Genomic DNA, 115,343 nt, shown 5'->3' with positions numbered 1-115,343 from the left:
CGTGATGAGGCAGTTGATCTGGATAGCAGTTCGGTCTCCCGTATTCAAAGTGTTGGCTCAAAATAACGAAGGCGGCTCTCGTACACCTCAGGTATCCCATCTGTTGCCCTTACTATAGCATTGTCTGTTAAAAGAAGTCAATCAGAAACGACGACTTCGCGTGACAGTTTCGTCACAACCACATGTTCCGAAACGCACCGGTCGGGTCGTACGTATCTTGTTGCCGAGTGATGTTAAATCGGCGATCCCGCGCGTCATTGCCGACGCCAGCCTGGTACGTCCAATTGCCATAGTTGTTTGCAACGTCGTAGTCAATCAGCTTCGATTCGAAATAGGACGCGCCGATGCGCCAGTCTTGTCCAAGCTCTTTCGCAAAGTAGTTCGCGACGATTTGACGACCCCGGTTCGACATCCATCCCGTCGCGTTCAATTCACGCATGAACGCATCGATGAATTCAACGCCCGTCTCACCTGCTTGCCAACGCCGGATGACCTCATCGTCCACGCGCCATGTCTTCTGTTTCGAACGGATGCCTTGGGCGCGGAACAGTCGTTTCCCTTGTTCGAGGGCGACCCATTGGAAGAACTCACGCCAAAGCAGCTCGAAATAGAGCCAATACGTCGACTCGTTCGCCCCATATGACCGCTCATGTTGCTCGAGCTCGTGCAGCACTCGGCGCGGTGATAACGAGCCGTTGGCGAGATAGGCCGACAGCTTCGATGAGTCGTCGACCCCGAAGCCGTTCCGTGTCTCCTTATACATCCGGACCGGTCCTGCCAAATAAGTCGTGAGCCGGTCTCGCCCTGCTTGTTCCCCACCTCGGAACGGGAACGCAGTCCGTGCGTCCGGTTCCGGCTGTTCATAAGCGACCGGAAAATCGACGGAGCGCAATTCTTTGGAAACCGAGCGCTCGATCAAGCGCTCCGGTCTCGCATCATTCTCCACTGCTTTCCGAAACTCGGTGAAAAGAAATGGCAGTTTCTCGAACGGAATCTCGTTCCGTGGATAGAGGGTGAACCCATCGAACGCCTGACACGCTCCGCGCCATGCAGTCATGACCTGTCGTTCTCGTCCCCGTTCGTTATAACCGATCGACCGTTGAAACAATAAGCGGTCGGTCGAGTCGAGTATGTCAAGCGGATGGCCGACATGGACGAAGAGCGGGACGCCGAGCGCTGCGAGCGAACCGGCCAAGTCGTCGAGTGACTCGTTCAAAAACTGGAGTCGCCGTGGTCCTAGCGGAACATGGCCGAACCGGTTTTCAATGAGTTCTTCTCGTGGAATAAAGTAGTGACCCTCGATGGGATCGTCATGCCGGAGCGCCACCTCGAGCGGACGATGGTCGTCGACCCGTAAATCATTTTGATACCAGATAATCGTCTTCATATTTTTTGCCTCCTCCTTTCATTATGGGACATGATTATCGGTGTCACCTCAGACGAAACTGTTCAAAATATGTTTTTAATTCCGGAACAGGTGGAATATACATCATTAGAACAGAAAGGGGTGCAGCAACATGGCTAAAAAAGGTAAATTTGGTACACTCATTAAAGTCGCGACGGCGGTCGCACCGTTCGTCTACGATTACTATAAAAAGAACAAAGCAAAGAAACCAACAACACCTAAAAAGTGAGCAAAGCGCTTCGGACTTCGTCCGAGGCGTTTTTTTCTTGCGTTGAAACCAGATATGATATGATGATGGAACATTTCAGGGAATCGAGGCGACCATCATGCACGCGGTATGGATACAAGCTTTACGAATCAGTTTGAAGTGGACGTTATTCATGAGTGGTCTGTTCTTGCTCGCCCTCGGTTCGTCGATGATGATCACGGCCGACCTCGGCGTATCGACATGGGACGTGCTCCATCTCGGGCTCGCCCGTCATACCCCGATTTCCGTCGGGACAATCATCTTGCTCGTCGGTCTCTTGCTCGTTCTCTGCAAATTTTTACTCGACCGGATTCGGCCCCAGTTCGGGACGCTCGTCAACGCCGTCTTCGTCGGCGTATTCATGAACTTGATTCTCGATCATCATTGGTTGCCGCAGCTCGACGGCCTCGCGCTCAATATCTCCTGGCTCGTCCTCGGCATCTTCGTCATCGGGATGGGTGCCGGCTTGTACGTCGCCATCGGTTACGGGGCCGGCCCTCGGGACGGATTGACACTCGCCTTGGCTGAGCGGTTCAACACGTCGGTCCGGATGATGCGGACATGGATGGAACTAACGGCTTGCCTCATCGGTTGGGTGCTCGGCGGACCGGTCTTTTTCGGGACGGTACTGTCGATTTTTTTGATCGGTCCGTTCTTCCAGTTTTGGCTCGAACAGTTCCGGCGGCTCGTCTCGGTCATCGACCGGGCGAAAGTGGCCGCATAAAAAAGAGAGGAAACCGGACATCGTCGTCCGGTTTCCTCTCTTTTGTTTACGGGACGAGGACGATCTTCCCGAACTTGCCCCGTTGTTTGAAGTACGTCTGTGCGTCTCGCGCCTCCGGGAGCGGGAACGTCCGGTCGACGATGGGCCGAATCTTCCCAGATTCAATCGCTTCAAGCATCGCCTGGAACTCGGCCCGCGTACCGAGTACGGAGCCGTACATGGTAATATGTTTCAAATACAGCTTCCGGAAATCAAGCTGCGTCGGTTGACCGCCGGCTGAACCGGAAATACAGAACTTGCCGCCATTTTTCAACACCTCGAGCGCTGTCGCGAACAAGGCGTCGCCGACAACATCGAGCACGGCATCGACCGGCCCTCCGTTCGCCTCAAGAATCTCGTCGACGAGCGTCTCGGAACGGTATGAAAAGACACGGCTCGCTCCGAGTTCTTTCAATTTCGCCTCATCCTTCAAATCTCCGACGATGGCGAACACGTTCGCGCCATGCACGTTCGCCGCGATTTGAACGTTGAACGACCCGACCCCACCGCTCGCACCCGTGATGACAATCGTCTGCCCCGGCTGAATCTCAATCTGCTCATTCATATGCCATGCCGTCAACCCGCTCACCGTGAAGACGGCACTGTCAACGAAACTGTCGAGCGGCATGTCGTAACAGAGCGCGGCCGGCCAGACGACATACTCGGCGTATCCGCCGTCGTACTCGGAACCGATGAACGACACGTCACCGGCGATATGCTCTTCCCCCTTCCTGCCCGCTCGACGTGAACGGGAACAGGACAACGCGGCGTCCGATCATTGTCTCCTCGACCCCGCTACCGACTTTCACGATTTCGCCCGTAATATCAGAACCTGGGACTCGTGGGAACTGGACCCCTTCCGGTCGCCAGCCCGACTCTTTGTCCGTGCCGTACGCGCCTTCCCGCATCCAAATCTCTGTATTGTTGATTCCGCACGCCTTGACGCGGACGAGCACTTCCCCTTGTTTCGGGTTCGGGATTGGAAGGTCGACGATTTGTAATTGATCGACATCCCCGTACCCGACGACTTGAACTGCTTTCATCGTGTGTTTCGCCCTCATTGCCATCATTCCTTGTCTATACCCAACTCACGCACGACAGCCACCAAAAATCTGGTGGCTGTTCAGCATTCATAGTTGTTGGCGTCTGAGCAATCCAGCGAAGACGCCGCCTTTCGCACTCAGTTCATCATGCGTCCCGTCCTCGACGATGCCGTCAGCGGTGACGACGAGGATGCGGTCAGCGTTCTTCACCGTCGCCAAACGGTGGGCGATGATGAGCGTCGTCCGGTCGGCCGCGAGCTCATTGAGCGAGTCTTGAATGATCGCTTCCGTCTCTGTATCGAGCGCGGACGTCGCCTCGTCTAATATTAAGATCGGTGGATTTTTGAGGAACATGCGGGCGATGGCGATGCGTTGCTTTTGTCCGCCAGACAGTTTCAAACCTCGCTCTCCGATTTGCGTCTCAAGACCATGTTCGAGCTCCTCGACGAGCGAGTTCAAATGTGCCTTCTCGACCGCATGCATAATCTCCGCGTCGGTCGCGTCCAGTTTTCCATAGGCGATATTCTCACGGAGCGTCCCGGCGAACAAGAACACGTCTTGTTGCACGATCCCGATTTGACGGCGCAGACTCTCTTTCGTCATTTCGCGGATGTCCATACCGTCAATCGTGATGGCACCGCTCGTCACGTCATAGAAACGTGGGATGAGCGAACAGATCGTCGTCTTCCCGGCCCCGCTCGTCCCGACGAGGGCGACCGTCGTACCCGACTTGATGTCGAGGTCGATGTCGGTCAACACTTGGCGATAGTCCGAGTAGCCGAACGAGACGTTTTGAAAGGCGATATCGCCTTTCAGCGTCTTGACGTCAACAGCGTCCGGACGGTTCTCGATATCCGGTGCCTCATCCAACAGTTGCGTGAATCGTTTGAAGCCGGCCATCCCTTTTGGGTACATTTCAAGGAGCGCCGTGATTTTTTCGATCGGCTTGATGAGCAAATTCATATAGAGGATGAACCCGACGAGCTGCCCGTAAGACAGTTGTCCTTGATATGTCAAATAGGCACCGTAAACAAGCACGAGCAACGTCATGAGCCGCGTCGTGATGTAAATCCCGGCGAGCGACTTACTCATGACTTGATACGCCTCGATTTTCGAGCCGCGATAGAAATTGTTGTCTTTTTGGAAGCGGTTAATCTCGAACGTTTCGTTCGTGAACGATTGGACGACGCGTGCGCCGGAGACACTGTCCTCGACGCGGGCGTTCACTTCGCCGATGTTCGTATACATCTTTTGCCACGCCTTGTTCATGTTCTTGTTGGCGTACGTGATCATGATGACGAGGAACGGCACGGCAACGACCGTCACGAGTGCGAGTTGCGGGTCGATCGAGAACATGATCCCGAACGCACCGAGGAGCGTCATGATGGCGATGAAGAAATCTTCAGGCCCATGGTGCGCCACTTCGCCGATATCAAACAAGTCGTTCGTCACCCGGCTCATCAAATGACCGGTCTTATGGTTATCAAAGAACCGGAACGACTGTTTATGGATATGGGTGAACAGCTCTTCCCGCATATCGGTCTCGATATTGATGCCGAGCTTATGCCCCCAATAGTTGACGACGTACTGCATCATCATGGCGAGTATGTACAGAATCAATAGGCCGATGCTGATAATGATAATCCAGTTCCATTCCCCACCCGGCAACAGGTCGTCGATGAACCATTGCACGGCGAGCGGAAAGCCGAGCTCGAGCAGGCCGACGAGGATGGCGAACGAGAAATCGAGGATGAATAACTTCTTATGTGGACGGTAATAACTAAAAAAACGTGAGATCATATCGTTTCCCCCTTCTAAACAAATAGTTTACGCCTTTTTGCAGGAAGTGGAAAACGAGAAGCACGTCTTTTTCAATCTTTTTTCCAGCGCGGTATAATAGAAATAAGGAGCTGATTCAAATGAACGTACAAATTACAGAACGTGCCCAGGCGCGGATTGACGCCTTAAAAGGCGACCGTGACGGACAGATGCATTTGTTTTATGAGACGGAAGGCTGCGGTTGCGGCAATAGCGGCATCTTCGAGATTCGCTATGTGACCGAGACGACACCGGAAGACGTCGAGATTGATTCGAACATCGGCCCTGTCCTCATCAAGAACTGGACAAAAGTGTTTCTCGACGAAGACATGATCATCGACTATCGCGAAGATAAACGATCGCTCGTCTTGAAGAGCAACGGCCAAGTGTTCAACTCGAACTTGCTCGTGACCGATGGGACCGGTTGCCAGTTGAACGTCCCGAGCCGATGAAGCAGGCGTTACAAAATCATCCGAGCCTCTGGCTGTGGTTCATCCTCAGCTTCGGGCTCGGTTTGTTCGGCATCTACCTCGCTTTCACCGACTCGGTCTACACGATGACGGCCGTAATCGCCTCGCTGTTCGCCTTCGGGTTCGCGCTTCAGCAGACTAGTAAACGAATGGATAATTAGGGGATATAAGGTTTTTATTCCAATCCACATGATATAATTTCTAAAAAGGGGGCTATCTCATGTGGTTTACAAACAAAATGCTTAACTATCCGACAGCGCTCTGGGGCGTATTTATTACAGGGCTATGGGTTTGGTTCAGCATCCGATTTGAAGATACTTTATCTTCACTTTTCGTGAATCTAACGTATATCAGTTTTATGTTAGCTTTGCTTCTTCTCGCTATGGTGATCCTCCGATCAATCAAATCTAGAAGCCGGACGAATCATAAAACGAGTAGATGAAACAACAAAAATCGTCACTTCCATAACCGGAGGTGACGATTTTTGGTTTCCATGTCAGTTCACATCGATGGTGTAAAACGTAATCAACCCGCCATCCCCAAGTTCGGCGTAGGCGATTTGACCATCACGATAGATTGGCTTAGACGTCGTGCCGCCTCGACTCGGCAAATACGAAACCGTCGCTTCATTCAAATCCGCAACTAATAAGCGATTCATGCCTTCGCGGAATAGGATGCGCTGATCCGGCAAGAAACGAAACGAGTCAAATGTAATCTTTGACTGTGTGCTTTTATGTTGGAACTGTTTCGCTCCCCCCGTCAGCCCTACAAAATCGGCACGTCCTTCTTTTCCAAGAGCAACATAGTCCGCACCTGTTTCAAAGTCGACCAATGCGCCCATATCCTCGTCAAACGTTCCATCGAGCGTGGTTAACTTTGTCGTTTTTTCCCCATCAGCGAATGAGCTTCGATGGACGATGACACCGTCCTCACCAACTCTGTAATCGAATACGTACTCGCCATCTCGTTTCTCCCCTTCTTGAAGCGTGAACGTTTGAATCGTTTCCACCGTGGCCGTATCATACAAATACTGCATCACCGCCGACGTCGTCATCGTTTCTGATGCCTCATAATCAACCCATGTGACGCGATCATCCGATGCATTCAAATGAGGAACGGGCGTCTCGAACATACTGACCCCGTTATAAAGTTCAGTCAGTTCCGATGCGTCGAGCCTCATCCGGAAAATGGACCAAGCATATCCATTGTCTTCAGTCAGTTCATATTCAATCCAAAATATTTCATCTTTGATGCCGACGAGACTACCGATTGTTCTTGATGTCTTATGTAACGACCGATTAGTTGCTCGTTCCGTATCATACACGTAGATGTCACGGCCGACTTCACCGACAGAATCCGTATAGACAATGTGTTCATCGACCATATGCTCCGGTGCAATCATCGCGACTTTATGTTGGAAGAACGATGATAGGTCATAGTCCTTCACTGCCCCGATTGAGGCGTCCTCGGCGACGGGACGCAATCGAATCATTTCCGAATCTTCCGATTTGGCCTCCTCGACGGTCTCGTCAACTTTCGGCGTCGCTTCCGTTTCTTGATTACATCCTGCTAAGATTGTCGTCAATCCAATCACCAACCCGATCGATTGAACAATTTTTCTTGGTTTCATGCTTCCCCGGCTCCCCCATCTTCATCATACAATTTATTCCATAACTATATCACTTTTCCACTTATTCACATATACGCAAAAAGACCCGCCAATCGACGGGTCCTTGTGACTAAACGTTATTTCTTCTCTTTCACCGCTGTCCGAATCGACAACTCCTCGAGTTGTGCATCCGCGACCGGGCTTGGTGCTTGTGTGAGCAAGTCGCTCGCCGACGCCGTTTTCGGGAAGGCGATCGTGTCACGAAGGTTCGAACGACCCGCGAGGATCATGACGAGACGGTCGAGACCGAGGGCGATACCTGCGTGCGGCGGTGTACCGTATTCGAACGCTTCGAGCAAGAAGCCGAACTGGTCGACCGCTTCTTGTTCTGTGAAGCCGAGCAATTTGAACATGCGCTCTTGAATGTCACGTTCATAAATCCGTTGCGATCCGCCACCGAGCTCATAACCGTTCAAGACGAGGTCATAGGCAAGGGCGCGTACGCTCGCTGGGTCCGTCTCGAGAAGATGGAGGTCGTCACGGTTAGGCATCGTGAACGGGTGGTGGTTGGCGTAGAAACGGCCGTCTTCTTCTTCGAACGTGACGAGCGGGAAGTCTGTCACCCAAAGGAAGTTGAACTTCGACTCGTCAATAAGACCGAGCTCATGACCGAGTTTGACGCGAAGCGCGCCGAGACTGTCGGCGACGACGCTTGGTTTTGACGCCACGAAGAGGAGCAGGTCGCCCGCTTCCGCGTTCGTCGCTTCCATCAACTTCTGAGCGTACGTCTCGTCGAAGAACTTGGCGATCGGACCGTTCAAGCCTTCTGGTGTCACTTTGAGCCAAGCGAGGCCTTTCGCACCGTAGACGGCCGTGAACTCTTGAAGCTTGTCGATATCTTTACGCGAGAACTTGTCCGCCTCGCCTTTGACGTTGATCGCTTTCACTTGTCCGTTTGACTCGAGAGCCATATCGAACACTTTGAAGCCGGCACCTGTGACCGCGTCGACGACGTCGATGAGTTCGAGACCGAAACGTGTGTCCGGTTTGTCTGAACCGAAACGGCGCATCGCTTCTTCGTATGTCATCCGCTCGAACTTGGCCGGCGTATCGGTGCGACCGAGCGTCGCTTCCATGACTTGCCCCATCATCGATTCCATCATCGCCATCAAGTCTTCGACGTCCATGAAGCTCGTCTCGATGTCGACTTGCGTGAATTCCGGTTGACGGTCGGCCCGAAGGTCTTCGTCACGGAAGCAACGTGCGATTTGGAAGTAACGGTCGAACCCGGCCACCATGAGGAGCTGTTTGAACAACTGTGGTGATTGCGGGAGCGCGTAGAACTCGCCGCCGTGGACACGGCTTGGGACGAGATAGTCACGCGCGCCTTCTGGTGTCGATTTCGTCAAAATCGGCGTCTCGACTTCGAGGAACTCTTCTTCCGTCAAGAAGTTACGAATCGTGTTCGACGCTTTCGAACGAAGACGGAACGTCTCTTGGAGCGCCGGACGACGGAGGTCAAGGTAACGGTATTTGAGACGGAGGTCTTCCGATACGTTCTCGGCCTCGTCACCGATTGGAATCGGTGTCATCTTCGCCGCGTTCAAGATGTTAATCTCTGAAGCGATGACTTCGACGTTCCCAGTCGGCATGTTCGGGTTCTTGTTCTCACGCTCGAGGACAGTCCCTTTGATATCGAGCACGTATTCGCTGCGAATCGATTCGGCGAGTTGGTGCACCGCTTCGTTTTCCGGGCGAACGACGACTTGGACGATGCCTGTGCGGTCACGAAGGTCGATGAAAATGAGTCCTCCAAGGTCACGACGTTTTTGTACCCATCCTTTAAGTTGTACGTCTTGGCCGATGAGTGACTCTGTCACGCGGCCGTTCATATGTGTGCGTCCGATCATTGTCCTGCTCCTTCCGATAGTTCACGAATTTTGTCTGCGACGGCCGAGAGCGGCACGTCGACTTGTTCCCCGGTCGCCATGACCTTGAGGGAAGCTGAGCCGCGTTCGACTTCATCGTCTCCGAGGATGACGGTGAACTTCGCGTTCAAGCGGTCGGCTTGTTTGAATTGGCCTTTGAACTTGCGGCCGAGATAATCGCGGTCCGCCTTGAAGCCTTCGCTGCGAAGCAGTTGCAACAGGCGTGTCGCCGTCACTTCGACTTCCGTGCCGCCTTGGGCGACGACGAAGACGTCAAGTCCCGTCTCGAGTTCAGGAAGTACTCCTTCGTTCTCAAGAGCAAGGATGAGACGCTCGAGCCCGATCCCGAATCCGATGCCCGGCATGTCCGGTCCACCGATGTCTTGGACGAGACCGTTATAGCGTCCCCCACCGCAAAGCGTTGTGATGGCGCCGAAGCCTTCTGCTTCCGACATGATTTCGAACGCCGTGTGCGTATAGTAGTCGAGACCACGGACGAGCGTCGGGTCGACGACGTAGGCGACACCGAGCGCATCCAAGTGCGCGAGGACTTTCTCGAAATACGTCTTCGACTCTTCGTTCAAGAAGTCGAGAATCGAAGGTGCCGATTTCATCGACGGGTGGTCGCGGTCGACTTTGCAGTCGAGGACGCGAAGCGGGTTTTGATGCAGTCGCGTCTGGCAATCTTGGCAAAGCTCGTCTTGGACCGGCTCGAAGTGACGGATGAGCGCTTCGCGGTGAGCGTTGCGGCTCTCAGCGTCACCGAGCGAGTTGACGACGACTTTGATTTTTTTGAGCCCGAACGATTTGTAAATCGTGTAGGCGAGGCTGATCACTTCTGCGTCGACGGCCGAGTCGCTGCTACCGATTGCCTCGACACCGTATTGGTGCAGTTGGCGGAACCGTCCTTTTTGTGGACGCTCGTAACGGAACATCGGTCCCATGTAGTACAGTTTCGTCGGCTGGTCGGGGCTACCGAACAGTTTGTTCGTGACGAAGGCGCGGACGACCGAGGCCGTTCCTTCCGGACGGAGCGTATACTCGTCCTTGCCTTTCTTGACGAGCGTGAACATCTCTTTTTGGACGATGTCCGTCGTCTCGCCGACGCTCCTTGTGAATAGGTCGGTCGTTTCAAAAATCGGGGTACGAATCTCTTTATAGTTGTAACGGGCGCTGATGTCGCGTAGTTTCTCTTCGACATACTGCCACGTCTCGACCGTGCCCGGAAGCAGGTCTTGTGTGCCGCGTGGTGCTTTCATCCAATTTCCCTCCTTAGCATACAAAAAGGCCCTCGTCCGCAAAGGGACGAGAGCCTGTTAAAGTTTCCCGTGGTACCACCCTCGTTGCAGAGCCAATACTTGAAACTCTGCCACTCGAAATCGGTTAACGCCCGATGAAACGGCTCCCCCTACTCTAAGTTCAAGGAAGCACCTCCAAAGTGTCGTTCGGGTCATCATCCAGTCGATGCTTTCAGCCTAGGCATCGCTCTCTTTGCTGGTGGGGTGACCGTACTCTTCTTTATCGCAGGTGTTAGGTTATATGGTTCATGATGCCGAATCGTGCCCGCTTCTGTCAAGCGTTTTTTTCGAGCATGAGCGTCACCGGTCCGTCATTGACGAGCGCGACGTCCATCATCGCCCCGAACTGCCCGGTCTCGACGACGAGCCCGTGCGTCCGCAATCGTTCATTGAACTTCTCGTAAAGTCGTTCCGCGATGTCCGGCTTCGCCGCTTGCGTGAACGCGGGACGACGGCCTTTCTGCGTGTCGCCGTACAGTGTGAACTGTGATACGGACAACACTTTCCCGTCGACGTCTTGAATCGATAAGTTCATCTTCTCATCCGCGTCCTCGAAGACACGGAGTCCGGCCACCTTGTCGGCGAGCCAGTTCACTTCCGTCTCGGTGTCCTCGTGGGTCACCCCGACGAGGAGCAGATAGCCGGCCTCGATTTGGCCGACCGTCTCCGCATCGACGGTGACAGAGGCTTGTTTCACTCGTTGCAACAATACACGCACTGAAATCTTCCTTTCGTCACGTCATCATGACTCGGCTGACCGAGTACACGTCCGAGATTTGCTTGATCCGGTCGACGACTTTTTGCAGATGGTTTACGTTCGGGATTGAGATCGTCATCGAGATGCGGGCCTGTTTGTTCTGGTCCCCGCGTCCGCTGACGGCCACGATGTTCGTGTTCGTCGCCGAGACGGCTTGAAGCACGTCGTTCAAGAGCCCTGAACGGTCGTAGCCGGTGATCTCGATATCGACGTTATAGTTCTTCTCTTTCGCTTGCCCGGCTTCCCACTCGACCGTAAGGAGTCGCTCCGGATGCTGCTCATTGATGATGTTCAAGCAGTCTTTCCGGTGAATCGACACGCCGCGTCCGCGCGTGATATACCCGACGATTTCGTCGCCCGGTACCGGGTTACAGCATCGGCTCATGCGGATGAGCATGTTGTCGATCCCTTTCACCGAGACGCCGGCCTCGGCCGTCTTCTTCTTCGGTGACTGACTGACTTTCAATTCGTTGATCGCGTCCGACAGTTCAAGTTTCGGTTCTTTCCGCTGCTTCTCCGTCAACTTGTGGGCGACTTGCGCCGCCGTGATGCCGTGATAGCCGACCGCGGCATACATCTCTTCTTCATTTCCAAAATTGAACTTTTCGACGACGACGGAGAGCGACTGGTCATCAATCACTTCTTTTGGCTCGAAGCCGAGTTTTTTGATTTCGACGTCGACGAGCTCTTTGCCTTTCTCGACGTTCTCTTCACGCTGTTGGCGCTTGAACCATTGGCGGATCTTGTTCTTCGCCTGGCTCGAGACGGCGAGTTTGAGCCAGTCCTTGCTCGGTCCATAGCTATGTTTCGACGTGATGATCTCGATGATGTCACCTGTCTCGAGTTTATGGTCGAGCGGTACCATCCGTCCGTTCACTTTCGCGCCGGTCATCCGGTGACCAATCTCGGTATGGATGCGATACGCGTAATCGATTGGGACCGAGCCTTTCGGCAACTCGAAGACGTCCCCTTTCGGTGTGAAGACGTAGAGCATATCGCTAAAGAAATCGACTTTGAGCGATTCCATGAACTCCTCAGCGTCAGTCGTATCTTTTTGTAGCTCTAAAATCTCGCGCAGATGGGCGATCTTTTCATCGAACCCGTTCGTCGCGACGTTCTTTCCTTCTTTATAGGCCCAGTGCGCGGCAATCCCGAATTCGGCGATGAAGTGCATGTCCTTCGTGCGGATTTGCACTTCGAGCGGCTCACCTTTCGGTCCGATCACCGTCGTGTGGAGCGACTGATACATGTTCGGTTTCGGCATGGCGATGTAGTCTTTGAACCGACCTGGCATCGGCTTGTACTGCGTGTGGATGATGCCGAGGACGGCGTAACAGTCGCGAATCGAATCGACGATGATGCGGACGGCCATCAAGTCGTAAATCTCATTGAACTCTTTCTTATGCTTTACCATCTTGTTATAAATCGAGTAGATATGCTTCGGGCGGCCGTTGACGTCGGCCTCGATGCTCACGTCCTCGAGGACGGCGTTCACTTCCGTGATGACCGATGTGACGAGCGCTTCCCGCTCGGTCCGTTTCTGTTTCATCATCGAGACGATCTTATAGTATTGCTGCGGGTTGATATAACGTAACGAGATATCTTCGAGTTCCCATTTGATCGTCGAGATCCCCATCCGGTGGGCGAGCGGTGCAAAGATTTCGAGCGTCTCTTCCGCCTTTTGCACTTGCTTCTCTTTCGGCATATGTTGAAGCGTCCGCATGTTATGCAGACGGTCGGCGAGTTTGATCAAGATGACACGTACGTCTTCAGCCATCGCGATAATCATCTTGCGGTGATTCTCGGCGAGCTCTTCTTTTTTCGATTTATATTTGATTTTACCGAGCTTCGTCACACCGTCGACGAGCATGGCCACCTCGACCCCAAACTCGTCAGCGAGTTGTTTGAGCGTGATGTCCGTGTCTTCAACGACATCATGAAGAAGCGCACCGATAATCGTCGTCGCGTCTAACCCGATATCAACGAGAATACCGGCCACTTGGACCGGATGCAGAATGTAGGGTTCGCCGGAACGTCGGAACTGACCGGTATGATGCAGTTTTGCGTATTCGTAAGCGCGTCTCACTTCGGCAATCTCGTCTTCACCCATATACTCCCCGAGCGCGTCGAGAAGGTCCTCAATACTTACGATTTGTTTTTTGGTCATAACATTCGACACCCTTTTTCTTGCCGCTCCAATCGACTCGGACAAGTCGCAGCATGGTAGTAGTTAACGTACGTGGTTGTTCTAATTTTACTTACTATTATCGAAAAAATCTGACGACCTGTCAAAGGTTGTGGGTTATTTTACTCAAAAACTATTCAAAAAAGGGAAGCCATCGCTTCCCTTTGATTAATCTTCGTAACGAATGAGTGAGAACACGTCGTATCCTTCGAGACGCTCACGTCCACCAAGTCCATCAAGCTCGATTAAGAATCCGATCCCAGCGACGACGCCGCCGAGCTGTTCAATCATTTTGATTGTCGCTTCGATCGTTCCGCCTGTTGCGAGCAAGTCATCTAAGATGACGACTTGTTGGCCTGGTTTGATCGAGTCTTTGTGCATCGTCAAAATATCTGTGCCGTATTCGAGTCCGTAAGAGACGCGAACCGTCTCCCGTGGCAACTTGCCTTCTTTACGGACCGGGACGAACCCGAGCTCAAGTGCGTACGCTGCCGGGCAACCGACGACGAAACCGCGTGCCTCAGGGCCGGCGATGAGTTCGGCACCGCGCTCCTGTGCGTAAGCGATGAGCTCGTCGACCGCTTTTTTGTAAGCCGGACCGTCTTGCATGAGTGACGTGATGTCCTTGAAGCTGATCCCTTCTTTCGGGTAATCCGCTACTTCTTTAATATGCTGTTTGAAATCCATTTTATGTGTAAGCCTCCTGCATCTTGTTCGATCGCAATGATTGTAACCGCTCTTTCAGTTCTGCCAACGACGCATAGATGAAACGCTCCTCGAGTTGGACTCGTCCAACCCGGCGCTTATAACATGGCGCTTCGGTCAAATCGCGTTTCGGCGCTTCTGGATTCACTCCAGGCAGTCCGTCTTCCATTGTAACAAGAAACTCGAGTTCAGAGAATACTTGATGCATAAATTGAATCGTATTTTTTGACCATTTTCGCTCGATTGACAAACGAATCAAGTTTTCGCGCAGGTTTTTCCGTTCGCACGTCGCCATGTGGACGTAGTATGTTCGGAAATCTTCACGCGTCGGCAACTTCTCGAAGAACGAGCCGCCTTGTCCGAACGCACAGTAGATACGTTCTACGTCCTCGGTCAACAAGTCCGCCAATACGTCTTCCTCGTCCGGCAAATCGAGCAAGACGACAAAAGGCTTGAGCGGCGTATCGAGGTCGTGGAGCGGGAAGTCGTCCCGCCCTTGGAACGATACGAACGACGTCGTGTCGCCCGGGAGCTGTTTCAATTCGTCAAGCGAGTTTTTCTTACCCCGATAATCGAACACTTGGAACCCGTCGACACGGATGTCTTGAATCATGAGCTGCGGCTTGCGCATCCCGTTCCATTCATTCACTTGCAGACTGCCCATGACCGAGACGTGGGCCATCTTCGAAATCTCGGAGACGACGTGGCCGAATCCGAAACCGATCCCGTCGAGTTCACGTTTGTCCCCGGCAAGCTGAACTTTCAAATGGGTGTTGTCACGTCCGATTTGACGGATGTCTCGCAGTCTTGCGTCTGCCACGACGACGCGTGGTGACGGATTACCCATCCCGAACGGGGCGAGCTTGCCGATTTCCGAGATCAAGTCGAGCGACACGTCGTTCACGTCAAGTTTCAAGTCGACGTTGACGCGGGCGACGAACGTCTCGTCCGGAATCGACTCGGCTTGTTCGTTCAGACGACGGCGCAGTTCGGCCACGTTCTCCGATAACAAGGTCATCCCGGCTGCGGCCGGGTGTCCGCCGAAGTGCGGCAAGATGTCTTCATTTTTCGATAGTTCTTTGAACAAGTCGAAGCCGTCAATTGACCGGCCCGACCCCTTCGCTTTCCCCGTCTTCGGGTCGTGGCATAATAGGATGACCGGACGATAGTACGCCTCGACGAGCCGTGATGCGACGATCCCGACGACACCCGGATTCCATCGTTCGCTGGCGACGACGAGGACGCGGTCGTCCGTCATCGAAGCCTCGACGAGTTCCGTCGCTTCCTTGGCGATCGTCTTGACGATGTCTTGACGTTCTTTGTTCTGTTTGTCGAGCTGCTTCGCCAGTTCGAGTGCCTCCTCGACGCTCTCGGCTAGTAGCATTTGGAGCGCTGGCATCGCCGAGTCAAGACGACCGGCAGCGTTGATGCGTGGTCCGAATGCGAACCCGACCGACTCCTCGTTCAACGTCCCGTCCGTCAAGGCGCATACTTCGCGGAGCGCAAGAATCCCTGGACGTTTCGAATCGTCGAGCGCCTTCAGTCCAAGCTTCGCGAGCAGACGGTTCTCCCCGTCGAGCGGGACGAGGTCGGCGATCGTACCGAGCACAGCCAAATCGAGTAACTCTTCTGGCATCCGGCCGAGCACGGCATGCGCCACTTTGAGCGCGACGCCTGCCCCGGCGAGCTTGTCATACGGATATGACGGATCGATGTGAGGATGGATGATGGCGAACGCGTCTGGGAGCGTCGCTTTCGGTTCATGGTGGTCAGTGATAATCAAATCGACACCGAGCTCTTTTAAGAGCGCTGCCTCTTCAATCCCTGAAATCCCACAGTCGACCGTGATGATGAGCGTGAACCCTTCACCCGCGGCCCAGCCGAACGCCTCTTTGTTCGGACCGTAGCCTTCCGTGAATCGGTTCGGAATGTAACATTCCGCCATGACACCGATCTCGGTCAAGGCGTGCCACATGACGGCCGAGGCGCTGACACCATCGACATCATAGTCGCCGTAGATGAGCACCATCTCACCATCGTCGGCCGCTCGTTTCAAACGGTCGACGACTTTATTCATCTGTTCAAACAAGTATGGATCGTGGAACGTCAACTTCTCTTCAACGTATAAAAACGCCTTGGCCGCCTCGACATCGCGGTGCCCCCGTTGCGTGAGGAGCGTCGCGAGTTGCTTCGATATATTTAGTTCTGTCTGTAGCTGTTCAACCGCGGTCGTATCCGTCTCCGGATACACCCATCGTTTCTTCGCATGATACATAGTCCTTCACTCCAATCAATTGTAGATTATATCAGAACGAGCGACTGAAGTGCCGTCTTGACATTCATAAAAGGTCCCCCGAACGATTCGGGAGACCTGCGGTTACGCCTCTGGGGCGGTTTCTTTCTTTTTGTTGAGCGACATGCCTTTGAGAAGCATCCACAAGTACGAGGCGATGAAAATCGATGAGTACATCCCCATGACGAGACCGATGAGCAACGCGATTGAGAAACCGCGGATCGACTCGGCGCCGAACACGTACAAGGCGATGACCGTCAAGAGCACGGTGACGACCGTGTTGACCGAGCGGACGATCGTCTCTTGAATCGACGTGTTGACGATGTCACGATACACGTCCATCGATTTGATTTTCCGTTCCTTCTCATACGCTTGGATGTTCTCACGGACGCGGTCGAACGTGACGATCGTATCGTTGACCGAATACCCGATAATCGTCAAGACGGCGGCGACGAAGTACAAGTTGACCTCGATACCGAAAATCGAGAACGCCACGATCATGAAGAACGCATCGTGGAGCATGGCGACGACCGTCGCGACCGCATACGAGAATTGGAAGCGGAACGTGATATAGAGGATGATCCCGAGCGACGCGAGCGCGACCGCATAGATAGCATTCCGAGCGATATCACGACCAACTTCGGCCGACACGGTGCTGATGTTCGGGTCGTTCCCGAATGTTTCCGTGAACACGGTCTTCACTGACGCGACTTCGTCTTGCGCGAGCTGACCGACGAACGTCACGTTGGCGAGCGTTCCACCTTCCGCGTATTGGACCGACGAGATGTCCTCATCGACACCAGCTTCTTCAAACGCGGCTGCCAATTCTTCTTGAGACACTTGTGATTCGGTCAACACTTCGACCCGAGTACCCGACGCGAAGTCGATCCCGAGGTTCAAGCCACGGAAGAACAAGATGCCGAGGCCGATGATGACGATGGCACATGAGATGATGAACATCGTGCGCATATGTTTCACATAATTCAATTCAGTGAGCTTAAAGTTCACGGATTTCACTCTCCTTCACACCAAACCAGCCTTTTCGTTTGTCGAACAGACGACTCGAGACGAGGAGGTGCATCAAATAACGCGAGATGAAGACGTTCGAGATGAACGTCATCGCAATCGAGATCATGAGCATGATGGCGAACCCTCGGACCGAGCTCGTCCCGAAATAGAACAAGACCGCTGCCGAGATGAGGGTCGTCAAGTTGGCATCGATAATCGTACTGAGCGAGCGCCGGTTCCCGGCACGGAATGCCGAGAGGACCGACTTCCCTGATCGGAGTTCATCCTTGATGCGCTCCGCCGTGATGATGTTCGCATCGACCGCCATCCCGACACCGAGGACGAGAGCGGCAATACCAGGGAGCGTCAAGACGGCGTTAATGCCGTTGAAGAACAACATAATCAAATTGATATACAAAATGAGCGTGATAATCGAGACGAGACCGGGTAAACGATAGAAGAACAACATGAACAAGAAGATGGCCGCGATCCCGATGAGAGACGCGAACACCGTCTTATCGAGCGCGTCTTGACCGAACTGGGCCGAGACCGACGTCGAATAGATTTCTTCAAGTTTGACCGGGAGCGCCCCGGCGTTCAAGATGTCAGCAAGACGTTGACCGCTCTCGGCATCGATGCCGCCACCCGAGATGATGGCTTTATCCGATAGGATCGGAGACGTGACGGATGCATCCGACACGATCTTCGAGTTCTCTTTTTGAATCTCCTCGGCATACGTGTCGCCTTCTTCATAATCAAGCCAGATGACGAGACGGTTTTCCGGTGCCGGACGCTGGGCAATTTGCGATGTGACTTCACCGAATTTATCCGCTGACTGGAGCGTCAGTTCAACGACCGGGGTGCCTTGTGGGTCATAGCTGAGTGCCGCGCCACGTGGAGCGAGATCTTTCCCGTCGAGGAGGACGTTATCGTCGACGTCGCGGAACGTGAGTTGTGCCGTCGACGAGAGCACTTCGCGCGCATCGTTTTGGTTCGATACGCCCGCAAGTTGGACACGGATGCGGTTACTGTCCTCAATCCGGATATCCGGTTCAGACACACCGAGGACGTTGACCCGGTTGTTGATGGCGCGAACGGTTGCATTCATCGCTGATTGATCGATGACATCGCCGTCTTCGAGCGGCTGGACTTCGTACAGCACTTCGAACCCGCCTTTAAGATCGAGGCCGAGGTTCGTATTCTTGACGACCCATGGCGTCGACAAGGCGGCGAGCATGATCGTTGCAATCATGATGACCGCAAAGATCGCGATATTCCCTTTTTTGTACATACGACTATTTCCTTTCTAAACACATGTTCTCTTAAAAAAACTTCTCTCGTTAACATTACAAATATTCTAAACATTTATCAATCGTTTTCCTAAAATTGTAACACGACACGTTGATTTCCCACGCTTTTTTGCGTGTGCGACTAAATGTTGCATTAGGGCAAAACTTGAGCTATGATATGATTATCAACTTACACATTACACGTAAAGGAGTCCTTTCCAATGGATAGTACGATACTCTATGCCTTTTTACTGACGCTGTTCGCTGGACTCGCGACGGGAATCGGAAGTATGATCGCCTTCTTCGCCAAACGGACCAACACGGCCTTCTTGTCGGTGTCCCTTGGCTTCTCAGGCGGGGTCATGATTTACGTATCCTTTATCGAGATTTTCCCGAAAGCGCTCGACGAGCTCGTCGGGGCCCATGGCGAGCAGACCGGGACGCTCTATACCGTCCTCGCCTTCTTCGGCGGGATGATGCTGATCGCGTTGATCGACAAGTTCATCCCGTCTCCTGAGAATCCACATGAAGTCAAATTCGTCGAGACGATGCAAAACGACCCGTCGTCCCAAGAACTCGCGACGACGGCGACCGAACGCGTCCCATTGAATCACGAGACGAGACAACGACTTCATAAGATGGGTCTGTTTATGGCGCTCGCCATCACCATCCATAACTTCCCGGAAGGTTTGGCGACGTTCATTTCGGCTCTCGATGACCCAGCGGTCGGTCTCGCCATCGCGATTGCTATCGCGTTACACAACATTCCGGAAGGCATCGCCGTCTCGGTTCCGATCTATTACGCGACCGGCTCTCGAAAGAAGGCGTTGAAACTGTCCTTCTTGTCCGGTCTCGCCGAACCGCTCGGCGCGGTCGTCGGTTTCCTTCTTTTGATGCCGTTCTTGAATGACACGGTGTTCGGTCTCTTGTTCGCAGGCGTCGGCGGTATCATGGTGTTCATCTCGCTCGACGAGTTACTCCCAGCTGCGCGTGAATACGGACGGGCCCACCATGCGGTGTACGGCATGGTCGCCGGTATGATGGTCATGGCAGCCAGTCTGATTTTGTTAATGTAACCAACTGAGTAAAGTAATTTGTGAAATTTTAAGAGGCCGTGGACACAAACAATTCGTGTCCACGGCCTCTTTTTTGTTTGTGCTAAATATGCGTAACAGTTACCTACCTTAGCCTAGATCCAAGTTTTCATTCTTGATTATTCCCACCGCTTCTTCTAAAGCGATTCCCGTCAGCAGAGCCAACTTCTCACGACTCACCTGATTTTGCCGAACCCATATTCGGGCTAATGATTCCCCACAACTTGCTCGAATCATCTCATCCGTACCCTCGTCATTGGCAACGGTCAACAAGGCGACTTCTACTTCCTCATCATCTGAGATATCCCCCAAATCGATGGCAGCGTCATCCCGGTCTGCGTCACTTGCCGTTTTATCTAGCAAAATCTCGATTAATGCAGTCGCTTGATCCATGCCTGGCTGCTCCTCACTCGTTAGAAGATGTCTTAAACAAATGCACGAGGTCTTTCAACTCGACCGACATATGGCTCATCGTCTCGGCGATACCGTTGATCTCTTGAATGGCGGCGAGTTGCTCTTCGACGTTCGCGCCAGCTTCTTCCACGCTTCGTTGCGTCGAGACAGCGTTCGTCGACATATCTTCGACCGAGACCGCGACCTCGGTCGTGTTCGCGCTCACTTCTTCTGTCGCCGCCGCGATTTCACTCATTTGGCGGGACGTCTCTTGAATGACTGAGACGATTTCGCGGAACGCACCGGCGACTTCTCCCATTTGGGTCACGCCGCTCGTCACATGTTGACTCGTGACGTCAAACGCGGATTCGACTTCTGACGTATCGCGCTGGATGTCGGCGACGACCGCTTGGATCTGTTTCGCCGACTGTTTCGACTCTTCGGCGAGTTTTCGGACCTCGGCCGCGACGACGGCAAACCCTTTCCCATGTTCTCCAGCCCGTGCCGCTTCAATCGCTGCGTTCAAGGCGAGCAAATTGGTCTGTTCGGTGATGGCGGTGATGGAGCGGGTGATCTTCTCGATCTCGAGCGACTGGTTCGACAAGCGCTCGACCATTTGTTGCGTCAAATCGTTCGCTCTTTGAATCTCACGCATTTGCCGTTCCGCCAACTGAATCGTTTCGAGTCCTCCACTTGCCGCTTCGAGCGTATGAATCGTCTGTTCGTTCACGCCTTGTGAGGCTGCGGCGATTTGATTCAATCCGACGACGGCTTGGTTGACGCCGGACGTCCCTTCCTCGGCACGTTTCGCCGAGACTTCCGCCGCGAGATTCATCTGTTCGAACAGCCCGGCCACATCTTGCGTCGTCGTGGCGACGTGATCCGTGCTGGCGTACAGCTCTTCCGAATAGGCCGTCACTTTATCCGAGGCTGCCCCAACTTGACGAATCAAACCGACGAGATTACGTTTCATGTCGTTGAACGCCGTGACGAGGTCACCAAGTTCGTCGTTCGAACCGACCTCGATATCGTCTCCGGTCAAGTCTCCTTCGGCGACGACGCGCGCTTCGCTGACGAGTCGATTGATCGGCTTCAAGAACAGCTTTTGGAGGGCTAGTAGTGAAAGTAGACCGACAGCGACGCCGATGATGCTGATGACGACCATCCAGATGATCGATTGCCCGGCACTCGCCTGGACCGCTTCCGATTCAGCGGCGAGCGCTTCGCCCTGATATGCGACGAGGTCGGTCACCGTCATCCGGACGCGATCCGTCGTCGGTGTCACACTCGTATTGAGCACCGTCTTATAGCCGATTTCGTCTTGCTGTTGACGGAGGTCGATGACACGCGCCATTTCCGTGTCGAGAAGTTGATTGAACTTCTCCAAATCACCGATCCAGGCGATGACTTTCGGATCTGACGACGATTGTTTGAGCGTATTCATCAACTCGTCACGTGTTGTCTGCGCCGCTTCGAGACTGATCAATGTCTTCGGGTTCGAGACGAGCAAGTAGTAGTTCAAATAGCGCTCGGCATCGGTCACAGTCAGCGCCAAATCTTCGGCGACGAGCATATCTTGGAGCCGTTCGTTCAAGACCCGGTCATACTCTGACGTCGCACTCTGTAATTGGTACGACCCGAGTCCTCCGACCAGCAATAAGGCGATCAAAGTCGGGATAAGCGCCATCGCCATTTTCCGCCGCATCGATGAACGGCCTTTCAGCCTCTCAGGACGACGGCGAACCTTCCAATTTTTAAGCGGGCGTAGCATTCGTTTCACATCCATGTCTTCTTCTCCTTCTTTCCCATTCTTCTCAACTTGACGATAATGCAAACGTTTTCACGATTCAATTTGATTTTTGTAAATAAGGTGGATGATTCCTCGGATTGACGAAGTTTGACAAAAAGCCGCCACTTCCGCTATGATACAAATCGTAATAATTACTATTTATGAGGTGACACGATGATTTCTTCACATACACGGATTTAATAATTGGCGGTGGCATCCATGGAATGACGCTCGCCGTCTCCTACTTAGAACAAGGCGGGACGCTCGACGACTTGATGATTATCGACGCGAACGACTCTCCTCTCCATAATTGGAAGACACAAACCGGCCGCATCGCGATGTCGCACTTACGCTCGACCCGGGTCCATCATCTGTCGTCCAACCCGCACGCGTTGAAGCAGTTTGCCGCTTGTTACGATTACGGCTCGCATCATTTCAAAGACACGTTCGGTCGGCCTTCGCTCGCCTTGTTCAACGACCATTGTGACCAGACGATTGATGATTGGCAGCTACCGTCCCGCTTTATTGGAAACGAACCTGTCGTCCGGGTGACACGTGAAGAGAATCTGTACATCATCGAGACGAATCAGCGCCGCATCACGGCCGACTTGGTCATCGTCGCGACCGGACAATCAAACGCCGTCCACCTTCCGGACTGGTCGGGACTCCCGGGTTGCCGTCACATCTTCTCTACTGAGGAGGTCAACGAGCAAGATCATGTCACCGTCGTCGGTGGTGGCATCACGGCGCTACATTACGCCTTGGCCCGGCATCAGAAAGGACATCATGTCACGCTCGTCACGAAACGACCGCTCGAGGTGAGCCAGTTCGACGCCGACCGTAGCTTCATGGGCCCGAAAGGCTTGCGGGCGTTCCATCGGCTTGAAGACGATTGGATCGAGAAACGCTCCTTCGTCAAAGCCGAGCGTCGGCCCGGGACGTCACCGAACGACCTCGTCCTCAAAGTAAAACGACTCATCCGTCAAGGCGTGATTGATCATGTGATTGGTGAGGCGGTCCGGTGTGACGAACAATTGTATGTCGACGGACAGGCACTCCCTTCGACCGAGATCGTCTGTTGTACGGGCATCCGTCCGCTCGATACGAGACAATCGTTTTTACGACCGCTCCTCGAGCAACTCGACTTGCCGCTCACTCCATGCGGCACGCCCGTCCTCGACGAGACACTCGCTTGGACCGACGACTTTTATATGACTGGAGCTTATGCCGACCTCATCGTCGGACCGTTCGCCCGCGCCATCTATGGCGGACAAGAAGCGGCGCGGCGGATTATCCCCCGATTATTTTCCACACAAAAATACGCCTGACCAATGATGGTCAGGCGTTGTTTGGTTACTCAGCGAATGATGAGTTGCCTTTTTTCGTCACTTCAGCAATCGCACTGCGATTGAACTTAAGGAGTGACTGGTCACATTTCAATGTGACTTGCGTGTCTTCGATTTGGTGGACGACGCCGTGAAGGCCGCCGATTGTTACGACGTGATCCCCACGCTCAAGCGCGTTTTGCATCGATTGTACTTCCTTCTGACGTTTCGTCTGCGGACGGATCAACAAGAAGTAGAACACGACGAAAATAAGGATCATCGGTAATAGTGCTACGAGAGTTTCCATGCGTAAAATTCACCCTTTCCTTCAATATCAGGTTCATTATACCGTGAAACTGAAACGTTGTCACATAATCGCTGTCAGAACAATTAGAAATTCTTGGCGTTTGGTTTGTTATACCCATATTCTTCGAAAAACTCTTCCTTGAAGTCCAAAAGACGGTCTTCGCGGATCGCTTGACGCACTTGACTCATCAAGTTCACGAGGAAGTGAAGGTTGTGTGTCGAGCAGAGGTGAAGCCCGAACATCTCGTCGGCGCGAATCAAGTGGTGCACGTACGCGCGCGAATAGTTCTTACACGTGTAGCAATCACACTTCTCGTCGATTGGTCCGAAGTCCGTCTTATGTTTCGCATGTTTGATCGTGACGCGGCCTTTCGATGTCATGAGCGTCCCGTTGCGGGCGATCCGGGTCGGCAAGACGCAGTCGAACATGTCGATGCCGCGAATCGAGCCTTCGATCAACGCATCCGGTGAGCCGACGCCCATCAAGTAGCGTGGCTTGTTCTCCGGCATGAACGGTGTCGTGAACTCGAGCGCTCGGTACATGACGTCTTTCGGTTCACCGACCGATAGTCCACCGACGGCATAACCTGGGAAATCAAGCGAGACGAGGTCGGCCGCACTTTGACGACGGAGATCTTCGTATTCTCCGCCTTGTATGATACCGAACAACGCCTGGTCTTCCGGACGCTCGTGTGCCGCGAGGCAACGCTCTGCCCAACGGCTCGTCCGCTCGACCGATTTCTTCATGTATTCATGTGTCGCCGGGAATGGCGGGCACTCGTCGAACGCCATCATGATATCCGAACCGAGCGCGTTTTGAATCTCCATCGCCTTCTCCGGTGACAAGAACAACTTGTCGCCGTTTAAGTGGTTGCGGAAATGGACGCCTTCTTCTTGGATGTTGCGCAGGTCGGCGAGCGAGAAGACTTGGAAGCCGCCCGAGTCCGTTAAAATCGCGCCGTCCCAGTTCATGAACTTATGAAGACCGCCGGCTTGTTTGACGACCTCATGTCCTGGACGAATCCAAAGATGGTACGTGTTCGAGAGGATGATATTCGCTCCCATCGCCTTGACTTGTTCCGGGGCCATCGTCTTGACGGTCGCCTGCGTGCCGACCGGCATGAAGACAGGCGTCTCGAATGAGCCATGCGGCGTATGGACGATTCCGTGCCGCGCTCCCGTCTGTTTACATGTGTGGATGTGTTCATATGTGACTGCGTGTTTGGTCATTTGTTCTCTTCCTTCCTCGTGATGAGCATCGCGTCTCCAAAGCTGAAGAAGCGGTAACGTTCTTGTACCGCCGTGCGGTATGCGTTCAAGATGATGTCGCGCGACGCGAACGCCGAGACGAGCATGACGAGTGTCGACTTCGGCAGATGGAAGTTCGTGATCAGTCCATCGATCGCCAACAACTCGACACCCGGGTAAATAAAGATGTCCGTCCAGCCCGATGACTCGACGAAATCCCCATGGTCGCGCACGATTGTCTCGAGCGTCCGGGTCGACGTCGTCCCGACGGCGAAGACGCGGCCGCCGCTTGCACGGACGTCGCGGAGCGCTTCAGCCGAAACGGCTGATAGTTCGAAATACTCGCTATGCATCGTGTGTTCTTCAATCGTATCCGCCGTGACGGGACGGAACGTACCGAGCCCGACGTGGAGCGTGAGCGGGATCAACTTGACGCCTTTCGCCTCTGCCGCTGCGAGCAGTTCTTCCGTGAAGTGGAGACCTGCCGTCGGCGCGGCCGCACTCCCGCGTTCACGGGCGTACACCGTCTGGTAACGGTCCTGGTCGTCGAGCTGTTCACGGATATATGGCGGGAGCGGCATCGTGCCGAGCTCATCTAAAATCTCGTAGAAGATGCCATCGTAGTCGAACTTGAAGCGGCGGCCACCTTCTGGGAGTTCTTCGACACACTCGGCCCGGAGCAACCCGTTGCCGAACTCGACGATGGCGCCGACGCGCACTTTCTTCGCCGGTTTGACGAGCGCTTCCCAGACGTCGTCTTCCGTCTGCTTCAATAAAAGCAATTCGACTTTCCCACCCGTCTCCTGCTTCGCCCCGAACAGTCGGGCCGGGAGCACACGCGAGTCGTTGACGACGAGGGCGTCGCCTGCCTGCAAATAGTCGAGCACGTCGCGGAAGTGACGGTGCTCGATGTCGCCCGAGTCGCGGTCGAGGACGAGCAGTCGTGAGCTCGTCCGGTCGAGAAGCGGTACTTGGGCGATCAGTTCTTCCGGTAAGTCAAAATCATAGTCATTAACGTTCAATTGAATGTCTTGCATATCGTTACTCCTCTTCATAGCCAAAATGCGTCTTTGCGTACTGGGTGATCATGCGGCCGCGCGGCGTCCGTTGCAGGAAACCTTGCTGCAACAAGTACGGCTCATACACGTCCTCGATTGTCTGGGCGTCTTCTCCGATCGTCGCGGCGAGCGTCTCGAGTCCGACCGGTCCGCCTCCGAACCGTTCGACCATCGCCCGTAACAGCCGGTGGTCGACCTCGTCGAGCCCGAGGGCGTCGACGTGCAACCGGTCGAGCGCGTCTGAGGCGAGCACCGGGTCGATTTCTTTCGTCCCCGCCACTTGGGCGAAGTCACGAACGCGGCGTAACAGCCGGTTGGCGATTCGCGGCGTGCCGCGTGAACGTTTTGCGATGGCACCGCTCGCCTCTGGTGAAATCGACAGGCGGAACAGTTGGGCCGTCCGGCTGACGATGGCGGCGAGCTCATGCGTCTCGTAGTATTCGAGCTTTAACGTCACACCGAAGCGGTCACGGAGTGGGGCCGACAACATGCCGGCCCGCGTCGTCGCGCCGACGAGCGTGAACGGTGGCAAGTCGATGCGGACGCTTCGTGCCATCTCGCCTTGTCCGTAGACAATGTCGAGACAGTAGTCTTCCATCGCCGGATAGAGAATCTCTTCGATCGTGCGGCTCAAGCGATGAATCTCGTCGATAAACAGGACGTCGCCCGGTTCAAGCGTCGACAGGATTGCGGCGAGGTCACCCGGGCGTTCGATGGCGGGTCCTGCCGTCGTCTTGATGCCGACCCCCATCTCGTTGGCAATGATTTGGGCGAGTGTCGTCTTTCCGAGTCCCGGGGGACCGTAGAGGAGGACGTGGTCGAGCGTCTCGCTGCGGAGCTTCGCGGCCTGGATGAAGATCGACAAGTTGCCTTTCGCTTTCTCCTGTCCGATGTATTGCTCGAACTTTTGCGGACGCAAGCTCCACTCTTCTGAGTCTTCATATTGTTGATGGGATTGTGACAACAATCGTTCGTCCATGGTCTCCTCCTTATTTCAATAGCAATTGCAGGGCGCGCTTTATGTAAGCGTCTGTCGTCAATATTTCTGAGTTCAATTCCTTGCGGACACGTGTGATCTCACGTTCCGAATAGCCGAGTGCGACGAGCGCCTCGCACGCCTCGTCGAGTTCGGACGCGCCTTGGGCAAATAAGCCCGTGTTAGGCACATAGTCCGGGGCGAGCTCGGATAGTTTGCCTTTCAAGTCGAGCGCCATCTGTTTGGCCGTCTTCTTGCCGACTCCTGGGAACTTCATCAAATACTTCTCGTTCTCGGTCTCGATTGCGTCGATGAGCGCGTCCATATCGCCCGAGGCGACGATGGCGAGCGCGCCTTTCGGTCCGATGCCGTTGACACCTAGCAGTTTATTGAACAGTTCACGTTCGCGGCGTGAGCGGAAACCGTACAGCGTCTGTTGGTCTTCACGCACGTAATGATGCGTAAACACGATTACATGTTCGTCTTGTTCACGATAAAAAAACGGGTTAGGCACATGTACTTTGTAGCCGACGCCCGAAACATCCAACGTTATATATTCCGCGCACACATAGGCGACGGAGCCTTTTACGAATTCAATCACGGTCATATCTCCTCTTCATGGGAAAACTGCATTCATTGTACCATAACCGTCGCCACGAAAAAAGGACAGGCGATTGCCTGTCCTCAGTGTGCGAGCATCCGCTCGAGGGCGAGTGTCGCCCACTTTGTCGTCTCTTCGTCGACGCGAATGATATTGACGGGATCGGTCTCGAGCGACTCGAGCGCCCAGAGCAAATGAGGCAAATCGATTCGATTCATCGTCAAGCACGGGCACATGTACGGGTTGAGCGAATTGATGTCGAGCTCGGGGTGCGTCGCCGCGAGACGGTTGACCAAATTCATCTCGGTGCCGACGGCCCACTTCATCCCCGGCGCGCTCGCCTCGATCTGGTCGATGATGTATGATGTCGATCCGGCCTCGTCCGCCGCCTGCACGACATCGAACGTACACTCCGGATGGACGATGATGCGTCGCTCCGGGTCGTTCTTCCGTAACGCCTCGATTTGGGCGACGTTGAACTTCTCGTGGACCGAACAGTGCCCTTTCCACAGAATGACCCGCACGTCCTCGATGTCCCCCTCATAGACGAGTCGTTCCCGGAGCGGATCCCAGACGGCCATCGCCTTGAGCGGCACGCCCAAGTCATACGCCGTGTTCCGTCCGAGGTGCTGGTCCGGTAAGAACAAAATCCGTTCGCCCGCCTCGAGCGCCCAGCGCACGATGTCATGGGCGTTCGACGACGTGACCGTCGCGCCCCCGTTCTTGCCGACAAACGCTTTGATTGCCGCCGTCGAGTTGACGTACGTGATCGGAATGATATCATCGCCGAACGTATCGGTCAGTTCTTCCCAAGCGACCTCCGTCTGATCGATATCGGCCATGTCCGCCATCGAGCAGCCGGCCCGCATGTCCGGCAAGATGACGAGCTGGTCGTCACGCGTCAGCATGTCGGCCGTCTCGGCCATGAAGTGGACGCCACAGAAGACGATGAACTCCGCCTCGCTCATCTGTTCGGCGAGCCGTGCGAGCTGGAGCGAATCTCCGGTCGCATCCGCGAACTGGACGATCTCATCTTTTTGATAGTGGTGGGCCGGTAAAAACAGGCGGCTGCCGAGTCGGACCTTTATAGCTTCAATCCGTTGTTCCATCTGTTCAATCGTCAACTCAGCGTACTGCGCTGGCATCGTTCCGAGTAATTGCATGTTTGATTCCTCCTACAAGATTTAGACTGCAATCGAGCGCCGTCACCGAATGCGTCAACTGTCCGACTGAGATGACGTCGACACCCGTACCGCGATACGCTGCAATCGTTTCGACAGTGATGCCTCCTGACGCCTCCGTTTTAATATGCTCTGGCACGAGCGCACGCCACGCCTTCAGTTCTTCGGGTGCCCGGTTGTCGAACATGATGATGTCGGCGTTCGCCGCGATCGCCTCATGCAATTGTTCGAGCGTCTCGACCTCGACTTCAATCGGCGTCGTGTGGCCGGCAAGCATCCGAGCCCGTGCGACCGCGTTCGTGATCCCGCCGAGTGCCGTGATGTGGTTGTCTTTGATCATGATGGCATCGTCGAGACGGAGCCGGTGGTTCTTCCCACCACCCGAACGGACGGCATGTTTCTCAAGCATGCGGAGCCCGGGCGTCGTCTTCCGCGTATCCGTGACGGCGATCGTTGGGTCGTCGAGCCGTTCGACGCAACGCCGCGTCATCGTCGCGATCCCGCTCAAGTGCTGGATGAGGTTCAACAACACCCGTTCCGTCTCAAGGAGCGTCCGTGTCTTGCCCCGCAACGTGAACAGTTCATCTCCGACCGATACATTCGAACCGTCCGTCAGGCAAGACTCGACGACGAGCCGTTGCATCTGGGCCATCTCAAGGACGACGTCCATGCCACAGAACACCCCATCCATTTTGGCGGTGACCGTGGCGAATGACGTCTCGCGCTGATCAATCAGTCCGCTCGAGATATCGCCGAAGCCGATGTCCTCATGTAGAAATGCCGTCAGCTGTTCGCGCAAAGCGATCTTGTTCATAACCATCCTCCGTCTCTATCATGGCACGGGCCAACAGGCGTGCCGCTTTCAGACTTAACGTCTGTTCACTTAATTGTCTTGACACGTGTTTCGTCTGTGCCAGTTGTTGGGTATTTTCTAAGAAACTTACGATTTTGCCGAGTCGTGGCGAGATTGTCAACCATTCCCCAATCTGTTGCCGATAGCGGCTGAACAGATCAAGCGTAACCTCATATACGGTCGTCTCGTTCATCGTGAACGGCTTCTCCTCCACTGTCACCGCCGCCGCCACCCGCTTCCCGAACACCCAGCATTCAAGTAACGAGTTTGACGCCAGTCGATTTTTCCCATGGACGCCCGAATCGGCGACCTCACCAACCGCATAGAGTCCAGCTACCGTCGTTCGTCCATAGGCGTCGACATCCACACCGCCCATATGGAAATGCAGTCCCGGCCGGACCGGGATGCGCCGGACGTCGATTCCGTGTGCGTCACATGTCGCCACTAGTTTCGGGAACCGTTCATCGATCCGCTCGACACGGCTCGTATCCAAGTAGACGGCGCCGTCATGACGCGTGAGCGTCCGGGCGACCTCATCTCTAGGGGCGAGGCTCCCGAGTGGATGGTAGGCCATTATGTGACGTCCCGACGCATCGACGAGCGTCGCCCCTGCTCCTCTTAACGCCTCCGTTACGAGGTGGGGCGACTCCACCGCGAGTAGCGTCGGGTGGAATTGGATTCGGGACAAGTTCGTGAGTCTCGCCCCGACCTCGTCCGCCAAGACGAGCCCGTCTCCCGTGACCGAGCGACAGTTCGACGTCCAGTCAATCAGACCGCCGATGCCACCGGTCGCGAGGACGACGGACCCGGCCTGGACGTGCAGACGCGTCTCTCCGTTGAATCCGGTCGCCCCGGTCACACGGCCGTCGGTCTTCACCAACGAATCGATCAAGACGTGTTCCATGACGGTCACGTTGTCAGGCAGTTGACGCCGCAGCGTCGCCATCACGTGCCGTCCGGTCTCGTCCCCACCGACGTGAAAGATTCGATTCATGCCATGCGCCCCTTCACGACCGACGGCGTAACCTGTCGCGTCGCGGTCAAAGACGACGCCGAACCGTTCCAGCTCTTGAATCGCCGTCCGCCCTTCTTCGACGAGTGTATAGACACGGTCGGGCACGGCCGCGAGTTTCGAGGCGACGAGCGTATCTCGCTCATGGTCGACACTCGACGGTTCTAAGTACGAACTCGCGATTCCGCCTTGAGCCATGTCCGAATTCGCACTCGTCACTTCATGCTTGGAGACAAGCAGGACGTTCAACGTCCGGGGCAGATGGAGCGCAACCGTCACCGCGGCCAAGCCGGCCCCGACAAGCAACACATCGACCTTTTCAAACTGTAAAGACATATGTATATCACCTGTTTTTCATATGTAATGTTGACTTGTAAACTAGTTTCGCATAATTTTGTGAAGAAGACAACATGAGAAAAGGGGAACTTACGATGAACCGTTACTTTGATTACGCGGCGACGCACCCGATGACAAAATCCGCCCTCGACCATTACGTGGCCATGGCGCAGAGTGTATACGGTAACCCGTCTTCCCTTCACACGCACGGCTATATGGCTGAGGATTACTTGACCGAGGCAAGACGACTGGTGAAGCAGGCACTCGGCCTCGACATGCTTCGCGGCAAGCTCCTCTTCACCGGGAGCGGCTCCGAAAGCAACTATATCGCCCTCACGAGTCTCCGTAAGCGCATGAAAGGCAGTGAAGTGATCACGTCGTGGCAAGAGCACGACTCAGTCGCACTTCTGCTTGACGAGTGGGAAGCCGAAGGCGTGACCGTCCATCGCCTGAAACTGAAAGACGGACGGTTCGACCACGAGACGTTCACACGTCTGCTCGACCGTAATATCGGGCTCGTGACGTTCCAGCACGTCAACTCGGACACGGGATGGACGCTCCCGCTCCACAACATTCTCTGCCAATTGAAATATAAGAAAGTGTTGCTTCACGTCGACGGCGTCCAGGCGCTCGGCAAAATCCCGGTCTCCGTCGATGGAATCGATGCCTATTCCTTCAGCGCCCATAAGGTCGGCGGTCCAAAAGGCGTCGGTGGCCTCTATATGGAAATGCTGTTGCCCCCACCCTATTATCCGGGACACCACCAGTACGGCATCCGCCCCGGCACGATTGACGTGCCCGGCATCTGTGCGTTCGTCAAAGCGTTCACCGACCGGCACGAGGCGCGGACACGTCATGAAAGAAATTTCTTGGCGTTTCGTGCTATCTTGAAAGAGAAGACATCGTCTTACGTGGATTGGCTCGAGTTCGATCAGCAGAGCCCCGCCATCTTCTCGTTTGTCTCGAAACAGCGGGACGGGCAATGGTGGATGACCGAACTCGACGGGCTCGGCTTCCAAGTCTCGGCAGGGTCGGCCTGTCGGGCCGGCCAGAACGGACCGAACCGGATGCTCGAGTCGCTCGGCTATGAGACGAGCACCTGCCACGGACTCGTCCGCATTTCTTTCGGCGAAGCCACGACCATCGAGGCCACGACGGCACTCGCCGAAGCCATTGTCACTTTAGCAAGGAGAGTAGGATCATATGAACAAACGCTTAGCCGGTGAAGAACGCCGGCGCACGTTACTAGAAATGATTGAACAGAGCACCGAGCCGATCACCGGCTCCGAACTCGCCCGCCGCGTCGCCGTCAGTCGACAAGTCGTCGTCCAAGACTTGTCGCTCTTGAAGGCGAAGGGCCATCAAATCGTCGCGACCGCCCGTGGGTACGTCTATCTACCGGGTGAGGCGTCCCCGTCCGCCTGCACCCGTAAAATCGTCTGTCGCCACGAGGCCGAGGACATGGAAGCGGAAATGAACGCTATCGTCGACGAAGGCGTCACGATTCGGGACGTCATTATCGATCACCCGGTCTATGGTTCGTTGACGGGCCAGTTGATGGTGAAGAGCCGTCGCGACGTCCGGGCTTTCCTCGAACGGGTCGAGGCGAACCAGGCCGCCCCGTTGTCGCATTTGACAGGCGGTTTGCATATCCACACGCTCGAGGCCGATAGCGAAGACGCCATTGATGCCGCCATCTCGGAACTCGAGCGGCTCGGCGTTCTCGTCTCCGAGCTCGACTAAGATGTCACAAATACGTGACATCTTTTCTTTTGCTTTCGACTCCTGTTCGTTATACTGATGGATGGAATGCATCCTGTACAAAATTTGGAAAGGGGGAAACGGTCATGTGGCACTTTCTCGAGCAACTGTTGATCGGGTGCGGCGTCTTTAGCGTCCCGCTCGGTATCTTCATCCAACTGATTCCGAACGAGCTCGTGCTCGCCTACGGCGGCTACCTGACCGGATCTCTCGACACCTCGTTCTTGTTCGTCGTCTCGCTCGCATGGGCGGCGTTCGTCATCAGTCAAATCGTCTTATATGGGATTGGCCGCTACGGGGGACGCCCTGTCGCCCTCCGTCTCTATCGGTCGTTCCGCATCAGTGAGGCGAAACAGCAACGCGCCGAGACGTGGTTCGAAACGTATGGCGCCTGGATCGTCTGTCTGAGCGTCATTTGGCGCCAACTGTTCGCCGTCAGCGCCGGCGTGATGCGCTTGTCGTTCCGGAAGTTTTTGACGGTGACGGTCGCCGTCTTCGCCGTCTGGTCGTTCGTGTTCGTCAAACTCGGGATGATGCTTGGCGACAATTGGCGGCACATCGGTGAAGTCACACACGGATTCTTGCCGTACGTCGGCACCGCCATCGGACTATATGTCCTCATCCGCTATATCCGCGCAAATCCGCGTCTATTTAAAAAGTCAGCCTGAGCGCATGCGCTCGAGCTGACTTTTTTTGAATAGAGGGAAAAACGAATCCGGTACCGAATTAAGAACAGTGAGGAAAGCGTTTTTTTCTCGGAATAGAGATGACCACCTTCAAAGGAGGAATTACCATGTTCCATCGTCGAAAAACGTACACCATCCGTCCTGAACGCTTAGATGAATTCACCGAGTTTTTCCATACATACCTGTATCCGATCCAGGTATCGCACGGCGCCCGTCTCGTCGGTCGTTGGGTGACCGAAGACAAGAGCGAGGTCATGGCCCTCTGGGAATATCGTGACCGCGAGCATTACGAACAAGTCGAACGCGATTACCGTTCGAGTAGCCTCCGCCGTGAGGCGATGAAGAAGCGTGCCCGTCTCGGCAAAGACTTATATATCAAGTCGAGCGAGGAGTTCATGATGCCGACCGGTCACTACACCCCGCCGCGCACCATCGTCTCTGTGACGGCCTACGTCACGAACGCCGACGGCGAGGTACTCCTCGTTCAGAACACGCACCGGAATGACACGTATGAGATGCCGGGCGGACAAGTCGAGGAACATGAATCGATCGTCGACGCCGTCCATCGCGAAGTAAAAGAAGAGACCGGGATTGAGATTGAGGTCGACGGAATCACCGGCATCTATCAAAACGTCTCCTCACGCGTGCTCTGCGTCACGTTCCGCGCGCGCTACGTCTCGGGCGACCTGCAACCGCAAGCAGGCGAGACGCAAGAAGTCGGCTTCTTCAAGGTCGACGCCTCGAACGTCGGCGACTATATCAAGCGCGATCATTTCCAGATGCGCCTGCTTGATGCGATCGATCCGACGTATATGCCGCACGCCATCTACAAAGTACGCCCTTACGAACTGCTCGAACGCGTCGAGCGCCATCATACCGTCTAAACAAAAGGAGGGACCGCCGGTTGGCGGTCCCTCCTTCAGTTCGTTTACGCTTGTTCGACCGGTTCGGATTGACCCGTCTCGACGAGCAATTTGCGAATCCGACGCTTTTCGACGTGGAGAACGGTGAACGTCATGTCATCGTACGTGACACGCGCCCCTTTCTCTGGAATGTCTCCTAATAGTTCGACGATCCAACCACCCATCGTGTTGGCATCTACTTCAGGTTCTTTAATTCCCATCTCATCCGCGAACTCATCGACATCCATGTCGGCCATACACTCGTAGACGCCGTCACGAAGTCGTCTCAAATAGACGATCGATTCGTCGTGCTCGTCCCAAATGTCTCCGACGAGCTCCTCGAGCATATCTTCGAGTGTGATCAGACCGGCCGTCCCGCCGAATTCGTCAAGGACGATGGCCATGTGCGATTGTTTTTGCTGGAGTACAGGAAGCAGCTCAATCAATTTTGTCTGTGGCGATACGTACGTGAGCGGACGAATGAGCGAACGGACGTCCGTCACTTCATCACGCATCATCGAACGAAGGAAATCACGCTCTGACAACACCCCGATAACGTTGTCAATCGAGTCTTTATACACCGGCAGACGAGAATGTCCACCGCTAAAGATCGTGTCTTTGATTTCTTCAAGCGTATCGTCGATGTCGACGGCGAGGATGTCAATCCGCGGCGTCAACACATCGTCGACGGTGATGTCGTTAAAGGCGAAGGCGCTGTGCACGAGTTCCGCTTCGGTCTCGCCGAGCACCCCTTCTTCTTCTCCCATATCGACGAGCACTTTCAACTCTTCTTCCGTCACCGACGGTTCTTTGTCGTTCATCCCGATCATACGGAGCACCAATTTCTTCAACCCGGTAAAGATCATCGTTACCGGTTTCAAGATTTTGACGAGGAACAATAAGATCCCGCTGATGAGAAGCGAATACTTCTCCGCGAACTCTTTCGCAAGCGACTTCGGTAAAATCTCACCGAAAATCAAGATGACGACCGTCGTCGCGAACGTCGAGATGACGAGCCCGGTCCCGCCCGAGTAAATGCTTGTGGCAATCGCGGTCGACACCGTCGCAGCACCGATGTTGACGATGTTGTTCCCGACGAGGATCGTCGAGAGCGTATCGTCGAACCGGTCGACGAGGCCGAGGACGCGCTTGGCGCCCTTGTCCCCATCTTCCGACATGCGAATCATCCGGACGCGGTTCACACTCGAGAGCGCGGTCTCAGCAGAAGAGAAAAAGGCTGACAACATAACTAAAACTACATAAAGAATCAAACTAGACGAGGGCACAGGGTCCACGTTTACTTCACACTCCATTTCCTAATTAAAAAGATTATTCGACGAATTCGAATTCAAAGTCTAGGATGGCGACGACGCTGCTGTCTTCGGCACCGAGTTTACGAAGATCGTCATCGACGCCCATTTGACGCATTTGACGCGCAAAGCGTTTAATCGACTCATCGTGATCGAAGTTCGTCATCTTGAAGAGCTTCTCGATACGCGGCCCTGTGATCACGAAGCGTTCGTATTCATCAATATGAATCTGATACCCCTTCTCTTCCTTCTCGTAACGATAAACGACACGTGGTGTGGCCGTCTTCTCTTCGAGCTCTTCGAGTGGGAACTCAGGTGTCGAGTCTACAAGGTTAGCTACTTCGATGAGCAAGTTGCGAAGTCCTTCTTTGGCGAGTGCCGAGATCGGGAAGACTTTGACGTCGTCTCCGACTTTCTTCTGGAACTCTTCAAGCAATTCCGGCGCATCCGGCATGTCCATCTTGTTGGCGACGACGATTTGCGGACGCTCGAGGAGGCGTAAGTTATACGACTCGAGCTCACGGTTGATCGTCGTGTAGTCTTCGAACGGGTCGCGCCCTTCCATGCCACTCATATCGATCATGTGGACGATGACTTTCGTCCGCTCGATGTGACGCAGGAACTGGTGACCGAGACCGACGCCTTGGCTCGCCCCTTCGATGAGTCCTGGCAAATCGGCCATGACGAAGTCACGGTCGTCCGCCGTCTTGACGACACCGAGGTTCGGTGTGATCGTCGTGAAGTGGTACGCGCCGATTTTCGGTCGTGCCGACGAGACGACTGACAAGAGCGTCGATTTCCCGACTGACGGGAATCCGACGAGACCGACGTCAGCGAGCAATTTCAACTCAAGACGCAATTCGCGCTCTTGACCTGGCTCTCCGTTCTCGGCGATTTCTGGTGCCGGGTTGGCTGGCGTCGCGAAACGACAGTTCCCGCGGCCACCGCGTCCGCCTTTGGCGATCGTGGCCCGTTGGCCGTGCTCGGTAAGGTCGGCGATGACCGTATCGGTCGATGCATCGAACACGATCGTACCTGGTGGGACTTTGACGACGAGCGGCTTCGCTTTTCGTCCGTGCATACCTTTCGACATCCCTTTTTCACCGTCATGGGCGATGAACTTTTTCGAGAAGCGGAAATCTACGAGCGTGCGCAATCCTTCTTCTACTTCGAATACGACATCACCACCGTGACCGCCGTCTCCTCCTGCTGGTCCACCGTCTGGAACATACTTCTCGCGGCGGAACGCGACCATCCCTTTACCACCGTCTCCAGCTTTTACAAAAATATTAACCTGATCGACAAACATTTAATTCCCCTCCTTTATAACGAACGTAGAACATTCTACTGTCTGCTCGTACACTTCGTCTGACGTGAACACGTCGTCCGGCACATGACCGAAGACGCGGACCATCAGTCCGTCCGTGAACGTCACATGAATCGGTCCATCCGTTCCTGACAGAAGACGGACAAGTTTGTCCGCCACGCGCGCGTCGTCGAGCGACACGCGGTCGGCTGATACCTTATAGGTCAACCGTCCTTCCCAGTTCGCTTGCATGAGGACGAGACTCGTCGTCGGCAAATCCAAGCGAATGAGCGCACTCTCCTCGTCGGCGTGCTGACGATATCGCTCGTACAGCTCCTCGAGTTTTTCAGGCTCGAGGGCCGCATACAAGGAGATCATCTGAAGCCGATTCATCCATTCGTGACGGACGGTAGATAATAGTTTCAGTGCTGCCTGTGAGTTCATGGAATCCTCTCCTAGGTCAAACTAGTAAAAAAGACTCTAACCAAATAAGTGGCTAGAGTCTTCTGCGTGGTTCTACTTACGCAACTGGGTAAACGCTCACTTGTTTCTTGTCGCGACCAAGACGCTCGAAGCGTACTACGCCGTCAACTTTAGCAAACAATGTGTCGTCGCCACCACGGCCGACGTTTTCACCTGGGTGAATTTTCGTACCGCGTTGACGGTAGAGAATCGATCCAGCTGAAACCGTTTGTCCGTCAGCGCGTTTAGCGCCGAGGCGTTTCGAAATCGAGTCACGACCGTTTTTAGTCGATCCTACTCCCTTTTTCGATGCGAAGAACTGAAGGTTCAATTGTAACATGAGGTCCACCTCCTATTGTTCAATTTGGATATAATCACCGTAACTATGGGCGATCGTGTCTAGTTGCACGAGCATCCCTTCTAATAACAATTGGGTGCGAGTCATATCCTCCGGTGATACGTCAGGATACGTCTCGACATAAAAGTAGCCACCCTCTGTTTTGTCTGCCATTTCTACAAGAAGCGATTGACCGGCGAGTACCTCGACAGCGTTGTATGCCCCAAAGATGATGGCAGAAACGCCGGCACATACCAAGTCAGAACCGGGTTCAGCAAAGTTGGCGTGACCTGTCACTTCGACGGAACGAATCGACTTCGTTTCGTCTCGTCTGACCGTTACTCGAATCATAGCTTACGCTTCGATTTTCTCGATGCGAACTTTCGTGTAAGGTTGACGGTGACCTTGCTTACGACGGTAGTTTTTCTTAGCTTTCATTTTGAAGACAGTGATCTTCTTCGCGCGGCCGTGTTTTACCACAGTACCGACAACTTTAGCGCCCTCTACGAGTGGAGCTCCGACTTTAACATCGTCACCACCAACGAAAAGAACTTCACCGAATTCTACAGTACCCTCGACATCAGCATCGAGTTTTTCGATGTAGATCTCTTGACCTGCTTCAACTTTGATTTGCTTACCACCAGTTTTGATGATTGCGTACATATACGTGCACCTCCTTATTAAACTCAGACTCGCCATCCAGGGCAGGGCGAAACCGTTTCAACCCGTTCTGTGCGGTTGTAGCCATTTGGGTGCTTCCAAACGAACTAACGTTATAGATAATACCACTCTCGTTTCATCGTTGTCAATGACGAGATACGAAATTCTGACATTCCTCGAGCGTCCCGTAGAACGCCATATCCGGTTCCCCGTCGACGAGGAGGACCGTACAGGCAAAATCGCCCCATGACGCGTCGTGCCATTTGCTCGGGAGCGTCAAAACGACCGCTTCGACTTCCGGCGCAAGCTCCATCAAGGCACGTTCAAGTCGAGAGAAGACGGCAAGCTTCGACGGCTTCCCGTTGTAGGTCATCCGGTCTTGAATCGAACGTCCCGTGCGTTCCCGGGACAGCTCGAACAAGCCCATACGCGTGAAACCGTACACTTCGACACGGCGCGGGTCACGGGCGCCGAGCTCTTTCATCTTCTTCAAGAGCCGGGCCTGCCCGTCTTTTGAACCGCGTAAGAAGTCGATAACGACCATGCCGCCGATATTGCGTAGCCGGAGTTGCTCCATCGTCGTATAGAGCGCGGCCTCGTTGATTGTGTCGGCCGCCCGTCCCTTGTCTTTGACGGCGACGTTCTTGCCGCTGTTGACGTCGATGACGGTCATCGTCTCGACCTGCTCAATCAAGACGTACGAACCGCCTTCGAGCCAGACGACGCGCTGACCGAGCTTCTCGATCGCCCCGTCGAGCCGGACCGCTTCTTTCATCCGGCCTTTGCCGACATGACGTTCGACGTTGACCTCGAGCCGCGTCAACCGCTCTTGCGCTTCCTTGTCGTTCAGCATAACCGACTCGACCGCATGGCGACGCACGAACTGTTCGCACAACAGCTCGTCCTGCCCGCGTCGTGCCGTGATGACGTCCGCGGCACGACGCCGAAGCAAGGCGAGTTCTTCTTGAAGGACGTCCGGGCTCGCTTGCCCCGACTCGGTCCGGAACAAGACGCCTTCCGCATCCTCGAGCTCGAACACTTTCGACAATCGGTCCTGGGTGACGAGGTCGAGCTTGCGGCTATAAAGCTGGCGCCGCCCGTATGGGAAGTAAACGATATAGCGTCCGCCGAAACGGATGTTCTCCGTCACTTTATGATGTTTGCCGTTGATGCCTTCTTTCGTCACTTGGACGAGCCGTTTGTCACCGACGACGGCCGCCTGACCGATGGCCGGCACGTTCGGATACGCCTCGAGCGCTTTCAACGTCTCGGCAATCGGCAAGAAGAACGTTGTCTCGCCGGTCGTTAAAAATGCGGCGCCGAGCGACGGGTGAATCCGTTCAATCGCGGCCTCGAGAATCGTCCCAATCGATAGTTGGTCGATGAAACGTTCCTCGACTTCGAGCAGACGCTCTCCGTCGACGAGCATGGCCCGTTCAATGGACGGGGTCCGTTCATAAATCAATCGCACGCGTATCTCTCCTTTCGACACAAAAAGGCAACTTTCGTTGCCTCAGGCTTTTTTCATTCCAAACTTCATCATGAGCCGCGTCCAAAAGCCAACCGGTTTTTGTTCGGTCTGGATCGACATGAGCGGCACCGACTCGCCGAGAATGCGACGTGTGATGTTGCGGTACGCTTGTCCGGCGTTGTTGTCCGGGTTCATCGTGACCGGTACCCCGCGGTTCGCAGCGGCGATGACTTCTTCATCATCGACGACGACGCCAAGAAGATCGATCGACAAGATACGCATGATGTCATCGATGTCGAGCATGTCACCTGATTCGACGAGGTGGTTCTTGACACGGTTGACAATCAGTTTCGGTGCCGCGACGTGTTCCGCTTGCTCGAGCATGCCGATGATGCGGTCCGCGTCTTGAACGGCTGCCTTCTCAGGCGTCGTCACGACAACAGCCTCGTCGGCGCCGGCAATCGCGTTCATGAAACCTTGCTCAATCCCGGCCGGGCAGTCGATCAACACGAAGTCGTATTCCGTCTTCAACTGGTCGATGATTTCTTTCACTTGCTCCGGTTGAACCGACGTCTTGTCTTTCGACTGGGCCGCAGGCAAGAGATACATCTCTTCGAACCGCTTGTCACGAACGAGCGCCTGATGCAATTTGCACTGCCCGTTGATGACGTCGACGAGGTTATAGATGCTCCGGTTGTCGAGTCCTAAGATGATATCCAAGTTCCGTAGACCGATGTCCGTATCGACGAGACAGACCGAGTGACCGGACAATGCGAGGCCCGTTCCAAGGTTCGCGGTCGTGGTCGTCTTCCCGACGCCACCTTTCCCCGATGTCACGACGATGGCCCGACCTTTCTTCACTTCTTTCGCTGTATGTACAGGCTCTACTGCTTGCTCCATCAAACTCACCCTCTCTGTAATTCCATTGCATATGCGTCTTTCAGCCCAGTCATGACTTGACGGAGACGCGTCATTTCAATGCCTTGATTCGTCCGATACGCGCATCCCATCTCAATCTCCGGAAGCTCTTCGCCGTCGTCCGACGCGAGCGCATGTTCACCGATCGCTAAAAACTTCGGATGGAGCAGACTGGCGGTGATGACCGCTTCTTCCCATCCTTCGACACCGGCACGCACATTTCCTCGTATCGTCCCTAAACAATAGATGCTGCCCGTCGCCCGAACTTCAGACCCCGGGTTGACGTCTCCGATAATGAGCACCGAGCCGTCGAAGTCGAGCACTTGGCCGCTTCGAATCGTCCCGCTATGGTAGTGGAACGTCTTCTTGCCATAGGTCGCTTTCGCCTCTTCGGTCAGCATGACCTCGCTCGATAGCTCCTCGATATAAAAAACGCCATGACGAGCGACGACTTCACGAATTTGACGTGACAGCTCCTCGTCTAAATAACGAGTACCCGCATGCAATTTGAGTGCAATCTCCCCAGAAGGCGGCGCCATTTCTTGTAACGTGGCCTCAAGCTCTCCGAGCACCTCATCGATGCCACTCCGTGGATTGAAGTGGATTGCAATCCCGTTGCGATGTCCTTTAATCGTAATGTGTCGTTTACGCTCCATCATGGCTACCCTCTTTTCGCTACAGGTCGCGGCGCCACGTACCGCGTCATCGGCACATATAACAGTGCGATGGCGACAGCATTGACGGCGAGCGTCCCTGGAATCTGTTCAACTAATAGTGTTTGAATGGTCATGGTCGTCCCACCGATTGCCGTCATGACACTGAAGATTCCGAAAGAAAACATGAGAATCATGAATGTGAACGTGATGGCGACCGAGAAGAAGTTCTCACCTATATATTTTAACACGAAGCTGACTAAGAGAGGAATGAGTGAAAAAGTAAATAAGTAAATTCCGAGCAAGTCAGTGTAGACGATGTCATACAGCAATCCGAACACGAGACCGAATCCGAGCGCCGACTCCCAGCGGCCATACAAACTGACGTACATCAAGCCGATCAACGTCAAATACAAAAACGGCGTCACATAATGCCATGAGAAGATGGCGGCCCATGTCCCTTCAATAAGAAAGAGGAGGAACAGGGCGATGAACACTTTCATGTTACTCACCCGCTGCTCCTCCTTCCTCGGGACCTGTCAAAAATGGTTCGTCGAGCGCTCGATCGATGACAAACATTTGTGAGAAGTCGTTGAAGTCCGCCTCAGGTTTGATGCGGGCGACTTGGGACACACCATATTCGTCCGTCTCAATCGACTCGACCGTACCGATGACGAGACCGGCCGGATAGCGCCCACCGAGACCTGACGTCGACACGATCTCACCTTCTTTCAGCTTGACGCTATTAGAGACCTTCGTGAAGAAGAGCTCGTTCGTCTCGCTGTCAAAGCCGTCAATCGTCCCGTACGTCGCTTTGCCGTCCGCATCTTTGACGACGGCCGAGACGTTGTTCGTCCGGTTGTTGTCAGAGAGGAGCTGTACTTGTGACGTGTAAGCGCTCGTCTGGATGACGCGACCGACCATTCCGCCGGCGGCCGTGACGGCCATGCCTTTCTCGACCCCACGCTCTTCGCCGACGTTGACCGTCACGTAGCGTTGCCAGTCGTTCGGCGTACGCCCGATCACTTCGGCGGGAATCAAATCATAGTCACGGAGCGACGTGTCGGACGCCTCGACCATTTGCCGCAACTCTTCGTTCTCACGGCGCAGGTCATCGGCTTCGACCGACACTTCCGCATATTTCGTCAAATGTTGTTTCAGTTGTCGGTTCTCTTCATAAATATCTCGTACGTTCGAAATCGAGGACACGGTACTATCCATCCAGCCGATCGGCACCGTGAACACCCGTTGGAACGTTCCGACCACATCACGCGTGACGTCTTGGTACCAGGCGGATTCCGACCGTCCTCGAATCGAAACCCCTAAAATCACAACGAATAAGATGATACCGATCAGCGTGATGATGAGCTTTTTATTGCGTACGAACCGGCTCATCGTGTGTCACCACTCATCGACGCGACGAGATGCCTGATTTTGAACGGAGGACGTCCATCATTTCAAGAGATTTTCCTGTCCCGATGGCGACGCAATCGAGCGGCTCATCCGCGACGAGCGTCGGGATGTGTGTCTCGTCCGAGATGACATCATCCAAGTTTTTAAGAAGTGCCCCACCGCCTGTGAGGACGATGCCGCGATCCATGACGTCAGCAGCAAGTTCCGGCGGCGTCTGCTCGAGCGTTTGTTTCACGCCTGCGAGGATCGCTTCGACCGTATCCGAGAGTGCTTCGCACACTTCAGCGGCTGAGACTTCGATTTGTTTTGGAAGGCCTGTCACGAGGTCGCGACCACGGATCTCCATCTTCTCCCCTTCGTTCGAAGCGTCGATGCGAGCCGAACCGACTTCCATTTTGAGCGTCTCGGACGTCCGCTCCCCGATCATGAGGTTGTATTTGTTTTTGATGTAACGAATAATGGCGTCATCCATTTCGTCACCGCCGACACGAATCGATTGGCTCGTCACGATGCCGCCGAGTGAAATCACTGCGACTTCGGTCGTACCGCCACCGATATCAACGACCATCGAGCCTGTCGGTTCCCAAACCGGGAGACCGGCACCGATTGCTGCCGCGAACGGTTCTTCAATCGTGTACGCTTCACGCGCGCCTGCTTGCTTGGCTGCGTCTTCCACGGCACGTTTTTCGACTGACGTGATGCCGCTTGGCACACAGATCATGACGTTCGTCTTCGATGAGAACAAACCGCTCTTCGACTTCTGCGCTTGCTCCATGAAGTATTTGATCATCGTCGCTGTCGTCTCGAAGTCGGCGATGACCCCATCTTTCATCGGACGGCGTGCCGTGACGTTGCCCGGCGTACGTCCAATCATATCCTTGGCCTGGTTACCCACGGCCTCAATTCTACCTGTATCTGTACGGAACGCCACGACGGACGGTTCACGAACAACGATGCCTTGACCTTTTACATAAACGAGCGTATTTGCCGTTCCAAGGTCGATTCCGATTTCTCGGTTAAAACTACGAAACATACGTGCTGCTCCTCTCTTGGTTACACTATTTTTTATTATAACGGAAAAATCATGTTTGAAAACGTTCATTCGATTACAGGTTATTTACAATAACGCGAATCTCAGTCCTGTCTCACCGTATATTAGTGTGCCTTCTTTTCGACAAAAACGCAAATCAAAAAGCAAGCACGTGTAAGCGCCTGCTTCGTTAGAATACTGAGTTAGAGACCCGATTGAAGTAGTGGTAAGCACATCGACGCGCAGAGGACGAACGGAAAGACCGCATCGATAATAAAAGTAGAACGAACGCTCATGGGTCAATATTAGCTAACGTCAACCGTTCATATAGCCCCGTTGCTTCATACTGACGTAATGGTCCTCCCCGATGATGACGTGATCGAGACAGGCGATGCCGACGATATGACCGGCCTCGACAAGCCGCTCCGATACCTCGATGTCTTCCCGGCTCGGAGTCGCATCCCCGCTCGGGTGGTTATGCACCGCGATAAAGCACGCCGCCGACAGTTTGAGCGCTTCGCGGAACACGTCGCGCGGGTGGACAATCGACGAATTCAGTCCACCGACGAACAACGTCTTCCGGGCGATGAGCTGGTTCTTCGTGTTCAAATACAGACAGATGAAATGCTCCTGATTCAACAGCCGGAGTTCATCACGGAGCAGTTCATAGGCGTCCTGCGGCGAACGGATCGTCGGCGTCTCCACTTTCGGTTCTTCGACGTAACGGAGACCGATTGCGAACGCCGCAAGCAACTGCTCGGCTTTCTTCTTCGTCATGCCCTCGATTTGACAGAGGTCGCTCACAGACGCCTGCGACAACGCCCGGAGCGTCGGATACACGTCAGACAGCCGCCGGGCCGTCTCATGTGGGTCGCCGCCCCTGCCACCGATTTGGAGTAGCCGGGCGAGCGCGGATTCAACACTTCGGTCGAGCACCATGGTCATTCCTTCACCAACTTTCGCTTCATTCACAGAAAGCGCGGCGATACCCCGTGTCGTTCGAGCGTCTCGACGAGTGGACGAATCGGCAGACCGACGACGTTATAAAAGTCCCCATCGATCCGTTCGACGAACAGACCGCCCGACCCTTGGATCCCATAGGCACCGGCCTTGTCGTACGGCTCCATCGAATCGAGATAGCCGTCGAGCCATGTGTTCGGGATGTCGATGAACGAGACGTACGTCGTCGTGACGAACAAGTCCTGCCGTTCGGGTCCGATGATACTGACGCCGGTGAGTACTTCATGGGTCATCCCCGATAGGCGCTGTAGCATATCCCGCGCGTCATCACGGTCTTTCGGTTTCTCTAAAATCATCCCGTCTAAGACGACGACCGTATCTGAGCCGATGACGACGGCGTCACGGTTGTCTCGGGCGACGTCCATCGCTTTTTCACGGGCAAGTCGTCCGACATATTCGTCCGGATGTTCCCGACCGTTCGCCCCTTCGACGACGTTCGATGGGATGACTTCATGATTGATTCCGGCCTGGCTCAACAGCCCGGTACGCCGCGGCGACATCGAGGCGAGGATGACACGTTTCTGTGTTGCTTTCATTGTAACGACTCCTTCCATATGTGCGTAACGGGCTTCTTTCCCGTATCACACTTCACTGTCGATTGTAGGCAAACGAGCAGGCGTTTACAATCCGCGACGCCTCAAAAAAACGCCCCTTCTTTTTTGAAGGGACGTTCGGATCATGGCGTCGTATAATCGTACACCGGGATGTCTTTCGGGGTGAACGTCTGCGCCGGTACGTAACGATCGTCGATAAGTTGATCGAGGTCTGGCCGGTAGAAAGCGTCGAGTTCGACCGTGAACTCGAGCGGCTCAGCCGTCTCGGTCGTATTCGGGCCCGTCTCGCTCGGTCCGGTGAACTGGACCGTACGCAGGATATGAATCCGGTTCATCGACTCGACCGACTCGAGGAACAAGACGAGCGACTCATACGTATCTGCTTGAAGCGATACGGTCGAGCGGACCGACGAGGCGTTGACCGGCGTGATTTCGACCGGTTCGACCGGTTCAGCCGTCGCGCTCACGTCGTTCGGTTCCGGCTCGTCGATGTCTTCCGGGACTTCTGACTCAGCAAGGATACCGTCAGCGAAGGCGATACTCGTCACACGGACGTCCGACAGTTGGCTCGCCTGAGACAACGTTTCGACAACCGTATCGAGTGCCGGTTCAGTCGGGACACGCGTCTGTAGACGTTGCGAGTCGGCGACGTCGACAACCTCCCCTTCTTGACGCAACAGCTCGAGCTTCGTCTGTTCGAGCGACAGTTCCCGTTCGAGCGACTTGACGTTACCACGGTGTATGAAATACTCATAGCCGTAATAAGATGGTACGGCGATCGCCGCGAACAAACAGATTGTAAAAATCAAATAAATCGTTGAACGTTTCATTCGCTCACCACCTCCTCATCGGTCGTTTCTTCTGTCTCGCCGTCCGGTAGCTCGTCATCTGGGGTCTCCCCTTCCGGCGTCTCCGGTTCGGCATCGATGAACGTGAAGGTGAACTCGCCGATGTAGCGCGGGAGCGGTTCGTTCGTGGAATCGAGCACGCCTGGACTGAACGGTGTGTCGGCGTTCGTCTCTTCTTGCCCCGTCTCTTCTTTCGTCTCGGTCGTCACGCCGAGCAGTTTGACGTTCTCAAACCGCACATCGTTCATGAGTGAACGTTGAAACACGTTCAAATCGGCGAGCGTCTCGAACTGGGTGCGCACGCTCATGAGCGAACCGTCGGCGTAGTTATACGTCAACACGTATCCTGTCGGCGGCAATTGCTCGGTCAACGCCCGGAGCGCCGGCACGGCTAACTTTTCTTCGGCCGAGAGCGCCGTTACCGTCTGATCGAGCGAGACGACTTGCTGACCTTTCGAGTTCACTTGTTCGGTCTGGTAAATCCGGACAAGTTGCAGTTGTTCCTCGAGTTGAGCCTCGTTCTGTTGAAGTTCGTTCACTTCATAAAACAAGTAGCCGGTCGCTCCCCCACCAATCAAAAGGGCAAGGAGACTCGCGATGAGCGGCCAGCGTAGCGTCACATCGGTCGAATTGATGAAGTTGGCGTCGTGCTCCTTGTCGAGCGTCGCCATCCCAAGAAGCGGCAGCATCTGATGAGACAGAGGCGTTGCGTGGGATAACGGAAGCGGGTCAGCAATCCGTTTGACCGGTACCATCGCCTCACTCTCGATCGTCTCGACAAGGTCGTCAAGGTTCGGGACCGTCCCAGAGATGATCAGTTCATCAATCGGGCGCCCATCCGTCCGAAGCGAGTAGCGATAAAAGTCGAGAAAACGGGAAAGTTCATTCAACCATTCGTCCGTCTGATTCGCAAACGCCTCGTTGGAGCCGTTATATGTATAGGTGACCAGTCCGTCCGTCGTCTCGACGCGGTACGGGAGGTCGGTCTCGATGGCACGAATGAACCGGACCTGTCCTTCCTCAAGGACGAGCAACTGGTGCGCGAATGGCGTCACGTGCCAGAGGAGCGTCGATTTGAGCGGGTCGAGCGTTTCAAGACGGGACACCCCGTTCGCGACGGCGACCGGACGCGGAACGATTTTTTTCAATTGGAACCCGCGTTTCTTCATGTAGGCGCGGATCGCTTTCGTCAAATCGACCGAGACGGCGTGGAGCATGACCTCGGTCTTCGTGTCCGTCTCACCGAGCACCTCATAGTCGAAGGCGACGTCGTCGAACGGCAAGATGATCGAACTGCCAATCTCCATGAACAGATAGCCTCGAATCTCATCTTTCGGGATTGTCGACGGAATCTCGACTTTCCGGGATAAGACTTCGGTCTCAGCCATATCCACGGCGCAGACCATCCCTTTTCGTACTTTAATTTTGCGGCACAGTTCGTCGAAGGCGAGACCGAATGCGTTCTCGTCTTCAATGCGTCCCCCTGCGTAAGCACCTTTCGCTAACTGGACAGAAGCGCTTCGCTTGAAGACGCCTTGTTTAATCACGGCCCCGTGGATGCTGAGCGCATCGAACGAGAAATACGCGACCGTTCCTTTCTCTATAGACCGGCTCATGCTGGTTTCCCCCTACATCAAATCAAAATACCAATCAAAAAATCGTTCGCTGAACCAAAACGTCAGCATCGTGCCGAGTGCGATCGACGGCACGAACGGAATCGGCTGTTTCCGATTCATCCGTTTCAAGCCGATGAGCGTCAGTCCGACGACTGCTCCAATCAAGCTCGATAAAAATAAGGCGACGAGGACGTCGCGCGGTCCGAGCACGAGCCCGATTACCGTAAATAGTTTGACGTCACCTGCGCCGAGTCCCCCCTTGGATACGAAAAATACGGTGGCCAGAACGGAAAAACCGAGCGCCGCTCCGGCGAGCGGGCTCCACCAGACCACACCTGCGCTATAAGCGAGCAACATGAGGACCGGTGCCGTGAACAGCAAGATGACGTTCGGCACGAGCATTGTCGACAAGTCCGACATCGCCAAAGCGAGAAGCGTCGACATGAAGACGAACGCGAGAAGCGTCGTGAGGCTAAACCCATACAGCCAAAAACTATAGGCGTACCCGACCGCTCCGAGCAATTCAAAGAGCGGATACGTCGGCGCGATCCGCCCGCCACAGCCGCGACATTTCCCACGCAGGAACACATAACCGAAAATCGGGATCAGTTCGCAAGCAGACAAGACGTGTCCGCATGACGGGCAGTGCGAGCGCGGTGTGACGATGGACTGTTGGCGTGGCACGCGGAGCCCGACGACGTTCGTGAATGACGTGATGACGGCCCCGAGGACGAGGCTATATATGAGTCCTATAAGTTCAACCAATCAAGGTCACTTCCTTACTTGTAAGTATATGCCAAAAACAGAAAACCGGCTAGGCTGAGCGAGTGCCCAGCGCCAGCCGGATTAATACACATTATGGTGAAGTTACAGCAGTCAGGTTTGAACTTTCTTTGTTAAGAGAAGTTTCACCTTTATTCTCAATTTTAAACTTTGATCCAACTAAAGTAGTAGTGTAAGTATATTTCCCGCCATTTTCCGTGATTTTCACTAAAGCAGTTGTATAATCTGTTCCAAATGGATCTTGGAGTTGTGAAATGTATTGTGAACCATCTGCCTTAGTAGCCCCTGTACTCTCACTGCCTACAAAAACCAATTCAACAGGTGCGTCTTTTTTAACTGGGTTAGAAGCTGTATATAATTTCGCCGCACTCACCATCTGCTTCGCGTCAGCCACCATCGCATCTTTCTTCGAGTTCTCGATAATCCCACCAATCGCGACAACCGCGATGGCTGCGATAATTCCTAAGATGACGACGACGACGAGCAACTCGACGAGTGTGAGTCCGCGCTCATCTTTCAATTGTTTGGCATCTTGCCAAATCATTTTCATTTTCTCTAACATGATTCATTCTCCCCTTTTGTGTAGTTTGCTGTATTTTGTGCCGGATTCATTACTGAAGTACTAAATCTAGTAGAACAATTTTACTATACATTCAAAATTTGGCGTTGAAAAGTAGTTTATCTGCATAAACTAAGAAATTTCTACTGATTTTGGATATCCCCATAAATTTGGAACATCGGGACGACAATCGCGATAACGATGACCCCGACAATGCTCGCTAAAACGACAATTAACAGCGGTTCAATAATCGATTTTAATCGGTCTGTCGTCGTCTCGACCTCGGTCTCGTAGAACTCCGCGACCTCGTTCAACATCGAGTCCAAATCTCCGCTCTCTTCTCCGACCGCAATCATTTGCGTCATGAGCGGCGGGAAACTGTCATTCCGCTCAAGCGGTTCATGGAGCGGAATCCCTTGGGCCATCATGTTGCGGGCTTGGCCGAGTCCTTTTCGAATGACACGGTTTGAGACGATTTTCTCGGTAATCTCGATTGCCGTTAAAATCGGAACCGCCGCCTGAAGTAAGACAGCCAAACTTCGCGTCAACAACGCAATCTGTGACTTCAAGACGATCGGCCCAAAAATCGGCATCTTTAATAGCAATCCATCAATCACATACCGCTCTTTGTCGCGCTTTAACATCCACGTGAAGATAAGCAATGCGAGAATCGCCCCGCCGAAGATGAGCCACCAATAGGCCGCGATGAAATCTGACACGGCGACGACGATACGCGTGATGAGAGGGAGCTCCCCGCCGAGCTGTCCGAAGATGCTCGCGAAGGTCGGGACGACGTTCACCATGAGGAACGCGACGACCCCAATCGCAACGATTGACACGACGAGCGGATACGTCAAAGCCGAGATGACTTTTCGTTTCACGTCATACTGTTTCTGGAGCTGGAGCCCGATTTGGTCGAGCGCTTCTTCTAAGTTTCCGCTCGCCTCGCCCGCAAGTGCCATCGAGCTGAAAAAGTTCGAGAACACGCGCGGGTGTTTCTTGATCGCCTCTGAATAAGCAATCCCTTCTCGTAAATCATCCTCGATTTGACTGAGCGTCTTCTTCAACATTTTCGATTCGGTTTGAACGCGTAAAATCGAAGTCGCTCGCACAATCGGCACACCGGCCCGGATGAGCGTGGCGAACTGACGCACGTACATAATCAAATGTTCAATTTTGACCCGCTCCGGGAGCAAGTTGACTTCTTTGTTCAATCCTGTCGACTCGAGTTCAGCGAGTTCGGTGACGAGAATCGATTCTTGGCGCAGCTTTTCTTTCGCCTCACGGAGCGAGAGCGCGGTAATTCGCCCTTTCTTGCGTTTGCCGTTCAGCAATTTGCCTTCGTATTGGAAGATGGCCATTTAGTCACCTCTCCTCATTTGGTACGGCGTTCGGGTTGATGACGCCTTGACGGACGAGCTGCTCGATCGCCATGTCCATCGTCTGCATCCCGTTTTGCCGGTTCGTTTGAATGACGGTCGGAAGTTGGAACTCCTTCTCATTCCGGATCAAGTTGGCGACAGCTGGATTACCAAGCATAATCTCCATCGCGGCGACCCGCCCTTTCGGGACATCGACACGCGGGAATAGGCGCTGACTGACGACACCGAGAAGCACATTGGCGAGTTGGGTCCGAATCTGGTCTTGTTGTTCGGCCGGAAAAGCATCGATGATTCGGCTGACCGTCGACATCGCACTCGACGTATGGAGCGTCGCCATGACGAGGTGACCCGTCTCCGCGGCCGTCATCGCCGTCGAGATCGTCTCGAGGTCACGCATCTCTCCTAGTAAAATGACGTCCGGGTCTTGTCGGAGTGCGGCACGGAGGCCGTCGACAAACTTCATCACATCTGAACCGATCTCACGTTGGTCGACGATGCTCTGGTCATGTGAATGCAAATACTCAATCGGATCCTCGAGCGTGATGATACGTTTACGCTGCGTCCGATTGATCTCATGGATCATCGCGGCGAGCGTCGTCGATTTCCCTGACCCCGTCGGTCCAGTGACGAGGATGAGCCCATACGGTTTCTCGATCAATCGCTTTAGCACTTGGGGCAAGTCGAGTTCGTTCATCGTCGGGATTTCCCCGGAAATGGATCGGAACGCTATGGCGACCGTGCCCCGTTGGTAATACGTGTTGACTCGGAAACGAGACACACGCGGAACACCGAACGAGAAGTCGAGATCGCGTTGCATCTCGAGACGGCCTCGCATCTCTTCGGTCATAATCTCTTTTAAATACACCTCGATTTGGTGAGGCAGCACTTTCTCGTCACCCATCGTGACCAGGCTTCCGTCGACCCGAATGATCGGCGGTGAGCCGGCGGTCAAATGAATATCTGACGCACGTTGTTCGACCGCTTTCGTCAATATAGCTTCTATCGATTGATGGATCATCTCTTCACTCCGTTATGACTGTTCTTAAGATTTCCTCGGTCGTCGTCAAGCCGAGCGCGACTTTTTCAAGTCCATCGGTGAGCAGGAAGCGGACACCCGCTTGCTTCGCATAGTCGGCCATCTCGGCCTCGGTCGCTTGGTTCATAATCATCCGACGTAGCCCTTCATCAATCGGTACGACTTCATGGATCGCGAGGCGGCCTCGGTATCCGGTGAAGTTACAGGATGCACAGCCGTTGCCTCGAATGACATGGTCGATGGGAACACCTTCTGCCGTGAATAGCTCCTGTTCTCGTTTCGAGACGGGCTGTTCGTGCCCGCAGTCGCGACAGACGCGACGGACGAGCCGCTGGGCGACGAGCCCTGAGGTCGAGGCGGCGACGAGGAACGGCTCGACGCCCATATCGATGAGTCGGGTGATCGAACTGATCGCTGAGTTCGTATGCAGCGTCGACAACACCAAGTGACCGGTGAGCGACGCGCGGATGGCAATCTCGGCCGTCTCCGTGTCTCGAATCTCCCCGACCATGACGATGTTCGGGTCTTGCCTTAAAATCGAGCGCAGACCTGAAGCGAACGTCAATCCGACTTTTGCATTGACTTGGACTTGGTTGATGCCGTCGAGCTGATACTCGACCGGGTCCTCGACTGTGATGATGTTTTTTGACTCATCGTTCAATTCCTTCAATGAAGCGTATAACGTCGAGGATTTTCCGGAACCTGTTGGCCCCGTGATGAGAATGATGCCGTTCGGACGTTTCAGCATCTCCCGGTACAACCGTTCGTTTTGGTCCCCGAACCCGAGTTTTGTCAAATCCGTCAATCCTTCTGACGAATCGAGTACCCGGATGACGATCTTTTCGCCATACATCGTCGGCAAACTCGACACCCGAAAGTCATAGGGACGTTCCCGGAGCGTATATTTGATGCGACCGTCTTGCGGCAGACGGCTCTCGGTAATATCGAGATTACTCATTACTTTTAATCGCGTCAGCATGACACTTTGAATTTTTTTCGGATAGACTGCTTCGGTGCGCAAGTCTCCGTCGACCCGGAAGCGGACGTGGAGCTGCTTCTCATGCGGGTCGAAGTGGATATCCGAGGCCCGTTGGTCAATCGCGCTCAAAAACAGCTGATTGACGAGCCGGATGACCGGTGCGTCGTCGCGAGAGACCGTCTCTTCCTTTTCGAGTTCGGGCGCTTCTTCTTTTAAAATCTCGATGAGCGAGGCATCCATCTCGTAGTACCGGCTGATCGTCTTACGGATTTGTTCACGCGTGGCGATGCCGACCTCGATGTTCATCCCGGTCTGCAGGCGCACGTCGTCAATCGCAATCAAGTCGAGCGGGTCTGCCGTCGCGATATGAAGGGTATTGCCTTGAAGGTCGATCGGCATGATGTCGTGCTTTTGAGCAATCGCTTTCGGCACGAGCTTTGTCACCGTCACGTTGATATCTTGAGAATATAGGGCAATGATCGGCACGTTCAATTGTTCGTGCAACACTTGAATCAATTGCGTCTCGGTCAAGTAATTCAATCGCATGAGTGCATCCCCGAGTTTCTCTCCGGTTCGCTTTTGCGAAAGGGCTTCGTCTAGCTGCTCTTGCGTGATGATTCCCGCCTCGACGAGCATCTCGCCAAGCCGTTTTTTCGTTCGTCTCAACTTACTTCACCATCCTCTGTTGTGCCTCCTGTGCGACGTCTCGCTGTTCGACGAACGTACTGAGTGTCGCGCCACCGGCCAAACCGAGGACAAGTAATCCCCATGCCCACCATGTTTGCTCGAGTCCTTCTATGTAAAGGCTGTACACACCGAGCGAGAGGACGGCAACGACCAACGAGATGACGCCTTTCGTCTCTCGTTTCCGGACGTAGGGAACGGATAAGGCGAACATCGTCAATGTGGCAAGTACCCAAAAGACGATCAAAATCAAATAACCGATCATCCGACTGCCTCCTCACTAGGCACCGGCTCATCTTCGTACACCGGTGGCTGTTCTTCAAACTCATTTATTCCGTCATCCTCTACATCGTCATTAAACGGGTCGTCTTCCAGTGATTCGTCCGGAAAAGTTGGAATCACGGGTTCAATCGGTTCAGGTGGCGGGAGCGGGACGGAGCTTTTCGTCACAATTTCTGGAATCGGCTCGTAAAAATCAAATCCGAGCAATTCGAGTGACTCCCCGGAGTCCGTGATCCGGACACGATACAGTTTTCCGGACTCTCCCGTCTGTCCGGACTGGGTCACAGATGAACTGCCGGCCGGGAGAGACGGAGAGAAACGGACGATATTTTGGTACGGAACGCTCGTCACTTGTTCAACGCGCGATTCGTATGCACCGACAAACGTCTTGCCGAGCAATTGGACCGTCATCGTATTCCCTTCTTCTAGCACGATGAGCGCATACGGCGTCGGTTCTGTGTTCTGCACGGCGAAATTCGAGCGTTCGTCGACGTTGACGTCGTAGCCGAGTTCAATACCGGCCGGCAGCGTCTCATGCGGTACCCGTTCTAAAATTTGGAACGGCGTTGCCGCAAACAGTTGATACAACGATGACCCAAGCGTACTGAGCGCATCAAAATCTTCTCCGAACGCCTTCAGGCTGAAGATATCCCCAGATTCCATTTCAAACCCATTCATTCGCTCGAGCGCAGCACGCATCGCCGGCGTCGGACTGACTGCGATGGAAGCGACAATCTCACTCTCCGTTGCCGTCATCTCGAGGATGACGTCTGAATTGAGCGATGAGGCAGATTCGATGAGCGGCGGTGTCACCATCGAGAGCGTGACCGGTTGGTTCTCGATGTATGGCGTTAATCGCTCCTCATCGACCGTGGTGATGAGCGGATAGTCTCCCGGTTCGGAGACCCCGTCGAGCGTGTCACCTACATTGTACGAGACAACATCTTTTCCGACTTCAATGGCCGTCCCATCCATGAGGGTCACGACGAAGGGGACGTTTGTAAAGTCTTCGATGGCATTCTCGAGCCGGACGTTTGCCTCTTGTTTTGTCATACCAGACAGGTCCACCCCGGCGACCCGTGTATCTTTATATGTAACACTCGTTTTCGCAGACGCATCGAGATAGTTGACCAGCCCGATCGTCGGCAATGATACGAGCAGCACAAGTCCTGCGAGGATCAAGAGATGCATCCCGTATTGCTTCATTCCAATTCCCCCTATATAAAATGAGACTTTCGATTTACTATCCGTTCACACTGTAACTTTAGTATAATATGCATTGGACGTAAATTAACAATTATTTAAGTAATCATACGCTTTTTTCCTAGTTATTCACTATATTTGAAAAGGAGGTCAATGATGTGCATCGGTCTGAGGAAGGCTTCACGCTCGTCGAAGTGCTCGTGTCGATTGTCATTTTGTCGATCGTTTCATTCTCATTGTTGAACATCTTTAGCCAAAGTTTGAAGACGACGAATGATAGTCTGAGCACGACCATCGCCAACCAAGTTGCTCAAAATGCGCTCCATACATTGGACCGGCGAGCCTCGACTGTTCAAGACCCACTTCAATTGAACAAATTGTTGAATCAAAACGGCGAGAGCTCAAATTGTGATTTTTGCTCCGACTACCGGATTCATGGTGAGACATACGTCGCGACCATCACCCAATTGTCACCCATGCCATCCACGACACTCGAAGTCAAAATTTCCGTGACGACCGACCGACTCCGAACACCTGTCACGTTGAAAGGAGTGATTTCGAATGCATCGTTACGTGAGCCGTTCCCTGAAACAGCTGTTCCAGAAAGCGAGCTCGTTCAGTAAAGCCTCAGAAGGATTCACGTTAGTCGAGCTCCTCGTGACGGTCGTCGTCGCCTCGATTTTAAGCGGTGTCATCATCACCGCCTTCATTTCAGGAACGCTCGGTTTTCAATTAACGAACGAAACGAGTGAGCTCCGGAGTGAGGCGGACTATTTAGTCACGTCGATTTTATCAGAAGTGAACCGCAGTGAATTCGATGCCGTCACCGAAATAAATGATACTTACCAATTCCATCAATTATCTGAACCTCGAATCTCATCGACCGGGATGATTTATCGAGAAGCGGGGTATGAACCGATTAGCTTGAACTTATCTGCGGATTCATACGTGCCGAGCAATCCGAACGTCTTGATAGATACGATTTCGATCAAAGTGGTCGAGTCCGTCTATGACCCCCGGCGACCGAGCTATATGACGAGCGGCTTGATCGAGATTGAGATGAACCTCTCGTTAAAGGCAAATCCTGATTCCGTCAAAACGTTTAAAAGCTCCATCCCATTTTGAGAAGAAAGGAGGCATCCTTTATGCACAAACGAGAAGAAGGTTACGTCCTCGTACTCGTCCTCGTGACGATGGCCGCGCTCGCCGTCTTATCGCTCGCTGCCATGCAAGTGAACTTGGTCACGAACAAACTGACGGTCATCCGGACGGAAGATACGCAACTGAACGAAGACGCGAAAAGTGCCCTCAACCTGATTGCGGCGGACGTTCGAAATCGTTTCCCCCTTCATGATTCGAACGATGTGCCGGCCCATATGCAATCGGAGTCTGCCTTCAACGACGCGATTCAAGGAACGCTCGTTTCAAATGAACCGTTTCTCGGTCTCCCTAGCGAGAGCGATAGCCAGGTCAGCTACTCGATTCAGTTGAAAGAAAGTTCGGACGCCAATTTGCTCGACACTGCACCGTTTACGAAGATTTTGCAAGTGAACGTCACTGCAAGTCGTCAGCTGAATCCAGAACAACCGCAACTATCGGTCGAATATACGCAAGATTTGTATTTGACGGCCCTGCCCTCTTTCTTGTACTACGTTCTTGGTTCCGATAAACAGTTGACGGTAAACGGTATGCCAAAAGTGAAAGGGAATATTTACTCTGCAGGTCCACTTACGCTTAATCGTGACGCGAACTATCAACTAGACGGTCAAGCAAATCAACTAGAAAATTTAACATCAGCCCGATTCTTTTTAGACGGTCGTATCGATATTCCAACGCTCGACAACTGTTTGACTTGTACCGAAGCAAATTATTTTACCGATGATGTCGGTCAGGCGAACGAACTTCCAGATGCCGGACCGACTCCGAGTCAATTCTCATCATTCCAATATGACTATTCTATTATCGAATACGTAAACCGGCATGTAGCTGTCAAACTACCATTTGGAGGCAATGTTTCTGAGACGATTTTTTCAGCCCCTTCCATTCCTAAAATAAAAAATGTGTTTGAAATGTCTCAAGTCCTGAGTGATGATGGAGCGTCAATTCTAACAAAGCCAACAAGCTATCTAGACTCTTCACGATACAATCAATTAAGTGACACGAGCATTATTCAATTACCAGACTCACTAGAGAATCAGACGATGTATTTGACTGAATCAATCACTGAGGCAAACACACCGCTTCTTTTTGACGGCAACGTGACGATTGAATCTCTAGGCAATTTAAAAATTGAGAGACCGCTCATCATCAACGGCAACTTGACCATCAAGGGAAACGTGGCTTTCGCTTCAACCGTTTACACTCTTGGTGATACATTCATTGACCGAGCAAACATTTTACCAGTCGGTACCGCTGACGAAGCGAGTTCTCTAATTTTATTGGCTAAGGGAAAGTTGTTACTTAATCGTATCAACGCATTCGAACAAACGCCGACATTGTTACAAGCGTTTCTTTATAGCGATTCTATTGATAAAACGTACGTCTATTCAGTTGGATCCGTGCAAAAAATCAATGGTGGACTATATAGTCGTGGGCCTTTAGAATTAAACGTTTTTCGCGGCGAATTTTCTGAAGTGAAAGGATTGTCACCAACTCAATACTTTGATACACAAGTACCTCTTCACCACCCAGATTCATCCCGATTAAAGTTGACGTACAATGATTCCGTATTCAATCAATTAAATACATTACCGGTGACAAATCAATTGCAGTTTTTTGTTAGTCAACCGGTGCAAATCGATTAAAAACAAGCTTCTCCGAAATAATCGGAGAAGCTTGTTTTAACGTTTCATCTTTAGTATTAAATCCGATCCATATGCACGTGCCGTCTCGTCATGAATCGGCGACCAGACGGCACCATGTTCAAGAAGCAACTGAGTCAACTCCACTTGGTTATGACGAATTGGTTGCAAAAGAATCGTTATCTGCTCTTCATCAGGTACTGTATATCCTTTGGCAAACAGTTGCTTCGTCGCCTCAAGATTTAATTCATCTACCGTCAGCTGGATGAGCCGCTCGTCTTCAACCAGTTCAAGAACACCTTGCCATTTTTCAGGATCTCCATTTTCATTAAATACGGAAGCCAAAGCTGGGACGCCATCCACTAACTCAAAGGGTGAAATTCCTTGTTGCAAATAGGCAGCGACAGTCGTTAGTGGACCAGTGGATGCAGCGATTGCCATTTGTCTGGCTGTCGGATCGAACTTTTGTTGAGATAGGGCCAGTTCGACCGCCGACCATTCAGCACGTGCTTGCAAATCATCTACCTCTGCCTCGTCGAGACGTGGTTTTGCTTGAACGGCCTCAAGTAATGTCGTGCCGGTCAAAGTAGACAAATCTCGATTCGTAGCATGCATTTGTCCATAAATAAACCAGATCACCGTTGCAAGGAAAATAATGAAGGCAAAGGCCAGCCATTGCTTTCGTTTCATATGTTAGTCAACTCTCTTTATTAAAGGTTAATAACGGTCGTCGTCTTGTCCACTCTCATTCGTTTGAATGACACGGACATAAAACGTATCTTTTACCGCATCGAATGGTTTTCCGGCAGGTATGGTCGTAAAGACGTCAACTTTTGCTACGCCTGGTTTTAACGGAATGAGATTTTTTCCGCTACTATCTACTTTCACATAAGCACTACCTGAAATGACTTCCATTCGATAATCTCGCCATGTCGACGTCATTGGCCAAAAATCAAGTGAAGGCGTACTAGTAGCCGTTGTTCTTCCCAAATCAATTGTCATATCGTTAGCGATGAGACGCGCTGGATATTCATTGACACGCACGATAGTTGAATTAGAACGTACATCTTTCAACAAATCATTTACGAATGTCGATTGAAGATTAATCGGAGTAACGACCCCATCTGTACCATAGCCTTCGTTCGCGCGCAAGATGAAACCATTAGTGGTTTGATTCACCGTTATAGCGGAAGGAAGCGAATTAGCTAATCGATACGCTTCTGCGACAGCCGGTGAGATGGTAACCGAAATCAATGCTTCTTCATTGATGCGTTTTGATGTTCGATCAGCGTTCAAAGCATCTGTATTCCAAGCCCATAAATCAAGCTGAGTCGGTGACTGTGTCAACGTCGGTGACATCACTTTTACTTCAAATGTAGTGGTTGGCACGAATACATTTAAACCATTGAAAATGTTTCCTGGGACGACTGTGACTTTCAATTTCGTCGAACCGGGCTTTAAACCGACGAGTTCGATGCCGTTTTCTGTCATTGTATACGTGACGCTCTCACCAGACATCGTTTCTACCTTAACGGTCTCGAATTGAGCAGTCGCCGGCAAAACAATCGGCTTAACGGTTGCTTTTTGTCCGACATAAAGTGTTTGGTCAGCGACAGAAATCGATTCGGCAGGACTGACTATCCGAAGCGTTGACTCTGCTATAATTATAGCTTGATTATCTCCAGGATTAACGGTTAATCGAATTGTTTTCAGTCCGGACTTTTCTCCCCTAATAATCGCGTTAGTACCGCTACTCGAAATCGTAGCCACACCTTCTGAATCAACAATTTCCCATTTTAAACTGTTCCATTTCGGATTCGAAAACACATCACCTTTTTTATCCCGGATGACTGGAACCACTACTTGTTGCGCTCCTACTTGTAAAGTCACATTCGGAATAGACGCTGTGTGGGCAAAAGGTGGACCAACGCTGAGAAGTAGGTCGGCAAACCTCGAAGAAATAGACGTCTCTTGTTGCCACGCCGCGTTAGGGTTTAGTTGATCCGTACTTTCAATAGGGGACTCAATCGTTGAAATTAATTCGTTGTTTTCCTTCGCAAACTTCACAAGTGAAGCGGTCGGTTGTTTCGCTCGAACCATTACTTCAAACTTGAAAGTCGTTTGGTCTCCAATAAGAATGTTTTCTTCGTTTTTGAATTGGTAATAGAGATTCGGATTAAATGTCATATCAATAATTTGTCGATCTTTTGGTTCGATCACGTTACCGTCAGGCGTCTGAATGGAGACGATTTCGAACTCAGCAGGTAGCACTTCTTTAAAATCAGCTGAATTGATCCGAAGAAACTTCTCATCTTTTTGGGTTGCCAACGGATCAAACATTTTAGGATACTGAATCGTGTAAGTGATTTTCCCTGTTTCATATAAGCTAATGGTCGATGAGTCTACGCTACGTGACACATTGACGAGTTTTGTGGTGTCGGCCGCTTTTTTCACGTTAATGGTAAAACGGTCTGTTACGCTTGCTCCCCGTTTGTCAGTTGTCATAATCGTCACATCAATGGGTTTGTTCGCAATAACTAACTCCTTTGGGATAACCAGTTCTTGCATTTCGAAATTTCGTACGTTTGAGTATGTGACGGACTTCCCATTATAAGTTACGATCGATGTGAGTGTCTTGTCCTGAAAATCGTAATCACCAGGTCGCCAAAGAATTTTAACATCTTGGCCAGAGGATACTTTGGCAGTCCCATTCTTGATAGCGTTCTGGTCAAATGAATCAATCTGATCGCTTACAGATTCAAGCACGTTGTACGGCTTATGATTTGCTCCAATGAAAGCACGGTACATCGTGTTGATGAGAATTTTTTTCTCATCTTCTTTATTTGGCAAGTTTTTCTGAAAATCAGTATGTCCGGCTCCAGAGTAAGTAAAATTGTTTTTCGTATACATATAGTAATGATTATTGGCATCGCCATAAGAACGATTTGGACTTGTCTTGTCTGAGGACAAATTGTACCATGGCGTCACATCGGGATCATTTAAATCAAGTGTGAAATATTGATTATGGGTTTTTGCAATATTTTTAGGGGCGTCGTTTAACAAATACGGGTACGACGTTAAAATACCGTCTTGTACTTTATCAGCAATTTGAGTTTCTTCCGGAGCGTTTTGTCCCATATTTGTGTAATACTTTTGTCCGGAAACATTGTTTGAGATAGAACCAGCATCAATAAACTGTCTTTCCCAATTCGATGTAGGCGAAGTTCCTCCGCCAGAACGGAAAATCATGTCATGGGTTAACATGACGCCCTGACCAGTTTCTGCAAATTTTTTCACCTTGCTCGTAGAAGCTATATCCATTGAACCATGCACATTGTATGAATCTTGAAATCCGAAAATGAGCATGTCATAAATATTATCTTTTAATCCTGTGTCAAAGTTACCTTTTATAAATTGATTAGTTGTACCATTATGCAAAGTAAATTTGTAATGGGTACTATCCAGTTCATCTTTAGATAAAACAGAAGAGAGTTCACCAGTTGTGCCGTCTTTTGCAGTCAGTTGAAGAATGTTCGCTTCTACTTTTTTATCAATATACATAAACGTACCTTTTTTATAATCCGTGCGTCCTGTGACTGTATCTTTCGCGACTACCATCCAGTTCTTAGGCCCCGTAAATGTAGGTTGAGATAGAGCAAATTCTAGACTGTTTTTATTTGATGCAATTTGTTCGCTCACTTTTTCACTCGTGTTTTTGTTGGTCTCATTTCCGATTTCAAATCGATCGTTATGATTGAAATCAATATAAAGTTCTACAATTGTACTAGCTAAAGGCGGTTTCTCAAATTCATAATTAAATTGAAACGGTTTACGTATATTGTTTAGAATTTCTACTGTATTATTGACCATTGCTTTTCCATCATATGTGACAGAAACAGTTTTTAACAAAGGTCGAACACTCGTTTGAGCTTTAAGAGCTGTTGCGATTTCTTGTTCACTAGGCATAATTTGTACATTAGAATACTCTTTGAAATTCGCCAATCGGGAAACATTCGTCCCACCAGATGTTACATCTGCATGTAATAACACTGGCAAGCCGACTTTTACATAGTAATCTTCAATTTCTTTAAATTTTAAATTCGTCAAATCGTTAAAATAAGATGTCGTGTTATGTTCTAAGGCTCTTCCTGCCTTATCCTTTAAGTGAATCTTATTAATATCAGCTAATTTAAGTTGATATTTCTGATTCACCGATAACGGGCTACTTCCAAATACAATTGCATCGTAAGCCCCATCCATCGGGAATCGCATCGCGTTTAACTGTTTGACTGTCATAAAATCGATACTTAATTTAGAAGGGACGCCCCCGCTACCGAATACCGATTTCGCGTACTCATCAATCGCTTTATTTAAATCAGTTTCTGTCGTTATGTTCTTCGTGCTGAACGCATCTCGTATAAAAAGGACTTTATATTTCGGTGTTGTAGTTTCTTCAGCCTGACTAGATTGAGGGATGAAGGAAAATAGTAGAACGAGTACGATGATGGAATGTATAATTCTACGCAACGTGAAGTCCTCCCCGGATTTAATGTTTACTCTTAATTATCCCACCGTCTTCAAAAAATATACATCAATTTCTTCCATTATAGGTAAATGGTTTTAGTCCAATATGCTCTCACTTCACTAATGAAATAAAGTGAGCCCGTGACAACTAACGTGCTTGTTTGTGGCTTCTCTAGCCAATCCAGAAGCCATTCCTTCCACTCGACGTAGTCAGCCCCGTCCTCAACCAAACGTCCCTTCATCCGCGCCCTCGGAAAATCGAACGTCGTCTCGTGTACGTGTCCGACCTCCTGTAGCGAATTGACCATCGCGACTCTGTCCTTATCTTCTAGAATCGCAGCAAGCACGGTCACGTCCTGTTCAAGTTTTAACTGTTCAACTAAAGCGGCAATCCCTTCCGGATTATGGGCTCCATCCAAAATGATGCGCGGTTCTGTTGAAACGAGCTCATAACGTCCTGGATGTTGCGCTCGCTTGAGACCGATTCGTATCGCTTTCTCAGACCATTCGAGCTGACGCGCGACCGCGACCGCACACGCCCCGTTGTAGGCCTGGTGGTGCCCCGTCAAACCGAGCGTCACCGCAGACATCCCTTCATACGTGACGACCGTTTCAATCCCGTCCTCGATGGCCATCACAAGCGGCGTGACGTCCCGGATCGGTGCGTTCATGTCTTTCCCTTTTCGTACGAGCAAATCAATCAACCGCTCATCTGTCAGACTATGGAACATCGGCACGCCCGACTTCATGATGCCGAACTTCTCCATGGCGATCTCTTCGAGCGTGTCGCCGAGAATCCCTTGATGATCGTGCCCGATCGATGTCACGACCGTCGCGAGCGGACGCTTCAACACGTTCGTCGAATCGAGACGACCGCCAAGGCCGACTTCCCAAATGACAAGGTCGGGCTGTTGCTCATGGAAATACAGCCACGCCATGACCGTCAGCAGTTCGAACTCGGTCAACGTCTCCGGTGATGAAGCCGCACAGTCACGCACGCGGTTGGCGATACGGACGAGGTCTTCTTCCCGGATCGGTTCTCCGTTCAACATGATCCGCTCCTCGAACTGGATGATGTATGGCGAGATGAACGTCCCGACGCGTAATCCTTGCGCCATTCCCATCGCCCGCAAAAAGGCGACGGTCGACCCTTTTCCGTTCGTTCCTGCGACATGGACCGATGGCAACTCTTCGATCCCTAACGCCTCAAGCATCCAGGCGACCCGCTCAAGTCCCGGTTTGATCCCAAATCGCAACTGTCCATTTAACCAACCCAACACATCTTGTCTCGTCAACATGTTCACTCACTCCTGTATTTACACTTCTGTTCCATCTTACCAAAAATCGTCGGACTCTAAGAGAAAGAATCGGTTGTGCTATACTCAAAGCGAATCAAGATAGGAGGAATCCATATGTCAACCTCAGATTGGAACTTTGAAGCAACCTATCTCGAGCTTCGCGAGTTGTTTTACAATCGAGGACCGGTTCATCCGGTTGCTTCTCCACAACTCGTTCTATTGAATGAACCACTTGCCGACACACTCGGCTTAAATAGATTGACGCTACGAGACGATGTCGCTTTGTTAGCGGGCAATGAACAGACGTCCACTTCGTTCTCGCAAGCATATGCCGGCCACCAGTTCGGTCACTTCACGATGCTCGGGGACGGACGGGCGCTCATGCTCGGGGAATACGTCGCCCCGAACGGAAAACGTTTCGACGTACAATTGAAAGGCTCTGGTCCGACCGCGTATTCAAGAGGCGGCGATGGACGGGCCGCCGTCGGGCCGATGGTGCGCGAATTTCTCATCAGTGAGGCGATGCACGCGCTCGGCATCCCGACGAACCGAGCGCTCGCCGTCGTCACGACCGGTGAGCCGATTATGCGCCAAGGTCCGAAGCATGGGGCCGTGTTGACGCGCGTCGCCTCAAGTCACATCCGGGTCGGCACGTTCCAATACGCCGCTGCAGCTGGCTCGATCGACGACGTCGTTGCGCTCGCCGATTATGCGATCCAGCGCCACGACCCCGACCTTAAAGGGCTACCAGATCGCTATGAACAGTTCCTCGGCCGCGTCATCACCCGGCAGGCGAAACTGATCGCGAACTGGCAACTCATCGGATTCATCCACGGCGTCATGAACACGGATAACACGTTCATCAGCGGTGAAGGACTCGATTATGGCCCGTGTGCGTTCATGGACACGTATCATCCAAACACCGTCTTCAGCTCGATTGACCGCGAGGGACGCTACGCCTACGCGAACCAGCCGTATATCGGGTCGTGGAACTTGGCCCGCCTGGCCGAGACATTGCTCCCGCTCCTCGCCGACACGCATGAAGCTGCCGTCGATATCGCCAACAAGCTGTTGAACGACTACACGGAGACGTACAAAGACGCCTACTTCACCGGTCTCGCCCATAAAATCGGACTCTACGTCCGTAAAGACGAAGACGACACACTGACGGACGAATTGTTACGACTCATGATGGAAACCGAGGCCGACTTCACGAACACGTTCCGCGCGCTCACGCTCGGCGATACGGATGCGCTCGCTTTCGCCAATCGAGATGACGGCAAGGCGTGGCTCGCCGCTTGGCGGAAACGTCTCAATGAACAAGGTCTTCCTGATGAGGACGTCATCCGGCTCATGCGTCAGCACAACCCGGCCGTCATCCCGCGCAATCATCATGTCGAGGCCGCCATCACGGCAGCCGAACGCGGTGACTTTGAACCGACCCATGCCTTGCTCGACGTATTGCGAAACCCGTATGACTATGAAGCCGACTACGGACGCTACGTCTCACCCGGACCACCACGGACGTATCCGTATCAGACGTTTTGCGGCACATGAACCATCTCGCTTTTGCGGGATGGTTTTTTGTAGGAACTTTTTTGCGATTCGCCACGTAGCATAGACAAAATCTGTTTGGAGGTTTTATAAACCCGCTTACTCGCCTCAGTCGTTTCCTTAGGTTTTGCTTGCATGATTTCGCTTGAGCTCTGGCAAGGACCGTTTCTCAGTAACTGGGTCTGGACGATGCCCGCTTTCTTCTTAGGTGTGTCGTTCGTTCAATTTATGAAACTTTTGAACGAGCTTGAATGGAGTGAAACAAAATGAAAATGACCATCTTGCCCCTGATGACTATAATGAGTTTGTCAGTTTTCATCGTTTACAATTTATATTTATTATTGACGAGTCAACAGATTCAATCTCATTTGACCGGCACCGGATTTGCCGCACGACGATTTCCTTCAACAAACGACCCGAATGTCTCTATCGACGCTCGGGTCGTGATTTTATTTAGAATCGACGAATGGAAAAGACACAGATGAAGGTTTTGGGAGAGAATCAGCCAACGTCAGCAACTCTTCTTCTGAGATATTTCCTGTTACAATGATCAATCGACCTTGAGACAGATAATATAAACCGTTCCCATATGACTGGTCCAATACATATCGCTTCGGTTGATCGGACATCTCCCCTTCGACTTCACTAAAATCGTCTGTCGAAATGATGCTGATGAGTCGTTTTTCATCGTATAACGTCCAAAGCATTACCGGCCAATCCGCACCTGAATAATCAGAGTGAATCACATTCATCTCTTTTACTGGAAAGTCTAATCCATGGGCAACTGCCGTTGATGATTGTGGCATACCAAACCGCTGCATTCCACGCTGGCCCCACTCGCCCTCTCGATCGTAAATAAATACGCCGAATGGATTCTCACGATCCGGGACGGTCATCGCGACCAACCCGATTCCTCCGATCATCGTTTCAGTTAAAATCATATCCTTCGATAAATGTCCCGTAGACCCATCTTCATATTGAATGGTAATTTGTGCCACGACCGCATCCGAGATCCGCTCAGTTCCTGCTGGTACATCTGTAATCGTTGTCCCTATCACGTCCTGACGAGGTAATGGCGATTCGTCAATCGATTTTACTTCTTTCACTTCCTCCACTTGTACAGTTTCGACAGACTCCATCTCTTTTGGCGTCGTACACCCGACTAATCCCAATGTTAGAACACATGCTGCCCCGATTCGTTTCATTTGATATCCCCTTTTCATGTCTATCTCCCTAACATTCCACCAAACGACAAAAAAACCTTCTTCGGAGAACAAGTCTCCAAAGAAGGTTGATTCATTATTTACGCAACTCTTCCAAACGCGCACGGACTGCGTCACGCTTGTCGAGGTAGTCTTTCTCTTTCGCCTTCTCTTCGTCGATGACGTGAGCCGGTGCCTTGCCTGTGAAGCCTGGGTTGCCGAGTTTCTTCTGAACGCGCTCGACTTCCTTCTCGTACTTCGCCACTTCTTTCTCAAGACGGGCGATCTCTTCTTCAAAGTTGATGAGGTCGGCGAGCGGGATGAACAGCTCCGCACCCGTCATGATGGCCGACATCGACTTATCAGGAGCCGTCAAGCCGCGTCCGATTTCGAGCTCGGTCGCGTTCGTAAACTTGCCAATCGTCGTCTCGTTCGCGCTCAAGTAACCTTGTGTCGCCTCATCCGACGTCGAGATGAAGAGCTGAATCGGTTTCGACATCGGGGCGTTCACTTCCGAGCGGATGTTACGGACCGAACGGATGACGTTCATGACTGCTTCAAACGCTGGTACCGAGTCCGCGAAGTGGAGCTCGTCGCGACGTGTCGGGTAGCTCGCACGGACGATCGAATCGCCTTCGTGCGGCAAGTGCTGCCAGATTTCCTCGGTGAGGAACGGCATGAACGGATGCATAAGACGCATGATCGAGTCGAGCGTATACGCGAGCACTGAACGTGTCGTCGCTTTCGCCGCCTCGTCCTCACCGTAGAGCGTGAGTTTCGCCATCTCGATGTACCAGTTACAGAACTCTTCCCAGATGAAGTTGTACAAGTAACGACCGGCTTCGCCGAACTCGTATTTGTCGACGAGACGCGTCACTTGGTCGATCGTGTCGTTCAAGCGAGTCAAAATCCACTTGTCGGCGAGCGTCTTCTCACCTGATAGGTCGATATCTTCGTACTTCATGCCGTCCATGTTCATGAGGGCGAAACGGCTCGCGTTCCAAATCTTGTTCGCGAAGTTCCATGTCGACTCGATCTTCTCCCAGTAGAAGCGAAGGTCGTTCCCTGGTGTCGATCCTGTGAGGAGGAACCAGCGGAGCGAGTCCGCGCCGTATTGGTCGATGACTTCCATCGGGTCGACGCCGTTTCCGAGCGATTTCGACATCTTGCGGCCTTCCGAGTCGCGGATGAGACCGTGGATGAGCACGTCGTTGAACGGTTGCTTCCCTGTGAACTCGAGCGATTGGAAAATCATGCGCGATACCCAGAAGAAGATGATGTCATAACCCGTGACGAGCGCGCTCGTCGGGAAGTAACGTTTGAAGTCTGCTGAATCCGTGTCCGGCCAGCCCATCGTCGAGAACGGCCAGAGCGCCGACGAAAACCACGTGTCGAGCACGTCTTCGTCTTGATGCCAGTTCTCACTGTCCGCCGGCGCTTCTTTGCCTACATAAATCTCACCTGTCTCATTGTGGTACCAAGCCGGGATGCGGTGCCCCCACCAGAGTTGACGGCTGATACACCAATCGCGGATGTTTTCCATCCAACGGAGGTATGTGCCTTCGAACCGTTCTGGGACGAAGTTGACTTTCGTATCGTCATGTCCTTGCGCTTCGAGCGCTGCTTTCGCGAGCGGCTCCATGTCGACGAACCACTGCTTCGAAAGATACGGCTCGATGACCGCGCCTGAACGTTCCGAGTGACCGACCGAGTGCGTGTGCGGCTCGATTTTGACGAGCGTGCCGTCCGCTTCTAAATCTTTCACGAGTTGCTTGCGGCATTCGAAGCGGTCGAGCCCTTCGTACTTGCCGGCGTTCTCGTTCATCTTGCCGCCTTCGTCCATGACGAGGATGCGCGGGAGCTCGTGGCGGTTCCCGATCTCGAAGTCGTTCGGGTCGTGCGCCGGTGTGATCTTGACGCAACCTGTACCGAACTCCATGTCGACGTAGTCGTCAGCAACGATCGGGATCTCACGGTTCATGACCGGAAGCATGATCGTCTTGCCGACGAGGTGCGCATAGCGCTCATCTTTCGGGTTGACGGCAACGGCCGTATCACCGAGCATTGTCTCTGGACGTGTCGTCGCGATTTCGATGTGGCCCGAGCCGTCAGCGAGCGGGTACTTCATGTGGTAGAACGCGCCTTCGACTTCTTGGTAGATGACTTCGATATCGGAGACGGCCGTCTTTTGCGCCGGGTCCCAGTTGACGATATACTCGCCGCGGTAAATCAAGCCTTTCTCATAGAGACGGACGAACACTTCCTGGACCGCTTTCGAGAGCCCTTCGTCGAGCGTGAAGCGCTCACGCGAATAATCGAGACCGAGGCCAAGTTTTGACCATTGGGCCCGGATCGTGTCGGCGTACTCGTCTTTCCATTCCCACGTTTTCTCGAGGAACTTCTCGCGTCCGAGGTCGTAACGCATGATGCCGTCCTCACGGAGTTTCTGTTCGACTTTCGCCTGCGTCGCGATCCCGGCATGGTCCATCCCTGGGAGCCAGAGGACGTCATAGCCTTGCATGCGCTTGAGGCGCGTCAATAAATCTTGGAGCGTCGTGTCCCATGCGTGTCCGAGGTGAAGTTTCCCCGTGACGTTCGGTGGTGGGATGACGATCGTGTACGGCTGTTTTGAATCGTCCTCGTCTGCTTTGAATACGTCGTTCTCTAACCAGTAGTCATACCATTTCGCTTCCGTCGCACTTGGATCGTACTTCGTCGGCATGGTGATTTCGTTTGTCTCGTTGGCCATATGCCCAACCTCCTCTAGTAATGTGGACAAAAAAACGGCTACTCTCGTCCTTAACGCTAAGGACGAAAGAAGCCGTATCTTCCGCGGTACCACCTTAGTTCGCCACATGTGGCGCCCTCAAAATCGAATAACGGTCGATGGACCGGACCTTCCTACTTCGTTCAAAAGGTCAGCTCCGAGGCGACTTCCGCACCATCCTTCGCGGCCTCGCACCAAGCGGCCGCGTCTCTGAAAAAGGATGTTGTTGGCGTACTATTCCTCATCGTAGCTTTTGTTCGTATCTGTTAAACAATTGTAGCGACAGAAGCTGTTTCCGTCAAGATTACAATGAAAACTCTTGTTGCAGCTCTTTGAATGTCGCGTCGACCGCTGCGAGCGTCAAGTCGATATCTTCGTCCGTGTGAACGGTCGAGAGGAACAAGCCTTCGAACTGTGACGGTGGCAAGAACACGCCGCGCGCCGCCATCTTCTGATAGTAAGCACGGAACAAGTCGAGGTTCGCCGTCTTCGCTTTCTCGAAGTTCGTCACTTTCTCGTTCGTGAAGAAGAACCCGAACATCGAGCCGGCCCGGTTCGTGTCATGCGGGATGTTATACTTCTCGGCCGCTTTCGTGTAGCCTTCGGCGAGGCGGTCCGCTTTGCGTTCGAACTCGGCGTAGTGCTCAGGCTTGAGTTGAGACAGCGTCGTGTAGCCGGCGATCATCGCGAGCGGGTTCCCTGAGAGCGTCCCGGCCTGGTAAATCGGCCCTTGCGGCGCGATTTGTTCCATGATCTCGCGTTTCCCGCCGTAGGCACCGACCGGAAGGCCGCCGCCGATGACTTTCCCGAGGCACGTCAAGTCCGGCGTCACGCCGAAGTAGCCTTGGGCACAGTTATAGCCGACCCGGAATCCGGTCATGACCTCGTCAAAGATGAGAAGCGCGCCGTACTGTTCCGTGATCTCGCGGAGTCCTTCGAGGAATCCCGGTTGCGGGGGCACGAAGCCCATGTTGCCGGCCGCCGGTTCGACGATGACACCAGCGATATCGTCGCCGAACTTTTCGAACGCGACGCGGAGGGCATCCAAATCGTTATACGGCACCGTGAGCGTCTGGCTCGCCAAGTCTTTCGGCACGCCCGGTGAGTCCGGTAGACCGAGCGTTGCGACGCCTGAACCGGCCTTGATGAGGAGCGAGTCGCCGTGACCGTGGTAGCAACCTTCGAACTTCAAGATTTTCGTCTTGCCCGTGTACCCGCGTGCGAGGCGAAGTGCCGCCATCGTCGCTTCCGTACCCGAGTTGACCATGCGCACCATCTCGATCGATGGGACGCGCTCGATGACGAGCTCGGCCATTTTCGTCTCAAGCTCGGTCGGCGTCCCGAACGTCCAGCCTTTCTCGGCTTGTTCTTGAATCGCCTTCGTGACGACCGGGTCACGGTGGCCGAGGATGAGTGGTCCCCATGAGAGGACGTAGTCGATATATTCGTTGCCATCGACGTCGTAGACGCGTGAGCCTTCACCGCGTTCAGCGAAGATTGGCGTCATGCCGACAGATTTATAGGCACGGACCGGGCTATTCACCCCGCCCGGCATGAGCGGACGTGCTTGTTCGAACGCCGCTTCTGAGCGTGTTTGTTTATAGGTCATGAATAGTCTCCTTCCAAATAGCGACAGACGTCTTTTGCGAAATACGTGACGATGAGGTCCGCACCGGCCCGTTTGAAGCCGACCATCGTCTCCATGACGATCCGCTCTTCATCGACCCAGTCGTTCAACGCAGCCGCTTTGACCATGGCGTACTCTCCGCTCACGTTATACGCCACGATCGGCATATCGAGCGAGTCGCGCATGTCCCGGATGATGTCCATGAACGCGAGCGCCGGTTTGACGATCATGAAGTCGGCGCCTTGCTCGACGTCCGATTGTGATTCACGGAACGCTTCACGGCGGTTGGCCGGGTCCATCTGATAGCCTTTGCGGTCACCTTCACCAGGTGCCGATTGGGCCGCGTCACGGAACGGTCCGTAGTACGCCGATGCGTACTTGACGCCGTAACTCATAATTGGGATATGGTTGAATCCGTTTTGGTCGAGCCCTTCACGGATCGCGGCGACGAAGCCGTCCATCATCGAGCTCGGCGCGATGATGTCAGCGCCGGCTTGCGCTTGCGTGATGGCCGTCTGGACGTGAAGCGGTAATGACGCGTCGTTATCGACGTCACCGTTCTTCACGATGCCGCAGTGGCCCGTCGACGTGTATTCACAGAGGCATGTGTCGGCGATGACCGTGAGCTGTGGCGCCCACTCTTTCACTTTACGGATCGCTTCTTGGACGATGCCGTGGTCATGATAGGCCTCGCTACCTTCCGGGTCTTTATGTTCCGGCACGCCGAACAAGAGCACCGATTGAATGCCGAGGTCGACGATCTCGTTGATTTCGTCCTCAAGACGGTCGAGCGAGAAGTTGAAGACGCCAGGCATCGAGCTGACCTCACGTTTAATGTCTGTCCCTTCGATGATGAAGAGCGGGTAAATCAAATCTTCTTTCCGAACATGATTTTCACGTACGAGTGCACGCATCGACTTCGAGGAACGAAGGCGACGGTGACGGTCAAACTGGTTCATGAAAAATCCTCCCCTATACACTGTATTAATGCATCCATAGTATAACACTCAGGCACTCGGACCGGTAACGTCGACACTTCCCGTACAGCGCGCTCGGTTACTTCACCGATGGCGTACCACGTCCCGTGGAAATGGTCGAGGTACGGCGTGAGCGCGTGGACGGCGGACGGGCTGAGGACGAGGAGCGCCTCGATTCCTTCGAGCGCCTTGACTTCCATCTCCGTCAGTTCACGGCCGATCGTCTCATAGACGATCCAGTCGTGGACGTTATCGAGTTGTTTCATATGGTCCGTGTTCGCCAAGTCGCCCCGGGCGAACAGGACGACCTCGTCTGACTTTACGACAGTTGCAAGGTCATGGAACAACGCCTCGCCCGTAAACGTTTCCGGCATGAGCGCGACGGTGAATCCAACGGCCTCGAGTGCTTGTTTCGTTTTCTCGCCGACGGCCGCGACTTTGACGTCACGCGGGACGTCACAAAGCGCCGGTACCGCCGTCTGGCTCGTCACGACGAGCCAATCGAATCGGCTGATCGGCATCTGGTTGTGCGTCAATCTCGTCTCGATGAGCGGGACGTGATGAACGGAAAGACCGCTCGCAGTGAGCCGGGCTCGCTGCGAAGCGGTCAGTCGTTTTGTCCCTGTGTACCAGACGTCACGCATTGACCGAGGCGAGAATGTCGCGCCCGCCGCGTCCGAGCAAATCGTCTGCTACGTCTTTCCCGAGTGCGACCGCGTCTGACGACGTCTTCGTCACGCGGAGCACTTCTTTACCGTCGACCGAGGCGATGAGGCCTGTGAGCGTCACGTCGTCCCCGTCGACCGTCGCATAACCGCCGACCGGTACGTGGCAGCTGCCTTCGATCGCCTTGAGGAACGTCCGCTCCGCTGTCGCGGCTTTCGCCGTCACGTCGTCATGCAGGAGTTGCAGAATCGCCGTCACTTCAGCGTCGTCCTTCCGACTTTCGATGGCGAGCACACCTTGTCCGACGGCCGGGACCATCATGTCGGCGTCAAGCGCTTCGAAGTCGACGCGGTCCGTCCAACCCATCCGTTCGAGCCCGGCTTTGGCAAGCAAGATGGCGTTGAAGTTTTCCGTCTCGAGTTTTTTGAGGCGCGTGTCGATGTTGCCACGGATCCATTGAATCTCGAAGTCCGGGCGGGCGGCGAGCATCTGGGCACCACGACGAAGCGAGCTCGTCCCGATGACGGCACCTTCCGGGAGCGTCTCGAGCGTATAGCCGTTCTCACAAATGAGCACATCACGCGCGTCGACACGTTTCGGCATGCAGCTGATAAAGAGCTCTTCCGGCAACTCGGCCGGGACGTCTTTCATGCTGTGGACTGCGAAATCAATGTCGCCGGCGAGCATCTGTTGCTGGATCTCTTTGACGAACAACCCTTTACCGCCGACTTTTGATAGTTGCACGTCAACGATTTGGTCCCCTTTCGTCACGATTTCCTTGATTTCGAACTCGTTTTGAGCCCCAGCTTTCTTCAATTGGTCGATGACCCATTTCGTCTGTGTCATCGCAAGTTGTGAGCGGCGTGAGCCGACGATAATTTTACGCATAGTCCATATCCCCTTCATAGAAAAAGACGACGAGATCCGCCGCCTTTTTTGTTTTGTATTAGCGCATCAAAGCGCGGAGTGGTGCTTTCGCTGACATAGCTTCGGCTTCTTCCGTCTCCGGTTCGGCATCTGGAACGTCGACATTAAGGCCGAACGTCTCGACGAACTGATTGATGCGTGTGTTCGCATCTGGTTGCGCGGCGGCGTCTTTGATATAGTCGATCGGTTCACGAAGCATCTGGTTGATGATTGACTTCATGTGCTTGCCGATGACTTTTTTGTCGCGGTCCGACAGATGATCGAGCTTGCGCTCGAGGCTTTCCATCGTCTCTTCTTGAATGTGGAGCGCACGGGCACGCAATTCGTTCATAATCGGGACGACGCCGAGCGTGACGAGCCACGTTTGGAACTCTTGAATCGCCTCATCGATTTTGATTTCAATCTTTTCAGCTTCAATTAGACGGGCCGCCAAGTTTTTATTGACGATGCCGTTCAAGTCATCCACATCGAACAAGTGGACGCCTGGAAGCGCCCGGACCGCTGGATCGATATCTCGCGGCACGGCAATGTCGATTAATAACAATGGACGTTCCCGGCGAAGCAGTTGCGCGGCGGCAACGTCATCATAGGCGATGACCGCTTCTTTGGCACCGGTCGAGCTGATTAAAATATCGGCGTCTAAAAGTCCGCAGGCAATCTCGCGAATCGAATGGGCCCGACCCTTGAACTTGTCAGCGACCGCTTTCGCTTTACTCTCGGTCCGGTTGAAGACGGCGATTTGTTTCGCACCGGCCTCGAACAAATTGAGCGTCGTCAACTCGCCTGTCTCACCGGCACCGACGACGACGACTTGTTTGTCGTCGAGCGACGAATACATCTCTTGGGCGAGCGCGACGGCCGCCGAGCTGACCGATACCGACATTTCCCCAATTTGCGTGTCGGTATGGGCGCGTTTGGCGAGCGTCACGGCCTCTTTGAACAGTTTATTGAACACCGTTCCCGTCGTCCCGTTCTCTTGGGCGCGGAAGAAGCTCGATTTCACTTGTCCTAAAATCTGTGTTTCCCCGATGATCATCGAATCGAGTCCAGACGTGACACGGAACAAGTGGCGAATCGCCTCTTCTCCTTCACGAATCGACAAATAAGGGGTGAATTGGTCCATCTCTAAATCAAACCAATTCGCTAAAAAACGTTTTGTATAATAACGACCCGTATGGAGCTGGTCTGTGACGACGTAAAGCTCCGTTCGGTTACAAGTCGACAAAATAACCGATTCAAATATGCTCTTCTCTTCGCGAAGTGCAATCATCGCATCCACGATTTCTTGCTCCCCAAACGAGAACTGCTCCCGAATCGCGACAGGGGCTGTCTTGTTATTTAGTCCAACGACGACAATATGCATGTACCTCTTCCCCTCATCCCAAAATCCACCGACGGTTGTCTCTTCTTTTACATCTCTACCGTACATTATAACAATTTTTATTTAGGAACTATAATCTTCTGTTCGATTTTAGTGAAATAATTTAAGAACTTTCTGTGACAGAAAAAAGTAGAAACGGACACAGAGACCATTTCTACTTGTTCAATCATTTCAGAGAGGACGGATCGGTGATGATTGGACTCTCATGTTTCTCTTCTTCTTCCACTTCGAGGTAATGCTTCCGCTCCCTCAGTTTATAGATGCGAACAATATTTTTCACGACGACTTTTGCCACCGCATAGAATGGAACCGCAATGAGCATCCCGATAATTCCGGCCAAGTTCCCGGCGACGAGCAAGACGATGATGATCGTCAGCGGGTGTACCTTGAGCGACTTGCCTTGGATGAGCGGTGAAATCACGTTCGATTCGATCTGTTGGACGATAATGATGACAACGATGACCCAGAGTACTTTAATCGGATCTTGGATGAAGGCGACGACGACGGCCGGTGCCGCACCGAGGAACGGTCCGACGTACGGGATGATGTTCGTCACCATCATGAACAGCGCGAGCAAAATCGCGTAGTCCAGGCCGATAATCCATAACCCGATGAGCGATGTGATTCCGACGAAGAACGCCACAATCAACTGCGCGTGCACATAGTTTTGAACTGTCATGTGCATATCATGCAGAATTTTACGTGTCTCCGTTTCATAGCTTGACGGGAGTAACTTCACAATTGAGTCTGGGAGACGTTTTCCGTCCAAAAGCATATACAATAGCATGAACGGGATGACGACGATGGTGATGACGGCCGAGGTGATAAAGCCGACGAATTGGCCGAGCGATGAGGCGATATTCCCAAAGATATCTCCGAGGTACGTCGTGACATTGTTCGTGAATTCGGTGAACATGTCGTCGTTCTCGGCGACGAAGCGTGACAAGAACTCGTTTTGCATGAGCGAGTCCCGGACCGCGAACGCCTGCACCTGCAACTCTTTAGCGATGCTCGGCAACGCATTGACGAGTGATGAGATTTGTTCGCCTAATACAGGTCCGAGAACGCTGAAGACGAGCGTAAAAATCAGCACGAGTCCTCCAAGTGTGATGCCGACGGCAAGCGGACGTTTGCCTTCCATCCGCTTCTCTAAAAAGTCGACGATCCCGACCAAAAAATAAAAGAAAAGTCCGGCAATGATAAGCGGTACCGTGACGAGCGCCAAAATGACTTGGATCGGCTCGAACACAAAAGAGATTTCCGTGCCGACCAAGATGACCAAGAAAATCGTCAGTGTCCAAAATAAGAAGCGGTACCATTTGTTCTGAAACATGATTTGCATCTTTCCACCTCGTTCTTTATGAACTTGTCTTATGTATTACACAATTATACGATACTTACCCGCTCGCGTAACCCCGAAAACAAAAAAGACGAGGGATCCCCTCGTCTACTCAATCTTCGTCTTGTGACAATAACTCATAAATCGCTTTCCACGCTTCGTCTTTTCCTTCTGCCGTCTCTGCCGAGAAAGCGACGAACCGGTCCGTCGACTCGAACTGAAGCTTCCGTTTGACGGCCGCCTCGTGTTTTTGACGTTGCGCCTTCTTGATTTTATCGAGCTTCGTCGCCACGACGATGACCGGGATCTCATAATGCTTCAAGAAATTGTACATCGTCACGTCGTCACCCGTCGGCTCATGACGGATATCGACTAAGAGGACGACGCCGCGAAGCGCGCTCTGTAACGTCAAGTACTGCTCCATCATGACGCCCCACTTCTCGCGCTCCGTCTTCGACACTTTCGCGTAGCCGTAGCCCGGGACGTCGACGAACATGATCTCATCGTTGATGTTGAAGAAGTTCAGCGTCTGCGTCTTCCCAGGTTTTGAAGATGTCCGCGCGAGTGCTTTCCGCTGACAAATCTTGTTGATGAATGACGATTTCCCGACGTTCGAACGGCCGGCGAGTGCGACTTCCGGCAACTCGTGAATCGGGTAATGGTCCGGTGCGACGGCACTCGTGACAAATTCTGCTTTAGTGATTTTCATTAGTTTCCTCCAAATGCTACTTCTAATACTTGATCGAGCGTCGTGACCGGGACGAACGTCAATTTCTCACGGACGGTGTCTTGAATGTCATCGATGTCACGTTCATTGTCTTTCGGAATGACGATCGTCGTCAAGCCGGCACGGTGTGCGGCGAGCGCTTTCTCTTTCAAGCCGCCGATTGGCAGGACGCGGCCACGGAGCGTGATTTCTCCGGTCATCCCGATATCACGGCGGACTTTCGTACCGGTCAACGCCGAGATGAGCGCCGTCGCGATGGTAATGCCGGCTGATGGCCCGTCTTTCGGGACGGCACCTTCCGGAACGTGGATATGCACGTCTTGGCGTTCATAGAACGTCGGGTCAATCCCGAACCGTTCTGCGTTCGAACGGACATAACTATACGCCGTCTGCGCTGATTCTTGCATGACGTCACCGAGTTTCCCCGTCAATTGCAGCTTGCCCTTACCAGGTGCAAGCGCCACTTCAATCGTGAGCGTGTCGCCCCCGAACGCCGTGTAGGCGAGTCCGGTGACGGCCCCAATCGAGTCTTCCGTCTCACCTTTGCCGTAGCGGTATTTCGGTTTCCCGAGGTAGTCGCCGAGGCTCTTCAATGAGACGGTGACGCGTTTCTTCTCGCCGATGGCGATTTGCTTCGCCGCTTTCCGGCAAAGCGAACCGATCACACGTTCCAAGTTTCGGACGCCGGCCTCACGCGTATAGCGGCGAACGACTTCGTAAAGTGCATCTTCTTTAATCGTGAGCTGGCTCTTCTTCAAGCCGTGCTCTTTATACTGCTTCGGTACCAAGTGACGCTTGGCGATCTCGACTTTCTCGAGTTCCGTGTAGCCGCCGATTTGGATGAGTTCCATCCGATCGAGAAGTGGCGCCGGGATTTGCGAGACGTCGTTCGCTGTCGCGATAAAGAGCACGTTCGATAAGTCGAACGGTTCTTCGATATAATGGTCCGAGAACGAGACGTTTTGTTCTGGATCGAGCACTTCGAGCATGGCCGATGCCGGGTCGCCCCGGAAATCGGACGCCATCTTGTCAATCTCATCGAGCAAGAACACCGGGTTCTTGCTTTCGGCCTGTTTCAAGCCGCGGATGATGCGGCCTGGCATCGCCCCGATATACGTGCGGCGATGACCACGAATCTCGGCCTCATCGCGCACGCCGCCGAGCGAGACGCGGACGAAGTGACGCTCGAGCGCCGAGGCGATTGATCGGGCGAGCGACGTCTTCCCCACCCCTGGAGGTCCGGCGAGACAAAGGATTGGTCCGCGGAGCGAGTTCGTCAATTGACGGACCGCCAAGTACTCAAGGATTCGGTCTTTGACCGATTCGAGACCATAATGGTCGTCATCTAACACATCGGCCGCGTGTTTGACATCGAGTTTATCTTCCGTCTCGATGCCCCACGGGAGCGAGGCGATCCAGTCGAGGTAGTTGCGGATGACCGCATACTCTGGTGACGTCGCCGGGACGACGTTCAACCGCTCGGCTTCGCGCATGACGTTCTTCCGTGTCGTCTCAGGCAACTCGAGTGCCTCGAGTTTCTCACGAAGACGGTTCGGCTCGGACTCTTGCGTCTGGTCGCCGAGCTCTTGCTGAATCGTCTTCATCTGCTCGCGTAAATAGTATTCTTTTTGTGCCTGCTCGATCGTCTTCTTCGTTCGCTCGCGCAGCTCTTGCTCAAGCTCGATGATTTCGACTTCATGCGTCATAATCTCGAGCAGCTCTAAGCCGCGCTTGACCGCATCCGCTTCTTCAAGCATCGCTTGGCGGATATCGACGTCAACATCGAGTTTTGAAGCGATGTAATCGGTCAACGACTCGAGCCGCTCATACATTTCGAAACGACGCCGCTCATCCGGTGACAATCCTTTGATTGACCCGACGAGCTTACCAAATTGTTCTTTCAGTAGTCGTACAAGTGCCGTCCGTTCGACTTCTTCTCCTTCGACGAGTTCGAGCGGCTCGACGTCGGCGAACCAGCCATCCTTCGTCTCTTCGATCGAGTTGACTTTGACGCGCTCTTTCCCGACAAGGCGGACGCGGACCGTATCGTTCGACAATTCGCTCATCTTGGCGATATGGACGCGTGTCCCGATGGCATATAGGTCCTCTGGTTCAGGTGATTCTTTGCCTGTCTCTTTTTGTGTCACGACAATCAAATCTGTCTCATGTTCCTTTGCGGCAAGGAGTGCCTGTAACGAGAGCGGGCGCCCTACGTCGATTGTCACGCCAATGAGCGGATACACGACGACTCCACGCAAAGGAAGGATTGGTAACTGTTCCATTACAACGCCTCCTGTGCAAAAAGGCCCAAAACTCGGATGTGCCGAGTGTTTGAGCCTTTTTCGTTAAAATTATGCTGTCTCTTTATTGTCGCCTGTCTGTTCGACAGTGCCATCGCGAAGCACGTATTTCGGACCGGCAAGACCCGTAATCGTTTCATCCGTGATGATGACTTTCTCGATATCGTCGCGCGATGGGACAGTGAACATCACATCGAGCATCATTTCTTCGATAATCGAGCGGAGACCGCGTGCGCCTGTCTTGCGTTTAATCGCAAGTTTGGCGATTTCAACCAACGCCTCTTCTGTGAACGAGAGTTCGACATCGTCGAGTTCGAGCATCTTCTCGTACTGACGAACGAGGGCGTTCTTCGGCTTCGTCAAAATCTCGACGAGTGCTTCCTCGTCAAGCGTCGTGAGCGTCGCCATGACCGGTAAGCGACCGATAAATTCCGGAATCAAACCGAATTTCTGAAGGTCTTCCGGAAGCGCGCGGGCGAGCAAGTCTTCTTGCGTCAACTCGCGGTTTTCTTGGTCGTTCCCAAATCCGATGACTTTCTTCCCGATACGGCGTTTGACGACCGCTTCGATGCCAGCGAACGCGCCGCCGACGATGAACAGGATGTTCGTCGTATCGATTTGGATGAACTCTTGATGCGGATGCTTCCGTCCACCTTGCGGCGGTACGCTTGCGACCGTACCTTCCAAAATTTTAAGAAGTGCCTGCTGAACGCCTTCACCCGATACGTCACGCGTAATCGATGGGTTTTCCGACTTACGGGCAATCTTATCGATTTCATCGATATAGATAATCCCTTTTTCAGCCTTCTCGACATCGTAGTCAGCCGATTGAATGAGCTTGAGCAAGATGTTCTCGACGTCTTCCCCGACGTAACCGGCTTCCGTCAAGCTCGTCGCGTCCGCGATGGCGAACGGGACGTTCAAGACGCGAGCCATCGTCTGAGCGAGAAGCGTCTTCCCGCTACCTGTTGGTCCGATCATGACGATGTTCGACTTCGAAAGTTCGACATCATCAGAACGGCCACCGGCGTTGATACGTTTATAGTGGTTATAGACAGCTACTGAAAGCGCACGTTTGGCGCGGTCTTGGCCAATGACGTAATCGTCTAGAATGTTACGGATCTCTTGTGGTTTTGGAATGTCTTTAAATTCGACTTCTTCCTCCACACCGAGCTCTTCCTCGACGATTTCATTGCAAAGTTCGATACATTCGTCACAAATGTATACGCCAGGACCGGCGACTAATTTACGGACTTGTTCTTGCGATTTTCCGCAAAACGAGCACTTGAGTTGCCCCTTTTCCTCGTTAAATTTGAACATTCGGTACACCCCTTCTGAATGGAAATGGATGTAAGTGCGATAAATCGCCTATTTGTATTTCCAGGTGCGCCTGCACCGTGAAAAGACATTTACATCTCTGCGTTGCAATAATTGTAGCATGAACAAATCACTTCATCAAAGATAAACACATGCAAAGTGTCGTGACGAAAAAAAGGACGACTGCTCGGCAGCCGTCCTTCTGTCATCCGATTACTTCGCTTTCCCGTTTTCAACGAGAACGTCGATCGCTTTACGGAATTTGAGGTCACCTTTGAGTGTCTCGATTCCGCCTTGTGGCGCGAGCATCGTGCGGAGTTGATCCGGTGCGATGTTGTAAAGTTTAGACATTTCTTCGAGTTCTTTCTCAGCATCTTCGTCAGACACTTCGATCGCTTCTTTCTCAGCGATTGCTTTCAAGACGAGACGAGCTTTAACGCGCTCTTCAGCTTGCTCTTTCATCTCTTCGCGCATCGCTTCTTCAGAAGTACCAGTGAGTTCGAAGTACATGTTGAGGTCGATTCCTTGTGAAGACACACGCGTGCCGAACTCTTGAACCATACGGTCTACTTCTTGGTCAACGAGTACTGCAGGTACGTCGATTGTCGCGTTCGCAGTTGCTTGCTCGACGAGTTGGTCGCGCATCGTGCCGTCCGCTTCTTGTTTCTTCGCAGTTTCTAAACGCTCACGGATTTTCGCTTTCAACTCGTCGAGTGATGAGACTGACTCGTCGATGTCTTTTGCGAACTCATCGTCGAGTTCAGGAACTTGCTTCGCTTTGACTTCGTGAAGTTTGACTTTGAATGTCGCTGGTTTACCCGCCAAGTTGTCAGCGTGGTACTCTTCAGGGAATGTTACTTCAACGTCTTTCTCTTCGCCAGCCGTCATGCCGACCATTTGCTCTTCGAATCCAGGGATGAATTGTCCTGAACCGATTTCGAGCGTGTAGTTTTCAGCCGTGCCGCCTTCGAATTGCTCTCCGTCAGCGAAACCTGCGAAATCAAAGACAGCTGTATCGCCGTTTTCGATTGCGCCTTCTTTGACAGCAAGCTCTGCGCCTTGCTGTTGAAGCGCGTCAAGTTCAGCTGTAACTTCTTCGTCAGTGACTGTTGTTTCAACAGCTTCGTACTCGAGACCTTTGTATTCGCCAAGCTCAGCTTCTGGCTCAACAACGAACGTTACTTTGAACGTTACAGGTTGGCCTTTTTCGAGCGTGCCGTCTACATCGATGTTTTCGAGAGCGATTGGTTCGAAACCAGCTTCTTCGACCGCACCTTGAACTGTGTCACGGTAGAGGATGTCGAGCGCATCTTGATAGAGTGCTTCTTCTCCGTACATTTTGTTGAACATTGGGCGTGGCAATTTCCCTTTACGGAAGCCAGGCACGTTCAAAGTTTTGACGACATCTTTGAATGCGGCGTCGACTGCTTTATCAAAAGCTTCTGCAGGTGCTTCGTACGTGAGTACGCCTTGGCTACCTGATGTTTTTTCCCATTTTGCTGTCATGCTAAGTCCCTCCAACAATTCGTTTATACGTACAAGAATGTACAACAATCCGTATTATAGCATAAATCCGGCGACTGCACACAAGGATTTAGTCTAGAAACGCCTCGGTGAAACGCATGTCCGCCTCAAGGATTTCCGCGGCGAGGCCGTCCGTTTCCTCATGTTGCAAGATGGCCGTTTTCGCCTGCCCGATCGCCGCCTCCACGTCAGACGCTTCTCGCGGTGTGAACGGGTAGTGCGTATACATGTAGTTCATGAGCAGCTGCGTCGCGATCTCGTCACCATACACGACCCGCTGCAATTGATTGGTCATCGCTTCCCACGCTTGCGTATGCACGGTCGCCTCGTCTTGCGTCAAGCGATGCCGTGTCCCGAGGTCCGTCCATTCGATGACCGGCAACTCGTCGAACGCTTTTTGGAGCACGATCAACTTCATCAACTTCGGCCGTTCCGCGACGAGGAGCTCTTTCAAGACGTTGTCGAGGACGTCATCGATATTGAAATGAACGTGTTCGAGCGTCTCGATTTGCTCGCCGATTCCGCCTAGATGTAAGATCCGCTTCACTTTGGCGATCGCAGCCGGGAACTCGGTCAACTTCAACACTTGCAGCACTTGATGGGCTTGCGTGTTGACGTGGTCGGTCTTTTCTTGCCACTCAAGATAGAGATTGATCCAATGGGCCGCCTCGAACGGTTGGTCACGCATGATGTAATACTGGGCGATTTGAAGCCCCCCGGTTGCAGGTTCTTCTGCTTCATGAATCTGTGTCGTGACGAGCTCTTCGAGTTTCTCCACCGTCTCCGGTTCTTCCGGACGCTCCATCAGACATTGGAATATTTCCATGAAAATAAATGAATCGCCGGGCACTGCCGCATACCAATCCCATAGAATCGGTTCGACCCGTTGCCGTTCCCCGGCCGCGTCTGCCTCTTGAATCATCTTCTGAAGCCGCGACCGGTTCCCTGGAAACGGGTACGCTTGCTCTTTTGCCATCTCCCCACACCCTTTCCACTCCTCTTCATCTTCCTTTAGGAATCGATTCGTTGTCAATCAATACCCCGAAAAACGAAAAAAGAGACAACCTCCGTGGAGGCTATCTCTATTTTAAATGGAAGTGTCCCAAGAGGGATTCGAACCCCCGACCGACGCCTTAGCTTACCACCATGGCTTTCGCCACCAACGTGTGTTGTTTGTAGTCTGGACTATATCTTCACCGTTTCAGGTGCGACACGTGTAGTCTCTACGGAACCTCACGAGCAAACTGCTCCTTCAACGGCTCTACCTCTAAAGGATGACCTTTAGTCCTTCGAACCGTCTTGTCCTCGAAAGGAAATAAGTTTCCTCGGTATTACCATCAGCATGATCTGTTAAGGCTTCACCGATATAGTGTCGTCCACTCTATAGGTTTCTGTTTCCCTATAAAGGCTCCTATTTGTCTTGAAGGGCGTTGCTCTATCCAGCTGAGCTATTGGGACATTGACAAGAAAACTATAATAGAAAAATGGTTTGCTGTCAATTCCTTCTTTTCATTCCGTCACAGCTTTCCGCTCACATCGAGATCCTCGACGGCCGAACCGTCCTCTGACCGATAAAAGCGGACCGTGGCCTGTCCGTTCTCGAGATCCATCAGTACATACGTCTTGTCACTCCGTCCACGCGGCATCCGAATCGAGCCCGGGTTCACATAGAGCACCCCGTCCTCAATCAATGCTCCGGCGACGTGCGAGTGGCCGAACAAAACGACGTTCGCCCCGACCTCTTCAGCCCGGTAACGCAACCGGTTCAAGTCGTACTTCACGTCGTGGTGATGCCCGTGGACGATGAGAATCGTCCCTTCAGCCGTCTCCTCGATTCGCTCGAGCGGCAAGTCGCCGCCGAAGTCGCAATTACCCCGCACCGTACGATACGGGAGCAGATGTTCATCGACGAGCGCGAGCTGGGAATCCCCACAATGGAACGCGTCATCGATTTCTTGTTCGTGCCGGTTGAAGATGATCGCTAGTTCTTCTGTCAATCCGTGACTGTCACTGACTACGAGAAAACGCATACAGGTCACCCCTCCATAAACGGAATAATTTCTGCCTCTAACTTTCGTAGTGCTTGACCGCGGTGACTGACCGCCGCCTTTTCGTCGCGTTCAAGTTCTGCCGCCGTCTTATGAAGCGACGGGACGATGAAGAGCGGGTCGTAACCGAAACCATTCTCCCCGTGCGGCGCGTAGCCGATCGTCCCTTCAATCGTACCGCGTACCGTCAACGTCTCTCCGGTTGGTTTGGCCAGACAGAGGGCACAAATAAAGCGTGCCGTCCGGTCGGTCGCCCCGTTCAACTTCTCGAGAAGAAGCGCGTTGTTCGCCTCGTCCGACTTCTCCGGTCCGGCGAAGCGGGCCGAATAGACACCGGGCGCCCCATCGAGCGCGTCGACTTCGAGCCCTGAATCATCCGCGAGGACGGCGTGGCCGAAATAGCGGGCCGCCTCGGTCGCCTTCAGCTCGGCGTTCGCTTCGAACGTCGTACCCGTCTCGTCCGTCTCCGGTGCGTCCGGGTAATCCAAGAGCGATTCGACTTCGAAGCCGAGCGGCGTGAGCATCCCTTCGATTTCTGCGACTTTTCCTTGATTGCGTGTTGCGACGATGAGTTTCATGTCGTTTCCTCCAATTGTTCCCCGACATACCACCAGGAGGCACCGAGCGCGTCTTCGGCCGCTTTGAACAGCGTCTCGATTCCATTTTGGGCCATGTGGAGCATCTCGTTCATCTCGAGCAACGTGAACGTCGCTTCTTCCCCCGTGCCTTGCACTTCGACGAAACGTCCGCTCGCCGTCATGACGACGTTCATGTCGACCTCGGCCGCGGCGTCTTCTTCGTAGTTCAAGTCGAGAAGCAGCTCATCGGTCCGTCCGACCGAGATAGCGGCGACGCCTTCTTTGATCGGCGTGTCGTCGAGCTTGCCTTGGCGGATGAGTGCGTCGACCGCGAGGACGAGGGCACAGAAGCCGCCCGTAATCGAGGCCGTGCGCGTGCCACCGTCCGCTTGGATGACGTCACAGTCAATCCAAATCGTCCGTTCACCGAGCCGTTCCAAATCGACGACCGAACGGAGCGACCGCGAGATTAACCGTTGAATCTCCATCGTCCGGCCCGATTGTTTGCCGCGGACCGATTCGCGGACCGTACGGTTACCGGTCGCACGTGGGAGCATGGCGTACTCGGCGTTAATCCAGCCTTGCTTCTTGCCGCGCAAGAAGTTCGGGACGCGTTCTTCGACGGTCGCCGTACAGATGACTTTCGTGTCCCCGATCGAGATGAGGACCGACCCTTCCGCATGTTTATTCACATGGGGAACGATCTCGACGGGCCGGAGCTCGTCCTGTTGTCTTTCGTTACGCATCGACACCAGACACCTCTACTTTCTCCGCTCGCACGGGTTGACCGAGCCACTCTGTCGCCAAACGGTCAAAGATGACGACGTCCCCGGTCGCATAAAACCGGTGCACCGGGACCGTGTCCAAATCATTCTCGAGCTCTTTGAAATCCAAAATCGCGGCCACTTCGAGCGCCGTCTCGTCACCGGATGAGATCAAATGGACGTCAGGTCCGACGACGTCTTGAATGACCGGTGCGAGCAGCGGATAGTGTGTACAGCCGAGAATGAGCGTGTCCATCGCGGACGACTGGAGCGGGCGGATCGTCTCAGCGACGATATCGCGGACGCGTTCCCCGTCGAGTTCTCCGGCTTCGACGAGCGGGACGAACGGCGGACAAGCGAGCGAATACACATCGATTTCGCCGGCCACGTGCCGGAGCGCCGTCTCGTACGAGTCGCTCTCGATCGTCATCTTCGTGCCGATGACACCGATATGCTTGTTGCGCGTCCCTTTGACGGCCGCCCGGGCCCCCGGGTCGATGACGCCGATGACCGGGATATTGAGGCGTTTGCGAGCTTCTTTCAAGACGACCGCCGTCGCCGTGTTGCAGGCGATGACGATCATCTTCACATTTTTACTTAACAGGAACTCGATCAGTTCCCACGTATAGGCTTCAATCTCATCGTGCGGACGCGGGCCATACGGGCACCGTTCCGTGTCGCCGATATAGATAATTTCTTCTTTCGGTAGTTGGCGCATCAGTTCTTTGACCACCGTCAAACCGCCAACTCCTGAATCGAGTACTCCAATCGCTCGTTTCATGATCATCACTTCCATTCCCATCTATCTTACCAAAAAAGCCGATTCTGAAAAAGAAACGGTCTCGTGACAAACAAAAAAGACGAGGTAGCCGATTGGCCGCCTCGTCCGTCGCTCAATTACTGAGCAAGACCTTCGCTTGTGAGCATGTCAGAAAGCGTGTTAACCGCTTCTTCTGCATCGTCACCAGCTGCAGTGATTTTGATTGTAGAATCTTTAGCGATTCCGAGTGAAAGAACACCCATGATTGACTTGAGGTTTACTGTCTTACCGTTGTACTCAAGGTTGATATCTGATTGGAACTTAGAAGCTGTGTTAACCAACTGTGTAGCTGGACGAGCGTGAATTCCTGAATCTGCAACGACTGTGAACGTTTTTTCCATGACGTGATAGTCTCCCTTCAAATTTCAATTCTACAGGCGGACCTGCCGAATAATTGTTTGTGAACTCATTATCAAATGATAGCGGATTCGCAATAATTCTGCAAGCGATTTTTATATTCTGGAGTCCATTCGGTCGGACGACCGGTTTTTGACAAGTGCACGAGACTCGTGCGCCCCGCGAACATAAGCTGGTCTCCATCATATGCCCCGTAATGAATATCACATGAAGTGTTTCCGACCGTCAAGACATTGGCATACACCTTGATCGATTGGCGCGGCATCACCTGGCGGACGTAGTCACACTGGGCATCCGCCACGACGACGAACCCGTCTTTCAACGAAAATCCTGTCGCTTCAAGCAACTCGATTCGCGCGTCCTCGAAATAGATGAACGGAATCGTATTGTTCATATGACCGTACGGGTCGCACTCTGAGAATCGGACTTTGACATCTAGCGCGACCCCTGCTCTGACACGTGTTTCCCAATCGGCTTCCCGGAAGTACTTCGTCATCTGCAGCCCTTACGCCTCGACCGCAGAACCGGTGCGGCCTTTGTCGCTTCCGAAGAACGATTTAAACGAGTGAAGCGTCGTTTGACGGTTCATCGCGGCGATTGACGTCGTGAGCGGGATGCCTTTCGGACAAACCTCGACACAGTTTTGTGCGTTTCCGCACTGTGCGAGGCCGCCGTCTTCCATGAGCGCTTCGAGACGGTCTTCTGCGTGGAAGGCGCCAGTCGGATGCGAATTGAAGAGGCGGACTTGTGAGATTGCGGCCGGTCCGATGAAGCTCGACTTGTCGTTGACGTTCGGGCACGCCTCGAGGCAGACACCACACGTCATACATTTCGATAGTTCATACGCCCATTGACGTTTGTTCTCTGGCATCCGTGGTCCTGGTCCGAGATCGTACGTCCCGTCAATCGGAACCCATGCCTTCACTTTTTTCAACGCGTCGAACATACGCTGACGGTCGACTTGAAGGTCGCGAATGACCGGGAACGTCTTCATTGGAGCCAGTCGGATCGGTTGCTCGAGCTTGTCGACGAGCGCCGTACACGACTGGCGCGGCTTGCCGTTGATGATCATCGAACAAGCACCACACACTTCCTCGAGACAGTTCATATCCCAGTTGATCGGTGTCGTCTTGTCCCCGTTCGCATTGACCGGGTTCCGGCGGATTTCCATCAGCGCCGAGATGACGTTCATATTCGGACGGTACGGGACGGTGAACTCTTCCGTGTAGGTCGGTTGATCCGGACCGTCCTGACGTTCAATGATAAAACGAATGTCTTTTTGATCTGCTTGCATCGGCGTCGTCATTTCGTCTTCGCCCCTTTCTTCGAGTAATCCCGTTTACGTGGCGGGATTAACGAAACGTCGATTTCTTCGTACGAGATATCGACTTCCCCATTGTCATAACGTGCCATCGTCGTCTTCATGAACTTGTCGTCATCACGTTCCGGGAAGTCCGGTTTGTAATGAGCGCCACGGCTCTCGTCGCGTTTCAAAGCGCCAAGCGTGATGACGCGCGCGAGGTCGAGCATGTGGTCGAGTTGTCGGATGAACGATGCCCCTTGGTTGCTCCAGCGGGCCGTATCGGTCGCGGAGATGTTGTGATAGCGTTCACGAAGCTCACGGAGTTTGAGATCCGTCGCTTCGAGCTTGTCGTTGTAACGAACGACCGTGACGTTGTCGGTCATGAGTTCACCGAGCTCACGGTGGATTTGATACGCGTTTTCCGTACCGTCCATCGCGAGGATATCGTTGAACCGCTCGATTTCTTCACGTTCGTTGAAGTTGAAGAGCGCTTCTGGCACGCTCTCTGTCGCCTGGTCGAGACCGCGCATGTAGTGAACGGCCGATGGACCGGCTTCCATCCCGCCGTATACGGCTGAGAGGAGCGAGTTGGCCCCGAGACGGTTCGCACCGTGCATCGAGTAATCGCACTCACCGGCTGCGAACAAGCCTGGGATGTTTGTCATCTGATCGTAGTCGACCCAGAGTCCGCCCATCGAATAGTGAACGGCCGGGAAGATCTTCATCGGGACTTTTCGTGGATCGTCGCCGACGAACTTCTCGTAAATCTCAAGGATCCCGCCGAGCTTGATGTCGAGCTCTTTCGAGTCTTTATGCGACAAATCGAGGTACACCATGTTCTCGCCGTTGACGCCGAGCTTTTGGTTGACGCAGACATCGAAAATTTCACGCGTCGCGATATCACGCGGCACGAGGTTCCCGTAAGCCGGATACTTCTCTTCAAGGAAGTACCATGGTTTGCCGTCTTTATACGTCCAAACGCGTCCACCCTCACCGCGTGCCGACTCACTCATGAGACGAAGCTTGTCGTCCCCCGGGATCGCCGTCGGGTGGATTTGGATGAACTCACCGTTCGCGTACACCGCCCCTTGACGATAGACCGCTCCAGCCGCTTGGCCGGTGTTGATGACCGAGTTGGTCGACTTACCGAAGATGACACCTGGGCCGCCTGTCGCGAGGATGACCGCGTCCGATGGGAACGCTTTAATTTCCATCGAGCGCAAATCCTGACAGACCGCACCACGGCACACACCTGCTTCATCGATGATGGCCCGGAGGAACTCCCAGCCCTCATATTTCTCGACGAGCCCTTGCGCCTCGTAGCGACGAACCTGCTCGTCTAGTGCGTACAGGAGCTGTTGCCCCGTCGTCGCACCGGCGTAAGCCGTACGGTGATGGAGCGTGCCGCCGAAACGACGGAAGTCGAGAAGACCTTCTGGCGTCCGGTTGAACATGACGCCCATGCGGTCGAACATGTGGATGATCTTCGGTGCCGCTTCCGCCATCTTTTGGACCGGCGGTTGGTTGGCGAGGAAGTCGCCCCCATAGACCGTGTCATCAAAGTGTTGCCAAGGAGAATCCCCTTCCCCTTTCGTGTTGACGGCACCGTTGATGCCGCCTTGTGCACAAACTGAATGTGAACGCTTGACCGGTACAAGCGAGAATAGTTTTACCGGAACACCCATCTCAGCCGACTTGATTGTCGCCATGAGTCCAGCCAGACCGCCACCGATGACGATCAAACTTTGATTTGCCATGAACTTTTCCCCCTAATTACAAGATGCCCGCGAACGTCAAGATTGAACGGATGCCGACAAAAGATAGTGCCAAGAAGACGACGCCTGAGACATAGCTCATGAAGCGCTGTGAACGAGGCGACTGTGTGATCCCCCACGTGATGGCAAACGACCAGAGACCGTTCGCGAAGTGGAACGTAGCCGAGAGGATCCCGACTATGTAGAAGATGAGCATGAGCGGATTGTCGACGATGTTTTGCATCATCTCCGCATTTACCTCGACGCCACGCAACTTCGCCAAGCGCGTTTCCCAAACGTGCCATGCGATGAAGATGACGAGGAAGACGCCCGTGAAGCGTTGGAGCATGTACATCCAGTTACGGGCGTACGAGTAACGGTTCGTGTTAATCGAACCGAGAAACGCGTAGTACACGCCGTATACCCCGTGGAAAATCATCGGCAAGGCGATGACCGTCACTTCAAGGAAGTACAAATACGGTAAGCTCCCCATAAATTTTGCTGCCTTGTTGAACGATTCCACCCCATCGACGATATAGTAGTTGACCGACAAGTGAACGATCAAAAACAATCCGATTGGGATGACCCCAAGTAGCGAATGGACTTTACGACTGAAATAGTCACGACGCGTTGCCATTCTAGTTCCCCCTTTGTACGAGCCCTTGGCTCGTTTTGTAAATAAAAGCGTTTTCAAATGCAAATATAGCTTTCTGTCTCCTATTCTACTCTTGTGAAATTTGTATGACAAGACAACCCGACCGATTTGTGCCACATTCTTTTGCAAAATACCCGGTGACCAAAAGGTGAATCGTCGTTATAATGGTATAGAGAGAATGGAGTGATGGAAGAAGATGGAAACGATGAGCCAACCCACTTTCGCGATCGAACTGCTTCGCGATTATGTGTTGACGGATTTGCTCGGGGACGATTACGCCCAAGTCATCTATTGGTCGGGCAAACGGGTCGCACGCAAATTCCCGATCATGACGAATGACGAACTGAGCGCCTTCTTTATCGAGGCCGGATGGGGGCAATTGACGCTCTTAAAAGAAAAAGGGAATAAATTCTTGTTCGAACTCGTCCCTCCGCCTTCGACCCAAGAAAAGGCAACCGGCTACCACCAGCTCGAAGCTGGTTTCTTAGCCGAACAGATTGCCGGTCGTTTCCAATGTGTCGCCGAGGGCTACGCCGATGTGACGCGCCAGGCTGTCCAGATCACCGTCCAACTAGACCGAAAAGATACGTATGAATAACGAAGAGCCGATGCGTGAGTGCACCGGCTCTTGTTTTATCTTCATTCGTCCGTCTCCTCATGGACGTATTGCAAAACGGTCTCGGCCAGCTTCTCCGGTAGCCCTGCTTCCTTCAACTGTTCGAGCGAGGCGAGACGAATTTGTTTCATCGACCCGAAATGACGGATCAACTGCTGACGCCGCTTCGGCCCGACGCCCGGGATGTCGTCGAGCACCGACTTCGTCATCTTCTTCGTCCGCAGGCTGCGGTGGAACGTGATGGCGAACCGGTGGACCTCGTCTTGCATACGTTGGAGCAAATAGAACGCGCTCGAGCGCGAATTCAGTTCGACGACCCCGCCGCCCTCCCCGAACAAGAGCTGGCTCGTCCGGTGACGGTCATCTTTTTTCAACGAGCCGACGGGCAAGTCGAGCCCGAACTCGTTTTGCAGGACGTCGAGGGCCGCGTTCAATTGCCCGATGCCCCCGTCAATCAACAGCAAGTCCGGCAGACGTTTCTCTTCCGTCAACAGACGGCGGAAGCGACGACGGACGACCTCTCGCATCGTCTCATAGTCGTCCGGTCCTTGGACGGTACGAATCTTGTATTTCCGATATTCTTTCTTGAGCGGCTTTCCGTCTTCGAAGACGACGAGTGCCGAGACGGCGTCAGCTCCTTGGATGTTGGCGTTATCGATGATGTCGACACGCGACAAGTTCGGGATGCCGATCGCCTCACCGAGCTCACGCATGGCGAGGAGCGTCCGCTCTTCGTCCCTCGCGAGCAACTCGAACTTCTCGTTCAAGGCGATGCCCGCATTTTTCGTCGCCAAGTCGAGCAGTTGCCGCTTCGCCCCGCGTTTCGGCTGCATCACTTTCGTCCCGATCGCTTCGTTCAACAGATCGATGCGGACGATCTCAGGCACGAGCACTTCTTTCGGCAACACGTTCTGCTCATAGAACTGGACGATGAAACTCTCGAGCTCTTCGGACGGTTCGCCGTGGAGCGGGAACAGCGACACGTCGCGCTCAATCATCTTGCCACCCCGCATATAGAACACTTGAACGCACATCCAGCCGCGGTCGAGCGTATAGCCGAAGACGTCGCGCGCCGTCGGGTCGGCCGTAATCATGTTCTGTTTGTTCATAATCGACTCGACGGCCCGGATTTGGTCACGGAGCTCAGCAGCGCGTTCGAACTGCATGTCTTCGGCCGCTCGTCCCATATCGACTTGGAGCTTGGCGAGCGTCTCACTCGTCTCTCCATTCAGGAAACGGCGAATCTCCTGAACGATGGCTTTCTGCTCGTCCGTGTCGATGGCGAGCTCACACGGTCCGAGGCACTGCCCGATGTGGTAATACAAGCAGAGCTTGCGCGGCATCGGTTGGCATTTCCGGAGCGGATACAGTTTATCGAGCAACCGCTTCGTCTCGTTGGCGGCATAGGCGTTCGGGTACGGGCCGAAATAAAAGCCGCCGTCCCGCTTCAGCTTCCGCGTCGTGAGTAACCTCGGGTACGGTTCGTTCGTGATCTTGATGTACGGGTACGACTTGTCGTCTTTGAGACGGATGTTGTATTTCGGGTCATGCTTTTTGATGAGCGTCATCTCGAGCAGAAGCGCCTCGAGTTCGCTCGCCGTGACGATATACTCAAAGTCGCGAATCTCAGCGACGAGGCGCATCGTCTTGATGTCATGCGCCCCGGTAAAATAAGACCGGACCCGGTTTTTCAGATTTTTCGCTTTCCCGACGTAAATGATCTCTCCGTACTCGTTCTTATGCAAGTAACAGCCGGGCTCGTCAGGGAGCAGCGCCAATTTATGTTTAATGTGGTCAGAATGACTCAAATTCAATCACCTCAGTTTAAGTTCCTTCCAGACGGGAAAAATTTGATGAAGTCTCAGAGGGAGGGTTTTAGTTATGAAACGGTACGATGTCATCATCATCGGCAGTGGCTCGGCAGCGAGCCAAGCCGCTAACGTATTATGCGACGCCGGTAAACAAATTGCCATCGTCGAGAATTGGACGTTTGGCGGGACGTGCCCGCAACGCGGATGTGACCCGAAAAAGATGCTCGCGGAAGGTGCAGAGCTCATCGCCCGTGCGGAACGGATGAAATCGCTCGGCGTCCACGGCGAGCTCACGCTTGATTGGCATGCCTTTAAGCGCCGCGTCGATGAGTATCGTTTCGCCGTCCCGACGACGAAGATGCATCATTGGAAAGAGCACCACATCGACTTGTTCGAAGGAGAACCCCACTTCATCGATGAGGACTCGATCGTCATCGAAGGACATGAGATTTCGGCGCATCAGTTTCTGATCGCGTCAGGTCTCATCCCAAGACCGCTCGACATCCCAGGTGGCGACTTGGCTATCACGAGCGACGATGTTTTCGACCTCGACGACTTACCAAAACACGTCATCATCATCGGGGCCGGCTATATCGCGTTCGAGTTCGCCCATATCCTCCGCCGCTTCGGGTGTGAGGTGACCCTCCTCATCCGGTCGCGGTCGCTGAAGGCATTCGATCGCAAAGTCGTCAAACGGCTTGTCGATGAGACAATTCGGATCGGCATCGATGTCCGCTACGGGATTGAGCCCGTCCGGATAGATGGGAACGTGCTGACGTTATCAGATGACTCTACCCTCGAAGGCGTCGTCTTTAACGCCACCGGGCGAATTCCGAGCATCGAACGGCTCCGCCTGGACGCAGCCGGTATCGAGGCCGACCACGGCGGCGTCCTCGTCAATGAGTTCCTGCAGACGACGAATGAGAACGTCTATGCGGCTGGGGACGTCGCCAAGAGCCGCAACCCGGCCCTCACCCCGTTCGCCGGGCAGGAAGGTCGCATCGCCGCGCTCAATCTGTTGCGAAACAATACGCGGCCTTTGCCGGAGCGCCCTGCCCCAACGGTCGTCTTCACGACACCGCCGATCGCCAAGGTCGGACTGACGGTCGAGGAGGCGAAAGCGCGCGGCATCGACTACGAGTGTAAAGACAACGACTTGTCCCATTTCTTGACGTATGAGCGGATCAACGACACGACGGCGTTTTCCCGCATTCTGCTCAGTAAGGACGGCCATGTGCTCGGGGCCCATTTGATTGGGCAACATGCACCGGAATTGATTAACTTGTTCTCGTTCATTATACAAAACAATATCACCCATCAACACATCAAACACTTGGAGTTCGCCTATCCGACGTCAGCGTCCGATTTGTCGTTTCTCATCTAAAAAAGGCACTTCCATACGACATGGAAGTGCCTTTCGTCATTCGATTCCTTTATCTTTATCTTCTCTAAGTGCGTCTTGGAGCGATTTTTTCCAAAGCGGGACACCTTGAGAATGGGCCGCACGGGCCACCAAATGACTACCGACTGGTGCCGTCAACAAGACGAAGAACAATCCGAGCAGAAGCCGGGCGTCAAAAATGCGCTGGTCGACCCAGACGTGCAGGAGCGCCGCGAACAGGACGAACATGACGCCAAGCGTCGCGCTCTTCGAAGCGGCGTGGGCACGGGAATAGATATCCGGGAGCCGGATTAGGCCGATGGCCGCGACGACGGTGAAGAACACCCCGATAATCGTGAAGACACCGGTCAAGATGTCATAAATCATTGTTGCGGTCATGTTGGATGATCTCTCCCTTCTCGAGGAATTTCGAGAACGCCACCGTCCCGATAAAGGCTAAAATCCCGAGCAAGAGGATGACCTCGAAGAACATCGTCGTATCGAGCAAAATCGATAACAACGACACGACCGAGATCAACCCGATGCCGATCGAGTCGAGGGCGATGACGCGATCCGCCGTCGTCGGGCCTTTGACGACCCGGTACAGCATGCCGAGCATGGCGAGCACGAGGATGGCGAGGGCGACGTAAATAATAATATTTAACATTAGCTGGTCGCCTCCTTGATGTTCGACTCAAAGTTATCGTAAATGTCTCGTTTGAGCGACTCTTTATCCGGCATATGGAGCGCATGGATATAGAGCGTCTTATTGTCGTCTGACACTTGGACGACAAGCGTACCCGGTGTCAGCGTGATGAGCATCGATAGCCAACTCACTTTCCAACCGGCATCGAGTTCGGTGTGATACCGAAAAATGCCTGGTTGGATTTTTAGTTTCGGGCTCAAGACGAGCCGAAGCACTTCGATGTTGGCCACGACGAGCTCGCGACAGAAAATCAAGAACAGTTTAAACAGTTTCAACACACGGATGAAATAAAAATCCGTGTTTTTGAAGAAGCGGCGCATCATGAAGATGACGAGTAATCCGAGCAAATAGCCGATTAGAAATCCGCTCGTCGTGAACGTACCCGTGAAGAACATCCAAATAAACGCCAGGAAAAAGTTGATGAGTAGTTGGTAAGCCATCTCTAAATCACTCCTTAATCACGGCATCGATATAGATTTCGGGTTGCACGAGCGGTTCGATTGCCTGGGTAATGAACGGATGCATCGCTTCAGCGCCGAACCCGTAGGCGACGGCGACGGCGACGAGCAAGAACGTCGGCACGATGAGACGGTTCACATACGGCACGAGCGGGCCGTCATAGACGCGTTTCTCTTCTCCCCAAAATCCGTACAAGAAGATTTTGATGACCGAGAAGAGGACGAACAGACTGGACAGCAAGATGAGGAGCGGGCCGAACAGGCTGCCTTCCTCGACCCCGCCTTGAACGATCAACAGTTTCCCGAAGAATCCGCTAAGTGGCGGAATCCCGGCGAGCGACAACGCCGCGATGAAGAACGTCCAGCCGAACAATGGGAAGCGGGTGATCAAACCGCCCATGTCGCGCAGTTGACCGGATTTTGTGATGCCGATCATCATCCCGACAAGCATGAACAAGGCGGCCTTGATCAGCATGTCATGAATCAAATAGTAGAGTGCCCCTTCAAGCGACGTCTGCGTGTTGAGTGCGATCCCGTACAAGATGACGCCGACGGCGATCATGATGTTGTAGATGATGATCAACTTGACGTCGTTGTAGGCGATTGCCCCGATCATTCCGATGACGATCGTCAACACGGCAAGGATGATCAAGAAGTTTTGCATGAACGCACTCCCTCCGTCGAACAGGAGCGTATACGTCCGTAGGATCGAGTAGACGCCGACTTTCGTCAACAGCGCCCCGAACATGGCGAGAATCGGGGTCGGTGCCACGACATACGAGCCCGGGAGCCAATAGTGAAGTGGCACGAGTGCCCCTTTCAAACCGAAGACGATGACAAAGAACACACCGATGACGGTGATGACGCTCTGATTCTCAACGAGTGGAATCTTTTGCGCGAGGTCCGCCAAGCTGAGCGTGCCGACCGTTCCGTAAATGAGCGCGACGGCCATGACGAATAGCGCCGAGGCGATGATGTTCACGAGCAAATACTTGATCGACTCGCGCAACTGGACCCCTTTCCCGCCGAGCACGATTAACACGTAAGACGAGATGAGGAAGACTTCAAAGAAGACGAACAAGTTAAAAATATCGCCTGTCGTGAAGGCCCCGTTCACCCCGACGAGGAGGAACAGCATCGCGACGTAGACGTAGTTCGATTCATAGGCGTCTGAGAAGTAATGAGTCGCAAACCAGACGATGAAGAAGACGAGCAACGTCGACGTGGCGACGAGCAGTGCCGACAGCATGTCTGAGACGAGCGTGATGGAGAATGGTGCCGGCCAGTTCCCTAAGTCGACGGTCATGATACCGTCTTGAGACACGGTGAAGATGAGCAGCACCGTCACTATAAACGTTACAAGTAAAGCCCCGAGTGCCACTCCGCGTTGCAGACGAACTTGCTTCGGTGCGAAGAGAAGAAAGATGGCCGCAAGCGCCGGGATGACAATCGGAAAGATCGGTAAGTTAATCATTCGATTCCGTTCCTTTCATTTCCTCAATATTATCCGTGTTCAGTTCCTGGTAAGCCCGATACGCGAGCACGAGGAAGAACGCGGTCACCCCGAAGCTGATAACGATCGCCGTCAAGACGAGCGCTTGCGGGAGCGGGTCGGTATATTCCGTGACCCCATCGACGAGGACAGGTGCCGCCCCCGTTTTCAGCCCGCCCATTGTCAAGACGAGCAAGTGAGCAGCGTGGCTGAGCAACCCGGTACCGATGATGATGCGCAACAAACTCTTTGAGAGAATCATATAGACCGCGCTCATCGTCAAGACACCGATGATGATGCTAACGAAGATTTCCATTATTCACTCTCTCCAATCGTTTGAATGATCGTCATCGTCACACCGATGACCACAAGGTAAACGCCAAGGTCAAAAGCGATCGCCGTGTGAAGCGTCTGTTCGCCCAAGAGCGGCAAGTCAAATTTATCGTAGGCGTGCGTCAGGAACGGACGGTCCCAAAAGATGCTATGGAGTGACGTCAGCATCGCGATGACGAGACCGAGCGCCGTCATCTTCCGATAGTCGAACGGGAGCACGTTGGCGAGCGTCTTCGAATCGAAGGCAAGGAGCAACAACACGAGCGCCGCCGCTGTCATCAACCCACCGATGAAGCCTCCGCCCGGCGAGTAGTGCCCGGCGAAAAAGAGATTGATCGAGAACACGATGATGATGAAGAAGATGATCACCGCGGCCGTCTGTAAGATGACGTCATTGACTTGATCATTTTTTCGGTTCATGTTCGCGCGCTCCTTTCGTACGTACTGTCGTTCTAAATTTGATCATCGTATAAATCCCAATGGCCGCGATGGCAAGGACGACGATTTCGAACAACGTATCAAAGCCACGGAAGTCGACAAGGACGACGTTGACCATGTTCTTCCCGGCTGCCAAATCATAGACGTTTTCTTTATAGTACTCGGAAATCGACGACAGCGATCGGTTCGACAGCGCCATGAAGCTGAGGAGCATGACCGTCACCCCGACGAAAATCGAGACGATCGCATTTTCGATCTTGAATTTGACGCGCACTTCTTTCTTGCTAATTTCCGGCATGTGATAGAAGACGAGCAGGAATAAGGCGACCGATACCGTCTCGATGACGAGTTGTGTCAAGGCGAGGTCCGGTGCGTTGAAGAAAACGAAGAACAGCGCGACCGAGTACCCGACGACACCGAGCAAGATGATCGACGGGAGACGCGAACGCATGAACAGAATCGCAAGCGACGCCAAGATAATGACGGCCCCAAGGACGTATTCATACGGTGCGACGGCTTCCATCTCGCCGAACGAGAAGTCGAACAAGTCGAAGCGATACATCGAGAATAACATCATGCCTGACAAGAACAAGAAGATGTACACCAAGTACGAGCGGATGAAGCCCGTCATATAGTTGTCTTTAAAGCGGTACGCCGCCTTGTTCGACCAGACGAGCGTCCCATCGTACATCCCGTTCAAGGTCAGGCGATGCGGGATGTGGTTGTAGATGCCCATCCACTTGTTGATCGTGAAGAACATGAGCGTCCCGAGCAGGATGACCCCAATCGTCATATAGAGTTCAGGTGTCAATCCGTGCCAGAAGTAGATGTCGACTTTCACATCCTGACCGCTCGCGACGAGCGTCGGATAAATCGACTCGACGGCCGGCTTGATGAGCGAGTTCGACAATACGTTCGGTACGAACCCGAGCACGACGACGAGGATGGCGAGAATCGCCGGCGGGATGAGCATCCCGATCGGTGCCTCGTGCGGCTGTTTCGGCAACTGGTCGAACTGGGCTTTGCCCATGAACGTCCGTGTGAAGATGATCAAGCTGTAGATGAACGTGAACACGCTCGCGATGAACGCGACGACCGGAATTAAAATGCCGATCGTATCGAGCGCGAAGAAGTCCATCGAGAACACTTTTGTCGTCGCCTTCAAGAACATCTCTTTACTGAGGAAGCCGTTGAACGGCGGCAACCCTGCCATCGACAATGAGCCGATGACGGCGATCGTGAACGTGATCGGCATGACGGTCATCAGACCGCCGAGTTTACGGATGTCACGTGTCCCCGTCTCGTGGTCGACGATCCCGACCATCATGAACAGCGACCCTTTGAACGTCGCGTGGTTGATCAAATGGAAGATTGCCGCGATCGTCGCGACCATATAGATGTTGTCATCCATGCCGTCATAATGCAGCGCCGCGGCTCCAAGGCCGAGGAGCGACATGATGAGACCGAGCTGACTGACCGTCGAGAAGGCGAGAATCCCTTTCAAATCAGTCTGTTTGACCGCATTGAACGAACCCCAAAACAAGGTGAACGTCCCGACAGCGGCGATCGTCCATAGCCAGATCGGTGACTCTTGGAACACCGGGCTCATCCGTGCGACGAGATAGAGACCGGCCTTGACCATCGTCGCCGAGTGGAGGTACGCACTGACCGGGGTCGGTGCTTCCATCGCGTCCGGCAACCAGATGTGGAACGGGAATTGCGCCGACTTCGTGAAGGCGCCGAGCAAGATGAGAATCATCGCCGCGATAAAGAACGGGCTCTCCGCGATCATCGCCTGATTGGCGACCATGTCGCGGATGCTGAACGAACCGGCGATCGACTCGAGAATCACAATCCCCCCGAGCATCGACAGACCACCGAACACGGTGATGAGCATCGATTTACGCGCCCCGTAGCGTGAGCGCTCTTTCTCGTACCAATACCCGATCAACAGGAACGACGAAATCGACGTGAGTTCCCAGAACATGTACATGACGACCATGTTGTCTGAGAGGACGACACCGAGCATCGCACCCATAAAGAGGAGCAAGTACACATAAAAATGTCCGAGCGACTCTTTGTCTTTATTCAAATAGTAAATCGAATAGAGGACGACGAGCGCCCCAATCCCTGTAATGAGGAGGGCAAACAATAGTCCGAGCCCGTCCACGTAGGCCGTGAAGTTGATGCCGAGCGATGGCATCCATTCGACCGTCTCCGTCACGACGTCCCCCGCGCTCGTGATTCCGATGAAGCGGAAGAAGTACACGAACAGGACGACCGGAACGATTAACACGAACCAACCCGTATGGATTCGCTTCAGCGCCCGGAACAAGAACGGGATGAACGGAGCCGCGAGAAGCGGCAATAAGATAGCTAAATGTAACACCGACAAGAAAATTCCTCCTTCGAGCAGAGTCTTACAAGCGATGGGCCAATTATTAAGTTCATTTGACGTCATCATGTCTTCCTCATGAGTATAGCGTACATTTTCAGTCCGTTTCCATGATAAAACCTTCCCGTATTTTCGAGCATCGTCAAAAAAACTTGGACTGTTAAATATGAAGGGAGACGACTAAAAATGACGAAAAAAAATTCTAATCAAACCTGATATGTATCCGGTTTCAGATGGTGCTTTTCCCGAATTTCCCGCTCACTTCAAACCGAACCTTAACCGTTGTTATTCCATGCGAAACGACTAAACTCCTTCTTCCCTAACGAGCCCAATAAAAAACAGCCGACCAGTTCCCCAGTCGGCTGTACGCATTATTTTGCTGTCGCGATAAACTCTTTGAGTGCTTCTTTTGGTTGGAAGCCCATTGTTTTTGAGACAGGTTGTCCGTCTTTGAACATCATGAGTGTCGGGATACTTTGGATTTGGAAAGCGCCCGCTACTTCTGGGTTCTCATCAACGTCGAGTTTCACGATTTGGACTTGGTCGCCCATCTCTTGGTCAAGCTCTTCGAGTACCGGTGCGATCATGCGGCACGGTCCACACCAAGCTGCCCAGAAATCGACGAGGACGACGCCCTCTTTTACTTCTTGTTCGAATGTTTGAGTCGTTGCGTGTTTAATAGCCATTTGATAAATACCTCCCCAGTAAGATGTAAGAGCCGATTAAGGACTCTCATGCATTTCATGTTCAGAGTATACCACGGAGGGTACGTTTCCCCAAACGTTCTGCATATCAGCTGTTGACGAGGTGTTTGCGGAACTCTTCTGTTAACAGTGGGACGACGTCGAACAAGTCGCCGACGATGCCGTAGTCGGCCACGCTGAAGATGTTCGCTTCCGGGTCTTTATTGATGGCGACGATGACTTTGGCGTTGCTCATCCCTGCCAAGTGCTGGATTGCGCCCGAGATGCCGCAGGCGATATACAAGTCCGGCGTGACAACTTTCCCGGTCTGCCCGATTTGAAGGGCGTAGTCACAGTAGTCGGCGTCACACGCTCCACGTGAGGCACCGACGGCCCCGCCAAGAAGCTCGGCGAGTTCTTCGAGCGGTTTGAAGCCGTCCTCGCTCTTGACGCCGCGGCCTCCGGCGACGATGACTTTCGCTTCCGTCAAATCGACTTTCCCCGTCGCTTTGCGGACGACTTCTTTGACGATCATGGCAAGGTCCTTGAGCTCCACGCTCGGTGTCTCAACCGATGCGCTCGCTCCAGCCGTACGTGGAAGGGCGTCGATGTTGTTCGGACGGATCGTGAAGAACATGACCGAGTCTTTGAACTTCACTTTCTCGAACGCCTTCCCTGAATAGATTGGGCGGACGAACTCGGCATCTTTGCCAGACCCTTCGATTGAGACGACGTCACTGATGAGTCCCGCGTCCAGACGAGCCGCGAGTTTCGGGGCGATGTCTTTCCCAAGCGCCGTATGGCCGAGCACGATCATGTCCGGTGATTCTTGCTCGATGACTTGGCGGAGCACTTGCCCGTAGCCGTCTGGCGTGTAGTGCTTGAGACGCTCGTCCTCGATGACGAGGACGCGGCCCGCACCGTATTCCCCGAGTTCATTGGCGAGTGCTTTGACATCATCCCCGATGACGACCGCCGTCACGTCGTCCGTCAGTTGCTTCGCCGCGGCGATCGCTTCAAATGATACGTTCCGTAAGGCGCCTTCACGCGCTTCTGCGAGTACTAAAGCTTTCATCTATGTGTCCCCCTTAAATGACTTTTGCTTCCGTGCGAAGTAATTGAACGAGCTCGCTCACTTGTGACGACGTGTCCCCTTCAAGGATGCGTCCTGCTTTCTTTTCTTCCGGCAAGAAGCGTTCGATCGTCTCGATCTTCGCTTCGATCTCGTCCTCATCGAGGTCGATGTCCGACAGTTCGAGTTCTTCGAGCGGCTTCTTCTTCGCCTTCATGATGCCTGGAAGGCTCGGGTAGCGCGGTTCGTTCAATCCTTGCTGCGCCGTCACGAGGAGCGGGAGCGGCACTTCGATTACTTCCGTGTCCCCTTCGACGTCGCGTGTGACCGTCGCCGTCGTCCCATCGATGTCGAGCTTCGTGATCGTCGTCACGTAGTTCATATCGAGCAGTTCTGCGACGCGCGGCGCGACTTGACCGCTGCCGCCATCGATCGCGACGTTCCCGGCGAAGACGAGGTCAGGCGCTTGCTCTTTCAAGTACGTGGCGAGCACTTTCGAGATCGTCACGTGGTCGGCGTCCTCGACGTCATCCTCGATTGAAATCCGGACCGCTTTGTCCGCACCCATCGCGAGCGCCGTGCGAAGTTCTTTGTCCGCGTCTTCCGGTCCGACCGTCACGACCGTGACTTCTCCCCCGAGATCGTCACGTTTGCGGATGGCCTCCTCGACTGCATATTCGTCATACGGGTTGATGATGAACTCCGCGCCGTCTTCTTGAATTTCCCCATTCTCGAGCTGAATCGCTTCTTCTGTATCAAACGTACGCTTCAGCAATACAAAAATATTCATCGTAGTTCCCCCTTATAAGTTGTTCGCACCATCATTCATGAATCAGCATTCATTTTTTGAGCTAGCGAGAGGGCTTACGATTAAGCAAGCCCTTTTTTTAACATATGGTGTACTTTTGGTAGCGTCGACATCAAATCATATTTGAAGCCGCTCGCCATCCAGCTCGTGACCACTTCATCGATCGTGCCGAAAATCATCTGCCGGGCGAGTCGATAATCGAGTTCGTTATCAAATTCGCCGGTGTCGATCCCATGTCGCACGACCGCGTCGATCAAGTTCAAGTACGGCTTCAACACTTCGCTGATTTTTTGACGGAGTGCCAAGTTAGACTGCCGGAGCTCGATTTGTGTCACGACGGCAAGGTCGTAATCGGCCGACAGTTGTTTAAGATGCGACTCGATCAATTGATACAGTTTGTCGCCAGCCGTCGTCTCCTGCTCGATCTGTTGCTTCGAGTAGTCGATAAACAGGCCCATCTTCGTCTGGAACAATTCAATCAACAAATGTTCCTTGTTTTTGAAGTACAGATAAATCGTCCCGTCGGCGACACCCGCCTCTTTGGCGATGGCCGTCACCTTTGCACCGTGATAGCCATGATTTGCAATTACTTTCACTGCCGCATCGATAATGCGGTCACTTTTTGATCCATTCTTTGTCATAAACACCCAAGCTCCTTACTGCTGCAGAAAAATGAATGATGGTTCATTCATTTATTATTCTATCATGTGACACGATTGTGTCAACTGCTTTGTTTCACTTGTTTCGCCTTCTCTTCGTCGACAAGGACACGACGTAAAATCTTACCGACGAACGTCTTAGGCAATTCTTCCCGGAACTCGTACAGCTTCGGTACCTTATACGCCGCGAGCTTCTCACGGCAGTGCTTGTCGAGCTCATTTTCTGTCACGTTCACACCGTCACGCGTCACGATGAACGCCTTGACCGTCTCGCCGCGATACGGGTCCGGAACGCCGATACAGACAGCTTCTTTGACAGCCGGATGCTCATAGAGCACTTCTTCGATCTCACGCGGATAGACGTTGAAGCCCCCGGCGATAATCATGTCCTTCTTCCGATCGACGATATAGAAGAACCCGTCCTCGCCCATATAGCCGAGGTCACCGGTCGCGAGCCATCCGTCCTTCAAGACGGCAGCCGTCTCTTCCGGCTTCTGCCAGTACCCTTTCATGACTTGCGGGCCGTGCAACATGACTTCTCCGATTTCACCGATGTCAGCCGGGGTCTCTCCGTCTGCCTTTACAATTTTAGCAGAAGTGTCCGACAGCGGCACGCCGATCGAGCCGACGATTCGTTTATCCCATAGGAAGTTTGCGTGTGTGACCGGTGACGTTTCCGACAGGCCATATCCTTCGACGATGCGACCGCCCGTGATGCTCTCGAACTGTTCTTGCACTTCGCCCGGCAGCGGCGCCGACCCGGAGATACACGCCTCGATCGACGACAAATCATACTTTTTCAATTTCGGGTCGTTCAGGATGCCGACATACATCGTCGGTGCACCAGGGAAGAAGTGCGGCTTCTTCTTGTGAATCGTCTTCAAGACGTCGGTGACGTCAAAACGCGGGACGAGGACGAGCTCGTATCCGTTCGCCATCCCGAAGTTCAGACAGCACGTCATGCCGTAGACGTGAAAGAACGGGACGACGCTCAAGACACGCTTTATGTCGCCTCGGTTATATTTATAGAAGAAGTTCGAGATTTGGTCGACGTTCGCCGTCAAGTTGAAGTGGGTCAGCATGACGCCTTTCGGCAGCCCCGTTGTCCCACCCGTATACTGCAAGACGGCGACGTCCTCTTTCGGATCGATCTCGGTCGGGGTGATTGGCCCGTAGTTTTTATACTCTTTGAACGCGACCGAACCTGTCGTGTCGATGACGATGTTATTCTCACGTTTCACTTTGATCGGATAGAGTTTGTTCTTCGGGAACGGAAGATAATCGGCGATGCTCGTCGTGACGATCGTCTTGATGTCCGTCTTCTGTTTCACACGAAGCGATTTCGGATAGAGGAGGTCGAGCGTGATGAGGATGTTCGCACCGGAGTCGGTGATCAAGTTCTCGAGCTCATGCTCGGTGTAGAGCGGATTCGTCTGGACGACCGTTCCACCAGCGTACAAGACGGCGTAGAATGAAATGACGTATTGCGGACAGTTCGGGAGCATCAGGCTGACGCGGTCCCCTTTTTGCAACCCTTTCGATTGAAGCATCGTCGCGAGCCGTCTCGCCGCGTCATCGACCTCGGCGAACGTCAACTCTTTGCCGATGAAGGAGACGGCGGTCCGGTCCGGGTAATCGGTAGCGGCCCGGGTTAAGGCCTCGTAGAGCGGTTTCACCTCGTAATCAATCGTTTCTGACATGTCAGTTGGATAATCTTGCAACCACGGTTTGTTCATCGCTTTTCCTCCTTGAAATGAATACTCATTCAGTTAACTCTATTATAATGCCAAGAAAACGCTTTCATCTACCCTTTACCCGATAATTTTCAGAAAATATCGAAAAAACGTGTGCGGATGAAAGTTTCCGCACACGCTTAGATTCTCTTGAAATAGGCTTCGGTCTGCTCTTGGTTGCCGATTTTCTCGTCCAGGTGATCGTTTAAATCCTTTTCCCACTTGATGGTCGAGAAGTCGACATCGAGCCACGCTTCCATCTCTGGGCGCGAGAACGAATATGTTCGGTTCGGGAAAGCGAAGCGGACAATCTCCGTGTTTTGCACGAGTGTGAAGTACGTCGCCGCATTCCGAATCGCGAGCCGCTCCTGTTCGATCCGTTCAATCTCAGGATCACTGTAACGAATCGTCAGCCCGTAAGGACGTTTTTTCGTCTGCAGCTCGATCGACTTGTAGCAGTCGTGCATCGGCAACGTCTGGGCGATCCCGGCGACGGCGCTGTTGTCCCCGACGTAAGACCCTTTGTATTGGAAAGCGTTCGATCGTTCGGTGTCCCCGCATCCAGCGAGCACGATGAGCAAGACGACGAGCAGACTGAGCCGTTTCATGAGAATCCTCCTATCAAGATTTTAGTTTCAAGTTCAAGCGATAGAGCAGACGTTTCGCAAGCAAGTGCGCCAGGAATCCACCGATGACAAAGCCGATCAAGTAAAGAATGCTGTTCGTCGGGTACGAGAGGTTGGCCAGAATAATCCCGCCGAGCATGGCGAAACAGACGACCATGATCACGTGGACGAGCCAAAGCCAGTTCGTGAACATGAAGAAGCGGCCATTGTTCTCTTGCGGGGCCCGGTTGAACATCCATAAACCGAGACCGAACGAGAGGATGATAAAGCTGAGGGCGCTCATCATCGCCACCGTCATAAAGTTCTCCCACACCGTGTTGTCCGTGAACATGTTGAACGTATCGACGTTAAATACGTTCGCGAGCGGTGAGATCACCCGCATGAACACACTCTCGATCGCACGTTCGAATAGATCGTAAACGCCCGCTGTGTTTTCTGTGAGCGAATAAATCGACCCTTGAATCAACAAGATGATGCCGACAGGGAACAATAAGGCGACGACCGACCAGAGCACTTGCGAGACGGCCTCCCCGCCGAATGAACCCATCCATAATCCTAGTGAGAAGACGGCAATGCCGGTCAACATCATAAATCCGACGAGTCCTGCGACTTGCAACGCATGTCCGTCCATCAAAAACGAATAGCGTGATGAATGAATCACCCAAAGCATGAGCGGTCCGCCAAGGAGAGATGAGACGATGATGCCACTCGTCCCGATCAACCACTTCGATATGTAGAGCTGGTTGCGGTTGAACGGGAGCGACATCGTAAAATCAGACATTTGGCTGTTGCGTTCGCTGCCAATCAGGACGGACGCCATCAAGAAGCCAAAGATGATGTAGAGGAAGATGACACCACCATACGGGATCAGTGTCTGTAAGTCGCCGATAAAGTAGCTGTACTCCGGGCTGAACAATTCTTCAACCGACGGATTCTTCACATTGTCGCCATACCATTCGGCATACTCCTCGGGGTTCGCTTGAATCTCTCGAACTTGTTCATCGAACGTCTGCATCTGCGTCCATACTGGAAGCGTATAGGCGACAATTCCAAGGAAAACGAGCAACATCCATAACAACGACACTTGTTTCCAGTCTTTCTTTAACAGCACTTTAAAAGACACTTGACTCACCTCCTAGTTGAACTCGGAACACGTCTTCGAGCGACATCGGAATCTCTTCGACGAGCATCGGGTCGTGCGCATCGACGAACGTATCGAGTTCCTTCGTCCGTTCTTTCGCCATGAACAAGGCGACCCGGCCTGTGACGTTGATGATTTCGATATCTTTTCGTTCGAGCAGTTCGACCGGCACTTGATTGTTGAAGACGACTTGCAGCTTGACGCTCGTCTCACGTGCCTCCTCGAGCGACATGATCGCTTTGACGCGTCCTTTCTCAATCATGATGATGCGGTCGGCGATGCGTTCGAGCTCATGTAATTGGTGGCTCGACACGATGATCGAACAGTTACGCGCCTCGACTTGGGCGATCATCAGTTTCAAGACGTCAGCCTTGGCGACGACGTCGAGCCCGTCGGTCGGTTCATCGAGCAGATAGTACTTTGCTTGGACGGCGAACGCGAGCGACAGTGTCACCATCGCCTTCTGTCCTTTCGAGAGCTGACGGATCTTCTTGTTGTCGATGTTGTAACGAGTAAGCGTCTCTCTGAAGGTTGACCGGTTGAACTTCGGGTAAATCGATTCGTAGAGTGCGGCCGCCTCGTTGACCGTATAGTGTTTGAGCGCGTCGGCCGAGTCTGGGACGAAGATGACGTCACGTTTTAATTCTGACTTCTCAAAAATGCTCGCTGGGCCGTAACGGACGTCGCCCGTATCCGGTCGGATGATCCCGACCATCGTGCGTAAGAGCGTCGTCTTCCCGGCCCCGTTCCGTCCGACGAGGGCGATGATTTCCCCGGCGCCGACGGTGAAGTCGATGTCGTCTAAGACGCGCTGTCGATCGATCGTCTTACTCAGTTGTTGGACTGTCAGCATGGTTCTCCCCTACTTTCTTATATTCGGTCTCAAATAGCGTCAGCGCTTCGGTAAGCGCGATGTTCGCGTAATGGCAATCGATGGCGAGCTTCTTGATTGCTTCTAAAATCGGTGCGCGCGGCGAGTCCTGGTCGACCCAGTCCTCGGAGACGAACGTCCCCCGCCCGCGATGCATCTCGAGCAAGCCGAGTCGCTCGAGTTCCTGATACGCCTTACTGACCGTATTCGGATTGATGACGAGATCGGTCGCGAGTTCGCGCACCGACATGACCTTGTCGCCCGGCCGTAATATCCCGCGGACGACGAGCGCCTTCGTCTGATTTACGATTTGTTCATACAACGGTTCTGCGCTTTTCATATCAATTTTATATAACATGGGTCACACCCTCTCTTGTGTACGTGGTATAAGTGTATTATACGTATTAGTACACGTAAATACAATAGTTCTTAAAGGGCACTTTCAGTTTACAGGGAATTGGGAATAAATTGAATACGACTTTGGACTGAGACGCGCGTCGTGTTTTTCAGGTACATTGGACGAGAGGTGAACCAAAAATGAAAAAAAGATTGTTGCTTGGGGCCATCGGCTTGCTCGTCGCCGGATCGATGTACGGAAGAAGCGAAGCGACCGAACGCTATACGGACTACATCGATGCCACGTACGGGGAACGTGTCGATGTCGACGTGTCACAAGACTGGAAACTGACTGGGTACAAGGCGACGTTCAAGCTCGAAAGGCAACCACTTCGCGGGACGTATTCCGCGCGAACGTATGGTGACGGCACCATCCATGACGACGTGATGCCGACGTACTGGGTAAAAGAGGCAGAGACGACGCTACACGACCGTCTCGTCACGGCGAACGTCTTATCACGTACAGAGACGGTCCGGGCGAACGTGCCTGTAGACGTCGTACGCATGCGAGACGTAAACAGACGACAACCGACGTCCGTCTTCGAGTTGAATCCAGAGACGTTTTTAGGTGTCTCCGTCATGTTGCATGAAGCATGGAACGACACCAATGCTCAGAAGCAGCGCGTCCTCGACGTCATCCGCCTACTCGAGGACGACGTCACGTCGATTCATTTCTCGTTCGACGGGACACCGAATGAGGATGACGACTTCACCGAGCGCTACTTGAACGTGTCACGCACGTCCCAATCCGGCGATCCGTCATTCGATTCGCTCCAGACGATTGACGACTTGAACCGCCACGATCGCCTATATGGGTTTGACGAGACGACGTTCATCACCGAGTACCGATTTGACGGTACAAAATATGAAGACTGATCGCCATTCGCACGAGCGGATGGTTTTTTGTGTGAGCATTCTCCTTTACAGCACGGCATGAATGTTTTACATTTGACGAGTCAATAATTGACTTATCAAATGAGAGGAGTGAGACACCACAGATGGAATTACGAGATATCAGCCGACTGCTATACCAAATTAAACTGGCGGACCAACGCGTCGCGACCTCGTTCGAGAAAGAGACGGGGTTCAGCCTGACCCGCTACGAGATGCTCATGATCGTGCATGACAAGGGCGTCTGTTCGCAAAGCGAGATTCAGCAGGCGATGAAAATCGACAATGCGGCCATCACCCGCCATTTGAAGATCCTTGAAGAAAAAGGCTACGTCCGCCGGGAACGGAACACCGCGAACCATCGTGAAGTGTTCGTCCATTTGACCGACGAAGCCAAGCATGACTTGACGAGCTGTGAACAAGACCACGACCGCGGCAAGCATTTGATCACGAAAGTGCTGTCCGAGTCAGAGATCAATCAGCTGTCGAGTCTGCTGCAAAAGCTTAACCAACTATAACAAGAGAGAAAGAGGTAATCCCCCATGGCAACTACATTCGAAAACAACACATTCACTGACGTGATGCTCGGTCGCAAATCGATCCGCGTCTACGACGAGAACGTCAAAATCTCACAACTTGAAATGCTTCAAATGATCGAGGAAGCGACAACAGCTCCTTCTTCAGTCAACATGCAACCGTGGCGCTTCGTCGTCGTTGAGAGCCCAGAGGCGAAAGAGACGCTTAAGCCGCTCATCCGCTTCAACGTCCGTCAAAACGACACGTCGGCTGCGATGGTCCTCATCTTCGGCGACATGGAATGCTACGAGCTCGGTGAAGAGATTTACGACCAAGCTGTCGCGGAAGGCAAAATGCCGCAAGAAGTGCGCGACCAACAGCTCGGCGCCATCCTCCCGTACTACAAAAACTTGTCGAAACAAGAAATGAACGACATCGTCAAAATCGACTCGAGTCTCGCCGCGATGCAATTCATGCTCGTCGCTCGTGCCCACGGTTACGACACGAACCCAATCGGCGGTTTCGAGAAAGACCAACTCGCGGAAGCGTTCGGATTAGACAAAAACCGTTACGTGCCGGTCATGATCCTCTCGGTCGGTAAAGCGGCAGAAGAAGGCTACCAATCTGTACGTCTCGACGCTGAAAAAATCACATCATTCAAATAATCGGAGGACACCCACATGATCTTAATCAACGCCATTTTCGATGTGAAAGAAACAGAATTTGACAACTTCTTGGCAGACATCAACAAGCTCATCGATTCGTCGAAACAAGAAGCCGGTTGCTTGGGCTATGAGCTCTATCAATCGACGACTTCGGAGAACCGCTTCGTCATGATCGAGAATTGGGCCGATCAAGCGGCCGTCGAGCAACACAACCAAAACCCGGACCTCATCGCGTTCGCTCAAAGCGTAGGCTACTACGTGACGGCGAAGCCGGTTATCCATGTGACGGAAGTCAACTAAACAGAAGACGGTCGACCTCGTGTCGGCCGTTTTTTTGTCCCATCGATTCATCGGTGCGATGTTTCGGCATACAAAAAACCGCTTCTACGCATTGGTAGAAGCGGCTGTTTGTTATACGCCGAGAATCGCGAACGAGACTCCGACGACACCGATGAGTGCCATGGCGTAAACCGGTACGCGTGGCATTTCACCGTTATTATCGAGCGCCTTCCCGAACATGTAGAACACAATCGGGTGGACGAGGAATGGCATCGAGAAGATGAGCGGGATGAGAAGCGATGCCTCTGTCCCGAACATGCCGCCCTGCACGGCTGCGAAAAGACCAAAGTGCGAGATGGCTGACGATTGAGCCATCGTCGTGTAGTCGAACGCGATCGAGCTGAAGCTGAGGATGACGAGTCCACCGAAGACCGCCATCATCTGCCAACCGAACGAGAACTGCATGAGCGCCTTTACTTCTTTGAAGTCTTCTCCGTTGGCACCGCGCAAGTTTTTGAGCGCGAGCGCCGTGAGCACAAGACCGACCAAGACGATGATCGCCGTCGGCCAAATCCAGAGCGCCCCGTTGTCGGCACTGACTGCCAAAATCGAGAACACGAAGATGTGACCGAAGAACGGGATGTTGATCATGATTGGGGCACGTTTGGCTGCCACTTGACCGAAGTCACCGGCCGTACATGCGCCTGTGAGACCACTGTGCGAGAGCGACCCGGCCATACCAGGTGCGAGGTTGCGGATATGTCCTGTGCGGGCGAACCACATGAGGAGTGCAATCCCACCGAACATCCAGAACAATTGACCAAAGAAACCGTAAACGAGAATCGAGTTCATGCCTTCGATAGCGAACGCATCACCGATCCGCGAACCACCGACCATGAAGTTGGCGGCCAAGACGACCGGGATTCCGGCAAACAGAAGCGCACGGACGGTCGGTCCATACGTCCAGTTGTGGAAGATGGCACCGAGTGCTGACGAAATCAACATGGCGAAGAAGATTTGCGGAAGCGCGATAATCGGTTGAACCGCCACGGCGATGCCGTATGAAACGAACAAGATGACGAGCATCAAGACTGTCTCGATGACGCCTTTACGCATGTATACCTTCTTATCGTCGATTTGAGCCTTGTGGTCGATCAAGAGGAACGATGCCGCGAGACCGATCAACGCGAGGATCGGGTAGTAGAGCATGATGCCCTCTGCCGCGCCCGGTTGAATCATCATGCGGAAGAACCCTTCGAGACCGACGAGCAAGAAGAATGAACGGAGGATGAAGATGAACTGTGTCCGTCCTGTCCCGAGGAACATCTCTTCTTTCGATGGCACGACGATATCTTTCACGTCGAGCTCTTGCTTGCTTAAGATTTTACGAAGTTCTTGTCCACCGACGAAGAACGATACGACGAGCGCGATGATCGTCGTCCGTGACATAAAGTCGACGAGCGGGAACTCAGGAAGACCCGGTGTCGCGATGCCCATCTCGACCATGGCGAAGCCAAGTCCGAGACCAAAGATGACGATGACGAGGATTGGCGAGAACCGTGAACCGGCCACGACCATCCGCGATAAAATGACCATCGGGATGACGAAGGCCATGAGCAACCAGAATTGGTTGAGTAATTGTACTTGCGATAATTGCTGAACGATTTCCATGGATAAACCCCTTATACATTTTTTTCACACTGTTTCGAAGTTTACAGGATTGAACATTCTGTGACAAGGGTATGTGACGTATTGTAAACATTGAAAGCGGAACCAACTGAAATGGTTCCGCTTTCGGTTACTTATTCGGTTGGCGAAGGCCCCAGATGCCCTTATTTCCCGTGGAATAAAACAAGTCTTCTTTCCCCGCGAAGCTGGCCGAATCACTTGAATGGGCCCGAATCTGTTTATTGACGTGAGCCTTCCAATCTTTATACCGATCGAGCTCGAGTTGATAGTATGACCGCTCGATATATGCGTTGATTTCTTTCAATGAAGCCGTCCCACCGTGATGCTGGAGGGCGAATTGGATTTTGCGAAGTAGTGCGCGTTTCAAGTTAAAGACTCCTTTCCCAATCATTCTGAAGCTTTCCGACTGAAGTAGTGATGCAGTCGGATTTCAACGATTTGACTGACCCATTCGTAAACTAAAGGATGAGCAAATGCTTCATTATGCTCGATGTGTAATGACTCCTCTGATACGAAGAACGGTCCTTTAGCTATTTTATCAAATGGCATCCGCAACAGTAACTTTTCAATCTTTTGTTGATGGAACGGGGATTGGAAGTCTTTCGTCTGTCCGTCAATCTGCTGACGATATGGGAATTCATTGATGAACTCATAGAATGGACGAGCCGCCTCGCTAGCTGAGAGTGGTTGAAGCCATCCCGCGACCCCACGACTTAACATGATGGATAACACAATCATCTTATAGCTCTTCGTCATGTCTGTGTATTCTACTTCAAGCAATAGCGACTTCGCCTCTTCAAACAGGTGACTCTCTTCCTCATCCAGCTCCCCCATCCGATTGAGGAACCCGTAAAACCCTCCATCTTTCTTCCAATCAGAGCGATAGGCATCCATCGAGTATTCGCCTCGTTGAATCAACTCTAGATAACTCGGCCGTCTTCCGAGTTCTTCTTTCACCATGAAGTAGTTCCGCTCCAACTGTTGTCGCCGTGTCGAAGAACGGGTGACCATTCGCTTCAATAAATCGATGGCATGTAAATCAAATTCGATGGTACATTCGCCTGGTAAATCCACATCTGTAGGAAGTGCTTTGACAATCGGCTGCCGCTTCGTCGTCAACAGCGCCAACTTTTTATCGATGTTCTTATAGTTCCCAATCAAATCGATGATGGTGCAGTGCGTCTTCCCACTCAATAGACGTAATCCACGGCCGATCTGTTGCGTGAAGACCGTCAACGATTCGGTCGGGCGGCAGAACAATAGCGTATCAATTTCCGGGATATCAACACCTTCATTGAACAAGTTGACCGCGAAGATGATATCGAGATGTCCTTGCTTCAATTGACGGATGACTTCTGCACGGTCATATTCGGTCTGATTATGTAAAGCTACGGCTTGAACACCTTGCAGACGGAAATAGTCGGCCAAGTACTCAGCCTGAGCGACCGACGAACAGAAGCCAAGAGCTCTGGTCTGGTGATGCATCCGCCAGGCATCAAAGATTTTTTGAGCGACACTTTCCTTCAACTGCTCCGCCAACAGTTCGTCCTGATCATAGCGACGACCGTTGATCAACCGAATCTGCGAATAGTCAATCTCATCATAAATCCCAACGTAATGGAATGGTGTCAAATACGACTCTTCAATTGCTTCGGTGAAGTGCATCTGATACGCAACATTGTCATCACATAAAGCATAGACGTCTCCCCCGTCCAACCGATCCGGCGTTGCCGTTAATCCGAGCAAGAATTTCGGCTCGAAGTAGTCAAGGACACGCCGATAGGATGGTGCCGCCGAATGATGGAACTCGTCGACGACAATCAAATCGAACTGATCTGGTGCGAACTGCTGCATTCGATGTTTCGAGGCCAACGTTTGAATCGAGGCAAATAAGACATCTGCCGATTCCTCATCTCTCGAGTCACCGCCAAGCAATAATCCCGTCTTCCATCCGCTCGCGACTTTCTTATACGATGCCTCAGCTTGAAGCAGAATCTCTTTTTGATGGGCAATGAAGAGCACCCGTTTGAACTGACGCGCGAAGAAAGCGCTCAAATACGTCTTTCCTAGTCCGGTAGCGAGCACGAGCATCGCTTTGCGTCTGCCTTCGTCCATCGTCTCGCGTAACGCCTTTAAAGCAGCGTCTTGCACAGTGTTCGGCGTGATTGTATCGTCCTCAATATAAACAGGTGGTGGTTCTGCAATCAGCACCGCTTCCTTCATCCGCTGTTGCTTCGCATCGTATTCTTCCCGATAAGGCTGCAACGAGACTGCGTTCATGATTTGCGCATAGTCACTATAAAAGAGCTCATGAAACGCGTCGACAGACTGTTCGAACACGTCCTCCGAGATGCTCGCCGGTATCTCGACGTTCCATTCGACACCTCGATTCAAGGCGCTATGTGACAGATTGGACGAGCCGACAAAGAACGTCCCTCCATCTTGTGTGCGGAACAAATATGCCTTTGGGTGGAACGACTGGCCTTTCGATCGATAGAGCCGTAGCTCCACACCTTGAATGTTCATTAGCATCTCAAGCGCGTCTGGGTTCGTCAAATAGAGGTAATCCCCAATCAGAATGCGGACTTGGGCACCGCGATGGACTGCTTGTTGAAGTGAAGCGGTAAGTTCTTGAACACCCGATACTTGCGCAAACGCGACGACCATATAAATTTCAGTCGCCGCGTTGATTTGATGTTGTAATGGAATTCGTAAATGACTCGTATGCAGACGTAACTCACTCATGATCAAGAACCTCTTCTAAGAAGAGACCTTTTTCAAACCCGCCCCGCTTCTCACGTTTCTCCTCGCGGATACGATTCAACTCTTCGAAATTCGCACCATGCATCTTCCCGAGCGTATAGACAAGTTCCAAAATGTCAGCTAGTTCTTCAAGGGATTCTTCATCAATGTTCGTCTCTTCGTACTCTTTGATTTCTTCATAGAGTTTCAATCGTGCCTGTTCAAAATGTTCGGCTTGATTCAAGTGTTTGACGACAGGAATTTGTCCTGTTTCATGGATGATTTCAGGGATGCGATCACGGATTAGCTTGTTGTGTTTTTTCAATTGATTATCTCCTTTCATCATTTCATTCTCATATTTATTATGAAATATATTTGTTTGTAATAGTTAAGTTAAAAAAAACAATTCTAGCCTTTATTTGATGTTTCAATTATAATTCCCTTTCCTTTTTTAAGTTGCGATTAGACCTCTTATGAGCTATGCTGCTAATAGATAAATATATTTTTGAAAGGATTCGTGCGATGAAAGAACCAAAATATGACCTGATAGACTTATTTTCTGGGGCTGGCGGATTAAGTAATGGCTTCATACAAACAGATAGATTTAATGTTGTTGCAGCGGTTGAAATTAATAAATCTGCACAACAGACTTTTATTAAAAATCATGATAATAACTCAAGTATCATTTTGAAAGAACTTCAAAGTAATGATAGTGACATCACTAAAATTGATTTTACTAAGTTAAATTTCAATCCTGAAAAAACCGTTGTAGTTGGCGGGCCTCCTTGCCAGGGATTTTCAAACGCTAATAGGCAAAAAAATTATTTAATTTCTGGAAATAATCAACTAGTAAAAGAGTTTGTGAGAGCTATTAGAGACATTAAACC

At 52.9% G+C, this 115,343-nt stretch carries 108 protein-coding genes, 1 other RNA gene, 2 pseudogenes and 3 other annotated features (1 of these 114 running past the window's edge); of the genes and pseudogenes, 20 read left to right on the top strand and 91 right to left on the bottom strand.

Annotation, left to right across the window (positions count from 1 at the left end):
• Both ssrS and DPV68_RS05655 read right to left on the bottom strand, forming a co-directional pair.
• Positions 1-97, bottom strand: a non-coding RNA gene (gene ssrS / locus DPV68_RS05660) — 6S RNA; it reaches 90 nt to the left of the window's first position.
• Positions 98-172: 75 nt separating this feature from the next.
• Complete coding sequence (locus tag DPV68_RS05655) at positions 173-1,387, bottom strand: DASH family cryptochrome (protein ID WP_114165817.1); 1,215 nt, start codon at positions 1,385-1,387, stop codon at positions 173-175.
• 344 nt (positions 1,388-1,731) lie between these two features.
• Here DPV68_RS05655 and DPV68_RS05650 point away from each other — a divergent pair, with 344 nt between their 5' ends.
• Positions 1,732-2,376 (top strand): YczE/YyaS/YitT family protein, encoded by a 645-nt coding sequence (locus DPV68_RS05650; RefSeq protein ID WP_114165816.1) that lies wholly within the window; start codon positions 1,732-1,734, stop codon positions 2,374-2,376.
• Between the two features lie 46 nt (positions 2,377-2,422).
• Here the strand turns inward: DPV68_RS05650 and DPV68_RS05645 are convergent.
• Together DPV68_RS05645 and DPV68_RS05640 are read right to left on the bottom strand one after the other, a co-directional pair.
• A pseudogene (locus DPV68_RS05645) lies at positions 2,423-3,458 on the bottom strand (zinc-binding dehydrogenase).
• An 87-nt stretch (positions 3,459-3,545) separates the two neighbouring features.
• Complete coding sequence (locus DPV68_RS05640; RefSeq protein ID WP_114165815.1) at positions 3,546-5,258, bottom strand: ABC transporter ATP-binding protein; 1,713 nt, start codon at positions 5,256-5,258, stop codon at positions 3,546-3,548.
• A gap of 119 nt (positions 5,259-5,377) precedes the next feature.
• Between DPV68_RS05640 and DPV68_RS05635 the strand changes: the two genes are divergently transcribed.
• Complete coding sequence (locus tag DPV68_RS05635) at positions 5,378-5,728, top strand: iron-sulfur cluster biosynthesis family protein (protein ID WP_114165814.1); 351 nt, start codon at positions 5,378-5,380, stop codon at positions 5,726-5,728.
• Complete coding sequence (locus tag DPV68_RS05630) at positions 5,725-5,907, top strand: hypothetical protein (protein WP_114165813.1); 183 nt, start codon at positions 5,725-5,727, stop codon at positions 5,905-5,907. The genes DPV68_RS05635 and DPV68_RS05630 overlap by 4 nt, the downstream gene beginning before the upstream one ends.
• Before the next feature lie 335 nt (positions 5,908-6,242).
• On the opposite strand, the gene DPV68_RS05620 is transcribed toward DPV68_RS05630, so the two are convergent.
• The 8 genes and pseudogenes from DPV68_RS05620 to secD all read right to left on the bottom strand — a co-directional run bounded on the left by DPV68_RS05620 (position 6,243) and on the right by secD (position 18,820).
• Positions 6,243-7,376, bottom strand: a complete 1,134-nt coding sequence (locus DPV68_RS05620) for a hypothetical protein (RefSeq protein WP_114165811.1) — start codon at positions 7,374-7,376, stop codon at positions 6,243-6,245.
• Between the two features lie 116 nt (positions 7,377-7,492).
• Positions 7,493-9,265: an aspartate--tRNA ligase gene (gene aspS, locus DPV68_RS05615; protein ID WP_114165810.1), complete on the bottom strand. Its 1,773-nt coding sequence runs from the start codon at positions 9,263-9,265 to the stop codon at positions 7,493-7,495.
• A complete protein-coding gene (gene hisS / locus DPV68_RS05610) occupies positions 9,262-10,542 on the bottom strand; it encodes a histidine--tRNA ligase (protein ID WP_114165809.1) in 1,281 nt (426 codons plus the stop codon). Before hisS ends, aspS begins: the two co-directional genes overlap by 4 nt.
• A 39-nt stretch (positions 10,543-10,581) precedes the next feature.
• Positions 10,582-10,817, bottom strand: a binding site (T-box leader).
• A 38-nt stretch (positions 10,818-10,855) separates the two neighbouring features.
• Positions 10,856-11,299, bottom strand: coding sequence for a D-aminoacyl-tRNA deacylase (dtd, locus tag DPV68_RS05605; protein WP_034776885.1), 444 nt, complete (start codon positions 11,297-11,299; stop codon positions 10,856-10,858).
• 16 nt (positions 11,300-11,315) lie between these two features.
• Complete coding sequence (locus DPV68_RS05600; RefSeq protein WP_370447065.1) at positions 11,316-13,448, bottom strand: RelA/SpoT family protein; 2,133 nt, start codon at positions 13,446-13,448, stop codon at positions 11,316-11,318.
• A gap of 243 nt (positions 13,449-13,691) precedes the next feature.
• Positions 13,692-14,210, bottom strand: coding sequence for an adenine phosphoribosyltransferase (locus DPV68_RS05595; protein WP_034776883.1), 519 nt, complete (start codon positions 14,208-14,210; stop codon positions 13,692-13,694).
• A gap of 1 nt (position 14,211) precedes the next feature.
• On the bottom strand, positions 14,212-16,503 hold the full coding sequence (gene recJ / locus DPV68_RS05590) for a single-stranded-DNA-specific exonuclease RecJ (RefSeq protein WP_114165807.1): 2,292 nt from the start codon (positions 16,501-16,503) through the stop codon (positions 14,212-14,214).
• 102 nt (positions 16,504-16,605) lie between these two features.
• Positions 16,606-18,820: pseudogene (gene secD / locus DPV68_RS15180) on the bottom strand (protein translocase subunit SecD).
• 219 nt (positions 18,821-19,039) lie between these two features.
• Between secD and zupT the strand changes: the two are divergent.
• Complete coding sequence (gene zupT / locus DPV68_RS05575) at positions 19,040-19,894, top strand: zinc transporter ZupT (protein WP_114165804.1); 855 nt, start codon at positions 19,040-19,042, stop codon at positions 19,892-19,894.
• A gap of 108 nt (positions 19,895-20,002) precedes the next feature.
• Here the strand turns inward: zupT and DPV68_RS05570 are convergent, their stop codons facing one another.
• Both DPV68_RS05570 and DPV68_RS05565 read right to left on the bottom strand, forming a co-directional pair.
• Positions 20,003-20,305: a hypothetical protein gene (locus DPV68_RS05570; RefSeq protein ID WP_114165803.1), complete on the bottom strand. Its 303-nt coding sequence runs from the start codon at positions 20,303-20,305 to the stop codon at positions 20,003-20,005.
• A gap of 13 nt (positions 20,306-20,318) precedes the next feature.
• Positions 20,319-22,091 carry a methyl-accepting chemotaxis protein gene (locus DPV68_RS05565; protein WP_114165802.1) on the bottom strand — a complete coding sequence of 591 codons (1,773 nt, stop codon included), beginning with the start codon at positions 22,089-22,091 and terminating at the stop codon, positions 20,319-20,321.
• Between the two features lie 227 nt (positions 22,092-22,318).
• Here DPV68_RS05565 and DPV68_RS05560 point away from each other — a divergent pair, with 227 nt between their 5' ends.
• On the top strand, positions 22,319-23,422 hold the full coding sequence (locus DPV68_RS05560) for an NAD(P)-binding domain-containing protein (RefSeq protein WP_114165801.1): 1,104 nt from the start codon (positions 22,319-22,321) through the stop codon (positions 23,420-23,422).
• A 25-nt stretch (positions 23,423-23,447) separates the two neighbouring features.
• On the opposite strand, the gene yajC is transcribed toward DPV68_RS05560, so the two are convergent.
• The 8 genes from yajC to DPV68_RS05520 all read right to left on the bottom strand — a co-directional run bounded on the left by yajC (position 23,448) and on the right by DPV68_RS05520 (position 30,990).
• A complete protein-coding gene (yajC, locus tag DPV68_RS05555) occupies positions 23,448-23,726 on the bottom strand; it encodes a preprotein translocase subunit YajC (RefSeq protein WP_021066898.1) in 279 nt (92 codons plus the stop codon).
• 83 nt (positions 23,727-23,809) lie between these two features.
• Positions 23,810-24,955: a tRNA guanosine(34) transglycosylase Tgt gene (tgt, locus tag DPV68_RS05550; RefSeq protein ID WP_021066897.1), complete on the bottom strand. Its 1,146-nt coding sequence runs from the start codon at positions 24,953-24,955 to the stop codon at positions 23,810-23,812.
• Positions 24,952-25,995: a tRNA preQ1(34) S-adenosylmethionine ribosyltransferase-isomerase QueA gene (gene queA / locus DPV68_RS05545; RefSeq protein WP_114165842.1), complete on the bottom strand. Its 1,044-nt coding sequence runs from the start codon at positions 25,993-25,995 to the stop codon at positions 24,952-24,954. Before queA ends, tgt begins: the two co-directional genes overlap by 4 nt.
• Before the next feature lie 19 nt (positions 25,996-26,014).
• Positions 26,015-27,010 (bottom strand): Holliday junction branch migration DNA helicase RuvB, encoded by a 996-nt coding sequence (gene ruvB / locus DPV68_RS05540; RefSeq protein ID WP_114165800.1) that lies wholly within the window; start codon positions 27,008-27,010, stop codon positions 26,015-26,017.
• Positions 27,011-27,020: 10 nt separating this feature from the next.
• Complete coding sequence (gene ruvA / locus DPV68_RS05535) at positions 27,021-27,608, bottom strand: Holliday junction branch migration protein RuvA (protein WP_021066894.1); 588 nt, start codon at positions 27,606-27,608, stop codon at positions 27,021-27,023.
• An 83-nt stretch (positions 27,609-27,691) separates the two neighbouring features.
• Entirely contained in the window at positions 27,692-28,771 is a 1,080-nt protein-coding gene (nadA, locus tag DPV68_RS05530) for a quinolinate synthase NadA (RefSeq protein ID WP_114165799.1), read from the bottom strand.
• Positions 28,734-29,603 carry a carboxylating nicotinate-nucleotide diphosphorylase gene (nadC, locus tag DPV68_RS05525; RefSeq protein WP_114165798.1) on the bottom strand — a complete coding sequence of 290 codons (870 nt, stop codon included), beginning with the start codon at positions 29,601-29,603 and terminating at the stop codon, positions 28,734-28,736. The genes nadA and nadC overlap by 38 nt, the downstream gene beginning before the upstream one ends.
• Positions 29,557-30,990 carry an L-aspartate oxidase gene (locus DPV68_RS05520; protein ID WP_114165797.1) on the bottom strand — a complete coding sequence of 478 codons (1,434 nt, stop codon included), beginning with the start codon at positions 30,988-30,990 and terminating at the stop codon, positions 29,557-29,559. The genes nadC and DPV68_RS05520 overlap by 47 nt, the downstream gene beginning before the upstream one ends.
• Positions 30,991-31,085: 95 nt before the next feature.
• Between DPV68_RS05520 and DPV68_RS05515 the strand changes: the two genes are divergently transcribed.
• From DPV68_RS05515 to DPV68_RS05500, 4 genes are all read left to right on the top strand, one after another.
• Positions 31,086-32,216 (top strand): cysteine desulfurase family protein, encoded by a 1,131-nt coding sequence (locus DPV68_RS05515; RefSeq protein ID WP_232819516.1) that lies wholly within the window; start codon positions 31,086-31,088, stop codon positions 32,214-32,216.
• Positions 32,194-32,733 carry a transcription repressor NadR gene (locus DPV68_RS05510; protein ID WP_114165795.1) on the top strand — a complete coding sequence of 180 codons (540 nt, stop codon included), beginning with the start codon at positions 32,194-32,196 and terminating at the stop codon, positions 32,731-32,733. The genes DPV68_RS05515 and DPV68_RS05510 overlap by 23 nt, the downstream gene beginning before the upstream one ends.
• Before the next feature lie 104 nt (positions 32,734-32,837).
• Positions 32,838-33,419: a DedA family protein gene (locus DPV68_RS05505; protein WP_114165794.1), complete on the top strand. Its 582-nt coding sequence runs from the start codon at positions 32,838-32,840 to the stop codon at positions 33,417-33,419.
• A gap of 125 nt (positions 33,420-33,544) precedes the next feature.
• Positions 33,545-34,321, top strand: a complete 777-nt coding sequence (locus DPV68_RS05500) for an NUDIX domain-containing protein (RefSeq protein ID WP_114165793.1) — start codon at positions 33,545-33,547, stop codon at positions 34,319-34,321.
• 44 nt (positions 34,322-34,365) lie between these two features.
• Here DPV68_RS05500 and DPV68_RS05495 read toward each other — a convergent pair whose 3' ends face one another.
• The 23 genes from DPV68_RS05495 to DPV68_RS05385 form a co-directional block, all read right to left on the bottom strand.
• Positions 34,366-35,610 carry a hemolysin family protein gene (locus tag DPV68_RS05495; RefSeq protein ID WP_370447064.1) on the bottom strand — a complete coding sequence of 415 codons (1,245 nt, stop codon included), beginning with the start codon at positions 35,608-35,610 and terminating at the stop codon, positions 34,366-34,368.
• A gap of 58 nt (positions 35,611-35,668) precedes the next feature.
• A complete protein-coding gene (obgE, locus tag DPV68_RS05490) occupies positions 35,669-36,958 on the bottom strand; it encodes a GTPase ObgE (RefSeq protein ID WP_114165791.1) in 1,290 nt (429 codons plus the stop codon).
• Positions 36,959-37,399, bottom strand: a complete 441-nt coding sequence (locus tag DPV68_RS05485) for a Spo0B domain-containing protein (protein ID WP_114165790.1) — start codon at positions 37,397-37,399, stop codon at positions 36,959-36,961.
• 76 nt (positions 37,400-37,475) lie between these two features.
• Positions 37,476-37,757 carry a 50S ribosomal protein L27 gene (gene rpmA / locus DPV68_RS05480; RefSeq protein ID WP_016508537.1) on the bottom strand — a complete coding sequence of 94 codons (282 nt, stop codon included), beginning with the start codon at positions 37,755-37,757 and terminating at the stop codon, positions 37,476-37,478.
• A gap of 12 nt (positions 37,758-37,769) precedes the next feature.
• Positions 37,770-38,105: a ribosomal-processing cysteine protease Prp gene (locus DPV68_RS05475; RefSeq protein WP_029595817.1), complete on the bottom strand. Its 336-nt coding sequence runs from the start codon at positions 38,103-38,105 to the stop codon at positions 37,770-37,772.
• Between the two features lie 3 nt (positions 38,106-38,108).
• Complete coding sequence (gene rplU / locus DPV68_RS05470) at positions 38,109-38,417, bottom strand: 50S ribosomal protein L21 (protein WP_015881153.1); 309 nt, start codon at positions 38,415-38,417, stop codon at positions 38,109-38,111.
• A 15-nt stretch (positions 38,418-38,432) separates the two neighbouring features.
• Positions 38,433-38,504: a sequence feature (ribosomal protein L21 leader region), on the bottom strand.
• Between the two features lie 55 nt (positions 38,505-38,559).
• Entirely contained in the window at positions 38,560-39,885 is a 1,326-nt protein-coding gene (locus DPV68_RS05465) for a ribonuclease E/G (RefSeq protein ID WP_114165789.1), read from the bottom strand.
• A 42-nt stretch (positions 39,886-39,927) separates the two neighbouring features.
• Positions 39,928-40,785 (bottom strand): septum site-determining protein MinD, encoded by an 858-nt coding sequence (gene minD / locus DPV68_RS05460; RefSeq protein ID WP_114165788.1) that lies wholly within the window; start codon positions 40,783-40,785, stop codon positions 39,928-39,930.
• A gap of 5 nt (positions 40,786-40,790) precedes the next feature.
• Complete coding sequence (locus DPV68_RS05455; protein ID WP_232819515.1) at positions 40,791-41,459, bottom strand: septum site-determining protein MinC; 669 nt, start codon at positions 41,457-41,459, stop codon at positions 40,791-40,793.
• A 5-nt stretch (positions 41,460-41,464) separates the two neighbouring features.
• Positions 41,465-41,959 (bottom strand): rod shape-determining protein MreD, encoded by a 495-nt coding sequence (gene mreD, locus DPV68_RS05450; protein WP_114165841.1) that lies wholly within the window; start codon positions 41,957-41,959, stop codon positions 41,465-41,467.
• A gap of 1 nt (position 41,960) precedes the next feature.
• Complete coding sequence (mreC, locus tag DPV68_RS05445; protein WP_114165786.1) at positions 41,961-42,851, bottom strand: rod shape-determining protein MreC; 891 nt, start codon at positions 42,849-42,851, stop codon at positions 41,961-41,963.
• A gap of 13 nt (positions 42,852-42,864) precedes the next feature.
• Positions 42,865-43,902, bottom strand: a complete 1,038-nt coding sequence (locus DPV68_RS05440) for a rod shape-determining protein (RefSeq protein ID WP_114165785.1) — start codon at positions 43,900-43,902, stop codon at positions 42,865-42,867.
• A 312-nt stretch (positions 43,903-44,214) separates the two neighbouring features.
• Complete coding sequence (gene radC / locus DPV68_RS05435; RefSeq protein WP_232819514.1) at positions 44,215-44,871, bottom strand: RadC family protein; 657 nt, start codon at positions 44,869-44,871, stop codon at positions 44,215-44,217.
• Positions 44,868-45,455, bottom strand: a complete 588-nt coding sequence (locus tag DPV68_RS05430; RefSeq protein ID WP_232819513.1) for a Maf family protein — start codon at positions 45,453-45,455, stop codon at positions 44,868-44,870. The genes radC and DPV68_RS05430 overlap by 4 nt, the downstream gene beginning before the upstream one ends.
• Before the next feature lie 140 nt (positions 45,456-45,595).
• Entirely contained in the window at positions 45,596-46,303 is a 708-nt protein-coding gene (locus DPV68_RS05425) for a hypothetical protein (protein WP_114165783.1), read from the bottom strand.
• Complete coding sequence (pilM, locus tag DPV68_RS05420) at positions 46,300-47,937, bottom strand: pilus assembly protein PilM (RefSeq protein ID WP_114165782.1); 1,638 nt, start codon at positions 47,935-47,937, stop codon at positions 46,300-46,302. Before pilM ends, DPV68_RS05425 begins: the two co-directional genes overlap by 4 nt.
• A 12-nt stretch (positions 47,938-47,949) precedes the next feature.
• Positions 47,950-48,702 carry a prepilin peptidase gene (locus DPV68_RS05415; protein WP_114165781.1) on the bottom strand — a complete coding sequence of 251 codons (753 nt, stop codon included), beginning with the start codon at positions 48,700-48,702 and terminating at the stop codon, positions 47,950-47,952.
• A 91-nt stretch (positions 48,703-48,793) separates the two neighbouring features.
• Positions 48,794-49,282, bottom strand: a complete 489-nt coding sequence (locus DPV68_RS05410) for a prepilin-type N-terminal cleavage/methylation domain-containing protein (RefSeq protein ID WP_114165780.1) — start codon at positions 49,280-49,282, stop codon at positions 48,794-48,796.
• A 140-nt stretch (positions 49,283-49,422) separates the two neighbouring features.
• The gene (locus DPV68_RS05405) at positions 49,423-50,640 is read right to left on the bottom strand and encodes a type II secretion system F family protein (protein ID WP_114165779.1); all 1,218 of its coding nucleotides are present in this window, start codon (positions 50,638-50,640) and stop codon (positions 49,423-49,425) included.
• Between the two features lie 4 nt (positions 50,641-50,644).
• The gene (locus DPV68_RS05400) at positions 50,645-51,679 is read right to left on the bottom strand and encodes a type IV pilus twitching motility protein PilT (RefSeq protein WP_114165778.1); all 1,035 of its coding nucleotides are present in this window, start codon (positions 51,677-51,679) and stop codon (positions 50,645-50,647) included.
• A 4-nt stretch (positions 51,680-51,683) separates the two neighbouring features.
• Complete coding sequence (locus tag DPV68_RS05395; RefSeq protein ID WP_114165777.1) at positions 51,684-53,342, bottom strand: GspE/PulE family protein; 1,659 nt, start codon at positions 53,340-53,342, stop codon at positions 51,684-51,686.
• Position 53,343: 1 nt separating this feature from the next.
• Complete coding sequence (locus DPV68_RS05390) at positions 53,344-53,625, bottom strand: hypothetical protein (RefSeq protein WP_114165776.1); 282 nt, start codon at positions 53,623-53,625, stop codon at positions 53,344-53,346.
• Positions 53,622-54,848, bottom strand: coding sequence for a G5 domain-containing protein (locus DPV68_RS05385; RefSeq protein WP_198662246.1), 1,227 nt, complete (start codon positions 54,846-54,848; stop codon positions 53,622-53,624). Before DPV68_RS05385 ends, DPV68_RS05390 begins: the two co-directional genes overlap by 4 nt.
• A gap of 155 nt (positions 54,849-55,003) precedes the next feature.
• On the opposite strand from DPV68_RS05385, the gene DPV68_RS05380 reads away from it, so the two are divergent.
• From DPV68_RS05380 to DPV68_RS05370, 3 genes are read left to right on the top strand one after another with little or no spacing between them, the layout of a single operon-like run.
• Positions 55,004-55,468: a prepilin-type N-terminal cleavage/methylation domain-containing protein gene (locus tag DPV68_RS05380; RefSeq protein ID WP_114165775.1), complete on the top strand. Its 465-nt coding sequence runs from the start codon at positions 55,004-55,006 to the stop codon at positions 55,466-55,468.
• On the top strand, positions 55,407-55,970 hold the full coding sequence (locus tag DPV68_RS05375) for a prepilin-type N-terminal cleavage/methylation domain-containing protein (protein WP_114165774.1): 564 nt from the start codon (positions 55,407-55,409) through the stop codon (positions 55,968-55,970). Before DPV68_RS05380 ends, DPV68_RS05375 begins: the two co-directional genes overlap by 62 nt.
• Before the next feature lie 20 nt (positions 55,971-55,990).
• The gene (locus DPV68_RS05370) at positions 55,991-57,649 is read left to right on the top strand and encodes a hypothetical protein (RefSeq protein WP_114165773.1); all 1,659 of its coding nucleotides are present in this window, start codon (positions 55,991-55,993) and stop codon (positions 57,647-57,649) included.
• A gap of 36 nt (positions 57,650-57,685) precedes the next feature.
• On the opposite strand, the gene DPV68_RS05365 is transcribed toward DPV68_RS05370, so the two are convergent.
• The 3 genes from DPV68_RS05365 to DPV68_RS05355 form a co-directional block, all read right to left on the bottom strand.
• Positions 57,686-58,336: a hypothetical protein gene (locus DPV68_RS05365; RefSeq protein WP_114165772.1), complete on the bottom strand. Its 651-nt coding sequence runs from the start codon at positions 58,334-58,336 to the stop codon at positions 57,686-57,688.
• Between the two features lie 27 nt (positions 58,337-58,363).
• Entirely contained in the window at positions 58,364-62,173 is a 3,810-nt protein-coding gene (locus tag DPV68_RS05360) for a DUF5057 domain-containing protein (RefSeq protein ID WP_114165771.1), read from the bottom strand.
• 77 nt (positions 62,174-62,250) lie between these two features.
• Positions 62,251-63,468: a bifunctional folylpolyglutamate synthase/dihydrofolate synthase gene (locus DPV68_RS05355; RefSeq protein WP_114165770.1), complete on the bottom strand. Its 1,218-nt coding sequence runs from the start codon at positions 63,466-63,468 to the stop codon at positions 62,251-62,253.
• 114 nt (positions 63,469-63,582) lie between these two features.
• On the opposite strand from DPV68_RS05355, the gene DPV68_RS05350 reads away from it, so the two are divergent.
• The gene (locus DPV68_RS05350) at positions 63,583-65,025 is read left to right on the top strand and encodes a protein adenylyltransferase SelO (RefSeq protein WP_114165769.1); all 1,443 of its coding nucleotides are present in this window, start codon (positions 63,583-63,585) and stop codon (positions 65,023-65,025) included.
• 446 nt (positions 65,026-65,471) lie between these two features.
• Here DPV68_RS05350 and DPV68_RS05345 read toward each other — a convergent pair whose 3' ends face one another.
• The 22 genes from DPV68_RS05345 to DPV68_RS05240 all read right to left on the bottom strand — a co-directional run bounded on the left by DPV68_RS05345 (position 65,472) and on the right by DPV68_RS05240 (position 90,037).
• Positions 65,472-66,227 (bottom strand): hypothetical protein, encoded by a 756-nt coding sequence (locus DPV68_RS05345; RefSeq protein WP_114165768.1) that lies wholly within the window; start codon positions 66,225-66,227, stop codon positions 65,472-65,474.
• A 94-nt stretch (positions 66,228-66,321) separates the two neighbouring features.
• Complete coding sequence (locus DPV68_RS05340) at positions 66,322-68,973, bottom strand: valine--tRNA ligase (RefSeq protein ID WP_114165767.1); 2,652 nt, start codon at positions 68,971-68,973, stop codon at positions 66,322-66,324.
• A 55-nt stretch (positions 68,974-69,028) separates the two neighbouring features.
• Positions 69,029-69,248, bottom strand: a binding site (T-box leader).
• Between the two features lie 47 nt (positions 69,249-69,295).
• On the bottom strand, positions 69,296-70,600 hold the full coding sequence (gene hemL / locus DPV68_RS05335) for a glutamate-1-semialdehyde 2,1-aminomutase (protein WP_114165766.1): 1,305 nt from the start codon (positions 70,598-70,600) through the stop codon (positions 69,296-69,298).
• Positions 70,597-71,577, bottom strand: a complete 981-nt coding sequence (hemB, locus tag DPV68_RS05330; RefSeq protein ID WP_114165765.1) for a porphobilinogen synthase — start codon at positions 71,575-71,577, stop codon at positions 70,597-70,599. The genes hemL and hemB overlap by 4 nt, the downstream gene beginning before the upstream one ends.
• Positions 71,574-72,239 (bottom strand): uroporphyrinogen-III synthase, encoded by a 666-nt coding sequence (locus DPV68_RS05325; RefSeq protein WP_114165764.1) that lies wholly within the window; start codon positions 72,237-72,239, stop codon positions 71,574-71,576. Before DPV68_RS05325 ends, hemB begins: the two co-directional genes overlap by 4 nt.
• The gene (hemC, locus tag DPV68_RS05320) at positions 72,232-73,149 is read right to left on the bottom strand and encodes a hydroxymethylbilane synthase (protein ID WP_114165763.1); all 918 of its coding nucleotides are present in this window, start codon (positions 73,147-73,149) and stop codon (positions 72,232-72,234) included. Before hemC ends, DPV68_RS05325 begins: the two co-directional genes overlap by 8 nt.
• A 58-nt stretch (positions 73,150-73,207) precedes the next feature.
• The gene (hemA, locus tag DPV68_RS05315) at positions 73,208-74,551 is read right to left on the bottom strand and encodes a glutamyl-tRNA reductase (RefSeq protein WP_114165762.1); all 1,344 of its coding nucleotides are present in this window, start codon (positions 74,549-74,551) and stop codon (positions 73,208-73,210) included.
• 184 nt (positions 74,552-74,735) lie between these two features.
• Positions 74,736-75,911, bottom strand: a complete 1,176-nt coding sequence (locus tag DPV68_RS05310; RefSeq protein WP_114165761.1) for an AI-2E family transporter — start codon at positions 75,909-75,911, stop codon at positions 74,736-74,738.
• 109 nt (positions 75,912-76,020) lie between these two features.
• A complete protein-coding gene (yihA, locus tag DPV68_RS05305; protein ID WP_114165760.1) occupies positions 76,021-76,617 on the bottom strand; it encodes a ribosome biogenesis GTP-binding protein YihA/YsxC in 597 nt (198 codons plus the stop codon).
• Complete coding sequence (lon, locus tag DPV68_RS05300; protein WP_114165759.1) at positions 76,617-78,917, bottom strand: endopeptidase La; 2,301 nt, start codon at positions 78,915-78,917, stop codon at positions 76,617-76,619. The genes yihA and lon overlap by 1 nt, the downstream gene beginning before the upstream one ends.
• A gap of 69 nt (positions 78,918-78,986) precedes the next feature.
• On the bottom strand, positions 78,987-80,255 hold the full coding sequence (gene clpX, locus DPV68_RS05295) for an ATP-dependent protease ATP-binding subunit ClpX (RefSeq protein WP_114165758.1): 1,269 nt from the start codon (positions 80,253-80,255) through the stop codon (positions 78,987-78,989).
• Between the two features lie 210 nt (positions 80,256-80,465).
• Positions 80,466-81,758 carry a trigger factor gene (tig, locus tag DPV68_RS05290; protein WP_114165757.1) on the bottom strand — a complete coding sequence of 431 codons (1,293 nt, stop codon included), beginning with the start codon at positions 81,756-81,758 and terminating at the stop codon, positions 80,466-80,468.
• A gap of 88 nt (positions 81,759-81,846) precedes the next feature.
• Entirely contained in the window at positions 81,847-82,752 is a 906-nt protein-coding gene (locus DPV68_RS05285; protein ID WP_114165756.1) for a hypothetical protein, read from the bottom strand.
• Between the two features lie 541 nt (positions 82,753-83,293).
• Entirely contained in the window at positions 83,294-83,806 is a 513-nt protein-coding gene (locus tag DPV68_RS05280) for a metallophosphoesterase family protein (RefSeq protein ID WP_114165755.1), read from the bottom strand.
• Between the two features lie 5 nt (positions 83,807-83,811).
• Positions 83,812-84,402 (bottom strand): XTP/dITP diphosphatase, encoded by a 591-nt coding sequence (locus DPV68_RS05275; RefSeq protein ID WP_114165754.1) that lies wholly within the window; start codon positions 84,400-84,402, stop codon positions 83,812-83,814.
• On the bottom strand, positions 84,399-85,148 hold the full coding sequence (gene rph / locus DPV68_RS05270) for a ribonuclease PH (RefSeq protein ID WP_114165753.1): 750 nt from the start codon (positions 85,146-85,148) through the stop codon (positions 84,399-84,401). Before rph ends, DPV68_RS05275 begins: the two co-directional genes overlap by 4 nt.
• Entirely contained in the window at positions 85,141-85,947 is an 807-nt protein-coding gene (gene racE / locus DPV68_RS05265; protein ID WP_114165838.1) for a glutamate racemase, read from the bottom strand. The genes rph and racE overlap by 8 nt, the downstream gene beginning before the upstream one ends.
• Before the next feature lie 116 nt (positions 85,948-86,063).
• A complete protein-coding gene (locus DPV68_RS05260; RefSeq protein ID WP_021066838.1) occupies positions 86,064-86,327 on the bottom strand; it encodes a phosphocarrier protein HPr in 264 nt (87 codons plus the stop codon).
• Positions 86,328-86,398: 71 nt separating this feature from the next.
• Complete coding sequence (locus DPV68_RS05255; protein ID WP_114165752.1) at positions 86,399-86,839, bottom strand: acyl-CoA thioesterase; 441 nt, start codon at positions 86,837-86,839, stop codon at positions 86,399-86,401.
• Positions 86,840-86,848: 9 nt separating this feature from the next.
• Positions 86,849-87,637, bottom strand: a complete 789-nt coding sequence (gene sdhB / locus DPV68_RS05250) for a succinate dehydrogenase iron-sulfur subunit (protein WP_198662245.1) — start codon at positions 87,635-87,637, stop codon at positions 86,849-86,851.
• A gap of 8 nt (positions 87,638-87,645) precedes the next feature.
• On the bottom strand, positions 87,646-89,403 hold the full coding sequence (sdhA, locus tag DPV68_RS05245) for a succinate dehydrogenase flavoprotein subunit (protein ID WP_114165750.1): 1,758 nt from the start codon (positions 89,401-89,403) through the stop codon (positions 87,646-87,648).
• A gap of 16 nt (positions 89,404-89,419) precedes the next feature.
• The gene (locus DPV68_RS05240) at positions 89,420-90,037 is read right to left on the bottom strand and encodes a succinate dehydrogenase cytochrome b558 subunit (protein WP_114165749.1); all 618 of its coding nucleotides are present in this window, start codon (positions 90,035-90,037) and stop codon (positions 89,420-89,422) included.
• Positions 90,038-90,260: 223 nt separating this feature from the next.
• Here DPV68_RS05240 and DPV68_RS05235 point away from each other — a divergent pair, with 223 nt between their 5' ends.
• Positions 90,261-90,653 carry a YslB family protein gene (locus DPV68_RS05235; protein WP_232819512.1) on the top strand — a complete coding sequence of 131 codons (393 nt, stop codon included), beginning with the start codon at positions 90,261-90,263 and terminating at the stop codon, positions 90,651-90,653.
• A gap of 41 nt (positions 90,654-90,694) precedes the next feature.
• Here the strand turns inward: DPV68_RS05235 and uvrC are convergent, their stop codons facing one another.
• Positions 90,695-92,479, bottom strand: coding sequence for an excinuclease ABC subunit UvrC (gene uvrC, locus DPV68_RS05230; protein ID WP_114165747.1), 1,785 nt, complete (start codon positions 92,477-92,479; stop codon positions 90,695-90,697).
• Between the two features lie 73 nt (positions 92,480-92,552).
• Here uvrC and DPV68_RS05225 point away from each other — a divergent pair, with 73 nt between their 5' ends.
• Positions 92,553-93,866 carry a dihydrolipoyl dehydrogenase family protein gene (locus DPV68_RS05225; RefSeq protein WP_114165746.1) on the top strand — a complete coding sequence of 438 codons (1,314 nt, stop codon included), beginning with the start codon at positions 92,553-92,555 and terminating at the stop codon, positions 93,864-93,866.
• Between the two features lie 36 nt (positions 93,867-93,902).
• Here DPV68_RS05225 and mnhG read toward each other — a convergent pair whose 3' ends face one another.
• The 16 genes from mnhG to DPV68_RS05145 form a co-directional block, all read right to left on the bottom strand.
• Positions 93,903-94,262, bottom strand: coding sequence for a monovalent cation/H(+) antiporter subunit G (gene mnhG / locus DPV68_RS05220; protein WP_034776781.1), 360 nt, complete (start codon positions 94,260-94,262; stop codon positions 93,903-93,905).
• The gene (locus tag DPV68_RS05215) at positions 94,240-94,530 is read right to left on the bottom strand and encodes a Na(+)/H(+) antiporter subunit F1 (protein WP_114165745.1); all 291 of its coding nucleotides are present in this window, start codon (positions 94,528-94,530) and stop codon (positions 94,240-94,242) included. Before DPV68_RS05215 ends, mnhG begins: the two co-directional genes overlap by 23 nt.
• A complete protein-coding gene (locus tag DPV68_RS05210; protein ID WP_114165744.1) occupies positions 94,530-95,009 on the bottom strand; it encodes a Na+/H+ antiporter subunit E in 480 nt (159 codons plus the stop codon). The genes DPV68_RS05215 and DPV68_RS05210 overlap by 1 nt, the downstream gene beginning before the upstream one ends.
• A 7-nt stretch (positions 95,010-95,016) precedes the next feature.
• Entirely contained in the window at positions 95,017-96,501 is a 1,485-nt protein-coding gene (locus DPV68_RS05205; protein ID WP_114165743.1) for a Na+/H+ antiporter subunit D, read from the bottom strand.
• Positions 96,494-96,835: a Na(+)/H(+) antiporter subunit C gene (locus tag DPV68_RS05200; protein ID WP_021066825.1), complete on the bottom strand. Its 342-nt coding sequence runs from the start codon at positions 96,833-96,835 to the stop codon at positions 96,494-96,496. The genes DPV68_RS05205 and DPV68_RS05200 overlap by 8 nt, the downstream gene beginning before the upstream one ends.
• Entirely contained in the window at positions 96,835-97,272 is a 438-nt protein-coding gene (locus DPV68_RS05195; RefSeq protein WP_114165742.1) for a Na(+)/H(+) antiporter subunit B, read from the bottom strand. Before DPV68_RS05195 ends, DPV68_RS05200 begins: the two co-directional genes overlap by 1 nt.
• Entirely contained in the window at positions 97,256-99,685 is a 2,430-nt protein-coding gene (locus DPV68_RS05190; RefSeq protein WP_114165741.1) for a Na+/H+ antiporter subunit A, read from the bottom strand. Before DPV68_RS05190 ends, DPV68_RS05195 begins: the two co-directional genes overlap by 17 nt.
• Positions 99,686-100,056: 371 nt before the next feature.
• The gene (trxA, locus tag DPV68_RS05185; RefSeq protein ID WP_034776769.1) at positions 100,057-100,371 is read right to left on the bottom strand and encodes a thioredoxin; all 315 of its coding nucleotides are present in this window, start codon (positions 100,369-100,371) and stop codon (positions 100,057-100,059) included.
• Between the two features lie 106 nt (positions 100,372-100,477).
• Complete coding sequence (locus DPV68_RS05180; protein WP_114165740.1) at positions 100,478-101,443, bottom strand: electron transfer flavoprotein subunit alpha/FixB family protein; 966 nt, start codon at positions 101,441-101,443, stop codon at positions 100,478-100,480.
• A 13-nt stretch (positions 101,444-101,456) separates the two neighbouring features.
• Entirely contained in the window at positions 101,457-102,230 is a 774-nt protein-coding gene (locus DPV68_RS05175; protein WP_114165739.1) for an electron transfer flavoprotein subunit beta/FixA family protein, read from the bottom strand.
• Between the two features lie 80 nt (positions 102,231-102,310).
• On the bottom strand, positions 102,311-102,889 hold the full coding sequence (locus DPV68_RS05170; protein ID WP_114165738.1) for a fatty acid metabolism transcriptional regulator FadR: 579 nt from the start codon (positions 102,887-102,889) through the stop codon (positions 102,311-102,313).
• An 80-nt stretch (positions 102,890-102,969) separates the two neighbouring features.
• On the bottom strand, positions 102,970-104,643 hold the full coding sequence (locus DPV68_RS05165; protein ID WP_114165737.1) for an AMP-binding protein: 1,674 nt from the start codon (positions 104,641-104,643) through the stop codon (positions 102,970-102,972).
• A 137-nt stretch (positions 104,644-104,780) separates the two neighbouring features.
• On the bottom strand, positions 104,781-105,248 hold the full coding sequence (locus tag DPV68_RS05160) for a DUF4825 domain-containing protein (protein WP_114165736.1): 468 nt from the start codon (positions 105,246-105,248) through the stop codon (positions 104,781-104,783).
• A 13-nt stretch (positions 105,249-105,261) separates the two neighbouring features.
• Positions 105,262-106,389 carry an ABC transporter permease subunit gene (locus tag DPV68_RS05155; protein WP_114165735.1) on the bottom strand — a complete coding sequence of 376 codons (1,128 nt, stop codon included), beginning with the start codon at positions 106,387-106,389 and terminating at the stop codon, positions 105,262-105,264.
• Positions 106,379-107,260 (bottom strand): ABC transporter ATP-binding protein, encoded by an 882-nt coding sequence (locus tag DPV68_RS05150; RefSeq protein ID WP_114165734.1) that lies wholly within the window; start codon positions 107,258-107,260, stop codon positions 106,379-106,381. Before DPV68_RS05150 ends, DPV68_RS05155 begins: the two co-directional genes overlap by 11 nt.
• Positions 107,235-107,636, bottom strand: coding sequence for a GntR family transcriptional regulator (locus DPV68_RS05145; RefSeq protein ID WP_114165733.1), 402 nt, complete (start codon positions 107,634-107,636; stop codon positions 107,235-107,237). The genes DPV68_RS05150 and DPV68_RS05145 overlap by 26 nt, the downstream gene beginning before the upstream one ends.
• Positions 107,637-107,815: 179 nt before the next feature.
• Here DPV68_RS05145 and DPV68_RS05140 point away from each other — a divergent pair, with 179 nt between their 5' ends.
• The 4 genes from DPV68_RS05140 to DPV68_RS05125 all read left to right on the top strand — a co-directional run bounded on the left by DPV68_RS05140 (position 107,816) and on the right by DPV68_RS05125 (position 110,046).
• A complete protein-coding gene (locus DPV68_RS05140) occupies positions 107,816-108,550 on the top strand; it encodes a hypothetical protein (protein ID WP_114165732.1) in 735 nt (244 codons plus the stop codon).
• A 122-nt stretch (positions 108,551-108,672) separates the two neighbouring features.
• On the top strand, positions 108,673-109,083 hold the full coding sequence (locus DPV68_RS05135) for a MarR family winged helix-turn-helix transcriptional regulator (protein ID WP_034776750.1): 411 nt from the start codon (positions 108,673-108,675) through the stop codon (positions 109,081-109,083).
• A 24-nt stretch (positions 109,084-109,107) separates the two neighbouring features.
• Complete coding sequence (locus tag DPV68_RS05130) at positions 109,108-109,746, top strand: nitroreductase family protein (RefSeq protein ID WP_114165731.1); 639 nt, start codon at positions 109,108-109,110, stop codon at positions 109,744-109,746.
• Between the two features lie 15 nt (positions 109,747-109,761).
• On the top strand, positions 109,762-110,046 hold the full coding sequence (locus DPV68_RS05125; RefSeq protein ID WP_114165730.1) for a putative quinol monooxygenase: 285 nt from the start codon (positions 109,762-109,764) through the stop codon (positions 110,044-110,046).
• Between the two features lie 111 nt (positions 110,047-110,157).
• On the opposite strand, the gene DPV68_RS05120 is transcribed toward DPV68_RS05125, so the two are convergent.
• From DPV68_RS05120 to DPV68_RS05105, 4 genes are all read right to left on the bottom strand, one after another.
• Complete coding sequence (locus DPV68_RS05120; RefSeq protein ID WP_114165729.1) at positions 110,158-111,696, bottom strand: hypothetical protein; 1,539 nt, start codon at positions 111,694-111,696, stop codon at positions 110,158-110,160.
• A gap of 127 nt (positions 111,697-111,823) precedes the next feature.
• The gene (locus DPV68_RS05115; protein ID WP_114165837.1) at positions 111,824-112,081 is read right to left on the bottom strand and encodes a hypothetical protein; all 258 of its coding nucleotides are present in this window, start codon (positions 112,079-112,081) and stop codon (positions 111,824-111,826) included.
• A gap of 20 nt (positions 112,082-112,101) precedes the next feature.
• The gene (locus DPV68_RS05110) at positions 112,102-114,459 is read right to left on the bottom strand and encodes a DEAD/DEAH box helicase family protein (RefSeq protein WP_114165728.1); all 2,358 of its coding nucleotides are present in this window, start codon (positions 114,457-114,459) and stop codon (positions 112,102-112,104) included.
• The gene (locus DPV68_RS05105; protein ID WP_114165836.1) at positions 114,452-114,781 is read right to left on the bottom strand and encodes a nucleoside triphosphate pyrophosphohydrolase; all 330 of its coding nucleotides are present in this window, start codon (positions 114,779-114,781) and stop codon (positions 114,452-114,454) included. Before DPV68_RS05105 ends, DPV68_RS05110 begins: the two co-directional genes overlap by 8 nt.
• Before the next feature lie 197 nt (positions 114,782-114,978).
• Here DPV68_RS05105 and DPV68_RS05100 point away from each other — a divergent pair.
• A partial coding sequence (locus DPV68_RS05100; RefSeq protein WP_232819511.1) for a DNA cytosine methyltransferase occupies positions 114,979-115,343 on the top strand: 365 nt, incomplete at its 3' end.

The sequence above is a fragment of the Exiguobacterium sp. TNDT2 genome, from assembly GCF_003331145.1.
Classification (GTDB): domain Bacteria; phylum Bacillota; class Bacilli; order Exiguobacteriales; family Exiguobacteriaceae; genus Exiguobacterium.
Note: the sequence above shows the minus strand (reverse complement) of the source record. Positions and strands in the feature narration are given on the sequence as shown.

Excerpts from the sequence above, each read along its gene's own strand:
- DPV68_RS05655 (WP_114165817.1), bottom strand. The coding sequence starts at position 1,387 with ATGAAGACGATTATCTGGTATCAAAATGATTTACGGGTCGACGACCAT.
- DPV68_RS05650 (WP_114165816.1), top strand. The coding sequence starts at position 1,732 with ATGCACGCGGTATGGATACAAGCTTTACGAATCAGTTTGAAGTGGACG.
- DPV68_RS05640 (WP_114165815.1), bottom strand. The coding sequence starts at position 5,258 with ATGATCTCACGTTTTTTTAGTTATTACCGTCCACATAAGAAGTTATTC.
- DPV68_RS05635 (WP_114165814.1), top strand. The coding sequence starts at position 5,378 with ATGAACGTACAAATTACAGAACGTGCCCAGGCGCGGATTGACGCCTTA.
- DPV68_RS05630 (WP_114165813.1), top strand. The coding sequence starts at position 5,725 with ATGAAGCAGGCGTTACAAAATCATCCGAGCCTCTGGCTGTGGTTCATC.
- DPV68_RS05620 (WP_114165811.1), bottom strand. The coding sequence starts at position 7,376 with ATGAAACCAAGAAAAATTGTTCAATCGATCGGGTTGGTGATTGGATTG.
- aspS (WP_114165810.1), bottom strand. The coding sequence starts at position 9,265 with ATGATCGGACGCACACATATGAACGGCCGCGTGACAGAGTCACTCATC.
- hisS (WP_114165809.1), bottom strand. The coding sequence starts at position 10,542 with ATGAAAGCACCACGCGGCACACAAGACCTGCTTCCGGGCACGGTCGAG.
- DPV68_RS05600 (WP_370447065.1), bottom strand. The coding sequence starts at position 13,448 with ATGGGTGAAGACGAGATTGCCGAAGTGAGACGCGCTTACGAATACGCA.
- DPV68_RS05595 (WP_034776883.1), bottom strand. The coding sequence starts at position 14,210 with ATGGATTTCAAACAGCATATTAAAGAAGTAGCGGATTACCCGAAAGAA.
- recJ (WP_114165807.1), bottom strand. The coding sequence starts at position 16,503 with ATGTATCATGCGAAGAAACGATGGGTGTATCCGGAGACGGATACGACC.
- zupT (WP_114165804.1), top strand. The coding sequence starts at position 19,040 with ATGGATAGTACGATACTCTATGCCTTTTTACTGACGCTGTTCGCTGGA.
- DPV68_RS05570 (WP_114165803.1), bottom strand. The coding sequence starts at position 20,305 with ATGGATCAAGCGACTGCATTAATCGAGATTTTGCTAGATAAAACGGCA.
- DPV68_RS05565 (WP_114165802.1), bottom strand. The coding sequence starts at position 22,091 with ATGGATGTGAAACGAATGCTACGCCCGCTTAAAAATTGGAAGGTTCGC.
- DPV68_RS05560 (WP_114165801.1), top strand. The coding sequence starts at position 22,319 with ATGACGCTCGCCGTCTCCTACTTAGAACAAGGCGGGACGCTCGACGAC.
- yajC (WP_021066898.1), bottom strand. The coding sequence starts at position 23,726 with ATGGAAACTCTCGTAGCACTATTACCGATGATCCTTATTTTCGTCGTG.
- tgt (WP_021066897.1), bottom strand. The coding sequence starts at position 24,955 with ATGACCAAACACGCAGTCACATATGAACACATCCACACATGTAAACAG.
- ruvB (WP_114165800.1), bottom strand. The coding sequence starts at position 27,010 with ATGGACGAACGATTGTTGTCACAATCCCATCAACAATATGAAGACTCA.
- nadA (WP_114165799.1), bottom strand. The coding sequence starts at position 28,771 with ATGCAATTACTCGGAACGATGCCAGCGCAGTACGCTGAGTTGACGATT.
- nadC (WP_114165798.1), bottom strand. The coding sequence starts at position 29,603 with ATGAACAAGATCGCTTTGCGCGAACAGCTGACGGCATTTCTACATGAG.
- DPV68_RS05520 (WP_114165797.1), bottom strand. The coding sequence starts at position 30,990 with ATGTCTTTACAGTTTGAAAAGGTCGATGTGTTGCTTGTCGGGGCCGGC.
- DPV68_RS05515 (WP_232819516.1), top strand. The coding sequence starts at position 31,086 with ATGAACCGTTACTTTGATTACGCGGCGACGCACCCGATGACAAAATCC.
- DPV68_RS05510 (WP_114165795.1), top strand. The coding sequence starts at position 32,194 with ATGAACAAACGCTTAGCCGGTGAAGAACGCCGGCGCACGTTACTAGAA.
- DPV68_RS05505 (WP_114165794.1), top strand. The coding sequence starts at position 32,838 with ATGTGGCACTTTCTCGAGCAACTGTTGATCGGGTGCGGCGTCTTTAGC.
- DPV68_RS05500 (WP_114165793.1), top strand. The coding sequence starts at position 33,545 with ATGTTCCATCGTCGAAAAACGTACACCATCCGTCCTGAACGCTTAGAT.
- obgE (WP_114165791.1), bottom strand. The coding sequence starts at position 36,958 with ATGTTTGTCGATCAGGTTAATATTTTTGTAAAAGCTGGAGACGGTGGT.
- DPV68_RS05485 (WP_114165790.1), bottom strand. The coding sequence starts at position 37,399 with ATGAACTCACAGGCAGCACTGAAACTATTATCTACCGTCCGTCACGAA.
- rpmA (WP_016508537.1), bottom strand. The coding sequence starts at position 37,757 with ATGTTACAATTGAACCTTCAGTTCTTCGCATCGAAAAAGGGAGTAGGA.
- DPV68_RS05475 (WP_029595817.1), bottom strand. The coding sequence starts at position 38,105 with ATGATTCGAGTAACGGTCAGACGAGACGAAACGAAGTCGATTCGTTCC.
- rplU (WP_015881153.1), bottom strand. The coding sequence starts at position 38,417 with ATGTACGCAATCATCAAAACTGGTGGTAAGCAAATCAAAGTTGAAGCA.
- minD (WP_114165788.1), bottom strand. The coding sequence starts at position 40,785 with ATGGAGCAAGCAGTAGAGCCTGTACATACAGCGAAAGAAGTGAAGAAA.
- DPV68_RS05455 (WP_232819515.1), bottom strand. The coding sequence starts at position 41,459 with ATGGAGCGTAAACGACACATTACGATTAAAGGACATCGCAACGGGATT.
- mreD (WP_114165841.1), bottom strand. The coding sequence starts at position 41,959 with ATGAAAGTGTTCATCGCCCTGTTCCTCCTCTTTCTTATTGAAGGGACA.
- mreC (WP_114165786.1), bottom strand. The coding sequence starts at position 42,851 with ATGAGCCGGTTCGTACGCAATAAAAAGCTCATCATCACGCTGATCGGT.
- DPV68_RS05440 (WP_114165785.1), bottom strand. The coding sequence starts at position 43,902 with ATGTTTCGTAGTTTTAACCGAGAAATCGGAATCGACCTTGGAACGGCA.
- DPV68_RS05430 (WP_232819513.1), bottom strand. The coding sequence starts at position 45,455 with ATGAAAGCAACACAGAAACGTGTCATCCTCGCCTCGATGTCGCCGCGG.
- DPV68_RS05425 (WP_114165783.1), bottom strand. The coding sequence starts at position 46,303 with ATGAAACGTTCAACGATTTATTTGATTTTTACAATCTGTTTGTTCGCG.
- pilM (WP_114165782.1), bottom strand. The coding sequence starts at position 47,937 with ATGAGCCGGTCTATAGAGAAAGGAACGGTCGCGTATTTCTCGTTCGAT.
- DPV68_RS05410 (WP_114165780.1), bottom strand. The coding sequence starts at position 49,282 with ATGTTAGAGAAAATGAAAATGATTTGGCAAGATGCCAAACAATTGAAA.
- DPV68_RS05405 (WP_114165779.1), bottom strand. The coding sequence starts at position 50,640 with ATGGCCATCTTCCAATACGAAGGCAAATTGCTGAACGGCAAACGCAAG.
- DPV68_RS05400 (WP_114165778.1), bottom strand. The coding sequence starts at position 51,679 with ATGATCCATCAATCGATAGAAGCTATATTGACGAAAGCGGTCGAACAA.
- DPV68_RS05390 (WP_114165776.1), bottom strand. The coding sequence starts at position 53,625 with ATGATCGGTTATTTGATTTTGATCGTCTTTTGGGTACTTGCCACATTG.
- DPV68_RS05385 (WP_198662246.1), bottom strand. The coding sequence starts at position 54,848 with ATGAAGCAATACGGGATGCATCTCTTGATCCTCGCAGGACTTGTGCTG.
- DPV68_RS05375 (WP_114165774.1), top strand. The coding sequence starts at position 55,407 with ATGCATCGTTACGTGAGCCGTTCCCTGAAACAGCTGTTCCAGAAAGCG.
- DPV68_RS05370 (WP_114165773.1), top strand. The coding sequence starts at position 55,991 with ATGCACAAACGAGAAGAAGGTTACGTCCTCGTACTCGTCCTCGTGACG.
- DPV68_RS05365 (WP_114165772.1), bottom strand. The coding sequence starts at position 58,336 with ATGAAACGAAAGCAATGGCTGGCCTTTGCCTTCATTATTTTCCTTGCA.
- DPV68_RS05355 (WP_114165770.1), bottom strand. The coding sequence starts at position 63,468 with ATGTTGACGAGACAAGATGTGTTGGGTTGGTTAAATGGACAGTTGCGA.
- DPV68_RS05350 (WP_114165769.1), top strand. The coding sequence starts at position 63,583 with ATGTCAACCTCAGATTGGAACTTTGAAGCAACCTATCTCGAGCTTCGC.
- DPV68_RS05345 (WP_114165768.1), bottom strand. The coding sequence starts at position 66,227 with ATGAAACGAATCGGGGCAGCATGTGTTCTAACATTGGGATTAGTCGGG.
- DPV68_RS05340 (WP_114165767.1), bottom strand. The coding sequence starts at position 68,973 with ATGGCCAACGAGACAAACGAAATCACCATGCCGACGAAGTACGATCCA.
- hemL (WP_114165766.1), bottom strand. The coding sequence starts at position 70,600 with ATGACCTATAAACAAACACGCTCAGAAGCGGCGTTCGAACAAGCACGT.
- hemB (WP_114165765.1), bottom strand. The coding sequence starts at position 71,577 with ATGAACCAGTTTGACCGTCACCGTCGCCTTCGTTCCTCGAAGTCGATG.
- DPV68_RS05325 (WP_114165764.1), bottom strand. The coding sequence starts at position 72,239 with ATGCGTGACGTCTGGTACACAGGGACAAAACGACTGACCGCTTCGCAG.
- hemC (WP_114165763.1), bottom strand. The coding sequence starts at position 73,149 with ATGCGTAAAATTATCGTCGGCTCACGCCGCTCACAACTTGCGATGACA.
- hemA (WP_114165762.1), bottom strand. The coding sequence starts at position 74,551 with ATGCATATTGTCGTCGTTGGACTAAATAACAAGACAGCCCCTGTCGCG.
- DPV68_RS05310 (WP_114165761.1), bottom strand. The coding sequence starts at position 75,911 with ATGCAAATCATGTTTCAGAACAAATGGTACCGCTTCTTATTTTGGACA.
- yihA (WP_114165760.1), bottom strand. The coding sequence starts at position 76,617 with ATGAAAATCACTAAAGCAGAATTTGTCACGAGTGCCGTCGCACCGGAC.
- lon (WP_114165759.1), bottom strand. The coding sequence starts at position 78,917 with ATGGAACAGTTACCAATCCTTCCTTTGCGTGGAGTCGTCGTGTATCCG.
- clpX (WP_114165758.1), bottom strand. The coding sequence starts at position 80,255 with ATGTTCAAATTTAACGAGGAAAAGGGGCAACTCAAGTGCTCGTTTTGC.
- tig (WP_114165757.1), bottom strand. The coding sequence starts at position 81,758 with ATGACAGCAAAATGGGAAAAAACATCAGGTAGCCAAGGCGTACTCACG.
- DPV68_RS05285 (WP_114165756.1), bottom strand. The coding sequence starts at position 82,752 with ATGGCAAAAGAGCAAGCGTACCCGTTTCCAGGGAACCGGTCGCGGCTT.
- DPV68_RS05280 (WP_114165755.1), bottom strand. The coding sequence starts at position 83,806 with ATGCGTTTTCTCGTAGTCAGTGACAGTCACGGATTGACAGAAGAACTA.
- DPV68_RS05275 (WP_114165754.1), bottom strand. The coding sequence starts at position 84,402 with ATGAAACTCATCGTCGCAACACGCAATCAAGGAAAAGTCGCAGAAATC.
- rph (WP_114165753.1), bottom strand. The coding sequence starts at position 85,148 with ATGCGTAACGAAAGACAACAGGACGAGCTCCGGCCCGTCGAGATCGTT.
- racE (WP_114165838.1), bottom strand. The coding sequence starts at position 85,947 with ATGAAACGAGCGATTGGAGTACTCGATTCAGGAGTTGGCGGTTTGACG.
- DPV68_RS05260 (WP_021066838.1), bottom strand. The coding sequence starts at position 86,327 with ATGGAAAAAACGTTCACAGTCGTTGCAGATTCAGGAATTCACGCTCGT.
- DPV68_RS05255 (WP_114165752.1), bottom strand. The coding sequence starts at position 86,839 with ATGACGAAGTACTTCCGGGAAGCCGATTGGGAAACACGTGTCAGAGCA.
- sdhB (WP_198662245.1), bottom strand. The coding sequence starts at position 87,637 with ATGCAAGCAGATCAAAAAGACATTCGTTTTATCATTGAACGTCAGGAC.
- sdhA (WP_114165750.1), bottom strand. The coding sequence starts at position 89,403 with ATGGCAAATCAAAGTTTGATCGTCATCGGTGGCGGTCTGGCTGGACTC.
- DPV68_RS05240 (WP_114165749.1), bottom strand. The coding sequence starts at position 90,037 with ATGGCAACGCGTCGTGACTATTTCAGTCGTAAAGTCCATTCGCTACTT.
- DPV68_RS05235 (WP_232819512.1), top strand. The coding sequence starts at position 90,261 with ATGAGCCAACCCACTTTCGCGATCGAACTGCTTCGCGATTATGTGTTG.
- DPV68_RS05225 (WP_114165746.1), top strand. The coding sequence starts at position 92,553 with ATGAAACGGTACGATGTCATCATCATCGGCAGTGGCTCGGCAGCGAGC.
- mnhG (WP_034776781.1), bottom strand. The coding sequence starts at position 94,262 with ATGACCGCAACAATGATTTATGACATCTTGACCGGTGTCTTCACGATT.
- DPV68_RS05215 (WP_114165745.1), bottom strand. The coding sequence starts at position 94,530 with ATGTTAAATATTATTATTTACGTCGCCCTCGCCATCCTCGTGCTCGCC.
- DPV68_RS05210 (WP_114165744.1), bottom strand. The coding sequence starts at position 95,009 with ATGGCTTACCAACTACTCATCAACTTTTTCCTGGCGTTTATTTGGATG.
- DPV68_RS05205 (WP_114165743.1), bottom strand. The coding sequence starts at position 96,501 with ATGATTAACTTACCGATCTTTCCGATTGTCATCCCGGCGCTTGCGGCC.
- DPV68_RS05200 (WP_021066825.1), bottom strand. The coding sequence starts at position 96,835 with ATGGAAATCTTCGTTAGCATCATCATCGGTGTCTTGACGATGAGCGCG.
- DPV68_RS05195 (WP_114165742.1), bottom strand. The coding sequence starts at position 97,272 with ATGAACCGAAAAAATGATCAAGTCAATGACGTCATCTTACAGACGGCC.
- trxA (WP_034776769.1), bottom strand. The coding sequence starts at position 100,371 with ATGGCTATTAAACACGCAACGACTCAAACATTCGAACAAGAAGTAAAA.
- DPV68_RS05180 (WP_114165740.1), bottom strand. The coding sequence starts at position 101,443 with ATGAAAGCTTTAGTACTCGCAGAAGCGCGTGAAGGCGCCTTACGGAAC.
- DPV68_RS05175 (WP_114165739.1), bottom strand. The coding sequence starts at position 102,230 with ATGAATATTTTTGTATTGCTGAAGCGTACGTTTGATACAGAAGAAGCG.
- DPV68_RS05170 (WP_114165738.1), bottom strand. The coding sequence starts at position 102,889 with ATGACAAAGAATGGATCAAAAAGTGACCGCATTATCGATGCGGCAGTG.
- DPV68_RS05165 (WP_114165737.1), bottom strand. The coding sequence starts at position 104,643 with ATGAACAAACCGTGGTTGCAAGATTATCCAACTGACATGTCAGAAACG.
- DPV68_RS05160 (WP_114165736.1), bottom strand. The coding sequence starts at position 105,248 with ATGAAACGGCTCAGTCTGCTCGTCGTCTTGCTCATCGTGCTCGCTGGA.
- DPV68_RS05150 (WP_114165734.1), bottom strand. The coding sequence starts at position 107,260 with ATGCTGACAGTCCAACAACTGAGTAAGACGATCGATCGACAGCGCGTC.
- DPV68_RS05145 (WP_114165733.1), bottom strand. The coding sequence starts at position 107,636 with ATGTTATATAAAATTGATATGAAAAGCGCAGAACCGTTGTATGAACAA.
- DPV68_RS05140 (WP_114165732.1), top strand. The coding sequence starts at position 107,816 with ATGAAAAAAAGATTGTTGCTTGGGGCCATCGGCTTGCTCGTCGCCGGA.
- DPV68_RS05135 (WP_034776750.1), top strand. The coding sequence starts at position 108,673 with ATGGAATTACGAGATATCAGCCGACTGCTATACCAAATTAAACTGGCG.
- DPV68_RS05130 (WP_114165731.1), top strand. The coding sequence starts at position 109,108 with ATGGCAACTACATTCGAAAACAACACATTCACTGACGTGATGCTCGGT.
- DPV68_RS05125 (WP_114165730.1), top strand. The coding sequence starts at position 109,762 with ATGATCTTAATCAACGCCATTTTCGATGTGAAAGAAACAGAATTTGAC.
- DPV68_RS05120 (WP_114165729.1), bottom strand. The coding sequence starts at position 111,696 with ATGGAAATCGTTCAGCAATTATCGCAAGTACAATTACTCAACCAATTC.
- DPV68_RS05110 (WP_114165728.1), bottom strand. The coding sequence starts at position 114,459 with ATGAGTGAGTTACGTCTGCATACGAGTCATTTACGAATTCCATTACAA.